The sequence below is a fragment of the Eleftheria terrae genome, from assembly GCF_030419005.1.
GTDB classification, from domain to species: domain Bacteria; phylum Pseudomonadota; class Gammaproteobacteria; order Burkholderiales; family Burkholderiaceae_C; genus Caldimonas; species Caldimonas terrae.
This window is the reverse complement of the sequence record NZ_CP106951.1, coordinates 57,672-168,224: the sequence shown is the minus strand read 5'-3', so window position 1 is coordinate 168,224 and position 110,553 is coordinate 57,672. Positions and strand designations below refer to the sequence as shown.

Annotated in this window: 117 protein-coding genes and 1 tRNA gene (1 of these 118 cut by a window edge); 55 read left to right on the top strand and 63 right to left on the bottom strand. The window is 67.8% G+C overall.

Translation table 11 applies throughout. The features are described 5' to 3' along the window. Positions 1-619 carry the 3' portion of an agmatinase gene (locus tag N7L95_RS01205; RefSeq protein WP_301258001.1) on the top strand. It extends 305 nt beyond the left edge of the window, so 619 of the gene's 924 nt are visible here — the last part of the coding sequence; the start codon falls outside the window, past its left edge; the stop codon is at positions 617-619. A gap of 45 nt (positions 620-664) precedes the next feature. On the opposite strand, the gene N7L95_RS01200 is transcribed toward N7L95_RS01205, so the two are convergent. Beyond that, positions 665-1,144 (bottom strand): Lrp/AsnC family transcriptional regulator, encoded by a 480-nt coding sequence (locus N7L95_RS01200; RefSeq protein ID WP_301258000.1) that lies wholly within the window; start codon positions 1,142-1,144, stop codon positions 665-667. Between the two features lie 163 nt (positions 1,145-1,307). Here N7L95_RS01200 and aptA point away from each other — a divergent pair, with 163 nt between their 5' ends. The 13 genes from aptA (at position 1,308) to N7L95_RS01135 (ending at position 17,075) form a co-directional block, all read left to right on the top strand. Then, on the top strand, positions 1,308-2,621 hold the full coding sequence (gene aptA, locus N7L95_RS01195; RefSeq protein ID WP_301257999.1) for an omega-aminotransferase AptA: 1,314 nt from the start codon (positions 1,308-1,310) through the stop codon (positions 2,619-2,621). Between the two features lie 51 nt (positions 2,622-2,672). Continuing rightward, complete coding sequence (locus tag N7L95_RS01190) at positions 2,673-3,995, top strand: NAD(P)/FAD-dependent oxidoreductase (protein WP_301257998.1); 1,323 nt, start codon at positions 2,673-2,675, stop codon at positions 3,993-3,995. 145 nt (positions 3,996-4,140) lie between these two features. Continuing rightward, a complete protein-coding gene (locus N7L95_RS01185) occupies positions 4,141-4,926 on the top strand; it encodes a gamma-glutamyl-gamma-aminobutyrate hydrolase family protein (RefSeq protein ID WP_301257997.1) in 786 nt (261 codons plus the stop codon). Between the two features lie 86 nt (positions 4,927-5,012). Beyond that, complete coding sequence (locus tag N7L95_RS01180; protein ID WP_301257996.1) at positions 5,013-6,380, top strand: glutamine synthetase family protein; 1,368 nt, start codon at positions 5,013-5,015, stop codon at positions 6,378-6,380. A gap of 46 nt (positions 6,381-6,426) precedes the next feature. Beyond that, on the top strand, positions 6,427-7,833 hold the full coding sequence (locus tag N7L95_RS01175; protein ID WP_301257995.1) for an aspartate aminotransferase family protein: 1,407 nt from the start codon (positions 6,427-6,429) through the stop codon (positions 7,831-7,833). Between the two features lie 85 nt (positions 7,834-7,918). Continuing rightward, complete coding sequence (locus N7L95_RS01170) at positions 7,919-9,046, top strand: polyamine ABC transporter substrate-binding protein (RefSeq protein ID WP_435870048.1); 1,128 nt, start codon at positions 7,919-7,921, stop codon at positions 9,044-9,046. A 141-nt stretch (positions 9,047-9,187) separates the two neighbouring features. Then, positions 9,188-10,285 carry an ABC transporter ATP-binding protein gene (locus tag N7L95_RS01165; RefSeq protein WP_301257994.1) on the top strand — a complete coding sequence of 366 codons (1,098 nt, stop codon included), beginning with the start codon at positions 9,188-9,190 and terminating at the stop codon, positions 10,283-10,285. 8 nt (positions 10,286-10,293) lie between these two features. Then, complete coding sequence (locus tag N7L95_RS01160; RefSeq protein ID WP_435870114.1) at positions 10,294-11,235, top strand: ABC transporter permease subunit; 942 nt, start codon at positions 10,294-10,296, stop codon at positions 11,233-11,235. After that, a complete protein-coding gene (locus tag N7L95_RS01155; RefSeq protein WP_301257992.1) occupies positions 11,232-12,086 on the top strand; it encodes an ABC transporter permease in 855 nt (284 codons plus the stop codon). The genes N7L95_RS01160 and N7L95_RS01155 overlap by 4 nt, the downstream gene beginning before the upstream one ends. A 44-nt stretch (positions 12,087-12,130) precedes the next feature. Further along, a complete protein-coding gene (locus N7L95_RS01150; protein WP_301257991.1) occupies positions 12,131-13,561 on the top strand; it encodes a DUF3138 family protein in 1,431 nt (476 codons plus the stop codon). Between the two features lie 38 nt (positions 13,562-13,599). Next, positions 13,600-15,102, top strand: coding sequence for an aldehyde dehydrogenase (locus N7L95_RS01145; RefSeq protein ID WP_301257990.1), 1,503 nt, complete (start codon positions 13,600-13,602; stop codon positions 15,100-15,102). Positions 15,103-15,297: 195 nt separating this feature from the next. Further along, positions 15,298-16,233 (top strand): DMT family transporter, encoded by a 936-nt coding sequence (locus N7L95_RS01140; RefSeq protein WP_301257989.1) that lies wholly within the window; start codon positions 15,298-15,300, stop codon positions 16,231-16,233. A 239-nt stretch (positions 16,234-16,472) separates the two neighbouring features. After that, positions 16,473-17,075 (top strand): LysE family translocator, encoded by a 603-nt coding sequence (locus tag N7L95_RS01135; protein WP_301257988.1) that lies wholly within the window; start codon positions 16,473-16,475, stop codon positions 17,073-17,075. A gap of 308 nt (positions 17,076-17,383) precedes the next feature. Here the strand turns inward: N7L95_RS01135 and N7L95_RS01130 are convergent, their stop codons facing one another. Beyond that, positions 17,384-17,809 (bottom strand): BON domain-containing protein, encoded by a 426-nt coding sequence (locus N7L95_RS01130; RefSeq protein WP_301257987.1) that lies wholly within the window; start codon positions 17,807-17,809, stop codon positions 17,384-17,386. A 333-nt stretch (positions 17,810-18,142) separates the two neighbouring features. On the opposite strand from N7L95_RS01130, the gene N7L95_RS01125 reads away from it, so the two are divergent. Continuing rightward, positions 18,143-18,367, top strand: a complete 225-nt coding sequence (locus N7L95_RS01125; RefSeq protein WP_301257986.1) for an MbtH family protein — start codon at positions 18,143-18,145, stop codon at positions 18,365-18,367. Between the two features lie 175 nt (positions 18,368-18,542). Further along, positions 18,543-20,207, top strand: coding sequence for a hypothetical protein (locus N7L95_RS01120; protein ID WP_301257985.1), 1,665 nt, complete (start codon positions 18,543-18,545; stop codon positions 20,205-20,207). Between the two features lie 116 nt (positions 20,208-20,323). Here the strand turns inward: N7L95_RS01120 and dusA are convergent, their stop codons facing one another. Then, a complete protein-coding gene (dusA, locus tag N7L95_RS01115) occupies positions 20,324-21,286 on the bottom strand; it encodes a tRNA dihydrouridine(20/20a) synthase DusA (RefSeq protein WP_301257984.1) in 963 nt (320 codons plus the stop codon). Between the two features lie 151 nt (positions 21,287-21,437). Here dusA and N7L95_RS01110 point away from each other — a divergent pair, with 151 nt between their 5' ends. Both N7L95_RS01110 and N7L95_RS01105 read left to right on the top strand, forming a co-directional pair. Beyond that, entirely contained in the window at positions 21,438-22,442 is a 1,005-nt protein-coding gene (locus tag N7L95_RS01110) for a tyrosine-type recombinase/integrase (protein WP_301257983.1), read from the top strand. Positions 22,443-22,526: 84 nt separating this feature from the next. Next, on the top strand, positions 22,527-23,243 hold the full coding sequence (locus tag N7L95_RS01105) for a PEP-CTERM sorting domain-containing protein (RefSeq protein WP_301257982.1): 717 nt from the start codon (positions 22,527-22,529) through the stop codon (positions 23,241-23,243). Here N7L95_RS01105 and lysC read toward each other — a convergent pair. Genes lysC through N7L95_RS01065 form a run of 9 tightly spaced genes read right to left on the bottom strand, consistent with a single transcriptional unit; the run spans position 23,230 to position 32,046 of the window. After that, positions 23,230-23,469, bottom strand: coding sequence for an Rz1-like lysis system protein LysC (gene lysC / locus N7L95_RS29710; RefSeq protein WP_435870047.1), 240 nt, complete (start codon positions 23,467-23,469; stop codon positions 23,230-23,232). The genes N7L95_RS01105 and lysC overlap by 14 nt on opposite strands. Beyond that, positions 23,378-23,779 carry a hypothetical protein gene (locus tag N7L95_RS01100; RefSeq protein ID WP_301257981.1) on the bottom strand — a complete coding sequence of 134 codons (402 nt, stop codon included), beginning with the start codon at positions 23,777-23,779 and terminating at the stop codon, positions 23,378-23,380. Before N7L95_RS01100 ends, lysC begins: the two co-directional genes overlap by 92 nt. Continuing rightward, positions 23,776-24,279, bottom strand: coding sequence for a hypothetical protein (locus tag N7L95_RS01095; RefSeq protein ID WP_301257980.1), 504 nt, complete (start codon positions 24,277-24,279; stop codon positions 23,776-23,778). Before N7L95_RS01095 ends, N7L95_RS01100 begins: the two co-directional genes overlap by 4 nt. Further along, the gene (locus N7L95_RS01090; protein WP_301257979.1) at positions 24,276-24,602 is read right to left on the bottom strand and encodes a hypothetical protein; all 327 of its coding nucleotides are present in this window, start codon (positions 24,600-24,602) and stop codon (positions 24,276-24,278) included. The genes N7L95_RS01095 and N7L95_RS01090 overlap by 4 nt, the downstream gene beginning before the upstream one ends. Beyond that, positions 24,586-24,987, bottom strand: a complete 402-nt coding sequence (locus N7L95_RS01085) for a hypothetical protein (protein WP_301257978.1) — start codon at positions 24,985-24,987, stop codon at positions 24,586-24,588. The genes N7L95_RS01090 and N7L95_RS01085 overlap by 17 nt, the downstream gene beginning before the upstream one ends. A 9-nt stretch (positions 24,988-24,996) precedes the next feature. Then, the gene (locus N7L95_RS01080; RefSeq protein WP_301257977.1) at positions 24,997-27,543 is read right to left on the bottom strand and encodes a hypothetical protein; all 2,547 of its coding nucleotides are present in this window, start codon (positions 27,541-27,543) and stop codon (positions 24,997-24,999) included. A 31-nt stretch (positions 27,544-27,574) separates the two neighbouring features. Further along, a complete protein-coding gene (gene terL / locus N7L95_RS01075; protein WP_301257976.1) occupies positions 27,575-29,194 on the bottom strand; it encodes a phage terminase large subunit in 1,620 nt (539 codons plus the stop codon). Then, positions 29,181-29,564 carry a hypothetical protein gene (locus tag N7L95_RS01070; protein WP_301257975.1) on the bottom strand — a complete coding sequence of 128 codons (384 nt, stop codon included), beginning with the start codon at positions 29,562-29,564 and terminating at the stop codon, positions 29,181-29,183. The genes terL and N7L95_RS01070 overlap by 14 nt, the downstream gene beginning before the upstream one ends. Position 29,565: 1 nt before the next feature. Beyond that, on the bottom strand, positions 29,566-32,046 hold the full coding sequence (locus tag N7L95_RS01065; RefSeq protein WP_301257974.1) for a hypothetical protein: 2,481 nt from the start codon (positions 32,044-32,046) through the stop codon (positions 29,566-29,568). 6 nt (positions 32,047-32,052) lie between these two features. On the opposite strand from N7L95_RS01065, the gene N7L95_RS01060 reads away from it, so the two are divergent. Then, positions 32,053-32,244, top strand: a complete 192-nt coding sequence (locus tag N7L95_RS01060; protein ID WP_301257973.1) for a hypothetical protein — start codon at positions 32,053-32,055, stop codon at positions 32,242-32,244. Here N7L95_RS01060 and N7L95_RS01055 read toward each other — a convergent pair. The 29 genes from N7L95_RS01055 to N7L95_RS00915 form a co-directional block, all read right to left on the bottom strand. Next, complete coding sequence (locus N7L95_RS01055; protein WP_301257972.1) at positions 32,228-34,144, bottom strand: hypothetical protein; 1,917 nt, start codon at positions 34,142-34,144, stop codon at positions 32,228-32,230. The genes N7L95_RS01060 and N7L95_RS01055 overlap by 17 nt on opposite strands. Then, the gene (locus N7L95_RS01050) at positions 34,144-36,153 is read right to left on the bottom strand and encodes a hypothetical protein (protein ID WP_301257971.1); all 2,010 of its coding nucleotides are present in this window, start codon (positions 36,151-36,153) and stop codon (positions 34,144-34,146) included. The genes N7L95_RS01055 and N7L95_RS01050 overlap by 1 nt, the downstream gene beginning before the upstream one ends. 9 nt (positions 36,154-36,162) lie before the next feature. Further along, complete coding sequence (locus N7L95_RS01045; RefSeq protein ID WP_301257970.1) at positions 36,163-36,705, bottom strand: virion core protein, T7 gp14 family; 543 nt, start codon at positions 36,703-36,705, stop codon at positions 36,163-36,165. A gap of 2 nt (positions 36,706-36,707) precedes the next feature. Further along, positions 36,708-37,160, bottom strand: coding sequence for a GNAT family N-acetyltransferase (locus N7L95_RS01040; protein WP_301257969.1), 453 nt, complete (start codon positions 37,158-37,160; stop codon positions 36,708-36,710). Positions 37,161-37,162: 2 nt separating this feature from the next. Then, entirely contained in the window at positions 37,163-39,352 is a 2,190-nt protein-coding gene (locus N7L95_RS01035; protein ID WP_301257968.1) for a phage tail protein, read from the bottom strand. After that, entirely contained in the window at positions 39,352-39,936 is a 585-nt protein-coding gene (locus N7L95_RS01030) for a phage connector family protein (protein ID WP_301257967.1), read from the bottom strand. The genes N7L95_RS01035 and N7L95_RS01030 overlap by 1 nt, the downstream gene beginning before the upstream one ends. A 64-nt stretch (positions 39,937-40,000) precedes the next feature. Then, positions 40,001-40,507, bottom strand: coding sequence for a hypothetical protein (locus tag N7L95_RS01025; protein WP_301257966.1), 507 nt, complete (start codon positions 40,505-40,507; stop codon positions 40,001-40,003). 27 nt (positions 40,508-40,534) lie between these two features. Beyond that, positions 40,535-41,443 (bottom strand): phage capsid protein, encoded by a 909-nt coding sequence (locus N7L95_RS01020; RefSeq protein ID WP_301257965.1) that lies wholly within the window; start codon positions 41,441-41,443, stop codon positions 40,535-40,537. Positions 41,444-41,637: 194 nt separating this feature from the next. Then, complete coding sequence (locus N7L95_RS01015) at positions 41,638-42,537, bottom strand: hypothetical protein (protein ID WP_301257964.1); 900 nt, start codon at positions 42,535-42,537, stop codon at positions 41,638-41,640. Beyond that, positions 42,494-42,751 (bottom strand): Bbp19 family protein, encoded by a 258-nt coding sequence (locus tag N7L95_RS01010; protein ID WP_301257963.1) that lies wholly within the window; start codon positions 42,749-42,751, stop codon positions 42,494-42,496. Before N7L95_RS01010 ends, N7L95_RS01015 begins: the two co-directional genes overlap by 44 nt. 2 nt (positions 42,752-42,753) lie before the next feature. Then, positions 42,754-44,961 carry a hypothetical protein gene (locus N7L95_RS01005; RefSeq protein WP_301257962.1) on the bottom strand — a complete coding sequence of 736 codons (2,208 nt, stop codon included), beginning with the start codon at positions 44,959-44,961 and terminating at the stop codon, positions 42,754-42,756. Positions 44,962-44,971: 10 nt separating this feature from the next. Next, positions 44,972-46,612 carry a portal protein gene (locus tag N7L95_RS01000; protein WP_301257961.1) on the bottom strand — a complete coding sequence of 547 codons (1,641 nt, stop codon included), beginning with the start codon at positions 46,610-46,612 and terminating at the stop codon, positions 44,972-44,974. 1 nt (position 46,613) lies between these two features. Next, on the bottom strand, positions 46,614-46,868 hold the full coding sequence (locus N7L95_RS00995; protein WP_301257960.1) for a hypothetical protein: 255 nt from the start codon (positions 46,866-46,868) through the stop codon (positions 46,614-46,616). A gap of 3 nt (positions 46,869-46,871) precedes the next feature. Beyond that, positions 46,872-47,252 carry a hypothetical protein gene (locus tag N7L95_RS00990; protein WP_301257959.1) on the bottom strand — a complete coding sequence of 127 codons (381 nt, stop codon included), beginning with the start codon at positions 47,250-47,252 and terminating at the stop codon, positions 46,872-46,874. A gap of 44 nt (positions 47,253-47,296) precedes the next feature. After that, positions 47,297-47,674, bottom strand: coding sequence for a hypothetical protein (locus N7L95_RS00985; protein WP_301257958.1), 378 nt, complete (start codon positions 47,672-47,674; stop codon positions 47,297-47,299). Further along, entirely contained in the window at positions 47,671-47,916 is a 246-nt protein-coding gene (locus N7L95_RS00980) for a hypothetical protein (protein ID WP_301257957.1), read from the bottom strand. Before N7L95_RS00980 ends, N7L95_RS00985 begins: the two co-directional genes overlap by 4 nt. Further along, on the bottom strand, positions 47,913-48,374 hold the full coding sequence (locus N7L95_RS00975) for a RusA family crossover junction endodeoxyribonuclease (protein WP_301257956.1): 462 nt from the start codon (positions 48,372-48,374) through the stop codon (positions 47,913-47,915). The genes N7L95_RS00980 and N7L95_RS00975 overlap by 4 nt, the downstream gene beginning before the upstream one ends. After that, on the bottom strand, positions 48,371-48,631 hold the full coding sequence (locus N7L95_RS00970) for a hypothetical protein (RefSeq protein ID WP_301257955.1): 261 nt from the start codon (positions 48,629-48,631) through the stop codon (positions 48,371-48,373). Before N7L95_RS00970 ends, N7L95_RS00975 begins: the two co-directional genes overlap by 4 nt. Next, positions 48,628-48,774, bottom strand: coding sequence for a hypothetical protein (locus N7L95_RS00965; protein WP_301257954.1), 147 nt, complete (start codon positions 48,772-48,774; stop codon positions 48,628-48,630). Before N7L95_RS00965 ends, N7L95_RS00970 begins: the two co-directional genes overlap by 4 nt. After that, the gene (locus N7L95_RS00960) at positions 48,771-48,977 is read right to left on the bottom strand and encodes a hypothetical protein (RefSeq protein WP_301257953.1); all 207 of its coding nucleotides are present in this window, start codon (positions 48,975-48,977) and stop codon (positions 48,771-48,773) included. Before N7L95_RS00960 ends, N7L95_RS00965 begins: the two co-directional genes overlap by 4 nt. Beyond that, positions 48,974-49,243, bottom strand: a complete 270-nt coding sequence (locus tag N7L95_RS00955) for a hypothetical protein (RefSeq protein WP_301257952.1) — start codon at positions 49,241-49,243, stop codon at positions 48,974-48,976. The genes N7L95_RS00960 and N7L95_RS00955 overlap by 4 nt, the downstream gene beginning before the upstream one ends. Beyond that, positions 49,240-49,551 carry a hypothetical protein gene (locus N7L95_RS00950; RefSeq protein WP_301257951.1) on the bottom strand — a complete coding sequence of 104 codons (312 nt, stop codon included), beginning with the start codon at positions 49,549-49,551 and terminating at the stop codon, positions 49,240-49,242. The genes N7L95_RS00955 and N7L95_RS00950 overlap by 4 nt, the downstream gene beginning before the upstream one ends. Further along, on the bottom strand, positions 49,551-49,730 hold the full coding sequence (locus N7L95_RS00945) for a hypothetical protein (RefSeq protein WP_301257950.1): 180 nt from the start codon (positions 49,728-49,730) through the stop codon (positions 49,551-49,553). Before N7L95_RS00945 ends, N7L95_RS00950 begins: the two co-directional genes overlap by 1 nt. 118 nt (positions 49,731-49,848) lie before the next feature. Continuing rightward, positions 49,849-50,364: a hypothetical protein gene (locus N7L95_RS00940; RefSeq protein ID WP_301257949.1), complete on the bottom strand. Its 516-nt coding sequence runs from the start codon at positions 50,362-50,364 to the stop codon at positions 49,849-49,851. After that, a complete protein-coding gene (locus tag N7L95_RS00935) occupies positions 50,361-51,332 on the bottom strand; it encodes a hypothetical protein (RefSeq protein ID WP_301257948.1) in 972 nt (323 codons plus the stop codon). Before N7L95_RS00935 ends, N7L95_RS00940 begins: the two co-directional genes overlap by 4 nt. Beyond that, positions 51,329-51,889 carry a hypothetical protein gene (locus tag N7L95_RS00930; RefSeq protein WP_301257947.1) on the bottom strand — a complete coding sequence of 187 codons (561 nt, stop codon included), beginning with the start codon at positions 51,887-51,889 and terminating at the stop codon, positions 51,329-51,331. Before N7L95_RS00930 ends, N7L95_RS00935 begins: the two co-directional genes overlap by 4 nt. Before the next feature lies 1 nt (position 51,890). Continuing rightward, positions 51,891-52,091 carry a hypothetical protein gene (locus N7L95_RS00925; RefSeq protein ID WP_301257946.1) on the bottom strand — a complete coding sequence of 67 codons (201 nt, stop codon included), beginning with the start codon at positions 52,089-52,091 and terminating at the stop codon, positions 51,891-51,893. Continuing rightward, entirely contained in the window at positions 52,088-52,453 is a 366-nt protein-coding gene (locus tag N7L95_RS00920; RefSeq protein ID WP_301257945.1) for a helix-turn-helix domain-containing protein, read from the bottom strand. The genes N7L95_RS00925 and N7L95_RS00920 overlap by 4 nt, the downstream gene beginning before the upstream one ends. A 216-nt stretch (positions 52,454-52,669) precedes the next feature. Beyond that, a complete protein-coding gene (locus tag N7L95_RS00915; RefSeq protein WP_301257944.1) occupies positions 52,670-52,897 on the bottom strand; it encodes a hypothetical protein in 228 nt (75 codons plus the stop codon). Between the two features lie 85 nt (positions 52,898-52,982). Between N7L95_RS00915 and N7L95_RS00910 the strand changes: the two genes are divergently transcribed. From N7L95_RS00910 to N7L95_RS00840, 15 genes are all read left to right on the top strand, one after another. Beyond that, entirely contained in the window at positions 52,983-53,564 is a 582-nt protein-coding gene (locus tag N7L95_RS00910; protein WP_301257943.1) for a helix-turn-helix domain-containing protein, read from the top strand. An 11-nt stretch (positions 53,565-53,575) separates the two neighbouring features. Next, the gene (locus N7L95_RS00905) at positions 53,576-53,833 is read left to right on the top strand and encodes a hypothetical protein (RefSeq protein WP_301257942.1); all 258 of its coding nucleotides are present in this window, start codon (positions 53,576-53,578) and stop codon (positions 53,831-53,833) included. A 128-nt stretch (positions 53,834-53,961) separates the two neighbouring features. Further along, positions 53,962-54,162: a hypothetical protein gene (locus N7L95_RS00900; RefSeq protein WP_301257941.1), complete on the top strand. Its 201-nt coding sequence runs from the start codon at positions 53,962-53,964 to the stop codon at positions 54,160-54,162. A 1-nt stretch (position 54,163) separates the two neighbouring features. Beyond that, entirely contained in the window at positions 54,164-54,577 is a 414-nt protein-coding gene (locus N7L95_RS00895) for a hypothetical protein (RefSeq protein WP_301257940.1), read from the top strand. Then, entirely contained in the window at positions 54,577-54,903 is a 327-nt protein-coding gene (locus N7L95_RS00890) for a hypothetical protein (protein WP_301257939.1), read from the top strand. The genes N7L95_RS00895 and N7L95_RS00890 overlap by 1 nt, the downstream gene beginning before the upstream one ends. Next, complete coding sequence (locus N7L95_RS00885; protein WP_301257938.1) at positions 54,900-55,067, top strand: hypothetical protein; 168 nt, start codon at positions 54,900-54,902, stop codon at positions 55,065-55,067. Before N7L95_RS00890 ends, N7L95_RS00885 begins: the two co-directional genes overlap by 4 nt. Then, on the top strand, positions 55,067-55,390 hold the full coding sequence (locus N7L95_RS00880) for an XkdD/Y8K6 family phage-associated protein (protein ID WP_301257937.1): 324 nt from the start codon (positions 55,067-55,069) through the stop codon (positions 55,388-55,390). The genes N7L95_RS00885 and N7L95_RS00880 overlap by 1 nt, the downstream gene beginning before the upstream one ends. After that, positions 55,387-55,539, top strand: a complete 153-nt coding sequence (locus tag N7L95_RS00875; protein WP_301257936.1) for a hypothetical protein — start codon at positions 55,387-55,389, stop codon at positions 55,537-55,539. The genes N7L95_RS00880 and N7L95_RS00875 overlap by 4 nt, the downstream gene beginning before the upstream one ends. Next, positions 55,539-55,688, top strand: a complete 150-nt coding sequence (locus N7L95_RS00870; RefSeq protein WP_301257935.1) for a hypothetical protein — start codon at positions 55,539-55,541, stop codon at positions 55,686-55,688. The genes N7L95_RS00875 and N7L95_RS00870 overlap by 1 nt, the downstream gene beginning before the upstream one ends. Before the next feature lies 1 nt (position 55,689). After that, positions 55,690-56,592, top strand: a complete 903-nt coding sequence (locus tag N7L95_RS00865) for a YqaJ viral recombinase family nuclease (protein ID WP_301257934.1) — start codon at positions 55,690-55,692, stop codon at positions 56,590-56,592. 29 nt (positions 56,593-56,621) lie between these two features. Next, positions 56,622-57,644, top strand: coding sequence for a recombination protein RecT (recT, locus tag N7L95_RS00860; protein ID WP_301257933.1), 1,023 nt, complete (start codon positions 56,622-56,624; stop codon positions 57,642-57,644). A 25-nt stretch (positions 57,645-57,669) separates the two neighbouring features. Continuing rightward, positions 57,670-58,317, top strand: coding sequence for a hypothetical protein (locus N7L95_RS00855; RefSeq protein ID WP_301257932.1), 648 nt, complete (start codon positions 57,670-57,672; stop codon positions 58,315-58,317). A gap of 42 nt (positions 58,318-58,359) precedes the next feature. Then, on the top strand, positions 58,360-58,719 hold the full coding sequence (locus N7L95_RS00850) for a hypothetical protein (RefSeq protein ID WP_301257931.1): 360 nt from the start codon (positions 58,360-58,362) through the stop codon (positions 58,717-58,719). Next, positions 58,716-59,261 carry a hypothetical protein gene (locus N7L95_RS00845; RefSeq protein WP_301257930.1) on the top strand — a complete coding sequence of 182 codons (546 nt, stop codon included), beginning with the start codon at positions 58,716-58,718 and terminating at the stop codon, positions 59,259-59,261. Before N7L95_RS00850 ends, N7L95_RS00845 begins: the two co-directional genes overlap by 4 nt. Beyond that, positions 59,258-60,211, top strand: a complete 954-nt coding sequence (locus N7L95_RS00840; RefSeq protein ID WP_301257929.1) for a DNA cytosine methyltransferase — start codon at positions 59,258-59,260, stop codon at positions 60,209-60,211. The genes N7L95_RS00845 and N7L95_RS00840 overlap by 4 nt, the downstream gene beginning before the upstream one ends. Before the next feature lie 86 nt (positions 60,212-60,297). On the opposite strand, the gene N7L95_RS00835 is transcribed toward N7L95_RS00840, so the two are convergent. Continuing rightward, positions 60,298-60,525: a hypothetical protein gene (locus N7L95_RS00835; protein ID WP_301257928.1), complete on the bottom strand. Its 228-nt coding sequence runs from the start codon at positions 60,523-60,525 to the stop codon at positions 60,298-60,300. Then, on the bottom strand, positions 60,522-60,983 hold the full coding sequence (locus tag N7L95_RS00830; RefSeq protein ID WP_301257927.1) for a hypothetical protein: 462 nt from the start codon (positions 60,981-60,983) through the stop codon (positions 60,522-60,524). The genes N7L95_RS00835 and N7L95_RS00830 overlap by 4 nt, the downstream gene beginning before the upstream one ends. Before the next feature lie 152 nt (positions 60,984-61,135). On the opposite strand from N7L95_RS00830, the gene N7L95_RS00825 reads away from it, so the two are divergent. The 3 genes from N7L95_RS00825 to N7L95_RS00815 all read left to right on the top strand — a co-directional run bounded on the left by N7L95_RS00825 (position 61,136) and on the right by N7L95_RS00815 (position 63,677). Then, positions 61,136-61,384, top strand: a complete 249-nt coding sequence (locus N7L95_RS00825) for a pyocin activator PrtN family protein (protein WP_301257926.1) — start codon at positions 61,136-61,138, stop codon at positions 61,382-61,384. A 621-nt stretch (positions 61,385-62,005) separates the two neighbouring features. Next, a complete protein-coding gene (locus N7L95_RS00820; protein WP_301257925.1) occupies positions 62,006-62,692 on the top strand; it encodes a carbohydrate-binding protein in 687 nt (228 codons plus the stop codon). Positions 62,693-62,966: 274 nt separating this feature from the next. Further along, complete coding sequence (locus N7L95_RS00815; protein WP_301257924.1) at positions 62,967-63,677, top strand: hypothetical protein; 711 nt, start codon at positions 62,967-62,969, stop codon at positions 63,675-63,677. A gap of 284 nt (positions 63,678-63,961) precedes the next feature. Here N7L95_RS00815 and N7L95_RS00810 read toward each other — a convergent pair whose 3' ends face one another. From N7L95_RS00810 to rimP, 8 genes are all read right to left on the bottom strand, one after another. After that, positions 63,962-65,077: an enoyl-CoA hydratase/isomerase family protein gene (locus N7L95_RS00810; protein WP_301257923.1), complete on the bottom strand. Its 1,116-nt coding sequence runs from the start codon at positions 65,075-65,077 to the stop codon at positions 63,962-63,964. 116 nt (positions 65,078-65,193) lie between these two features. Next, positions 65,194-66,048: a DMT family transporter gene (locus N7L95_RS00805; RefSeq protein WP_301260230.1), complete on the bottom strand. Its 855-nt coding sequence runs from the start codon at positions 66,046-66,048 to the stop codon at positions 65,194-65,196. A gap of 51 nt (positions 66,049-66,099) precedes the next feature. After that, a complete protein-coding gene (typA, locus tag N7L95_RS00800; RefSeq protein ID WP_301257922.1) occupies positions 66,100-67,917 on the bottom strand; it encodes a translational GTPase TypA in 1,818 nt (605 codons plus the stop codon). Between the two features lie 34 nt (positions 67,918-67,951). Beyond that, complete coding sequence (truB, locus tag N7L95_RS00795) at positions 67,952-68,920, bottom strand: tRNA pseudouridine(55) synthase TruB (protein WP_301257921.1); 969 nt, start codon at positions 68,918-68,920, stop codon at positions 67,952-67,954. 14 nt (positions 68,921-68,934) lie between these two features. Then, complete coding sequence (rbfA, locus tag N7L95_RS00790) at positions 68,935-69,297, bottom strand: 30S ribosome-binding factor RbfA (RefSeq protein ID WP_301257920.1); 363 nt, start codon at positions 69,295-69,297, stop codon at positions 68,935-68,937. 89 nt (positions 69,298-69,386) lie between these two features. Further along, on the bottom strand, positions 69,387-72,311 hold the full coding sequence (gene infB / locus N7L95_RS00785; protein WP_301257919.1) for a translation initiation factor IF-2: 2,925 nt from the start codon (positions 72,309-72,311) through the stop codon (positions 69,387-69,389). Positions 72,312-72,379: 68 nt separating this feature from the next. Then, positions 72,380-73,858, bottom strand: a complete 1,479-nt coding sequence (nusA, locus tag N7L95_RS00780; protein WP_301257918.1) for a transcription termination factor NusA — start codon at positions 73,856-73,858, stop codon at positions 72,380-72,382. Then, positions 73,855-74,418 carry a ribosome maturation factor RimP gene (gene rimP / locus N7L95_RS00775; protein ID WP_301257917.1) on the bottom strand — a complete coding sequence of 188 codons (564 nt, stop codon included), beginning with the start codon at positions 74,416-74,418 and terminating at the stop codon, positions 73,855-73,857. The genes nusA and rimP overlap by 4 nt, the downstream gene beginning before the upstream one ends. 415 nt (positions 74,419-74,833) lie before the next feature. Here rimP and fabI point away from each other — a divergent pair, with 415 nt between their 5' ends. Further along, positions 74,834-75,628: an enoyl-ACP reductase FabI gene (gene fabI, locus N7L95_RS00770; protein WP_301257916.1), complete on the top strand. Its 795-nt coding sequence runs from the start codon at positions 74,834-74,836 to the stop codon at positions 75,626-75,628. A gap of 95 nt (positions 75,629-75,723) precedes the next feature. On the opposite strand, the gene N7L95_RS00765 is transcribed toward fabI, so the two are convergent. Continuing rightward, complete coding sequence (locus N7L95_RS00765; RefSeq protein WP_301257915.1) at positions 75,724-76,647, bottom strand: SHOCT domain-containing protein; 924 nt, start codon at positions 76,645-76,647, stop codon at positions 75,724-75,726. Positions 76,648-76,703: 56 nt separating this feature from the next. After that, a complete protein-coding gene (locus N7L95_RS00760; RefSeq protein WP_301257914.1) occupies positions 76,704-77,678 on the bottom strand; it encodes a glucokinase in 975 nt (324 codons plus the stop codon). 681 nt (positions 77,679-78,359) lie between these two features. On the opposite strand from N7L95_RS00760, the gene N7L95_RS00755 reads away from it, so the two are divergent. The 8 genes from N7L95_RS00755 (at position 78,360) to glk (ending at position 90,376) form a co-directional block, all read left to right on the top strand. Beyond that, positions 78,360-79,652 carry a maltoporin gene (locus N7L95_RS00755; RefSeq protein WP_301257913.1) on the top strand — a complete coding sequence of 431 codons (1,293 nt, stop codon included), beginning with the start codon at positions 78,360-78,362 and terminating at the stop codon, positions 79,650-79,652. Between the two features lie 169 nt (positions 79,653-79,821). Beyond that, entirely contained in the window at positions 79,822-81,501 is a 1,680-nt protein-coding gene (locus N7L95_RS00750; RefSeq protein ID WP_301257912.1) for an alpha-glucosidase family protein, read from the top strand. Positions 81,502-81,530: 29 nt separating this feature from the next. Next, the gene (locus N7L95_RS00745) at positions 81,531-82,631 is read left to right on the top strand and encodes an ABC transporter ATP-binding protein (protein WP_301257911.1); all 1,101 of its coding nucleotides are present in this window, start codon (positions 81,531-81,533) and stop codon (positions 82,629-82,631) included. A gap of 73 nt (positions 82,632-82,704) precedes the next feature. After that, positions 82,705-83,907 (top strand): maltose/maltodextrin ABC transporter substrate-binding protein MalE, encoded by a 1,203-nt coding sequence (gene malE / locus N7L95_RS00740; RefSeq protein WP_301257910.1) that lies wholly within the window; start codon positions 82,705-82,707, stop codon positions 83,905-83,907. A 91-nt stretch (positions 83,908-83,998) separates the two neighbouring features. Continuing rightward, positions 83,999-85,561, top strand: a complete 1,563-nt coding sequence (gene malF / locus N7L95_RS00735; RefSeq protein WP_301257909.1) for a maltose ABC transporter permease MalF — start codon at positions 83,999-84,001, stop codon at positions 85,559-85,561. A 22-nt stretch (positions 85,562-85,583) separates the two neighbouring features. Further along, positions 85,584-86,474 (top strand): maltose ABC transporter permease MalG, encoded by an 891-nt coding sequence (malG, locus tag N7L95_RS00730; RefSeq protein WP_301257908.1) that lies wholly within the window; start codon positions 85,584-85,586, stop codon positions 86,472-86,474. Positions 86,475-86,581: 107 nt separating this feature from the next. Continuing rightward, positions 86,582-88,363 carry an alpha-amylase family glycosyl hydrolase gene (locus N7L95_RS00725; RefSeq protein ID WP_301257907.1) on the top strand — a complete coding sequence of 594 codons (1,782 nt, stop codon included), beginning with the start codon at positions 86,582-86,584 and terminating at the stop codon, positions 88,361-88,363. Positions 88,364-88,429: 66 nt separating this feature from the next. Then, positions 88,430-90,376, top strand: a complete 1,947-nt coding sequence (gene glk / locus N7L95_RS00720) for a glucokinase (RefSeq protein WP_301257906.1) — start codon at positions 88,430-88,432, stop codon at positions 90,374-90,376. 74 nt (positions 90,377-90,450) lie between these two features. Here the strand turns inward: glk and N7L95_RS00715 are convergent, their stop codons facing one another. Both N7L95_RS00715 and N7L95_RS00710 read right to left on the bottom strand, forming a co-directional pair. Further along, positions 90,451-90,837: a hypothetical protein gene (locus N7L95_RS00715; protein ID WP_301257905.1), complete on the bottom strand. Its 387-nt coding sequence runs from the start codon at positions 90,835-90,837 to the stop codon at positions 90,451-90,453. Positions 90,838-91,006: 169 nt separating this feature from the next. Next, on the bottom strand, positions 91,007-93,274 hold the full coding sequence (locus N7L95_RS00710) for an arginine/lysine/ornithine decarboxylase (RefSeq protein ID WP_301257904.1): 2,268 nt from the start codon (positions 93,272-93,274) through the stop codon (positions 91,007-91,009). A gap of 179 nt (positions 93,275-93,453) precedes the next feature. Here N7L95_RS00710 and N7L95_RS00705 point away from each other — a divergent pair, with 179 nt between their 5' ends. The 3 genes from N7L95_RS00705 to N7L95_RS00695 all read left to right on the top strand — a co-directional run bounded on the left by N7L95_RS00705 (position 93,454) and on the right by N7L95_RS00695 (position 95,093). Next, positions 93,454-93,900 (top strand): NfeD family protein, encoded by a 447-nt coding sequence (locus N7L95_RS00705; RefSeq protein WP_301257903.1) that lies wholly within the window; start codon positions 93,454-93,456, stop codon positions 93,898-93,900. 14 nt (positions 93,901-93,914) lie between these two features. Further along, the gene (locus tag N7L95_RS00700) at positions 93,915-94,844 is read left to right on the top strand and encodes an SPFH domain-containing protein (RefSeq protein ID WP_301257902.1); all 930 of its coding nucleotides are present in this window, start codon (positions 93,915-93,917) and stop codon (positions 94,842-94,844) included. Between the two features lie 158 nt (positions 94,845-95,002). Beyond that, a tRNA-Ser gene (locus tag N7L95_RS00695) sits at positions 95,003-95,093 on the top strand. Between the two features lie 154 nt (positions 95,094-95,247). Here the strand turns inward: N7L95_RS00695 and N7L95_RS00690 are convergent. The 3 genes from N7L95_RS00690 to N7L95_RS00680 form a co-directional block, all read right to left on the bottom strand. Beyond that, positions 95,248-95,667, bottom strand: a complete 420-nt coding sequence (locus tag N7L95_RS00690) for a PRC-barrel domain-containing protein (RefSeq protein ID WP_301257901.1) — start codon at positions 95,665-95,667, stop codon at positions 95,248-95,250. Positions 95,668-96,101: 434 nt separating this feature from the next. Beyond that, positions 96,102-96,344, bottom strand: a complete 243-nt coding sequence (locus tag N7L95_RS00685) for a hypothetical protein (protein WP_301257900.1) — start codon at positions 96,342-96,344, stop codon at positions 96,102-96,104. A 10-nt stretch (positions 96,345-96,354) separates the two neighbouring features. Then, complete coding sequence (locus tag N7L95_RS00680; protein WP_301257899.1) at positions 96,355-97,401, bottom strand: hypothetical protein; 1,047 nt, start codon at positions 97,399-97,401, stop codon at positions 96,355-96,357. 468 nt (positions 97,402-97,869) lie between these two features. Between N7L95_RS00680 and N7L95_RS00675 the strand changes: the two genes are divergently transcribed. Continuing rightward, the gene (locus N7L95_RS00675) at positions 97,870-99,582 is read left to right on the top strand and encodes a cation:proton antiporter domain-containing protein (protein ID WP_301257898.1); all 1,713 of its coding nucleotides are present in this window, start codon (positions 97,870-97,872) and stop codon (positions 99,580-99,582) included. A 200-nt stretch (positions 99,583-99,782) separates the two neighbouring features. Here the strand turns inward: N7L95_RS00675 and N7L95_RS00670 are convergent, their stop codons facing one another. The 4 genes from N7L95_RS00670 to N7L95_RS00655 form a co-directional block, all read right to left on the bottom strand. After that, positions 99,783-100,922, bottom strand: coding sequence for a branched-chain amino acid ABC transporter substrate-binding protein (locus N7L95_RS00670; protein ID WP_301257897.1), 1,140 nt, complete (start codon positions 100,920-100,922; stop codon positions 99,783-99,785). A 242-nt stretch (positions 100,923-101,164) separates the two neighbouring features. Beyond that, entirely contained in the window at positions 101,165-101,548 is a 384-nt protein-coding gene (locus N7L95_RS00665) for a DUF2486 family protein (RefSeq protein ID WP_301257896.1), read from the bottom strand. 59 nt (positions 101,549-101,607) lie between these two features. Next, positions 101,608-102,033 (bottom strand): DNA polymerase III subunit chi, encoded by a 426-nt coding sequence (locus N7L95_RS00660; protein WP_301257895.1) that lies wholly within the window; start codon positions 102,031-102,033, stop codon positions 101,608-101,610. Positions 102,034-102,059: 26 nt separating this feature from the next. Continuing rightward, the gene (locus tag N7L95_RS00655) at positions 102,060-103,520 is read right to left on the bottom strand and encodes a leucyl aminopeptidase (RefSeq protein WP_301257894.1); all 1,461 of its coding nucleotides are present in this window, start codon (positions 103,518-103,520) and stop codon (positions 102,060-102,062) included. Positions 103,521-103,546: 26 nt separating this feature from the next. Between N7L95_RS00655 and lptF the strand changes: the two genes are divergently transcribed. From lptF to N7L95_RS00630, 5 genes are read left to right on the top strand one after another with little or no spacing between them, the layout of a single operon-like run. Continuing rightward, positions 103,547-104,647, top strand: a complete 1,101-nt coding sequence (gene lptF, locus N7L95_RS00650) for an LPS export ABC transporter permease LptF (RefSeq protein ID WP_301257893.1) — start codon at positions 103,547-103,549, stop codon at positions 104,645-104,647. A 17-nt stretch (positions 104,648-104,664) separates the two neighbouring features. Continuing rightward, positions 104,665-105,789 (top strand): LPS export ABC transporter permease LptG, encoded by a 1,125-nt coding sequence (gene lptG, locus N7L95_RS00645; protein ID WP_301257892.1) that lies wholly within the window; start codon positions 104,665-104,667, stop codon positions 105,787-105,789. A 3-nt stretch (positions 105,790-105,792) separates the two neighbouring features. After that, a complete protein-coding gene (locus N7L95_RS00640) occupies positions 105,793-106,188 on the top strand; it encodes a sirohydrochlorin chelatase (RefSeq protein WP_301257891.1) in 396 nt (131 codons plus the stop codon). 34 nt (positions 106,189-106,222) lie between these two features. Next, a complete protein-coding gene (locus tag N7L95_RS00635; protein ID WP_301257890.1) occupies positions 106,223-107,179 on the top strand; it encodes a CysB family HTH-type transcriptional regulator in 957 nt (318 codons plus the stop codon). Positions 107,180-107,199: 20 nt separating this feature from the next. After that, positions 107,200-108,381, top strand: a complete 1,182-nt coding sequence (locus N7L95_RS00630; protein WP_301257889.1) for a pyridoxal phosphate-dependent aminotransferase — start codon at positions 107,200-107,202, stop codon at positions 108,379-108,381. 35 nt (positions 108,382-108,416) lie between these two features. Here N7L95_RS00630 and N7L95_RS00625 read toward each other — a convergent pair whose 3' ends face one another. Further along, entirely contained in the window at positions 108,417-110,513 is a 2,097-nt protein-coding gene (locus N7L95_RS00625; protein ID WP_301257888.1) for a hypothetical protein, read from the bottom strand. Positions 110,514-110,553: the final 40 nt, after the last annotated feature.

Here is a 110,553-nt window from a genome sequence, read left to right as displayed (position 1 = left end):
CCACATGGTGTGGCTGGGAGGTGACCATTCCATCACCCTGCCTCTTTTGCGAGCCTACCGGGCCTGGCTGGGGCGGCCGCTCGCGGTGCTGCACCTCGACGCGCACTGTGACACCTGGCAGGACCACTTCGGTGAGCCGAGCGGCCATGGCACCTGGGTCTATGAAGCGATGCAGGAAGGCCTGGTGGTGAAGGAATGCTTCGTACAGGTGGGCATCCGCTCTGCCGGCGAACGGCAGGCGCGAGACCATGTGCGGGACCAGGGCGGCTTGATCTTCACCGCCCGCCAGTTGCGCGGACTGGAAAGCCCGACCCACCTGGCCCCGGTGCTGCAACAGCTGCGCGAGCGCCTGGCCGCGCATGGCAGGCCGCCGCTCTACCTCAGCCTGGATATCGATTGCCTCGACCCTGCCTGGGCACCCGGCACCGGCACGCCGGAACCAGGCGGCATGAGTACCGGCCAGGTGCTGAGCCTGCTCGAGGAATCGGCCGACCTGCCGTGGGTCGGGATGGACTGCGTCGAGGTGGCGCCGCCTTACGACCACGCGGACCTGACAGCGCAGGCGGCAGCCCACTTTGTCTGGACCTATCTCTGCGGCCGGCTCGCCGCCGCGGGCTGAGACCGGCGCCCCCGTGCCGCGCCGCCGGGCGGCGCACGGCCAGCCTCACAGTGGCAGCGCCGTCGTCCGCTTGACGGTGCGCAGCACCAGCATGGAATTCGACCTCACCACGCCGGGCAGGCGGGCCAGCACCTCGGCATGGAACTGCTCCAGGTCCTCGGCGTCGCGATAGGTGAAGCGGATCAGGTAGTCATTGGTGCCGGCCACGTAGAAGCAATCGAGGATCTGCGGCTCGTCGCGTACGGCCTGCTCGAAGACACGCAAGGTGTCGGGCGTCGTGCGCTCGATGTTGACGATGGTGTACGAGGTGCCTGGCTGGCCCACGGCCTTCGGATTCAGCAAGGCCACGTACTGAGCGATGACGCCGCGCTCTTCCAGTTGCCGGACCCGCCGCAGGCAGGCCGACGGCGACAGGTGCACTCGCTCGGCGAGCTCCACGTTGGACAGCCGCGCGTCGCTCTGCAGCACCGCCAGGATGGCGCGATCGATGGCATCGAGTTGCGACTCTCGGGAGGGGCTTCGCATGAAATTGCAATGAAGCTTCGCTTGTTCGCATGATATGCGAACACCTCCCTGCTGACACCTCGATTGCGCAACCCAATTGCTGGCGTCACCGCCTAGACTGTTTCTCAGCCCGGACGTGACGCAGTTCATGATGGGCCCGCCCTTCAGCCAACAGATCCGCCCCATGCATCAAGACCTCGACGCCTACTGGATGCCCTTCACGGCGAACCGCCAGTTCAAGAAGTCCCCTCGCCTGCTGTCCCGTGCCGAGGGCATGCATTTCTGGACGCCCGAGGGCCGCCAGGTGCTGGACGGCATCGCCGGCCTCTGGTGTGTCAACGCCGGCCACGCGCGCCCGCGCATCGTCGAAGCGATCCAGCGCCAGGCCGGCGAACTCGACTACGCGCCGCCTTTCCAGATGGGCCACCCCAAAGCCTTCGAGCTGGCGCAACGGCTGGTGCAACTCACGCCAGAGGGCCTGAACAAGGTCTTCTTCACCAACTCCGGCTCGGAAGCGGTGGAAACCGCCCTCAAGATGGCGATTGCCTACCACCGCGTGCGCGGTGAAGGCCAGCGCACCCGGCTCATTGGCCGCGAGCGCGGCTACCACGGCGTCAACTTCGGCGGCATTTCGGTGGGTGGCATGGTGGCCAACCGCAAGATGTTCGGTACCTTGCTCGCTGGCGTCGATCACATTCGCCACACCCACGACCCGCAGCGCAATGCCTACTCGCGCGGACAACCGCAGCACGGCGCGGAGTTCGCAGACGACCTGGAGCGCCTGATCGCGCTGCACGACGCGTCCACCATCGCGGCCGTCATCGTGGAGCCGGTGGCCGGCTCCACGGGCGTGCTGATCCCGCCGCAAGGCTACCTGCAGCGACTGCGCGAGATCTGCGACAAGCACGGCATCCTGCTGATCTTCGACGAGGTCATCACCGGCTTCGGCCGCCTGGGCTCCCCCTTCGCGGCCGAACACTTTGGCGTGACACCCGACCTGATGACGGTCGCCAAGGGCATCACGAACGGTTGCGTACCCATGGGGGCGGTATTCGCGCGCCAGACCATTCACGACGCGTTCATGAACGGGCCGGAGCACCTGATCGAGTTCTTCCACGGCTACACCTACTCGGCGCACCCGCTGGCCTGCGCGGCGGCCCTGGCCACGCTGGACACCTACCAGGAGGAAGGCCTGCTCACCCGTGGCCGCGGCGAACTGGCCGAGTACTTCGCCGACGCGGTGCACGGCCTCAAGGGCCTGCCGCACGTGGTGGACGTGCGCAACATTGGGCTGGTCGGCGCGGTCGAGCTGGCGCCCCTGGCCGGCGAGCCGGGCAAGCGGGCCTTCTCCATCTTCCTCGACTGCTGGGAAAGCGGCGTGCTGATCCGCACCACCGGCGACACCATCGCCCTGTCGCCACCGCTGATCATCGACAAGCCGCAGATCGACCAGCTGGTGGGCAGCATCGCCGAAGCGCTCAGGCGCAGCGCCGGCTGACAACGCCGCCCCTCCTCCACTGCAGCAGGACTCCGCCTAGCGATACAGCCCATGCACCTGCACCGCGCCGACCGGGAACTCACGCGCAATTCCTACTACGCGGCCACCGCCAGGCGCGAGGTGAACTACCCCGCGCTGCAGGGCGACATGCAGGTGGATGTGGCGGTCGTCGGCGGCGGGCTGGCGGGCCTGTCGGCCGCGCTGGAGCTGGCTGAGCGCGGCCTGTCGGTGGTGGTCCTGGAGGCCCGGCAGGTGGGCTGGGGCGCCTCCGGCCGCAACGGGGGCCAGGTGATCCACGGCCTTGCCTGCGACCAGCCCAAGATCGAAGCGCAGCTCGGCATGGCCGATGCGCGGCGGATCTGGGACATGTCGATCGAGGCCATCGAGCTGATCCACGAGCGCCGCACGCGCTTCGGCATCGACTGCGAATGGCAGCCCGGCTTCCTGAGCCTGGCCGTCAATGCCCGCAAGGCCCACCGGCTGCGCGCGGGACAGGAGCACATGGCCCGCGCCTACGGCTACCCGTCCACCTGGATACCGCACGAGGAATTGCCCCGGTGGATCAACAGCCCGCGCTTCCACAGCGGGGTGCACGATCCGCGCTCCGGCCACCTGCACCCCCTCAAGTACTGCCTGGGGCTGGCCCGCGCCGCCACCGCGCTGGGTGCGCGCATCCACGAGGACAGCCCGGTGCTGCGCATCGAGCCCGGTACCCGCTGCACCGTCCACGCGCGCGGCGGCACGGTGCGGGCAGCGCATGTGCTGCTGGCCGGCAACGTCTACCTGCAGGGGCTGGCCCCCGAGCTGGAGCGACGCATCATGCCGGTGGGCACCTATGTGGTGGCCAGCGAGCGGCTGGGCGAGGACCGGGTGGCCACGCTCATCCCGTCCCGCTCCGCCGCCTGTACCACCGATTTCGTGCTCGACTACTTCCGCCCGACGCTCGACAGTCGCCTGGTGTTCGGCGGCGGCGTCAGCTACAGCACGATGACGCCTTTTCGCATGGCGGCGGGGCTGCGACGGCGGCTGGTCAAGAGCTTCCCGCAGCTGAAGGAGGTGCGGGTCGAATACGCCTGGGGCGGCTTCGTGGACATCTCGATGAACCGGGCTCCCGATTTCGGGCGGCTGCCCCTGCACGGTGCAGCGGCCCGCCACGGTGCACGCAACATCTATTACCTGCAGGGCTTCTCGGGCCACGGCCTGGCCCTCACCGGACTGGCCGGCAAGCTGGTCGCCGAAGCCATCACCGGCCATGCCAGCCGCTTCGACGTCTTCGCCCGCCTGCGGCATCACCCCTTCCCCGGCGGCGCCTGGCTGCGCATGCCGGCGCTGGTGCTCGCCATGGCGTGGTACCGCTTGAGGGACCTGCTGTGACCCGCCGGCGCTCACCCCTGGGTTCCCACTTGATTGACAGCGGTGTGCGGTTTGGCACACTTATTGCACCGGCCGGCCAGGTATCGCGCCGGCTCCCGTCAGCCCAGTGCGTCGGGTCGCAAGACCGGAATCACGCAGCAAGCTTATGACCTTCATTTCCGCTCCCCGCCAGTCCCGCCGCCCCGTGGTGCTGGTACCCGCCTGCAACAAGCACCTCGGCCACCATGCCTTCCACGTGGCCGGCAAGAAGTACGTCGATGCGGTGCGCCTGGCCGGCTGCCTCCCCCTGGTGGTGCCCGGCGAAGCACCCGAGGCGGCCGACGAGCTGCTGGATCTGGCCGACGGCGTGCTGCTCACCGGCTCGGTCTCCAATGTGCACCCCAGCCATTTCGGCGAGGCGGTGCACGACAGCCGCCTGCCGCTCGACCCCGGCCGCGATGCCTGGACACTGGCCCTGATCCCCGCCGCACTGCAGCGCGGCGTGCCGCTGTTTGCCATCTGCCGTGGCCTGCAGGAAGCCAACGTGGCGCTCGGCGGTTCGCTGCACCAGGCGGTGCAAGAGCAGCCTGGCCTGCAGGACCACCGCTCGCGGGACGAGGACAGCGTGGAGGTGCAGTACGGCATGGCCCATGCCGTGCGGGTGGAAGCCGGCGGCGTGCTGGAGGCGGTGGTCGGCCAGCGCGAGTTCCAGGTCAACAGCCTGCACGGACAGGGCGTGCGCCAGCTGGCGCCCGGCCTGCGGGTGGAAGCCACCGCGCCGGACGGGCTGATCGAGGCCTTCTCGAGTGCCGAGGCGCCCGGCTTCAACCTCTTCGTGCAATGGCATCCCGAATGGCAGGCCGCCGACAACCCGGTGTCGCTGCGCCTCTTCCGCGCCTTCGGCGAAGCCTGCCGCGATTACCGTGATCGTCCCCGCGACCCGATGACCTAGCGCCGCTTCGCTGACCGAAGAAGCCGTCGAGAGGAATCCAGATCAACAGGCGGGCCTCGGCCCGCACCGGAAAAAAACGGGGATGTATGGTGGTTCGAGACAACTTCACTTTCAGCGAACTGGAGCAATGGCTCAACGAGCGCCGCGTGACCGAGATCGAGTGCCTGGTGCCTGACCTCACCGGCGTGGCGCGGGGCAAGATCCTGCCGCGCGAGAAGTTCACGGAAGACCGCGGCATGCGCTTGCCCGAGGCGATCGTCGCGATCGGGGTGACCGGCGAGTTCCCCGAGCAGGGGCCCTACTACGACGTGATCACGCCCACCGACCGCGACATGCACCTGCAGCCCGATCCGGCCACGGTGCGCATCGTGCCCTGGGCGGTCGACCCCACGGCCCAGGTCATCCACGACTGCTTCGACCGCGAGGGCCGCTTGATCCCCTACGCGCCGCGCTCGGTGCTGCGGCGCATCTGCAATCTGTTCGATGCCGAGGGCTGGCTGCCGGTGGTGGCACCGGAGCTCGAGTTCTACCTGATCGAGCGCAGCACCGACCCCAACCAGCCGCTGAAGCCGCCGCGCGGGCGCAGCGGGCGGGCCGAGACCTCGCGCCAGGCCTACTCCATCGATGCGGTCAATGAGTTCGACCCGCTCTTCGAGGACATCTACGACTACTGCCAGCAGATGGAGCTGAACGTGGACACGCTGATCCACGAAGTCGGCGCGGGGCAGATGGAGATCAACTTCTTCCACGACCATCCGTTGCAGCTGGCCGACGAGGTGTTCTTCTTCAAGCGCACCATCCGCGAGACCGCGCTGCGCCACGAGATGTATGCCACCTTCATGGCCAAGCCCATGGCCAACGAGCCGGGCAGCGCGATGCACGTGCACCAGAGCCTGATCGACAAGGCCACAGGCCGCAACCTGTTCAGCAACCCCGATGGCAGCGCCTCACAGGAGTTCCACTGGTACATCGGGGGGCTGCAGCGCTATGTGCCGGCCGCCATGGCCTTGTTCGCGCCCTATGTGAACTCCTACCGCCGCCTGGCCCGCTCCACGGCGGCGCCAATCAACATTCAGTGGGGCACCGACAACCGCACGGTGGGCATCCGCTCGCCGGTGGCCAACCCGGCCGCCCGCCGCATCGAGAACCGGGTGATCGGCGCCGATGCCAATCCCTATGTCGCGCTGGCCGCCACGCTGGCCTGCGGCTGGCTGGGCATCAAGAACCGCATCGAGCCGACCCCCGAGTGCAAGGGCGACGCCTACCTCGGCGAATACACCTTGCCACGCAGCCTCAGCGAGGCCCTCAGCCGGCTGAGAAGCGAAACCGACTTGCACGAGGTGCTCGGCCACGAGTTCATCACCGTCTATTGCGAGGTGAAGGAAACCGAGCATGAGGAGTTCATGAAGGTGATCTCGCCCTGGGAGCGCGAGCACCTGTTGCTGCATGTGTGAGCGGCCGACGCACCCCGGTCCCCACCGCCTTTTCCAGGAGACACCCATGAGCGCTGCACTTGCGCCCCGCGCCCCCGCTGCCACCCGCAGCACCCGCGACTGGCAGGCCGCCGATGCGGCCCACTTCCTGCATCCCTTCACCGACTTCCAGTCACTTGCCAGGAAGGGCTCACGCATCATCACCCGGGCCGACAACATCTACCTCTGGGACAGCGAAGGCCACAAGATCCTCGACGGCATGAGCGGCCTGTGGTGCGTCAACGTCGGCTACGGCCAGCAAGCCCTGGTGGAGGCGGCCACCCGGCAGATGCAGGAGCTGCCCTTCTACAACAGCTTCTTCCAGACCACCACCCCGCCTGCGGTGGAGCTGGCCGAGCTGCTGGCCAGCGTCACGCCGCCGCAGTTCCAGCACGTGTTCTTCTCGGGCTCTGGCTCGGAAGGCAACGACACGGTGGTGCGCATGGTCCGGCGCTACTGGGACCTGCTGGGCCAGCCGCAGCGGCAGGTGATCATCAGCCGCAAGAACGCGTACCACGGCTCCACCATGGCAGGTGCCTCGCTCGGCGGCATGAGCGCGATGCACGCGCAGGGCGGCCTGCCGATTCCCGGCATCGTGCACATCGAGCAGCCCTTCTGGTGGCAGCTGGGCCGTGGCATGAGTCGTGACGACTTCGGCCGGCAGGCCGCCGCCTGGCTGGAAGAGAAGATCCTGGAACTCGGCGCCGACCGGGTGGCGGCCTTCATCGGCGAGCCGATCCAGGGCGCCGGCGGCGTCATCATCCCGCCCGAGACCTACTGGCCGGAGGTGCAGCGCATCTGCGACCGCCACGGCATCCTGCTGGTCAGCGACGAGGTCATCTGCGGCTTCGGCCGCACCGGCCACTGGTTCGGCTGCGAGCGCTTCGGCACCCGGCCGGACCTGATGACCTTCGCCAAGGGGGTTACCTCAGGCTATGTGCCGCTGGGTGGGGTGATGGTGGGCGAGCGCGTCGCCCGCGTGCTCATCGAGCAAGGCGGCGAGTTCGAGCACGGCTACACCTACTCCGGCCATCCGGTGGCCTGCGCGGTGGCGGTGGCCAACATCCGACTGGTGCAGCAACTGGGCCTGGTGGAGCGGGTGAAGAGCGAAACCGGCCCGCATCTCGCCAAGCTCTACCAGGGCCTGAAAGACCACCCGCTGGTGGGCGACGCCGAGACTTGCGGCCTGATGGGCGCCCTGCAGCTGGTGAAGGACAAGGAACGCAGCCTGGCCTTCCCCGAGGAGCAGGCGGTGGGCATGCTGTGCCGCGCGCATTGCTTCGCCAACGGGCTGATCATGCGGGCGGTCGGCGACCGCATGATCGTCGCGCCGCCGCTGGTGATGACCACCGCGCAGATCGACGAGATGGGCGGGCTGATCCGCCTGTGCCTGGACAAGACCTGGGCCGAGCTGAAGGACAAGGGCTGGCTGTGAAGCCCGCCACCGCAGGCACCCTGCAGTCCGGCGCCGGTGCCCGCGGCCACCGAGACATCGAACACCACCCGACGGAGGAACCCCGATGACCCGCCACTCCTTGCACCGCCTGGCTGCCATGCTGGGCCTCGCCAGCGCTGTTGCCGCTCCCCTGCTGCCACAGGGCGCCCTTGCCCAAGAGGAGGAGAAGGTCCTCAACGTCTACAACTGGTCGAACTACATCGCGCCCGACACGCTGGCCAACTTCGAGAAGGAGACCGGCATCAAGGTGCGCTACGACAACTTCGACAACAACGAGATCGTGCACGCCAAGCTGGTGGCGGGCAAGACCGGCTATGACGTGGTGGTGCCCTCGTCCTACTGGGCCAAGCTGCAGGCCGATGGAGGCCTGCTGCGCAAGCTCGACAAGGCCCAGCTGCCCAACCTGAAGCACCTCGACCCGGCACTGCAGGCACAACTCGCCAAGCTCGATCCCGGCAACCAGTACCAGGTCAACTGGCTGTGGGGCTTCACCACGGTGGGCATCAATGTCGACAAGGTGAAGGCCGCGCTCGGCGACCTGCCAATGCCCGACAACGCCTGGGACCTGTTGTTCAAGCCGGAGTACATCTCCAAGCTCAAGTCCTGCGGGGTCAGCATGCTCGACGGCGCCAGCGAAGTGGTGCCGTCCGCCCTGCACTACCTCGGCAAGCCGCCCTACAGCCGCAACCAGGCCGACTACCAGGCGGTACCGGCGCTGCTGAAGAGCGTGCGCCCCTATGTGACGCTGTTCAGCTCGTCCGGCTACATCAACGACATGGCCAACGGCTCGATCTGCGCCGCGCTGGGCTGGTCCGGCGACATCAACATCGCCCGCCAGCGCGCCATCGACGGCAAGACCGGGCAGAAGATCGAGGCGCTGATCCCGAAGAGCGGCGGTCTCCTCTTCTTCGACGTGATGGTGATTCCGGCCGATGCCCCGCATCCGGGCAACGCCCACAAGTTCATCAACTACATCCTCAGGCCGGAAGTGCATGCGAGCCTGACCAACAGCGTCTTCTACGCCAACCCGAACAAGGATTCGCGGCCCTTCGTGAAACCCGAGGTGGCGAGCAACCCGACCGTGTTCCCCAGCGACGACGACATGAAGCGCATGAGCGCCCCCGATGCGCTGAGCAACGACATCCGCCGGACCGTCACGCGGATCTACACCTCGTTCAAGACCGGCCTGTGAGCCGGGCCGGCACCCAGCGGTGTCACTCGCCATACCCACGGGAGGGGGCATGACCCAAGTACACACCGGGCCGGCACGGCCGGGCCAGGCCGCGGCCGCCCTGGGGCGAGATGCCGGGCGCGCACCGGCGAGGGACCGCCGATGACCGCCGCCGATCCGGGCGCCTATCTGCAGATCCGCGGCGTGGTGAAGTCCTTCGGCGGAGTGAAGGCGGTCGACAGCGTGAGCGTGGACATCGCCAAGGGCGAGATCTTCGCGCTGCTCGGCTCCTCGGGCTGCGGCAAGACGACGCTGCTGCGCATGCTGGCCGGCTTCGAGACGCCCGACGCCGGCAGCATCGTGCTGGACGGCCAGGACCTGGTGCCGCTGCCGCCCTACGAGCGGCCCATCAACATGATGTTCCAGTCGTATGCGCTGTTCCCTCACCTGACGGTGTGGGACAACATCGCCTTCGGTCTGCGGCGCGACGGCCTGCCACGCCAGCAGGTGGCCGAGCGGGTCGAGGCCATGCTGAAGCTGGTCCAGCTCGGCCCCCAGGCGCGCCGCCGCCCGCACCAGCTCTCCGGCGGCCAGCAGCAGCGGGTGGCGCTGGCGCGCAGCCTGGCGAAGCGGCCCGCGCTGTTGCTGCTGGACGAGCCGCTCGGCGCGCTCGACCGCAAGCTGCGCGAGGCGACGCAGGTGGAGCTGGCCCACATCATCGAGCAGGTGGGTGTCACCTGCGTGATGGTCACCCACGACCAGGAGGAGGCCATGACCATGGCCTCGCGCATCGCGGTGATGAGCGAAGGCCGGCTACTGCAGGTGGGCGCCCCCGGCGAGATCTACGAGACGCCGTCGTCGCGCTTCGTGGCCGACTTCATCGGCAATGTCAACCTGATGGCCGGCAGCGTGGTGGAAGACGAGCGCGACCATGTCGTGATCGCCTGCCCCGACTGCCGGCACTATGTCGGCCACGGCATCACCGGCAGCCGCGGCATGCCGGTCACGGTGGCGCTGCGGCCGGAGAAGATCCGCCTCTCGCGCCGCGCCCCCGAAGGCGAGTACAACCGCGTGCAAGGCACGGTGCAGGCCTTGTCCTATTTCGGCAGCTACACGCTCTACCAGCTGAAATTGCCCAGCGGGGCGATGCTGAAGGTGCAGCAAAGCCATGTCGAGCGCCATCCCGACGATGCCCTGGCCTGGGGCGATGCAGCCTGGGCCTGCTGGTCGGATTCGGCCCAGGTCGTTCTCACCCAGTGAGGCGCATGATGCCTGTCGCGGTGTCCCCTGCGAAACCAAGGTCCCGGCCCGGCCGCGGCCGGCTGGCGGTGATTGGCCTGCCTTATGGCTGGCTGCTGGTGTTCTTCCTGCTGCCCTTCCTGATCCTGGTGAAGATCAGCCTGTCCGAGATGGACACCGTGGTGATCAAGGACCTGATCACCTGGGCCGACGGGCGGCTGCAGCTGACCGTCACGGGGGCCAACTTCGGCTACATCGCGCAGGACCCGCTCTACCTCGAGACCTACCTGGCCAGCCTCAAGTACGCCGGCATCACCACCGCCTGCTGCCTGCTGCTGGGCTACCCGTTCGCCTACTTCATGGCCCGGGCGCGCAGCACGGTGCAGCCCGCCCTGCTGATGCTGGTGATGCTGCCGTTCTGGACTTCTTTCCTGCTGCGGGTGTATGCCTGGAAGGGGCTGCTGGGCGAGCACGGCTGGGTCACCCAGGCCCTGGCAGCGCTTGGCATCAACAGCCTGCTGGCCCGCGCCGGCCTGGTGCCCGACGCCGCTCAGCTGATGAACACGCCCTTCTCCCTGCTGGTGGGCATGGTCTACACCTACCTGCCCTTCATGATCCTGCCGCTCTATGCGCACCTGTCGAAGATGGACATGCGCCTGCTGGAGGCGGCCCTGGACCTGGGAGCCACACCGTGGGTGGCCTTCTGGCGCATCACGGTGCCGCTGTCCAAGGCCGGCATCATCGCCGGCTCGATGCTGGTGTTCATCCCCTGCGTCGGCGAATTCGTCATTCCCGAGCTGCTGGGCGGGCCGCAGACGCTGATGATCGGCCGCGTGCTGTGGGACGAGTTCTTCAGCAACAACGACTGGCCGATGGCCTCCGGCCTGGCGGTGGTGATGATCCTGCTCATCATCGTTCCGCTGGCCCTGTTCCACCGCTACCAGGCACAGTCCCGGGAGGCCGGCCAATGAGCCGCACCACGCCCCGGCAGGCCGGCCGCCGGCTTGGCAGGGCCTGGCTGCTGCTCGGCTTCGCCTTCCTCTACCTGCCCATCGTGGCACTGGTGCTCTATTCCTTCAGCGACTCGCCGGTGCCCACCCGCTGGGGCGGCTTCACGCTGAAGTGGTATGCCGCGCTGGGCCATGACCGGGAGATGCTCAACGGGTTGTGGCTGTCGCTGCAGATCGCCTTCCTCACCGCCTGCGGGGCGGTGGTGCTCGGCACGCTGGCCGCGTTCGCGCTGGTGAAATACCGCCGCTTCCGCGGCCGCACCCTGTTCTCGGGCATGGTGAGCGCGCCGCTGGTGATGCCGGAAGTCATCGTCGGCCTCTCGCTGCTGCTCATGCTGGTGTCGGTGCAACGGGTGCTGGGCTTTCCCGAACGCGGGCTGCTGACCATCTGGCTGGGCCACCTCCTGGTCGGCATGGCCTACGCCACGGTGGTGGTGCAGGCGCGCCTTCAGGAGATGAACCCGCAGCTCGAGGAAGCCGCGATGGACCTCGGCGCACGCCCCGGCCAGGTCTTCCTGCTGGTGACGCTGCCGCTGATGGCGCAGTCGCTCGCCTCGGCCTGGTTGTTGACCTTCACGCTGTCCCTCGACGACGTCGTGCTCTCGGCCTTCCTCTCGGGGCCCGGTGCCACCACGCTGCCGCTGGTCATCTTCTCGCGCGCCCGCCTCGGGCTGGACCCGAGCGTCAATGCGATCGCCACCGTGCTGGTGTCGGTGGTGGCGGTGGGCGTGGCCGGTGCGAGCTACCTGATTGCGCGCGCCGAACGCGAGCGCCTGCGAGCCGCCTCGCAGGCGCAGCGCGCTTCCGGATGAGCTGTCCTGCCCTTCTTTCCGCCCAAAGACCTAGGAGGATTCCGATGACACCCTGGAAGCACCCCGCGCTGGCCGCCGCGCTGGCCGCCGGACTGGCCGCCCCGGTCGGCGCACAGACGACGCAGGACGACCTGCTGAAGGAACTGCGCGCGCTGCGCGAGCGCGTCAACGAACTCGAGCGCAAGGTCCGGGAGCAGGAGGCCCGCCCCACCCGGCCGGCCGCGCCGGCCCCCGCTCCCGCGGCGGCGGCGCCCGCTGAGACCGGCCCTGCCGGCATGACGGCGGAACAGCAGCAGGAGTTCAACCGCATCGCCCTCAAGACCGAGGCGCTGGAGGACAACCAGGAGCGCGCCGGCTTCAAGGGCTTGAAGATCAGCGGCTACATGGACCCGGCCTACATCTACAACCGCCGGGCCGACCGGGCGGGCTTCCAGTTCCTCAACCGCATCGACGATGAAGACAACGGCGGCTATGCGTACGACAACTCCTATTTCGGCGCCGCGGTGCTCGACCTCATCAAGGAGACCGACAGCAACACCCGCTGGCGCCTGACCCTGGCGCCCAACCGGGGCGTCGGCACGGCGTTCAACGGCAATTCCATCGTGCAGGAAGCCTCGGTGTCCGTGCCCCTCAGCGACCTGCAGACGCGCGTCATTGCCGGCCAGTTGCCGGACTGGTCAGGCTACGAGTTCCTGCCCGCCCCCCAGAACAAGCTCATCACGCACAACCTGCTGTTCGACTTCACGCTGCCCACCGCCTACACCGGCGTCGGTATGGAGCTCACCCGCGGCAAATGGCTGAGCAAGGTGATGCTGGCCAACATGAACGCCAGCCGCCGCAGCCCCGGCAACAAGGCACCGGTGCTGGCCTACCGCATCGACTATGCACGCGGCGAGTTCCAGGGCTTCGGCTTCGCCGGCGTGCACGGCAAGGCCGCCAATTTCACCGAGAACGTGCTCGACGCCGACGGCAACCCCGTCGGCCAGCCCGACTCCACCGTGCACCTGTTCGAGTTCGACGCCTACTTCATCCGGGGCGACTGGACCGTGCAGGGGCAGGTGTCGGTCGGCACGCAGAAGAAGGCCGCCATCACCCCCGACCCCGACAGCGGCGCATTGCGAGACTCGCGCTGGTGGGGCCTGTCCACGCTGGCGGCCTACAAGTTCACCCCGCGCCTGGAGGGCATTGCGCGGCTGGACTACCTGAACAACAAGAAGCACGGCGGCGGCTTGCTCGGCTACTCCACGGCCGACGACCACAACGGCGTGGGCCCCGCCCCCAATGGCGACCCGGAGCGGGGGGCCAACCGCTATGCGCTGAGCCTGGGCACCAGCTATCTCCTGAACCTGAACACCACGCTGAGGGCCGAATACCGGCTGGACCGCGCCAGCGTGCCGGTCTTCCTCGACGAGGATAGCGGCCTGTACAAGAAGTCCAACCACCTGCTCGGTGCCTCGGTGCTCGTCAGCTTCTGACCACCCCGAGGCGCCGGCCCTTGCCAAGGAGCGACGACATGGACACCTCCCCGCCCATCGACTGGCACGAGCGGGCCCGCTCACTGCAACCGGACGGGCGCGCCCTGATCGACGGCCAGCGCCTGGCGGCCGCCGCCGGCGACAGCTTCGACAAGCACTCGCCCATCGACGGCCGCCGGCTCACTGCCATTGCGCGCGGCCGCGAGGCCGACATCGACCGGGCCGTGGCGGCCGCCCGCCGCGCCTTCGACGACGGCCGCTGGGCGCGCCAGCCGCCTTCGGCACGCAAGAAGGTGCTGCGCCGCTTTGCCGAGCGGGTGCTGGCCGCCGCCGATGAACTGGCCCTGCTTGAAACCCTCGACATGGGCAAACCCATCCGCTACAGCCGCACGGTGGACGTGCCCGCCACCGCCAACTGCATCGCCTGGTATGCCGAAGCAATCGACAAGGTCTACGACGAGATCGCCCCCACCGGGCCGCAGGCGCTGGCCCTCGTCACGCGCGAGCCGGTCGGGGTGGTGGGCGCCATCGTGCCCTGGAACTACCCGATGATCATGGCGGCCTGGAAGCTCGGGCCGGCGCTGGCCACCGGCAACAGCGTGGTGCTCAAGCCATCGGAGAAGTCGCCGCTGACCGCGTTGCGGCTCGCGGAGCTGGCGTTGGAGGCCGGCCTGCCGCCGGGCGTCTTCAATGTGGTGCCAGGCTATGGCCATGAAGCCGGTGAAGCGCTCGCCCTGCACGCCGGCGTGGATGCCATCGGCTTCACCGGCTCGACGCGCATCGGCCGCCGCATGCTGGAATACGCCGGCCGCTCCAACCTCAAGCGGGTGTACAACGAGCTGGGCGGCAAGTCGGCCTTCATCGTCTTTCCCGACTGCAGCGACCTGGAACGCGCTGCCGCAACGGCGGCCGGCTCGATGTTCTTCAACCAGGGCGAGTCCTGCAACGCACCGTCGCGCCTGCTGGTGCAGGCCGGCCTGGCCGACGAGTTCGTGCAGCGGGTGACGGCGCTGGCACCACGCTTCCAGCCCGGCGACCCGCTGGACGATGCCACCCAGATGGGTGCGCTGGTCGACGAGACGCAGCTGCGCACCGTGCTCGGCTACATCGATTCCGGCCACCAGGAGGGGGCCCGCTGCCTGGCCGGCGGCCAGCAGGCGCGTGGCGACAGCGGTGGCTACTATGTCGAGCCGACGGTGTTCGACGCCGTGCGCAATGACATGCGCATTGCACGCGAGGAGATCTTCGGCCCGGTGCTCAGCGTGATCCGCTTCAACGACGAGGCCGAGGCCATCCGCCTGGCCAACGACACCAGCTATGGCCTGCAGGCCAGCGTCTGGAGCGGGCAACTCGACCGGGCCCACCGCGTGGCCCGCGCCTTGCGGGCCGGCACGGTGCATGTGAACCAGTACGACGAGGACGACATCACCGTGCCCTTCGGCGGCTACAAGCAGTCAGGCAACGGCCGCGACAAGTCGCTGCATGCGCTGGAGAAGTACACTGAGCTGAAGACCACCTGGCTGCGCATCGACGCCGGCTGAAGTGACGCCGTCTTGCTGTCGAGGTCGATCGCGCCGCGTCCAGGCTGACGGGCGCGGCAAAGGCCGGGGCGGGTGCACGAAGGTCCTGCGGGGATCGCCCATCTACGGCATCATGCCCCCGGTCCGCGCTGCGGCACCGGCCTGGCGGCCGGCCTGCCGGCGGCGCCTTCCCTGCAGGCTTTGCTCCGGTCCTTCATGACGTTTTCTCCTATCGCCCATCGCCCTCCCATCCTTGCCTACACCGCCCTGGCCACCAGCATGGTCCTGGTCGGCAGCTATGTGGCCTTGTCCAAGGTGCTGGTGCTGGTGTTCCCCGTGATGCTGCTGGCCTGGCTGCGCTTTGGCATTGGCGCGGTGGCGATGGTGGGCTGGCTGCGCCGGCAGCCCGGCGAGGCGCCGCTGTCGCCGCGTGACCGCTGGCTGTTGTTCTGGGAATCGTTCTTCGGCAATTTCCTGTTCTCGGTCTGCATGCTGTTCGGCGTGTCCCTCACCTCGGCCCTGGCAGCCGGGGTCATCATGGCGGCCATCCCCGCGGTGGTGGCCATCCTGTCATGGCTGTTGCTGAAGGAGCGCATCAGCGGCCGAGTGCAGCTCGCCATTGGCTGCGCGGTCGGCGGCATTGCACTGCTGGCGGTGGCCAAGACCTGGAATGCCGGGCCGGCCGACGCATCCGGCCAGGGCCCGGCACTGCTTGGCGACCTGCTGCTGTTCATCTCCGTCTGGTGCGAAGCCACCTATGTGGTCATCGGCAAGAAGCTGACGGGCACCCTGTCCGCCAAGCGCATCAGTGCCCTGGTCAACCTGTGGGGCTGGGCGCTGGTGACGCCCTTTGGTCTCTACCTCGCCTGGCGCTTCGATTTCGCCAGCGTCGCAGCGCGCGATTGGGGCCTGCTGCTGTTCTATTCGATCGCCGCCAGCATGGTCACCGTCTGGCTGTGGATGAGCGGGCTCAAGCAGGTGCCGGCCGCGTCGGCCGGCGTGTTCACCGTGATGCTGCCCATCAGCGCGGCAGCGGTGGGCGTGCTGTTCCTCGGCGAGGCCTTCGGCGCCATCCACCTGGGTGCCTTCACCCTGGCGCTGCTGGGCCTGGTGCTGGCCACCTGGCCCGGCCACAAGGCGCGCAGCGGCTGAGCAGCGCGACACTGGCCCTTGGTGCAGCGGCGTTGCGGACGCGCACGGCGCCGCCGTACCGGTCAGCGGCGCCCTCTCTGTATCCGTCGCCACGCCAGTACAGCGTCGCGTTGTCAGTGCCGCGATGTGCTGGGCCCGCGCTTGGCCTTGCCGCTACGCTGCAGACCTGGCGGCAAGCAGCCTCTCGCGCATGGGGCGACGGTGATGGCGCTGCGCCGCTTCCATCCGTCCTTCTGCCGATGTCCTTCGATCAATTGCTGGCCTTTTGCGCCTTTGCCGCCATCGGCTCCGTCACGCCGGGGCCCAACAACACCATGATGCTGGCCTCGGGCCTCAACCATGGCTTCGTCCGCTCGCTGCCGCACCTGGCCGGCATCAGCATCGGCTTCACCCTCATGGTGCTGTCCATCGGCCTCGGGCTGCATGCGGTCTTCGTCCAGCTGCCTGCATTGCAGGCGGTGCTCAAGTACGCCGGCGCGGCCTACCTGCTGTGGCTGGCATGGCAGCTGGCGAAGTCGGCGCCCATGGGGTCGCAATCACCGGCGGCGGGGGCGAAACCGATGAGCTTCCTCGCCGCGGCGGCCTTCCAGTGGGTCAACCCAAAGGCGTGGGTGATGGCGGTCGGGGCCGTGACGACGTACCTGCCTCATTCGTTCCAGGCCCACGACGCGCTGCTCCTCGCCCTGGTCTTCGGCGTGGTGAACGCGCCCTGCGTCGGGGCCTGGGCCGCCTTCGGCGTCGCGATGCGCCGTGTGCTGCAGGACGCGCGCTCGGTGCGCGTCTTCAACTTCATCGCGGCCGGCCTGCTGGTGGCCTCGCTCTACCCCATCCTGGCGGCCTAGCGTCGGGAGCACCCGGCCCTCGGCCTCCGGGGCGCGCGCCGGTACCCGCCGGTTCGTTCGCAGGCAGGCGCCGGCTGCGCGCCTGCCCCAAGCGGGGGCCGGGCCGCAGGGGCCGAGGCACCCATCCGGCGCCGCCCTCCAGCCCAGGCGCTGGAGCTCCTGGGCATTGCCGGGGGTGAAGGAACCACGCCGCCGCGTCTTGCAACGTCGAGGGCGGCCGGCAAGCGGGCTGGCCGAAGGAAGAGGCATGCCCCGCTCACTGTGCCGGCGCCCCGCACCGGCCGTTCCCGAGAACAGCAGGCCGTGGGCTACGGCTGCACCCCGCGGGCGCCGTCCGTTTCGGACGGGCCCACCTTCATGAAGTTGTTGACACAGTGGATGCCTTCCACCTGGCGAGCCACCCTCACCGCCGTCTCGATCTGCTCCGCCGACGAGATGCCGCCCGACAGCGTGGCCACCCCACCGGTCACCTTGACGTGGATCTTCTCGCGCATCAGCGCCTTGGTGAACTGCAGCTTGGTGGTGACCTTCATCGTCAGGCCTTCGTCACGGAAGAAGCTGGGCTCCCCGGCACGGCAGGCCGCCTGTGCCGGGCTGCCGGCCAGGCACGCGCCGCCGGCCAGCAGGCCCAGCCAGGCCGCACGCAGCCACCGGCTCGCGGTGCGCCGTGTTGCCGGGGTGGCAAGGGGGACGTCAACGGCGGCTCTCCGGTCCGCCGGCAGCTTGTTGTGCATCTTCGTGTCTCCATCGGGCTGGAGCCGTGATGCTAGATCATCGAGGTGTCGCCGCATGCGGTCTTCCGGCGCTGCTTGCAACCTCCTGTACCGGCCCCACACCCCGCCAGCTCCGGCAGGCCGCCATCCACCGCCCCGGCAGGTGGTGCAGGCGCTCGCCACTTGCTTCACAAATGAACTGACAATTTTCGCAGTACACAAGATCCATCTTGCTGCCACCCTCCGTACTGTCGCGCGCCCGGTCCATCGCGGTACGGCAGCTCCTGCTCCGTCCCGGCCATGCCGGCCGATGCACTCGCATGCGAACCACCTGCCCCCGCAACGGAGCCCTTCATGAGCCACGCCTTCGACAGCCATGACGACCAGGCCAGCTTCCTGGTACTGGTCAACCGTGACAACCAGCATTCGCTGTGGCCGGGCTATGCCGGCCTGCCGGCCGGTTGGCGTGCCGTGCACGGTCCGGGCACGCGACAGGATTGCCTGAGGTATGTCGAGCGGCACTGGAGCGACATGCGGCCGGCCAGCGTGGCGCGCGGCTCGCCGGCGCCGCCGCAATAGCCGCCACCCGCAGGTCGACCGGCCGGCGATGGCCAGCCGGCGCCAGCGCGCACCCGCGAGTGAGGGGCCACGCCCGTCCCCCGCATTCCGGTGGCCCGGCCTTGTCCCTGCCACAGCCAATATGCCAACTCCGGTAAGCTCCGCCGCGACAAGATCCAACGACGGTCGGAGTGCCATGTTCCTCATCCTGCCAACCGCCGGGCCGATGCGTCCGGCCGGCCGCCCCATCGCGGGTGCACTGACGCTGCTGCTGTGTGCAGCCCTGGCTGCCTGCGGTGGCGGGGGTGGCTCGCCCTCCTCCAGCGGCGGCATTGGTGACCCTTCGGCCGGAGGCGGTACCCCGCCGTCATCCCCGGGGCCGGGCGATGGCGGTGCGCCATCCACCCTGCCGGCCGGCCCTGCGGCCTTCTACCTGTCGCCCTCCGGCGATGACCGGGCCAGCTGCCGCAGCGCCGACACTGCCTGCAGGAGCTTCGCGACGGTGTTTGCGCGCATGCCGGCGGGCGGCGAACTGGTGCTGCTGGACGGCCGCTATTCGGCCGCTGCCGGCACCGGCACCCTGCACTGGGACAACGGCAGCCACTCGGCGCAGCCGCCTTCCGGCACCTCGGCAAGCCCGACCTATGTGCACGCGCTGCATCCCGGCAAGGTGACCATCGAGGGGCCGCTGTTCATCGGTCGCTCCTTCCGCAAGGACAGTCACATCCACCTGCGCGGGCTGACCTTCGAGGGCGGTGGCCAGCTCTACAACAGCAGCTTCGTGACCATCAAGGACACGGGCTTCCACGGCGCCTTCGGCATCGGCACCAACGACCACGATGCGGGCAACACCGACAACCTGGTCGAGGACGTCTGGGTCTGGGCTGCGGGCGAGCGGGCCATCGCGATGAATTACCGCAGCCATCGCAATGTCTGGCGCCGCATGGTGGTGCGCGGGGACGGCTGCGGCACCGCGGCGTGCGCGGGCTCCGGCAATCCCAATGTCGGTTTCACCGTCTATGACTCGCAGGACGTCTCGGTGCAGAACGTGCTCGTGCTCGATCGTGTCCTGCTTCCGGGCGATGCACCGTATGCCGACTTCGCGATCGCCTCGCACACCGGCGGGCTGTATCGCTTCGGCCGCAATGAATGGCTTGGCACGCTGTCGCTGCATGCGCCGGACATCGGCTACTACATGGAACCCGACGCCGGTACCACCGTCAGCCCGACGCTCACCGTGTCGAATGCGGTGGCCTGGGATGCGGCCGCCGGCGGCTTCAACTTCGACCGCGCGGGCAACGACTTCCTGCTGGAGCACCTGGTGGCCCATACCCGGGCCGGCGACGCCCTGCGGGTGGGGCCGGCCCTGGCCGGCAGCGGCGGCGTGCTGCGCAATGTGGTGGTGGCCGGCAGCGGCCGCTACGGGCTGAACTCCGCCTTCGCGGCCAGCCATGTGAACATCTCCGGCCAGTGGAGCGAAGGCAGCTTCAACCAGACGACCCCCGCGCCCCTGAGGGGCGGTGATCCACTGCACGACGGCTCACTGAAGTACCCCACCCGCGTGGAGGACGGCTCCCCCTTGGCGGCTGCCGGCCAGGGCGGCCACGATCTTGGCGCCACCCTGCTCCATCGCTATGGCCGCGACGCTGCCCGGCATGGTGAGCCTGGCTACCGCGAGCCGACGAACACGCCGCTCTGGCCGTGGCCCAACGAGGCACGCATCAAGGCGGAGATGTGCACCGCCACCCGCCGCGGCTTCTGCTCCCAGGGCAAGCGCCTGGATGGCCTGCGGCCCGTGACCTTGAGCTCCTATGTGTGGGAGGCCCTGGGCCATCCCGCACCCTTGTCGGTAGCGCCGTGAGCCGCTCGCTCCGCCGGTGCGGCATCGCTTCGGCGGGGCCGCCATCGAGGCGACGGTGGCCGCGCCTGGCATGACGGGCCCGTAGCTGGCGCGGCGAGTCCGCCGGCCCGCAGCCTTCAGGCGGCGATCGCTGCGGCTTCGCGTCCCAGCCGCGCGGCCAGCGCGCGCCGGCTGACCTCCGCCGGGGGCAGGCCCTTGAGCCGGTGGTCTGACCACACCTGGCGCCAGCGGCGCGCGCCCGGCAGGCCGTTGTAGAGCCCGAGCACATGGCGCATCACGTGCGCCCACGGCACCCCCTGGGCGGCCTGGCGCTCGCAGTAGCGCACCATCTCGGCCTCGACCGCTTCGCGCTCACAGGCGGGCTTGTCTGCGTCGCCAAAGACCTCGGCATCCCAGCCGGCCATCAGGTAGGGGTTGTGGTAAGCCTCGCGGCCCACCATCACGCCATCCACTGACTGCAGTTGCTCCAGCACCTGTGCGGTGGTGGTGATGCCGCCGTTGAGGGCGATGGTCAGGCTGGGGAATTCGCGCTTGAGCCGGTGCACCAGCTCGTAGCGCAGCGGCGGCACCTCGCGGTTTTCCTTCGGGCTGAGGCCCTTCAGCCAGGCATTGCGGGCATGCACGATGAAGACCTGGCAGCCGGCGGCCGCGATGGTGCCCACGAAATCGCGCACGAACTCATAGCTTTCGACCTTGTCGATGCCGATGCGGTGCTTGACCGTGACCGGCAGGTCCACCGCATTGCGCATGGCCTTCACGCAGTCGGCCACCAATTGCGGCTCAGCCATCAGGCAGGCGCCGAAGGCGCCCCGCTGCACCCGCTCGCTGGGGCAGCCGCAGTTGAGGTTGACCTCGTCATAGCCCCACTGCTCGGCCAGCTTCGCGCAAGCCGCCAGATCGGCCGGCTCGCTGCCTCCCAGTTGCAGCGCTACCGGATGCTCCTGCTCGTTGAAATCGAGATGGCGCGGCACGTCGCCATGCAGCAGCGCACCGGTGGTCACCATCTCGGTGTAGAGCAGGGTGTGGCGAGTGAGCAGGCGATGGAAGTACCGGCAATGGCGGTCCGTCCAGTCCATCATCGGGGCAATGGAAAGCCGCCAAGGGTTGCCAGCGCTTGATTTCTCAAGGCTGGCGCCAGGTTGCGTAGCAGTGCCGTAGCACGTTTGTCCACTCATTTGCAGGGCAAACCATGCGTTTACACTCCCGCGGTGCTACGGAGAGTGCTACGAAATGGCTTCCATCATCAGGGTTGGAGAGAAGTGGCGTGCGCAGGTGCGCCGCAAAGGCTTCCCGCCGCAAACCAAGACGTTCGACACAAAGATTCTCGCCGAGAAGTGGGCCCGCAAAATCGAGAGCGAGATCGACCACGGCCGGGCCGGGCTCAATGTCACGGGCAAAGGCCTCACCGTGGGCCAGCTCATCGACCGGTACACCACGGAGGTCGGCGAAGCGAAGCCGTTCGGCAAGAACAAGGCGGACGTGCTGAAGAAGCTGAAGCTGCACCTGCAGAACGTCGAGGCCGGCACGCTGACCGCCGAACGCGTGGTGCAGTACGTCACCGAGGAGCGCCGGGTTTCCGGCGTGACAGCGGCCATCGACCTCACCTACCTGAAGGGTGTGTTCAAGGTCGCGAAAGCGCTGTGGCGCTTCCCTGTTCAGCCCTCGGTGATCGACGATGCCCGCGAGATCCTGAAGTACATGGGCCAGGTGAACCGCTCCAACGAGCGCGACCGGCGCCCCACCGCCGAGGAAATCGAGAAGCTGCGCGGCTGGTTCCTGCTGCACTCCAAGAGCCTGACGCCCGATCTGATGGATTTCATCCTGGACAGCTGCTTCCGGCCGCCCTCCGAGATCACGCGGCTGCTGTGGTCGGACCTGAACGAGGCCGACAGGACCATCATCATCCGTGACCGCAAGGACCCTCGGAAGAAAATCGGCAACCACCAGACGGTGCCCCTGCTTGGCCGGTGCTTCGACATCATCATGAGGCAGCCGCGGATCGGCCCGCGCATCTTCCCGGTGAACGGTAAGAGCTGGAGCAGCATCTTCCCGCGAGCTTGCGCAGCCCTGGGAATCGATGACCTGCAGCTGTATGACCTGCGGCACGAAGCAATCAGCCGTCTCGTCGAGAGCAAGAAATACTCGCTCGCCGAGATGATGCTCATCACCGGCCACAAAGATCCGAAACAACTGATGCGCTACACCCAACTCAGAGCCAGAGACCTGCACCGCTGATCCCCCTAAATGGGGGAGACGGGATCACCGCCGCCGACCTACCCTGACGGCCGCCCGATTCCGGGCGCAACCTCAGGAGTCCACATGCGTTACACCCTCGGGCTGGCCCTCGTGCTGGCCCTGCCGGCGCAGGCCGGCGTCCTCAACCACAGCAGCACCGCGGTGGCCGACTTCGGTCTCGGCGAGGCCGTTGGCCGTATGACCGGCACCACCACGTCGGACGAGAGCATCTACAACTACAACCCCGAATGGGGAGCTCACTCCGGCCCGTGGCGCGTCTATGCTCCGGACGGCAGCTACCGGGAAAGCCGGGCCTTCGCGGCGCCGATCGGCTTCTTCGCCTACTCCACTGACTTCAACTCGAAGTTCGAGAGCGTCTTGTCGATGGATAAGGGGTTCGCTTCGGTGCTGATCGAGCCCTGGTGGAACATCATCCCATCGGCCATGCCGATCCGTTTCTCGAACGGCTCCATCACCGGCAGCCTGTTCCTTGAGGACACCACGACCGGAACGAAGATCGATGTGACGGCCGGCGGCGTCTTCCAGCTGACCGGTGCACCGAAGACGCTGCGCCTGACGGGCACGATCACTGGGACCCCGGGGCGCGGCATGGTGCCCGGCACGCCGAACTGCGGCAGCTTCGACTGCATGGTGCCCGCGGCCGACGAGCGGATGGCCTTCCGCATCGGATTCCACGGCCTGCCCATACTGCCGGCGGTGCCGGAGCCTGAGACCTACGCGCTAATGCTGGCCGGGCTGGGCCTGCTCGCCGCTGTGCGCCGGAAGGTCAAGGCTGCGTGACGCCGCGGGCCCAGTCCGCCAGCGCGCGGTGCCGGGCCCGGCATTCGGCGGCCAGCGCCGCCCGTTGCTCGAGAAGGGGCAGCGCCTGGCGTAGCGTGGTCGCCTTGGCTGGCAGCCGCGGCGGCGCCGGGCATTCAGCGAGCAGGCTTTGCTCGGGCGGTGCTGGCCGGGCCAGCGTCGTCGATGGCCTGGAGGCGCAGCCACACAGCAGCAGGGACAACAGCATCGCCGGCAGAGCGCGGGCAGCTGGGCACGGGTTCGTTGAGGGCTGCATCAAGGGCCTCCTGTGTCTTGGCCAGCTCGGCCTGAATGGCGGCCGCTGCTTCCTGGTGGGCGGCAGCGGCGCGGGCCGCCAGCCGCTGATCCTCGGCGCGCCGCTCATTGGCCAGGCGATCGGCCTCGACGACTGCCGCATCCCACTTGTCCTGCACCGCCCGGCCCCCGGCGCGGTAGGCCCAGCCATGCGACAGCGCCAGCCCGGCCAGCACCGCGGCAGCGCCGAGCACGCGGGGCGACAGCCAGGCCGGCAGGATCATCCCAGCACCGCCTCGCGGGCCGCCCGGTGGAAGCCGGCCCAGGTCGAGCGGTGCGGCTTGCCCGGGCGCCACGTGCGTTTGGCGTAGAGATCCCAGGCTCCAAGCTCGTCGGTCACGGCTGGCAGCGGGTGCGGGTCGGTGAAGAGCAGCAGGCGGGCCACGCCGGCGGCGAGCACGTCATCGTCCTCCAGCGAGTCGTAGATGAAGTCCGGGTCAAAGTCGACGCGCCGCGCCTTGCACAGCTCGTTCAGCCAGAAACGGCTGGCTCGGTGCAGGTAGACGCCCCACACCCCGCCCTGGCTCTCCAGCGTGCCGCGCTCGAACTGCCACAGCCCACGTGCCGGCCCGCCGCCGTTCTGCCGCCGGTACCGTAGCCGTGATTCCTGCAGGCCGACGGCCACCAGCATCACCCGGGCCTGGTTGGAGTCCATAGCATCGGGCAGCAGCGCCAGCGCGGGATCAATGGCCGTCTCGATGACGTCCTGAATCACTTCCTTCACTTGGGAACCTCCGGCAGGGTGTCGAGCTCGCCCCAGTCGGTCTCGCGCCGCATGGGTGTCTGAGGCTTGTTGCGATTGCGCCAGACCGCTTGCAGCACCCAGGCGGCAGAGGCCAGCATCATCAGGACGTGGGCGGCCGGCGGTTCGGTGTCCTGGCTCCAAACCATGGCGATGGAGCCGGCGGCCGCCACCCCCACACCGAGGGCGACCAGCACCCGCACAGATATCTCGCCGAGGCGGGCCGCCGAGAGGATGCGGAGGGCGGCGAGGAGGACGATGATCGAGCTGAAAAGCAGAACCGAGTCTTCAAGGATTTGCAGCATCGCTGCCCCCTACTTTCGTAATCCTCCCGCGCAGCACACCGAAGGCGAGCGGCCCGACCCGGTGGATCAGCGCCGCGATGACGAAGGCCAGGCCCCACCGCTCGATCTTGGCGAGCGGCGCGGTCAGCGAGAACTCCGGGGCCAGGGACAGCAGGACGGCGCTGCCGACGATCCCGGACAGCACGCTGACCAGGACCAGGCCCAGGACGTTGAATCCCCAGCGGAAGGAAAGCGGCTCGTCCCGTCGACCGTCCAGCCAGACGGCGACGAGCGAGCCGAGGAACGCCCAGAGGATGACCTCCTCGGGCGGGCGGCCAGCCGCTACCGCGGTCGTGCTGGCCGCGGCTGCGACCCCGGTAGCAATGGTGGTGGTGACTTCGGCCATGGCGGTCCTTTAGTTGTCGGAGAAGCCGCCGGCCCGCAGCCAGTAGGTACCAGTCCACACCAGCGTGACGCTATCCGTGTTGTCGCCGATCGTGATGTCCGCGCCGAGCTGCATGTTCCCGGTACCGTCCTTCAGCACCACATCCCGGGTAGAGGTGAACGTCTTCACGGCAATGAGCTGCCCGGGCACGCCGCCGTTGATCGTGTCCAGGTCATCGGTTGCGGCTGACGCCTCGGTGTCGACCGTCAGCATGCGGATACCCCCATGCGGTACCGCGACTACGCCGGCAGCAATAGTGACGTTGCCGGCCCAGTCGTCGTCCACGATAGATCCGGCCGCAGCAGAAAGGTCGTAGATCGTGGCCAGCGCCGGTGCGACGGTTCCCCGAGCGCGAACGCCACTTGTCGTGCCAGTGGCCCGCACAGCCCTCGCACCCGAGGTAGCCAAAGGAGCATCAACATGCAGCCCGTCGACGAAGGGAGAGCTGCAATCGGTGAATCGAACCGCGGCCGAGCTGCTGGTGCCGTTCGCGCCGGAGACAAGCCAACGCACCCGCGCTTTGCTGACCGATGGCCGATCGCACCGGCACTGGATGCCACTACCGGAAACCGACCGCACGAACGCCAACACCCCTTCGATATCTACGTCTGGGGTGTCGTACTGGATCATGATCGAGCCAGAGGCGCTGTTCCCGTCGTAGTGGCCACCACTGATTCGCAGCCCCTTGGTCGTGAAGGCGGTAGCGCCCAGGGTGCTATTGCCGCAGATGAGCCCGGACGATGAGGCATTGCGAGCTACGCAGTCCGTGACGTGCGCGAACTCGCTCTCGGTGCTGTTTAGCGCCGTGGCCGGCCGGAGATCGAAACCGATGCTGGCCTGGTCGCTCTCGCAGCTGACCAGCTTCGCGCGCGACTTCTCTACCGTGGAGCCAAGCGATACACGGAACCCAGAGGAAGCCGACTTGTAGCTCTTGCACCCGATGGCCTGGAACGAGCTGCACTCGTAGTTGAAGCCGGCCGAGCTCGAGTTGTAGGACCGCAGGTTGATATCGGTCAGGTCTTCGACATTGGCGTGCGTGTCCCAGGCGTCACCCGAGTTCACCGTGTCGTAGCTGACCGAGTTCTGCCGAGTGAGGCCACGGATGATCCCGTAGTCCCCGCTCGGGGTAGAGGTGGTAGCAGCATGCCGGCAGCGCCGGAAGACGCCGCCGTCAAGCAGGATGTCCTCGCAGCATCCCACGACGTTCAGCCCATAGCCCGAACTGGCGTTGAGACAGTCGGAGACGTCGACATCTCGCACGCGCACATTGATGCTGTTGCGAATCTCGATGGCCGAGTCGGCGCAGTGGCGGGCCCGCAGGCCGCGCACATCGCAGTTCATCACCCTATCGAGACGGATCGGGCGGTGACCTACGGCGGGGTTGTCGGAGCCGATCAGGTACGCACCGCCGAAGTCGATCGACACGTTGCGAACCGGGGTGATCTTGCGGATCTTCGCGGAAGCCGCTGTGGTGTAGGGGCCGCCGCGTAGCGGGCCGGTGAACGTCACAACGCCTGAGGCAACCGACAGGACCTCGCGGTGCTCGCCAAACTTCGCATTCGACCAGCCGGCGTCGTAGACGCTCTCCGACACGACCTGCACGAGGTCACCGGCCGCGAACCCGGCCTCAGCACCCGCTGCGATGGACACGCTGGTCGCGTTCTTCGCGGCGTCGGCTGTGAGGTTCACGAACGAGCCGGCCGAACCCGCGATGCTGAATAGCGCCGTGCCGGCCGGTGCTCCGCTCAGATCGAAGACTGCGCCCGGTGCGATGGTGATGCGCGCGCCGGCAGCGATCGGAATGTTGCCGGAGACCAGGCGGTAGTAGCCCGGACCGATCACCCCCTCCGATGTGGCGGCAGCGGCCCAGGAAAGCAGCGCTGCGTCGGCGGTAGTGGCTCCGGTGGTATCGACGCCGAAGTCAAGCGCCGAGGTCGTCTCTCGCAACTTCGACTGAATCGAGCGCACCACAGCACCCGATGCGAGCTGGAAGAACGAGATGGCATCCGCAGAGGGGGCGCCGTTGTAGGAAGCAGCAACCGCCGAGGCTACCTGGCTGACTGTGAAAGGCGTCGCTGTCGGCTCTCCGTCCTCGCCGAACATCAGCAGGTGCTCGGCGCGCGCCTCTGCGGCCGGAAGAATCTGGATCTGCTCCGGGTATGGCGCCCTCAACGCTCCACCGAGTCGCAGCAGGTGCCCCTGCAGCGCCTGCCAGATGCGGTCGAAGTCCATATCCACCGTGTTGGCCAGGAAGTCGCCGTTTTCCTGGTAGTCGTCCTTCCGTTCGAGTGCGATCTCGCGCAGCAGCTCAACACGGATGCCGGCGGCCGGCGGCACGTTGAAGATCACGCTGCCGCCCACAGTGCTGCCGGAGACGATGTAGCCCGTGGTCTGGGTGACGCCTCCCACCTTCACTACCAAGTCCGCGAGACGCAGGAGCGTGAACGGATAGGCGAACGTCACGGTGACGCCGTTACCGACGTGCTCAATGTAGGGAGTCTCTTGGGGTACGGGCATGCTGTCCTCGCGCAATGCGCAGGGACAGCCGTCATTCGGCGTCGGCCAGCTCCACCTCGTGGACCCCTGCGCTTGGACGCCAATCGTCGAGGGGGGTGGGGGTCGGATTCCCGACCATGCGGCCGATGCGCACCGGCTCGTCGCTCATGGCCGCAGCGGCTGCGTCGAGTTCGTCGTCCGGCTGCTCGGTGACGGCGGGGTTCCAGTCGCGCATCTTCTCGGCCACCTGGTCGTAGACGCTGACGTGCGCCCACAAGTAGCCGCCCGACAGCGGGGGCTCGAAGGCGCTGAGGATGCGCAGGTTTTTGTTGCCGGTGGTGTGCAGGTCCTTCACGCCGCACTGCAGCTTGCGAGCCTTGAGTGCTGCTTTAAGCAGTCCGGGCGAATGAGTGCCGACGCCGTTGGTTTCGACCGTCACGCGCGGCACCTGCAGCTGCTCCACCACGTCGCAGATTTGCCAGACCTGACCGCCGATGATCTTGCCGCGGTCGTCGAAGGTGGCGATCTCCCCCTCCAGCGCCACGGCGCGATGCCAGTACATGCGGCCGGCGTCGTCCTGCAGCACCAAGCACAGGGCCGATACGTCGCTGTGCAGCTTGCCGCCAGACGGGTCCCAGCGCATCGAGCAGCTGACGATGTTGGTGCGGCCGAGCCACATGGTGTGCTGGCCGTTGCTGGACCGGAAGACGGGCTCCACGTCGTAGAGCTTCATTCGGTCGGGGTCGAGCCGCACCTCGTGGATGGGCTTGCTGTGCAGCTGGTACTGCGAGTCCCATTCATTGATGGTGCGGGTACTGCGCCGGCGCTTCTCCAGCTCGGCCCCGTCGAATCGCTCCGGCCAGGCAACTCCGGCGTAGCAGTCGACCAGCCCGCCTGGAGGTGCGGCGAAGACAATGCTGCCGCGATCGAGGCGATAGTCCTTGCCGCGCTTCAGCAGCCTGGCCTTGGCTCCGATGCCGGCGAAGACGAACTCAGGCACGAAGGGCAGCTGGTACGCCTCCAGCTTCGCGTCCTCGATCCGGTGCTCATGCTCGAACATCCGGACCGTCAGGCAATCGGCGCCCTGGCGCTCCTTCTCGTCGTAGAGGCTGTCGTGCGTGTGCGGAGTGCCGATGAACAGCTGACGCCCGCCGGGCACCATGATGTGGGTCTGCTCGCCCAACCGGTACCGCAGCTTCTCCCGGGCCTCCGGCGTCTGGATGTTTCGGGGCACCTCGACGTCGTCGTTCTGTGCCTCGTCGCATCGGGCGCTCGTGACGTTCGATAGGATGCCGCAGGCAAACATGCTGGCGTTCCGGGCGTCGTCTGCGCCCTCGACCCACCATTCCTGCACACCGCCCTCTCGAAACATGCCGCGCGTGAGCGGGTGATTGCGGAGGACGTTCTGGGTGTCGCGGCTCGTCTTGTAGGCGGTGCGGTCTGCTTCCGACTGATGGAGAATGCGATAGGTCGGGTCGCGGTAGTAGCGCCAGGCGTTGTAGACGGCCAGGATGGTCGACTTCGAGAACCCGCGGTGCGCCCGCAGCACGGCTAGGTCGCCGCGGTGCTCCATCCAGTGGCACACCCGGACGTGCACCGCCGGCACTTTCCACTGCCGGTGCTTGCCCCACAGCAGGTAGAAGGCGGCGAACGAGATCTCACGGCTTGCCATGCACGCGCCGGTCGAATTCGCGCTTGCGCGCCTCGCGGGCCACCTTGTCCATCAGCGCTTGGGCCTGGGCCTCGGCTTCCGCCACTTCCTTGTCCAGTTCGTCCTCGCCATCGCTCACAGCTGCCGGGCTGTCATCGCCGCCTGCGGTCTTCTGGCGCACCTGGTCGACAAGCGCGACGATGCGCTGCGCGCAGGCCAGCGTGGCGACAGCATCCTTCTTGCACCAGTAGCGGTCTCCGCGTGTCTGCTTGTCCATCTTGGCCGGCTGCAGGCCGGCGCCGGGCCACGCTTGCGGGTCGGACTCCTCGATGAAGAGGTCGATCAGCTGTTCCGCTCGCTCCTGCAGCGCGTCGAATTGGTCCTGTCGCATGTCATTCCCCCAGTGCGTTGGCGAAGTCCGGCGCCCGGTCGGGGCCGCCGCTGCCCGGCTCCCACCAGAAGCCTTGCCCCCAATCCTTCTCAGCCTTGTCTCGCATGCGCTGAAGGTACCCTGGCGACAGGTTCTCCTGCAAGGCGTGGAGGCCCATGTGGTCCAGCGCTCCCTTCGCGTACCAGAGATTCAGGTATGGCAGATGGCCCCGTGCAAACCGTAGAGCCTCCGCGCCGATGTGGGTGTCTTTGCCGGCAGCCGCCTCGTCCGCGTTGCCCTTGGTCAGCTCCCACAGATCAGCGGTGCTGGTGAAGGTTGGTCCCAGCAGCATCTTCCCTAAGGTGTCCAGCTGCCCGCGGTCCTCTGTGGTATCGGCGAGCAGCATGTCTCCGACGAAAGACAGACCACCACCGGAGGCCATGGCCTTGGCCCAGAATTTCGGTGAGTCCATTTCGGCCGGGTCTTTGCCTTGTACAAGCTGCTTGGTCTGAAACGCGATGGCGCCCAGGATGGTCATGCTGACAATGGACGAGGCAGCGTATGCGAGACGGTTCGCCACCAAAGGCGCTCCCTCCAGATCCCGATCGCCTTCAAGCATGCGCCGCCAGTGGCGAGAGATCATGGCAATGGGGAAGCTCTTGAACTGCATCACTCCACGAGCAAGCTCGCCGTTGATGGTGCCGGCCTGCTTACCGCCCCAGGTCTGCACCGCCTTGGTGGCGAGATCGGGGTTCATCACGGCGTACTCGCTTTCATCGGTGATCAGACCCAGCACCTTCGCCACCACCTCGCCGGCGCGCGGGTCGCCGGTGGAGCGGATGGCCTCCGGCGTCAGGAACCGTTGACCCTGAAACGTGGTGAGCTGCGCTTGCGTGACGACATCCCAATCAGCCTCCGTCAGCCCCTTGCGCTGCAGGTGCGACCGGTCCCATTCGGTGAGATCCGCCCATCGCTTGTTCGCCATCTTGGCCAGGCCGCCCATCATCGTCATGGAGAAGCCGCGGCGCAGCGTATCCGTCCAAGCGTTCATCAGCGACAGCTTCATGGTGCTGTTCGCCAGCCGGCCGGACCAGTTGTTGCGGATGTTGTCGCCGGCCCAGCGGTTCAGGTCGCTGAGCATGGAGTCGGCCATCACGCCGTGCATGGCCAGGAAGTCGCGGGCGCTGCTGTCGGTGGCCATCTTTCCGACGTTGCGGATAGCGTCCCAGTAGCTGAGTTTGTTGTACCCCGTGGTGACGAAGAAGTCCTTGATGTCAGTGACACTTTGCAGGACCGCGCCGGCCAGCTTGCCGAACGTCTGGATGTTGCGCGTGTCCTGGGCGATCTGCGCCAGCCGGGCAGACACCGGGCTGCCGGTCGTGCCGCTGAGGATGTCCCAGTAGGCCGGCGGCTTGTTCCCGAACACGCGGCGTAGCGTGCCATCGGCTCTTTCGGCGATGTCGAACTGCACGCGCATCTGGTGTGCCGGGTTCGGCCCGTAGCGCTCGACGAGGCCGATGTCGCGCGACAGGCCGCCGATGTGGCCGAGCATGGCGTCGTACATGCTGCCGCCGCCGAACTCGCTCATGTAGTCGAGGTAGGCCTGCCCGTCCTTGAAGTGGATCTGTCGGCTGTCGCTGCCGCGGTTGGCGCGGGCGCCGGAGCCCTTGAACGCACCCGGCGCCGTCTTGTTGAGGCCGTCTGTGGCGATGGTCTCGTGCGCCGCCTCCAGGAACTGCAGCACCTCGGCGTCGTTCATGAGGCTGCCGTCCTCGCGCAGGTACCGACTGCGGTCGAGCTTGGGCAGCAGCTTCTGCGCCCACGCTGCCGGGCCGGCGTCGCGGACGCGCGTGGTGTCGTGCGGCTGCGGCAGATAGCCGTAGTCGAGCTGCCGGATGTCGCCGCCTGCCGCGTTGAAGCGCTGCCGAAGGCTTTCGATGGTGTCGAGCCAGGCCTTGGCCCCGGCCTTGGCCAGGGTGTTGCCGGTCGTGCCCGCGGCGCCGCCGAAGATTTCGGTCACCATGTCCCGGGTCATGGCCGGGTTGTCGGCGTCGAACAGGAACATCAGCGCCCGCCGCCCGGCGCCGGCACCCTGCCGGCTGCTGGCCGCCTCGATGGCGTCGATCATCCCCGTCATTGCCTCGCGCTTGATGCCCTCTATGTAGTGGCCGGTGGTGTTCATCTCGTGCACCAGCGCCACACTGCGGCCCGAGCCGTACTCGGCCGCCTGGGTCTGGATGCGCTGCTCGGTCGCTACCGTGGCCAGGGCCTGCTTCTGGGCGTTGGTGACCTTGCGCGCCGCCTCTGCCTGGATGTCGTTCTGCGCCTGCAGCGCCGCCTGCATCACCCGCTGGTCCTGCGGCATGGCGCGCCAGCGCACCGGGTCCTGCCGGGCCAGCCGGCGCATCGTCGCGCTGATGCGGTCATCGATGGCCTTGATCTGCGCCGCGGTGAGCGTCCGCCCAGCTGCGGTGTTGACAGCCTGAATGCATTGGGGTGTCATCGCTCGATGTTCCTGTTCCTGAAGACGTTTGTTGTGATCCTGGGAATGACGCTCATCATTCCTCTGGCGGTGGCCGCCGGGTCTGGCAGCTGGCGCACGGCCTGGCGGGCCTGGAAGGAGTACGTGCTCTTCTTCGTGCTGCCGTGCTGCGCCATCACAGCCACCGCCGCTCTGGTCGCGCTCATCGAGCGCCTGTAAGGAAGCACTGCGCCGCCACTTGCAGCAGCGGCGCGTCGGCTGCCTCGGCAGCGGCTTCGGCCCGAACGGCGGCCATCACCTCTGAAAGCGGCTTCGGGGAATCCATCCCTTCCAGCATGACGAGCATCTCGCCGTGGGCGGCCTCGATCTCCGCAAAGCGGGCGGCGTCGGCGTCCTGGGCAGCGGCAGCCGGCCGGCTTTCGGCGGGCCGCGCCTCGGCACCCGGGCGCGGCAGCGGGTCCGGCGCCGGTGCTGCTGGTGCTGCTGCTGAACCGCCCTCCTTCCCCTTCCCCGCAGGCTGAGCGCGGCCTGCAGGTGATGCTGATGCTCGGCCCAGCTCGCCGCCGCGCGCCGCGTCGCCCACGGCTGCGGCCAGCGGGCGCTGCCGGGTGGCCGGTGCATCGACCTCGGCGCGGTCAGCCCTCATGGCCTGCAGCTGGCGATCAAGCAGCGACAGCGCCGCAGTCGCGCGCTGCCCCTGAGCGTTGCGCTCGAGCGCAGACTCCAGCCGCTCAATCCGGGCCTCGAAGTCGGCGACGGTCTCCTGCAGCTGCTTCTTGGCCTTGGTCTGGGCCTGCTTGTAGCTGACGCCCTCGGCGGCCTGGATCTCCTTGGCCAAGGCCTTGAGGCCGGCGTCCGAGGTGTCGGGCGGCAGGCGCTGCAGCTCGGCCAGTTCCTCCCGCATCGCGCGCACGGCGCCGGCCTGTGCCAGGTCGCCGGCCTCGGCCAGGAGTTCGGCGCGCTGCCCCTCGAACCGCTCGATCATGGTGTCCATCACGCGGGAGGCAGCCACGACATCGGCCGGCACCAGGTCGGAGACGTCGGCCCGGCCGCCGCGGGCGAGCTGATCGGAGGCGCGGGCGACGGCTTCGAGGTGGGCGGCAGCAGCCTGGATGTCTTCGGCACGGCCCAGGTTCCAAGACTCGACCGTCTCCCGGATGAGGCTCACCCGGGCTGCCTCCACCACCTGCTCGTCGATGGCACGCGCCACCGGCGTCCGCTCGGATGGCGGCGTTCCGGTTTCAGCCCCTTCTGTCGCGCGAGCGGCCAGGCCTGTCCCGCCTGCAGCCGGTTCTGTCACGCGGGCCCGGCGCCCTGCACCGCGCATCGCCGCCGCGCCGAAGCCGAGCGGCAGCAGCGTCGAGAGCGTGAGCCCCACCGGGTCGAAGGGGTCGTAGCGGTCGGCCAGCTGGCCATAGTCAGCGCCCTGCAGGATTTCGCGGGTGGCCGCCTGCTGGGCAACGAAGGAAGCCGGGCCGCCGGCCAGCGCCAGCGCGCCGGTTCGTAGCCACGTCGTGCCGGCCACGGGGAGCGCGAACCCGGCGGCCGTCAGCGCGCCGGTGACCGCGCCGACCTTCATCCGGGTCTTCGCGTCGACACCGGCGTCCGCCAGCTCGTCCGCCACCGTCAGGCCTTCATCGGCACCGGCCACGATGGCGCCTCCGCCCGGGCCCAGCACCATGCCGGCGCCGACCGCCTTGGTGCCGACCCGCACGATGTTGCCGACGATCTGCTCGGACCAATGCGATGTGAGCGGATCGGGGAGGTAGTCCTTGGCCACGTTGCGGAAGACGTCTCCGCCATCACTGCGCAGGTTGACGCCCTCGGCGCGGATCTTCTCGGCCGCCGCCTGCGATTCGCGCCGCTCCTGATCGTTCTGCGTCGAGAACATGCCGCCGGCGCTGGCGGTGCCGGTCGCGCCCAGCACCTGGCCGAAGGCGCCCAGGATGTCGGCGCTGTGGCCAGCCACCTCGGCGGTACCGGCGGCAGCACCCTTCGGCGCCGCGCTGAGCATGCGCCAGAAGCTGAAGGCCGGCGCCGGCGGCGCCACCGGGCGGGGCCGCTGCACCAGGTCGGTAAGGGCCGCGTCGGTGCTGGCCTGGAAAGCGTCGTCGAGCATCAGCGCACCTCGATGATGATGGGGCGGCCCTTGTCGTCGGTGGCCACGCCGGCCCCCGCCTGCACCGCGTACCGGCCCTGCCCGGCATGGATCAGCACCGCCTCGCCGACCTTGCTGAGGAAGTCAGCCGCCGGCACCGGCTTGCCGCCGATGAAGACCTGCTCGGCCCTGATGTCGGCCGGCGTGAGCGAGCGGATACGCTTGTCGAAGGTGTTCGCGTCCATGCCATAGGGCAGCGGCACTTTCTTGCCCGCGCGCTCCACGATGCCGCCGGTGGCCAGCTTGATCGCCTTCTCGACGTCGTCGTCGTTCTCAGACTTGAGGCCCGCATGTGTGAGCACCGCCGCCTCGATCATGGTCTCGCGCAGCTCCTGGTTTGGGTATGCGTCTCCTATCGCCTTGATGACTTTGGCGCGGTCATTCTTTGCAGTGGTGTCGCTCTCCTTCACCGTCTGGTCGCGGATGGCCTGGGCACCGCGCAGCACCAGCTCGGATGTGTAGCGGCCGGCTGTGGTTTTGGCCCCGGCCATGCCAATAGCGATACCCAAGGCCTTGTCCTTCGGCGCCAGCTGCCGGCCGAGCGCCGCCGCCTGCTGTGGCCCCATGGCGGTGGCCATCTGCGCGATCGCGCTGGACCGCTGATCCACCGGCAGCACGTTGATGAGCTTGCCCACTTGGTCCGCTTCCTCGCTCGTGAGCGGCGACACCGCCTGCCCGGCCCAGGCACCGACCACCTGCGCCGACTGCTGCCGGGCGCCGAGGGATGCCACCAGGCCGGCGACGCTGCGGGTGTCGATCGGCGCGATCTCGGTGATCACGCCGCGCTGCAAGCCGGCGCGCAGCGGGTCTTCCTGGAGGTCGCGGGCCGAGCCGTCCAGCACCTTCTGCAGCGCGTCGCGGCGCTTAACCAGGGCCTCGCTGGCGCCGTTCTGGGCGATGGCCGCGTTGACCTGGTCGAGCGCTGCGCGCTGCACCCGGATCGGCTGGGCCGCGAAGCCGCCGACCTCCCGGGCCTGCTGCTGAAGCGCCCGCAAGCCGCCGGCGTATGGCGTGCCGGCCGTTGCCGCCGCCAGCCGCTCGTACTCGTCGGCCGCCAGCGGCACACCAGAGTCGACTAGGCGCTGCGCCGTCTCGAACGCCGCGCCGGCCCGGCGCAGGTTGGCCTCGGCCTGCCGGGCCGCGCGCTGCGCCGCAATCTCCTGCTTCTGCAGGATGTGGGTCTCGTACCCGTCGAGCTGGGCGTCGAGCTGCGCCCGGCGCTGGGGATCCAGGCCGGCGAACCCCTCCCCGGCCAGCACCTCCCGCGCGCGCCGGATGCTGCCCATGTCGTCCTTGGCGCCGCGCACCAGGCTGAATGCCTCTGTGAAGGTGGTCCGCTCGGTGAAGCCCTGCTTCATCTGCGCCACCTGCTCGGGCGCCAGGCCGGCCTGAGGTCCGAGCGCGTCGATCTGGGCGAAGAACTCGGCCTGCGCGCGAGGGCGGTCGCGCTGCGCCATGCGCTGGTATTGCTCGTCCAGCGCCAGCAGGTTCGCTCGCGTCTCCTGCTGGTCGCGCTTCGTGACGGCATCTCGCACGCCGTTGAGGCCGCGGCGCGTCAGGTTCTCGAACTCGACGGTCAGCTGCCCCGAGAAGTCAGGCGACACGCCATCGAGCCGGCCCTCCAGCTTCTCTTGAACGCGCTGCTGCCAGACCTCGGCCGCCTTGTCCTTGGGGATGGAGCCGTCGACGATGCCGCGGTTCACCTCGTCCTGCAGGTCGGCCAGGTCGTTGATGGTGGTGGTGCGCACCCGGGCGGCGGTGGTCCGCTCCTCCAGGTCGCGCTTGCGCATCTCCTCCTGCATCTGCAGCTGGTCGACGCGCGTCTGCCGCGCCATCTGGTCGACGGCCACGTTCTGGACCGTCTGGCCGAGCTGGGCCAGGGCTTCGGCGCTGGCGGTGTTGGCTGTGACACGCGCCGCCTGCTGAGGGGCGGCCACCGTGTTGCCGAAGTTGCCGACTGGGATCTTCATGCGGGCTCCTTACGGGCCGACCCGGATAGACCGGTCGTAGACGGGCGCCGGAGCCTGCGTGCCGGACCAGCCTGGCCCGCGAGAGCGCCAGCCAGAAGCGCCGAAGGCCTGGGAGGCACCCGACAGCACCGTGCCAATGGAAGAGATGTTGGCCGCGCGGCGGGCGTCCTGGCCCTGCTTCACGATGGAGCGCGCCTGGCTGCTGAGCTGCCGGCCGCCACGGTTGCCGCTGATGATGGCGTTGAGCGCGTCGCTCTCGGCGTCCTTGATGATCTGCTCCGTGATCTTCAGCGCCGTGCCTTCACCCACCGACACGCCGGAGGCCGACAGGGCCGCGTTCGCCTCGCCCACCTGCGCCCGCGCGGCGCGTCGAATGCGGTCGGCCTGGGCCTCGGCCGCGTCCTGCTCGGCGCCGGCTTGCTGGTTGATGGCGCGGCCTTGGGCCTCTGCTGCCGCTTCCTGGGCCTTGCCGGCCTGCTGCTGGCCATAGACGCTGACCGCGGTGCTGGCACCAGCTGCCATCACGAACGCGAGTTCAAGACCTGTGCACATGCTCAGCCCTCCAGAACGTCGAAGATGGGGCCCACGTGGCGCAGGCCCATGCGGCGATATAGCTGCTCGGTCTGCTCGACGTGCACGCCGGTGCTGATGCCAGCCGTTGCCCGCGCCACACCCAGCCGCTTGGCCCACGACCGGTAGGCCATGAGCAACTGCGCCGGCAGCAGGGTGCCGCGGTGCGCCGGGTCCACGAACATGCACAGGTCGAACGCGCACAGCGCGTCGGAGAACCACTGTTCGCTGGCAGCGGCCACCATGCCGCCCACTACCGTCCCCTGCCGCTCGCCCACCACCACGAAGCCGCGCGGGCTTTCGATGAGGGTGGAGAGCATGGCCTGCACCTTCTCGGGCCGGTACGGCATCACCCGAAACTCGGGCGACTCCTCCACCATGAGCCGGCCCAGCTCAACCAGGCGCGGGAGGTCTTCAGGCGTTGCTTGTCGGATCATGTTCATCCCTGGTTGGTGGTCCATTTGCGAATGACGCTCAGCACGTGCCAGATCAGCCCTTGCTCTTGCGTGAGTTCGACTTGTGTGCCTCCTTCCTCTTCTTCAGCCCAGCTCAGGTTCTCGACCTTCTTGATCCCCGAGTAGGGCTCGACACGCTGGTTCAGCATGCCGGTTCCGAAGTTGCGGAAGGGCAGCGGCTGGCCATTCACGGCGCAGCCGATGGTGTCGAGCAAGCGCACATGAACGTCGCCCATGTCGTTGGCCGAGCCCTGCGAGCTGCCCATGGGGCCGGCGACCTCAGGTGGCAGCGTCTTGACGCGGGAGACGTAGGGCAGGCCGATCTCCACGGATCGCGCCAGGCGCGGCAGCGTCACCTGTCCGCCGGTCACGATCTGCCGCGGCATCACCGCGCCGTCGGCCATGATGTCGACCTCCTTGCCTTCGAGATGGCCAAGGCCGGTCCAGACGTTCGCGCCGCCCGGGTTCTCGCCCGTGATGCAGCTGTCGCGCATCACTGCCGGATCGAACTTCTCGACGTAGCGCACGGTGGCACCGCCGATGGTCCTGCGCACAATGGCCCAGGTCTCTGCGCCGTCAGCGCCTGGGATAGTTGCGACGGACTCGAACGCGCCATCAGTCGTCTGCCGCGCCCAGCCGGCGACGTCCTGGTCGCGGTCAAAGGTGCACGTGGCCAGAACACCATCCTTGCGCACGGCGAAGATCAGCGTCTGTGGGTCGTCGTGCCAGGACAGCGAAACGACACCAGGCCGCAGCAGGTGCTCTGCCAACACGGACATATCCGGCGCGGCCCACTTGCCGAGGTCGTCGTTGTAGCCGATGGCTCGAACGCGCCGGCCTGGCTTCTGCACGAAGACCTCCTCGGCCCCCACTCGCACCGGGCGCACATTCGCCGCGCCGTAGTTGGTGCGCGGCTTCACCTTGAAGTTCGTCGGCGTGATGGGTTTCTCGACGCCGCCCTCGATGGTGAACTCGCCGCCATAGGTGAGCACCACAATCGCTTCCATCGCACAGATATAGCGGATCGGGTTTACGTCATCGCTGGCGATGGTGAACGTGAATGCAGCATCGTCTTCGGTGCCGAAGAGAAAATCGTAGGCGTACCCAGTCGCTGAGCCCCAAATGGTTTGCGGATACCCAGGGCTACCGCCTGCGATAAGCCGCTGCTGAAAGAACGTGCCGGTGCACGGATATCCGTCCCAGTCATTCCAGACCGGCCCCTTCATCGTCCACGAATATGGTGGCGCTGCGGCGTTGGTGTTTATCTTGCGCAGCACCTTGCCATGGACCTTCAAGGGATCGACGCCGTTGATGCTCGTCAGTTGCACGAGCCCCCCATTCAGCTCCACGAACGGGCGGAAGATATAGACGTCCGATGTACGCCAGGTGTCGACGTCCGCGGTGATAGTGACAGCGCCACCCACCTCAAGGGTCCCCGAGACCGTGATGGTTGACCTGGGCGAACCGGTCACGGTCCATGTGTATGGTGGGTAGGAGGACGAGGCAAACGGGACAATCACGTCAACCTTCCATACCGCTCCGTCCACGACACCGGTAATCGTGGCCGTTCCACCGTCTGGAGTGATGATCTGGTTCCCGATGTCCGCCTGCTTCGTGTATCCGCCCGAGACGTTTTGAACGCCGGTGACATTTGGCGTGACGGAAAGGGGATAGGTGAACCGCGAGCCAATCTCCTCGATTGGGTTCGGATCGACCGGCAGGTTATCGATCACCCAACGGTTATCGAGAAACCGGCGCAACCGGCGCGGATACCTGGCCGGGTGCCAGAGAATCATCGTGTCGGCGGCCTGCGTGAAATCGAGCTGCTGCAGCATGCCCTCGTCGTACGGTGTCGCAACCTCATACGGCACACCGCCGTTCATCACAGGCCCGGCACTGGTGAACACGCGCATGTAGCCGTCGCCGAACTCCAGCATGTAGGCCTGCTCCTCGCTGAAGACGAAGGGGACGAGCCGCGACCGCTTGGTGTTCACCTTGGTGCCACGCATGAACCGGGTGCCCCAACGACGCTCCACGCCGCCGTGGATGACCGGCCAAGCGTTCTCCACGATCTCAGCGCCGTTGGCATATCGGGCGACATCGACACGGCCCCGCATGCGCGGCGTCAGCTCGCCGGCCGTGAAGTTGGTTTGGACTGGTGTGACCTTGCCCATCACCAGCACCAGTCGCTGTCGCGCCGGCGCGCGGCGAGCAGAGGCGAGTCGACGATCTCCTCGGGTGGGTTCTCCTGGCCGTCAATCGCCCGGGCCCGCTTCAGCTCCCGCTCGAAGTCCGCCTTCGCTCCATCGGCCACCGTGCCTGACTTGGTGATCGGGTACGCCATCGCGGCCACCATGGCGAGCTTCATCAAGCGCACCAAGGTGTCGTCCCACTCGCTCTCGTCCACCTCGGCCACGTAGCGCAGCGGCAGCACCGTGCCGCTGTAGAGGATGCGGCGGCCCTCCACCTGGTAGTCCTCCGGCCAACCGTAGTCGTCACCGACGTTGAGCACCCGCACGCAGTCGCCCGGCAGCACGAAGGAATGGCTGTAGCCAAAGGCTGGTGCAGTGACCTCTGGCGCCAGCACCACGCGCCGGATGCAGCAGTTCCACGGATGCAGGCGCAGCAGCGCCTTCTTCTCGTCCGGGTAGAGGTTGGATGCAATCTTCGCTCGGTCGAACGGCTCATCGAACGAGTTGATCGTCTGGGCGCCCAGGAGCAGCAGCGCCTGCGAGCAGATGGAGACGGGGGATGTCATGGGTACACCTCACGAAAAAGGGGGGCACCTAGCCCCCCGAAAGCAACTGCTGGAGCCCCTTTCCTCAATTGCCCTGCGCGTAGCGGACATGCGCGGTCAGCGTGCCGGAGGCGGTCGCCGCGGCGGTCAGGGTCGCCACGATGTCGAACTCCTTGCCCGGGTCGCTGGTGAGGCCGAGGATCTGCCACAGCGGTTGCTCGATCTCGGCAATGTCCAGCACGCCCGATTCGTGCAGCACGTCCAGCGGCGTGGCCACGATAGCGGTGGCCAGCGCGACCGCAGAGCCGAACGCATCGGCATCGACGACGAGGCCGCCGTTCTGCGGCGTGTCATAGACGCCGAAGTCGGCAGCGGCCGCGGTGATCGCGTCGCACTTGATGAGGATCTGGGACATGCGCACCGAGCTGTGCACGCGGGCCAGGCGGAACTGCGATCCAACGGAATCACCGTTGGTGACCTCGACGGTGGAGACGGCCTCGTAGAGACGCCGCGGGCCAAGGGTCAGGCCGCCCTTCCCCCCCGGGGTGTCGGCGGCGATGATGGCGGCGGATTTGACGGTGACGACAGCCATGGCTGTTTCCTTTCGTGTGCGGTGGGGTTAGGCGTTTGCCACGAAGTCGATGGCAGCCACCTTGTTCTCGTCGGCCCGGCCGGCGCCGATGGACATCCAGGCGTAGGCCTCGATCGGGTGGCCGCGTTTCTGTTTGTTCTGGCCGACTTCCGTCTTCGTCTCGATGCCGGTGCCGAACTCCACAGCGCTCTTGGCGTATGCGACGGTGCGACGCTCGGTAGCGCCGCCGGCACCCGGATCCAGCTTCTCGTAGGGAATCCAGGTCATGCCCATCCAGTTCTTGGCGATGGCGCCGTCCTGGAGCATGCGCACGGACATGTAATCGCCGCTCGTAAGCGTCGTGTCGCTCAGGATCTGGCGGACCATGTTGCTGTCGTAGAGGATGAAGATTTCCTCGTTCAGGTCGCTTTCCTGGTCGGCCTCGTTCTTGCGGAAGAGCGAACGCACAAAGATGGCCTTGGCCTTCGTGAAGCCTGTGCCGCCGGCCAGGATGATCTGGCTGGACGGAAGGGAAACCGACGTCAGGGGGCCAGACTCGCCGGTCTTCTGCAGGACCGGGTCGAGCAGCGCGCGGTAGATGGTCTTGTCCCGGCGACGATTCGCGGCCGAAACCAGCAGGCCCGGGTACCTGTACGTGGGGTCAGCTGCGAGCTTCGGGATGTCGAAGCCATCGACGGCGAGCAAGCGGTCGAAGTCCTGCATGTAGACGACCCGGGTCGAGTTGTCCACGCCGCCGAGGTGCTTGTCCTCATAGCGGTTGTTGACCGGCTCCATCTCGGTCGCGCCGAGGTTGTTGATGGTGAAGGACGAACCGCTGATCTGGCCACGGTCCAGCACCGTGCCCTGCAGGCGCGACTCGCGCTGCTGCAGCTGCTCGTTGAACGCATCGTGAAACTGCTGTTTGAATGCAGCGGTCGGATTCGAGAGAGAGGACATACCCGTGTGCTCCTGAACTTGTGAACGAATCGCCTACGGGGTGTCCAGCACGCTGGGCCCGCTTCGTGGCGTTCCGCCGGCTGCAGCGGTCTACGCGACGGGTGTTCTTCAGGGGGTGTCCGCGCACCACCACGGGCCCCGATGTGGCTGTGATGGTGCGTTTGGGGAGCGGTCAGTTTCCCGACCAAGTGGCACTACTGCTTGCCGTAGCGCTTCTCGTACATGGCGTTGATCTTGGCCTGGATGTGCGCGCGTCGAGGATCGCGCTCCGGCATGGCGTTCTTCTCGGCCTTCAGGTTGGCCACCACCTCGTCCCAGTCGGCCGTGGCAGCATCGTTGCCATCGATGGACGTGTCCTCGGCCAGCTCCGGCCCGAGCGCCGCCATCATGCGCAGGAAGGCGGGGTTGTTGCCCATTGCCGCATCGATCTCGTCGTAGGAGAGGCCGGCCTTGGCCGCGAAGTGGTTCGCCGCGCGGTAGGCATGGGCAACGTTCTGATCGAACGTCGCATCGTCCTTCCAGACCTGCTTCAGCTCGGCCGCCGTCTTCTCGGCCTGCTGGTCCGGCGTCAGCTGCTGCCCGGCCGCTGCCAGCTTGGGCACCATGTCGAAGTACTTGCCCATGACCAGATCCACTTGGCTCTGCGTCATCCCGGCTTTGTGCGCGTCGGCCAGGAAGCCTTGCAGCAGCTGGTCCTCGGCCTGGTTCCAGTCCTTCAGCTGATCGGCCATCGCCTGGGGCACGTTGACCTTGTAGTCAGTGACCGCGGCCGGGCGCACGTCGCCGCTGCCCAGGCGCTTCTCCAGGTTGGCCCGGCCTTCCTCCACCTTGGCCAGCGTGGCCTCGATGTCGAGCTTCCCGTCCGCACCCGTCACCCGGTACTTCTCGGGGATGCGCTCCGGCAGGGGCGGCAGCGGGGGCGGCGCGGCGGCGCTGCTGAGCAGTGAGCCACTGGCGCCCGGGGCAGGAGAAGCCGCGGTCGCGGCCGGTGCGGGGGGCGTGGGCGCCGCGACCGGCGTGGCAGCTGCAGCCCCACCTGCGCCGCCAGCCTCAGCCGGCGTCTCCAGGTTCATCAGGCGTCGAAACATCTTCATCTTCATGGGCTCCATTTGCTTTGTTGATCCGGCCAAGGATGAACTGCACCACCGCGAATTGGCCGGAGTTGTAGGCGGTGTCTCGGTCCCCGTTGTGGCCGGGCACGTAGGGGTTGCGTCCGAAGCGCGTGACCAGCTCGTCGAGGATTTGCACGCCCTCCGGGTGCAGCTCGAACACGCGGAGGTAGGCGGCGGGGTCTACTGGTTGTCGCATGGTCAGATCCAGGCAGAGCCGGTCCACACAACGAGCCGGCCTACGGTGGTGTCGATGAACGTTGTGCCCCGGTAGGCGGCCTGCAGGCCAGCCGGCGTGTTCGTGATGGCCGGGCGCTGTGCTGTCGTACCGACCGCGGGCGCGCTGAATTCGGCGCCCTCGAACAGCGTGGCGACGTTGCCGGCGGACGAAGCGGTGGCCGTGATCGCTCCGGAGGCAACACACCGCCACTTGGTCGGGCCGCCCGGGATGGCGGCCAGGTCGACCGTTTCGTCACCCTTCGCCCAGACGCCCTCGGTGGGCGGCCCGGCGGTGTAGCAGACCGCGGGCGCGTCCAGGTCAACCATGAACGCCCATTTCACGTGGTGCGGGCCGCCGGCGGTCGGTCCACCGAAGCCGATGCGGCTGTAGACGTCCTTCCAGCCCGCACGGGCCTGGAGCACCATCTGCAGCAGGCGCGTGCCGTCTGGGTAGGTGAAGGCCGGACTGGCCACCGACTTCGCCATCCGGCGCAGCGCAGTGGCGAGCCACGGCTGCCCTGCATACATCTCGGCACCGGCAGACACCCGGGCCATGCACAGGTAGTGCCCCCCTGCGCGCATTGCGACGTCCTGCCACATGGCGCCCTGCCCGCCCGCGCCCGTGCCCTGGTAGCTGATCCACTTGGTGGCGTCCGGCGAACCCGCATCCACGCCGGGCGGCGTCTGCCCGGTGGCCAGGGTGGCAGTGGTGGTGGACCAGCCGGCCGTGCTGCTGCCGGGCGCGTCGGCGGACCCGCCGAACGTGCCGTTGACGAGGAGGTTCCGGAAGGCGTTGGGCGTCACCGGGCACGACTCGTCAGAGGTGACGACCACGAGGCGGGGCGAGGCGGTGGACAGGCAGGTGATGTAGGTGAGGTCGTCGCGTAGGGCCAGCGAGAAGGTCTCCGACCCCGACTTGAACAGCGTCTGAACCGGCGACTCTTCGATCACCGAGCCGTCCGCCCGGAGGTAGCGGATCTGCGCCGAGGTGGTGGCCGTCTGCCCCTCCTGACGTGAGAGGAAAGCCCATTCGTTGCCGAGGCCCGGCACGTAGACGGATGCCGCGGAAGCGTCGCTCACGTGCCGGGCGGTGTGGCGGACCGGCATGCTGCCGAGGGTGATCGGCCGGGTGGCAAGCCAGTTGAGCGCGTTCGCCTGCGCGATGGTGTTGCCGATGCCGAAGTTCCAGACGTAGCTGTCCGGCGCGCTGCCGCCAGCGCCGCGCACGTTGCAGAGCGAAGCCCGGTCGTCGAGCATCAGGCTCGTGCCGGTCAGCTGGCACGTGTCGATGTTCGCCATGCCGCTGCGGACATGGAAGGTGCCAACCCGCTCCAGCTGCGTGCCCCAGAAGGAAATGCGCTGGTACTTGAGGATCTCGGTCGGGATGCTGTAGACCGTGGGGTTTGCCGGGTCGTACATCCGGTAGGCGTCGACCTTCACGCCCTGGGCCGTCTGCCCGGCTGTCGCCTCCAGGTCCAGCCCGAAGAACCAGAGATCCTGGCAGCGCCAACCGACTTCCAGCATGCGGCCGTTGCTCTCCATGCACCGCAGGTTCATGACCAGCGAGGCGTCGCCGTCCTGCATCTTCAGGAAGTTGCCGGCGGCGTTGTTCGCGTTGGCAAAGATGTTGGTCAGCCGCCACTGGCCAAAGCGGGTCAGCTGCACGCCGAACTCTTCGGTGCCCGCCGTGTTGTTGAGGGTGATCCCGAAGTCCTTGAGCGACGTGCGCAGCTGGCTTGCGGCCCGGTAGGTGTTGACGATCGCCGGGATCTGGCCCGGCGTCGTCGAGATGTTGCGGATGCCTGCGTAGCCGTAGGCCTCGCCGAACGGGCCCTCCACGCAGGAATCGCCGTCGACGGTCAGCGGGCGGTCAGTCACCTGAGTGGCGCTGTCCAGTGCAACGACGTTCTTGCGGTTGAGGTGGACGTCCGCGAGCAGGTTCACCAGCTTGGTTGTTTCGCTGGTGACGAGCGCCGGCTGATCGGTCCGCGGCGTCTCCACTGGCGTGTTCAGCAGCCAAGTCGGGTTCGCGTTCTGGGTGTGCCGCAGAGACAGCCTACCGGCCCACTTGTCCGTGTTGTTGGTCGCCGGACCTGGCACGCCAGGGTCGCCCTTCGGGCCGCGCAGATCCTCGACATCCGGCTTGCCGATGGTCCAGCCGTTTCCGAGCAGGTTGAAGCTGAAGCCCATGGAGTTCCCCTCAAGTTGCCTTGGCCATGCGCTGCGCCATCGCGTCAGCCATCGCCTGTTGTGTGCCCATCGCCTGCTGTTGCTCGGCCTGCTGGGCTTGGTCCTTGGCGCGCTGCTCGCGCAGGAGCTTCAGCTTCCGCTCGTCGCGGATCACGCGGGTCGGCACGCCCAGGGCCTCGGCCATCACCCGCATGGCTTCGTCGCCGTCGATGAGGTCGAGCGCTTCGGGCTTGCCGGCCTGGGCCATGGCGCCGCCGTTCATGGTCAAGCGCTCGATGGCCGTCACGTCCTCCAGCATCTGGGCGCGCGCCATCGGGTTCTTGTAGCGGACCTGCATCACGCGGCCGGCCAGGCTCTGCGGCGGGTCGGCGATGATCTTCGGGCCCGGCCGGCCACCCAGTTCGGGCCGGCCCTGGCGGTAGCACAGGCCAAAGCAGCGCTCCACCATGGGTGCCAACCACTCGGCCTGCATGCGCCCGTACACCGGGCCCAGCAGCTGCCGCAGCAGGCCGACGTCGACGTGCACCTGCGTGGCTGTGGGCACCGGGCCGTCGCGTGGCTCCAGGTAGGTGACCATCATCGTCTTGCGGATCGCACGCCGCTTCTCGTCGCCTTTGGTGAAGCTGACGTTGAAGTCGGAGCCGGTGAGCAGCGGCTTCATGCTGTCCACGCTGTTGGCCACGATGACCTTGCGCGGGCCGACCTTGATGGTGCGCGGGTTCAGCACGCCATCGTCCTCGGCGATCCACATGCCGGCCACGGCCAGGTCGGTGGCCCGCTCCTCGTTGATGAGCAGCGCATTGAGGCTGCGCATGTCCGGCAGCGCAAGCAGAGCCTGGCCGGTGGCGTAGGGCGATTTGGGGATCAAGGTCCAGCGCGGCACCACGCACGGGAACTCGTGGTAGCCCGACTCGCGCACGATGTTCTTGCCCGTCTTCTCGACAGTGATCGAGGAGAAGGGCAGGTTGCGCGCGAGTGATGCGCCGGGCTTGGCGCTGGCCCGCGGCTTGATCTCGCGCACCAACTCTACGCGCGTGTCAGGCTTGGTCCGGGCGGCCTGCTTCGTGCTGTCGCTGCATTTCTCGCCGAAGGTGTTGTAGACCTGCTCCGCCGTGAGCGAGTACTCGCGGTAGATCGTGTCAATCCGGCCGCCAGGCTTGGACGAGGTGATGGAGCACTGCCCGAGCGGCCACTGCTCGAACTCGAGCCCGCCGCGGTCCCGGTCGTCGTCGATGAACAGCACGAACCAGCCGGCCACCACCGCATCCAAGGAGCATTCGTAGCCGGCCGCGTCGTAGTTCGACCCGTGGATGTTGGCCCACACCACCTTGGCCGCGTCGCCCAGCCAACGCTTCTCCTCGTCGTTTGCGTTGTCGACCTGCAGGTCAGGCCAGACGGTGCTGTTCGGAGTGAGGCCGGACATGAGCGCAGCGGCCAGCGTCGACGACGAATCGGTCAGCACCGAGTCCATCAGCTTGGCCGCCCGGTTCAGCGCCGAGCCGGCGTCAGGCATCGAGCCGCTGAAGAACTCCTCACCGCGAATCGGGTAGGTGTAGTCGTAGCACTCGCGCCAGACAGGCTCATGCCGCATGCGCTGCGACTTCAGCACGCCATTGCGCTTGATGAGCGTCGCCGCCCGGTTGTCTTCCATCTCACCCCCCGCCCAGGGTCGGCTTGCCCATGGCCAGCACGGAACTCACCGGGGTCTGACCAGCGCGGCGCCCCGCCCCGCCGGCCAGCAGCGACATGCCGCGGCGGCGGCGGCGGGTGGCAGCGGTTTGGTTGTTCGCCTCCAGCTGCGCTTGGTTCTCTGCCGCGACCCGCTCGGCCTCGGCCTCGGCACGGGCCGCCTCCCGATCCCGTGCCGCGTCTTCTTCGCTATAGCCACCACCTTTGCCGCCGCACATGGCTTACTTCCGCACGGTGGTGGTCACGGTCGCCGGCGGCTCCGGCACGATCCAGCCTTTGTCGGTCTTGACCGGGGCGGTCAGCTCAGCCGGATTGATGTCGGCCGCCTTGGGCACCTCGCGCGACAGCACGGCCGGCACGGGCGCGCCGCTGGCTGCGCTCTTCAGGCGCTGGTTTTCGGCGCGCAGCGCGTCGACCTGGGCCTGCAGCGCTTCCACGCTGTCGCCCTTGTGGCGGCTGTCGGAGGTGTGCTCGCGGCGCTGCTCTTCCTGCACCGACGGCGGCACGCGCGGGTCGATGAGGTCGTTCGGCTGGTCCGGCTTGTTGGACTCGGGCGGCGAGGTATCGCCGGGCACCTGCACATTGCGTGTGGTCTTGGTCATGGTGGACGTCCTTTCGAGGGTTGATCCCTCACCCGCCGGCAGTCTCAGCGCGGCTGCGGGTCGGATTCCTGACCGTTTGCGAGGCCTGGCAACGCGAGCTGGCGCTCGTCGTGGGGGCGGGGCCGGCTGCCCAGCATCAGCACGCCCACGCGCATGCGGTTCTCGACTGGCCGGCCACGGCCGTCGACCACGGGCAGCAGGTGCAGCGGCCGCCCGGTCTTGTCCTGCCACAGGGCGATGAGCCGCTCACCGTCGCGGTGCTTGGGCTCGACGTCCAGGTTCCGCCAGCCCACCACCGCGCTCTTCGACACCTCGACGAAGGCGGCGATGACCTTGAGCGAGCACCCTGCCCGCTTCAGATCCATGAGCACGCGCACCCAGTCGACCCGGGTGCTGGTGGGGAGGCGGTTGAACCAGGTCATCCGGTGGCCTTCCCCTCGCGTGCTTCCATCACCTCAAGCCCGATCTCGGCGCAAACCAGCAGCATGGCCACGTAGGCCAGCCGCTGGCCGCCGGGCCCTTGCGCCGCCTGCCCCACGCAGCCGCGCAGGAAGCGGGCCTTGGCCTGGACCGACTCACGCTCTTCGGCCTTGAGCTGCCGCAGGTGCTCGCGGATGCGGAACAGCTCGGCCCGGGCTTCGTCCACTCGGTTGCGCTCGGTCATGCGACCTCCAGCAGGGCTTGCTGCACCACAGTGGCCGGGGCAACGGCCCACACCTCGACCCGCACGCACGGCACGGCGGCGTAGCGCTTGCGCACCCGCAGGTCGACCACCTGCACGTCGTCGCGCCACAGGACGCCGTTGAGCCCGTCGAAGATCGCCTTGACCACGTTGTCGGCGTCGGGCTTGCTGCCGGGCAGGATCTCGCCGGCCAGGGCCTGGCGCTGCTTCTTGGCGGACCAGCTGGCCGGCACCTGGCAGTCGATGAACACATTGCAGCCGGCGGGCGCCTCCAGCATCGGGCGGCCAGCCTTGGCCATCGCCTCCTGCGCTGCCATGGCTACCAGCCCCTCATAGGCCACGGTCTTGGCCGGCGTGAACAGCCGGGCATTGCCGGCCACCTTGCCGACGCGCGGGCGGCCCTTGCCTTGGGGCTGGCCGGGGACGGTGAAGCGGATCATTGATCCCTCGCTTTCAGCATGGCGTCGGCGGCCAGGTAGGCAGCCTTTGCCACGGATTCCAGGTCCACATCACCGCGGACCCACGGATACTTGGCGATCGCAATGACGGAAGCCATCGCCTTCGCCGCGAAGTAGTCGCGCAGGGACATGCCGCCGGACGGCTCGGTCTCCCACCGCTCGAATCCGTCGCTGTCGATTCCGGTCATCGCCGGATTCAGGCCAGGGAACGCCGGCCCGCCGTTGTCTTTCTCGCTCATGCCCTGCCCTCCTTCGTCTGCCGCGCCGGGCATGCCGCGCGCATGATCTGATCCAGACGGATCGCGCTGACGACCAGCGCAGCGATCCAGATGGCGCAGAGAAGGCCGGCCACGCCGAGGCCAGCTATCACGATCCAGTTCATGCCTTGCCCCTTGTGCGGACGTCGAAACCCCGCTTTGCGTCCTTCTGCCCTGCCTCATAGCCCTTGAGCCATGCGGCCTCACGCTCCTCCCGCCGCGCAGCCTCGGCGCACTGCCGGCCGTACTCGCAGCACAGCTCCGCGACCTGCTCGGCGGTGTACCCGCAAAGCACAGGCTCGCCCTTCGGCAGCTTGATGTCGCTCATGCCGCACCGCCTTCCACCACAGCTTCGTAGCTGAGCAGGAAGATGTCGGCCCGGCAGGGGTACAGCTCGCCCTTTACCCCGCGGATCAGCATGTCACCCATGCCACCCATCACAGTGCCCTCTGGCGTGTCGATCCACAAACAATCGCCGCCGTAGTCCCAGTCGATTTCATCGGCCACGAATGCGGCCTGCACCCAGTCTGGCCGCTCTGCGTCGTAGTCGATGCGCCATGCGTCGATCACGACAGGCTTCTTGCGGTACTTCATTGCTTCTCTCCTCGGGCGCGGCTCACACTCCAAATCAGCACTGGAAACTCGCCTGGCTCGACCACTACCCGGGCGCCCAGCGAGATTTCCAGCTCCTTGATGCACACCGGGCCCTCGGTTGCTCGTATCACTAGCTCAGCCCCCCGCTCTGCCTCCTGGGCCAGTTCGGCGAAGCGGCGCAGCTGATCCGCGCTCAGCACGAAGTCGTCATCCGCGAGTTCAGGGTCGCTGCGCGACTGGGTGCTCTGCCATCCGGTCTCGGCTCCCACCTGGGCGGCCCACTGCTTGACCTGTTCTTCCGTCGCCATCACTGGCCTCCTTCCCGCGGCACGAACAGCGGCCGCTCCGGCCCCTGCTCGCACGACGCAATGCGCAGTTGGTCGTGCGGAGCGTTGTCGATGAGGTGGTACCGCGCGCACTCGGCGTGCCGCTGGCACATGACGCCGAAGCACGCAGGCGTGGTGGGTGTGATGGGGACGACGTTCACGAAAGCAGCTCCTCGGCAATGCAGATGACGGCGGCCCAGACCAGGGCCAGGAAGACCAGCACGGCGCGCACGGCGCCGCGGTCGGCGATGGTTCGGGGGTCTCGGTAGGGCAGCACGGTCAGGCCTCCTCGAAGGCGTAGGGCAGGTCCTCGTCGGCCTCGTCCCGGGCGAAATGCGCGGGCGCGCGCGCGGTGTCCTCGGGCTCGGGCATGCGCTCAAACGGCATGCTCGGCAGGTCGGCGCGCAGGGCAGACCGCCACATGCGCTTCTGGGCGTCGGTGAGGCGTTCGCCGGCCAGCTCGCGATCGCGCAGACGCTCGGCCCAGCTCTTGCCCTTGCTGCGGCCGAAGTCGAGGCTGCGCAGGCGCTGGATCGCTTCGCGCTTGCTGACCATCGGACGCGCTGGTGCTGGGCGCTGCGCGGCCATGGCGCGGTCGGTCTGGGCGTTGCGCTGGGCGTGGGTGATGGCCTGCCAGTCGCGGGTGTCGGCCCAAGCGTGGGCGCTGCAGAGGCGGCCGTTGCCGGCGTCGACGGACCAGCGATTGGGGCAGCCGTGTGCGGCGCACATCAGCGTCCTGTCGTCGGCCACTTCGTCGGCGATGCGCTGGTCGCGCCGCGATTCGAACGTGCTCATGCGGAGCCTCCTTGGCGTTGCTGCGCGTCGGCCTCGATGACCTGGCGCTTGTAGGCGCCCCAGCTGGGGCCGACGCCGACGTGGGCGTCGACCTCGTTCCACGGCCCGATGCCGAGCTGGTTGGCGCGATGGATGACGCCGGAGCGGGTCTGCTGCCAGGCGTTGGGGTCTGCGGCCGGGGCTGGTGCTGCGGCGGTCGTGGTGGCGGCGATCTGCGCTGCGTCGGCACGGCGGCCCTTGACGACGGCGAGCACCCAGCTCCAGCCCTTGCCCTTCGCCTTGGCCTCAGCGGCGACGGCGGCGAACTCGTCGACCGCGATGCCCTGGGCCAGCAGGGCGAGCAGCCTCGGGTCGGACGGCGATACGTCGGTGAGGCCGGCTTGCCGCATGGCTCGGCAGGCCAGGCCGGCGGCAGAGGGCTGCGGGTCCGGTGCTGCGGAGGGGGGTTCCGGCTTCGCGCCCGCGGCTTCCGAGCGAAGCGAGGAAGTAGAAGATGAAGATGAAGAAGAAGGGGGGGGTTTTAACTCGGGCTCAAGGGGGGTTTCGAGGGGGGTTTCAGAACCCCCCTTCGGAGACTTAGGACGCCCCCCTTTGTTGCCGTGAGATCCCCCCTTGGAACCGTGCTCACCCCCCGCCTTCCCGCCCTCAGCCCGTGCGTTCCTGACGCGCTCGTCGTCCACCATGCGCTTGCTGTAAATCGCCCCTTCAGGGGTCACGCGAGCCACACCGTTCTCGATCAGTTCGTCGAGCAGCTTCTTGAGCTGGGCGGGCGAGATGTTGCCGACTTGGCCCGCCATCTGCGCAGGAGTCATGGGCCTGCCGTTGAGGATCAGGTGCCCATAGGGCTCGCAGTCGTGCGCGACGCACATGAGGTCGATCCACAAGCCGCGTGCAGCGACAGAGCACGAGCGCAGCTCGACGTCTTTGCGCCAGTCGGCTGGGTAGAACTGGAAGGCGGGGCGCTTCATGCGGCGCCTCGCCAGGTGAAGACCGTCGCATTCGTCACGACGTCGGCCCAGGCCTCACCGCGCTTGATGTAGCCGATGCGGCTTGGCGATACACCGTAGATCTTCGACAGCGCGACGTGGGTCATGCTGCTGCGACGGATCTCCAGCACTTGCTCTGGCGTGAGCTTGGCCAACTTCTCACGCACGATGCGACGATTCGCCGCGACCTTTGCGGGGCGGTTCTTGCCCATCCCAGTCTTGGCGATCCATGCGCCCCACGCCGCGCGGGTTCCTGCACGCGAGTGCGCCGGGTTCACGCAGTCGTCGTGCTTGCAGATGCCCCAACACACCCAGCCCTTGGGCAGCCGCAGCCCGTGCGAGAGCATCCAAGCGGCAGCGCGCCCACGGGCCCGGAACGGCTTGCCGCTCTCGGGGTCCAGAAGATGTATGGCCGGCGAGCCCTGACTGATGGACAGGCGCCAGTGCCAGCAGGCGGTGTCGGGATCGACATGGCTGCGTTGCCGAAGGCACTCGACGGTGCGAATGCCTCCCAGATATGTGCCGGGTGCGTGGCTCACTTCACTTTCCTTTCGCGGACGTCTTGAACACGCCACCGCCCAGGTGCCACCCGTGGCAGTAGACGCAGCGGTACGCCCGATAGCTGCGGTCGGCCCGGCGGTTCCCCTGCCGGGCGACCTGGTGCGCGAGCACGGCCGAGGAGAAGCGCTGCTTCCCCTCGCACGCCACGCGCGCATAGACCGGAGCAGTGGAGACCTTCACGCCGCCTCGCCTTCCAGCGCTTGCAGCTCTTCCAGCACCGTCAGCCGGGCCTGCTTGGCGACCCACTGGCTGATGACGGTGTTGCCGAGCACACGCTCCACGTCGCCGATGGCGCGCGCCGGCAGCTCACGGCGCGAGGGATCGGGCGAGAAGTAGTCGGACACGTGGGGCGGGTGCAGGCCTGCCAGCTCGGCCACGGTGCGCTGCGTCAGCCCGGGGATGGCCCGCTTCTCCCACGCGAGGCGGCATGCGTCGCGGTAGGTCAGCAGCTGGCGCACGACGGCCGGCGAGACGCTGAGGCGTTGCCTCCGAATCACCTCCTTGCCCATGGGCATGGGGTGGCCTGCATAGAGAAAACTCATGTGATTACCTCTTGGGTTACCAGTTGGATGCACGGAAAACTGCCCAGCCATGGACGAACTGCAAATCCACCTCTGGGCCAGAGCCGCCGTGCGGCAGCTCCTGATGCGTTGCGCTGCCGGTGCAGCAGCGGCTTTCAGCGCGGAAGCGAACGACCTCATCGACGCGGCACGCCGCTGCAGGAGGTGGTCGCGGTGAGCGCGCATGGCCAATGGGGGCTACACGCCCTCCTCCACTTCGCCACCTGCTTGTGGGTCACTGGGAGCGACCTCGGGCGGCAGGGCCGCCATGAGGCGTTCGCACGTGCGCATGCCGGGGTTGGCGATCTCCCGACGGGCAATGCGGGCGACCGTGAAGTAGTCCACCCCGCTTTGCTTCGCCAGGCGTCGCCAGCCGCCGGAGCCCTTCATGGCCTGCAGCCTGCTGATCAGTTGGTCGAGCGTCATGGCGCGTAGATTAGGCGTATCCGCATTAATCGTCAAGGCGCATCCGCATAGAAGCGAGCCCGGGCTGCGGCATCATTGGGCGGACATGCCTAACGACGCCCAGAATTCGCCACAGCCGACCGTCATCGGCCAGAACCTTCGAGCCCTGATCGACAAGGCGCAGAAGTCGGTGAACGCCTGGGCAAACGAACACGGCCTGACACAAACGACCGTGAATCGCATCATCAGAGGCCAACTCGATCCGACCATTGGCATGGTGGAGCGCATTAGCCAAGTTACCGGTATCCCGGTGATCGATCTACTACAACCCAACCTCGGCGCGAGTCGGGTCCCTGAGGTGCGCCTGACCTCTACCGAACGGGATTTGATCCTTGCCTTCCGCGATATCCCGGAGGCGACCCAACGCGAGGTGCTGCAGGCGGTCATGGCTCAGGCTGAGCAGTCACGGCAACACGTGGACAAGATCCTGCGCGAGCGCTTCGGGGTGACCGGGTATGTCTCCCCAGACAAGGCGGCTGCACACCTCCCTGGTCCGCCCCCCTCCCCAGACTGGACCCGCTCCGATTGGGGGGCTCTGGATCCCATCAAGCCGGCACCCCGCGCCTTGAAGCTTGGTCCAGACGCTCCAGCGCCCGGGCCAAAGGCGCGCAAGCCAGGCAACAGGTAGAGGACCTCACCATGGGACTAAAGATCACCGAGCGCGATAAGCGATTCCTCCTCGCCGCTGGCGTTGGGTTCGCAGGGTTCCTCGCTGCGTTGTCCTTCTTCTGGCTACTCGACGCCATGGAGGTCCCTCAGCGGACAGCCAAATTCCTGGGCTATCTTGTTCTGGCGCTGGTGTGGGGAGTGACCCTCGGGGCGTGGCGGTATCCGGACGACGTTCGGAGCGCAGCCCGGGCCGTGGCGGCGTTCTTCCGCCGAATATTCAAAGTCTAGGCATATAAGCCTTAACGATATTCCCAAAGTGTCTATCTCCGGCGGCCTCTGTTAGGCGCATACGCCTTGCTTTGCTAGGCGCATCCGCATAAAGTTTCTCCATCGCAACACACCGCGTGGAGAGACAGATGGACAGCATCACCGCCGACCGGCTGATCCGGTTCGCCAACAGCCACGACGACGGCACGCCGCAGCCGCGGGCCGAATTCGACGCCGCAGCAGGTGCTGTGGTGGTGCGCTCCACCGAGGCCCATCCCGATGGCCGGGTGGCCGTGGTTCTCGACTCCGTGCGCTCGCTGCAAGAGCTGCGCGACGTGCTGGGGTACTGAGATGCGAGCAGCCGCCCTCCTCTTCGCCCTGCTGGCCGGCGCCGCCCAGGCTGACACCACCATCGGCCTGCACCTGGGCAGCCAGCACTACCCGGCCCGCGACCTGAACAACGTCAACCCGGGCGTGTACGTCCTGCACGACGGCTGGACGGCGGGCGTGTACCGCAACAGCTACCGCCGGCCCACCGTGTACGGCGGCTACAGCTGGAACTTGTACCGCGGCGACTGGGTGCGCCTGGACCTCACCGCGGCTGTGGCCACCGGCTACCGACAAGAGACCGGCCAGGCCCTGCGGCCCATCGTGCTGCCCAGCGTTGCCTTCGGCGGTGACACCCGGGTGCGCATCAGCTACGGCGCCCGCCCCAACAAGCGCAGCACGCACGTCGTGCACCTCAGCATCGAAAGGAGCCTGTGATGGCTGCCGTTCTGAACTTCCCCGTCGTGTCGCATGCCGTGGACGCCACTGCGCCCGAGAAGCTGCGGCTGAAAGCCCTGTTCCTCCTGGCCGCCGCCAGCGATGGCCGGCTAAAGCTGCCCCGGGTGTCGGAGTCGACGGGGTGGATCTATCAGCAGGCGTTCCCGGAGATCGTGCTGGACGTCCTCGATCACCACGAGATCGCCGCGCTGCTGCTCACCGTGCTGCGCGAGTCTCCGTGCCCCACGGTCTTGGCGCTGCGCATGGCCATGGCTGACCGCTACGCGATCGAGAACGCTGGCGACATCGCCCGCGCCCTGCAATGAGCACCGACACCGAGTACTGCCCGACCTGCGGCGGCTCGGGTGAAGGCCGGCACGAGGGCCAGGTGTGCTGGCGGTGCCGCGGCTGCGGCGAGATCGCGGTCGAGCGGCCCAGCGATGACCACGACGTCGATTACGAGTTCTACCTCTCCGCGAGGGAAGTCTGATGAGCACCACGAAACACACTCCGGGACCGTGGCACTGGGTCGAGCAGCAGGGCACGCAGATGCCGATGCTGAAGGGTGCGAATGGCCGGGTCATTATGGATTTCGGCGACTGCGAGCGTTACTACCCGACGGAAGGCAATGGGCCCGACGCAGACAACGCCCGCCTGATCGCCGCCGCCCCTGAGATGCTGCAAGGCCTGGAAGACATGCTCCAGCACTTCACCAGCTTCCTGCGGGCCTGCGAGATGGGCGAGGAAGCCATCGACGTGGCCACCCGCCCCTATCAGCGCCTGATCGCCAAGGCGAAGGGAATCGAGCTGTGAGCCCCGACCCCTTCGAAGGCGCGGACGCCGAGACCATCGAGGACCGCGTGCTCCGCACCGTCTCTGCGCTCGCCGCGGCCCTGATCGTGGTGGTGCTGCTGATCGTAGCCGCGCCGCTGGTGGCCCTCTTTTTCACCTGGAGCGCCTGATGCGGTGCCTGGCGCGCGCGTGGCTTCGGCTTCGCCTGCGCTGGGCCGAGGCCGACATGCGGGAGCGCGAGTTCCTGTTTGCGCCGGCCTCCACCGTCCTGGGCTACCTCATCTTCATCGCCGACACCAAGCACCGCCTGGAGAAGTGACATGCAAACCAACGATCGAACCAAGTTCCTGGGCGGCAGCGACGCGGCTGCCGTGCTGGGCCTGAGCCCCTGGAAGACGCCCCTGCAGCTGTGGCAGGACAAGGTGATGCCGGCCATGCCGGAGAACGCCGACCCGGATCGCATGCGGGTGCTGAACCGCGGCAAGCGGATGGAGCCCTATGTGTGCGACCTGCTGGCCGAGGAAAAGCGGCTGCGCATCGTGGGCCGCAATAACCGCTACGTGGACCGCGAGTACCCGTTTCTGGCGTGCGAGATCGATGCGGAGGCCTTCGAAGACGACGGCCCCGTGAACATCGAGATCAAGACCGTCAGCCCGTTCAAGGCGGCCGAGTGGGGCGAGATCGGCACCGACGCGATCCCCGTGCACTACACCGCCCAGGCAATGCACGGCCTGATGATCACCGGCCGCGCCTCCTGCGTCTTCGGCGTGCTCATCGGCGGCGATGACTTCCGGGTTTACCGGGTCGAACGCGACGACGAGACCATCGCAGCGCTGCGGGCCCGCGAGGTCGCCTTCTGGCGCGAGCACGTCGAGGCAATGGTGCCGCCTCCCGCCACTGACGCCAGCGACATCGAGCGCCTCTTCCCGCGTGACGCCGGCAGCGCCATCGAGGCGGACACCGCCGCTCTCGTCGCGCTGAACGAACTGCGCGCGCTGGAGGCGGAGGCCGGCCAGCTGAAGGCCCGCATCGACGGCTGCAAGGAAGCGCTGCAGCGCGCCATGGGCGGCGCGGCACGCCTCACCGTCAACGGGCGCGACGTCATTACCTGGAAGACGCAGACGGCCCGCCGCTTCGACCAGCGCGCATTCCAGGCCGCCCACCCCGACCTCTTCGAGCAGTTCATCAAGACCACCGAGAGCCGCGTGTTCCGGCTCCGCTGACCCATTCCACCACCACAGGAGAGACCTGCATGTCGACCACCGCCCTGAAAGCCGCCGCCACTGGCAAGACCGCCGTGGCGGAGAAGCCGAAGGACCTCGCCCACCTGCTCGCCAGCCCAGGCGTGCAGAGCCAGATCAAGGCCGCCCTCCCCCGCCACATGACGGCGGAGCGGATGGCCCGCATTGCGACCACGGAAATGCGCAAGGTGCCGAAGCTCGGCGAGTGCGATCCGATGTCCTTCCTCGGCGCAGTCATCCAGTGCGCCCAACTCGGCTTGGAGCCCGGCAACTCGCTCGGACATGCCTACCTACTGCCGTTCGACAAGCGCAAGAAGGTCGGCGACCAATGGCAGGTAGTCGGCACGGAGTGTCAGCTGATCATCGGCTACCGCGGGATGATCGACCTCGCCCGGCGCAGCGGGCAGATTGTCAGCCTCACCGCCCGCTCGGTGTACGCGAACGACACGTTCAGCTACCGCTTCGGCATCAACGAGACCATCGAGCATGTTCCCGCCGAGGGTGAGCGCGGCGAGTTCACGCACGTCTACGCTGTGGCCAAGCTGAAGGACGGTGGCGTGCAGTTTGAAGTGATGACGCGCCATGACATCGAGCGCGTGCGCAACGAAAGCCAGGGATACAGGACCGCTGTCCAGTACAAGAAGCAGGACAACCCTTGGATGAAGCACTTCGACGAGATGGCCAAGAAGACCGCCATCCGTCGGCTGTTCAAGTATCTGCCGGTGTCCATCGAAATCCAGCGTGCTGTAGGCCTCGACGAACTGGCCGACGCTGGCGTGAGCCAGCAGAACAGCGCTGTGATCGACGGCGACTTCCGGTTCGTGGCGGAGGACGATGAGCAGGCACCGGCCCCCACGCTGCCGCCAGCCGCGCCGGCCGTCACCTACGCCCAAGCCGCTGACGCAATCAGCAAGGCCACCAGCGTCGAAACCGCCGGCCTGGCCCTGGACGAGGCCCGCGACTCCCTCCCCCCCGACCAGTTCGACGACCTGGTGAAGGTCTTCAAGGCCCGCGAAGCCGAGCTGTCTAAGTAACCCCCGCCCACCACCAAGGACCACCATGGCCCAGTTCTCTCTCGAATCCATGACCGCCGTGCACGTGAAGAACGTGAACGTCCGCAGCGAGATGCACGGCGACGAGCATGTGCCCGCGGCTGACATCGCCTTCAAGTGGGTGGCGCCCAACACCGTGCTGTCGGAGTTTCACGGCGCGCTGCTGGACATGTTCTACACGGCGCCCGAGCCGCGGCAGCCGGACACGCAGACCACCTTGGAATGCGTCGCGCCGATCTCGCACAAGCCGCTGCTGCGTTGCAGCCTGATCGACCAGCCGCTGAAGCTGTCCAACGAGTACGTCGGCTATGCGCTGACCGTCGACCGCGGCCTCGGCGGCGACTCGAACATCGAGCTTGATGGCTGCTCCGTCAACCAGTTCCGCCTCCACCTGCTGGAGGGCGGCACGGTGGAGGTGCACTTCCGCGCCCAGGCGTCGAAGCTGTCGGGCCCGACCATCGGCGACCTGGCGACGCTCATCGGCGATGAGGTGCGGATCACCCTCACCCCGCCCAAGGCCGCACCCGAGCTGATCGACGGCAGCCGCGACAGCGACTGGTACCGCGGCGGCGACGACGACGAGGACGACGGCGAAGAGATGGAGCCGGCGCCCAAGGACGCCACAGACATCTTCGCCGAGACGCACGGCAGCTGACCCAACGGGCCGGCCAGCGCCGGCCTCCGCACGGAGAACACCATGAACATCAAGGAACGGCTGATGGGCGCCCCGTCCGTCCTGGCCATGCGCGCGGCGGCCGATGAGATCGCCCGCCTGGAGCACGAGAACGAGCAGGCCCACCGTGAGGCCGCGGCGCTGCGGGAGCGCGTGCAGCAGCTGGAGACGGCGACTCCGGCCCCGGCGTTGTGCGCTTCTCCCGCTTGCGGCGCTGACTGCTGCGGATGCAACCGCGCGCTGTCGCTGGACCTGGTGCGCCAGTACGCCATCCGCTACTCCTACCTGCGCGATAACGATCCGCGGTTCGGCATGCCTACGTCGTGGCTGCGACACGAAACGCTCGACGAGGCCATCGACGCCGCCCTGAAGGAGCAGCCGTGAACCAAGACCAAATCAAAGAGGCGCTGCGGCTGGCGGATGAGCTAGACCTATGGGCCGACAGGCTCCACGGGGCAATGGCAACAGAAACGCGGCGCAGGTCCAGGGCTGCCGCCTCTACTATCCGCACCCTCGCGGCCGGCCCGCAGCAGATGGAGCCGGTGGCCGCTGCCCGCTTCTATGGGACCCCTGGGCTTCCCACGTGGGAGCGGTGGCAGAAGGAGTGGAAGCAGACGTGCAAGAGCATGGAGGCGGCGGTGGCGGATCACCGAATGAGCGCCCACGATGTCCTGATCGGGCTGCGCTACCTGCTGTCTATCGCTCCTGGCCCAGCAGACCGCCCCCACACTCCCGCGGCGCAAGTGCCGGCCGAACCGACGCCAATCAAGGGCGCATGGATCGAAGGCGGCTACGTGATCGTGACGCCGGCCAAGGGCACCGATCCGAAGGCCCTCAAGGCTGCCATCGAGCGGGCACACGGCGCCAGCGCCGCAGCACCTGCCGCACCGGAGGCGCAGGGCCAAGAAGAGGAGCAGCGTACATGAAGGTGCTCGATCTCTTCTGCGGGGCGGCCGGGGGTTGGTCCCTCGGGCTGCACCGGGCCGGCTTCACCACAGTGGCCGCCTGCGAGATCGACCCGGCGCGGCGCGGCGCTTTCGCCCACAACAACCCGGGCGTCAGGATGTACGACGATGTTCGAACCGTCACAGCAGCTCGACTTCTTGGAGACCTTGGGTATCTGCCCGACGTCATCTGCGGAAGCCCCCCGTGCCAGGACGCCAGCACCGCCAACCACAAGGGCCGCGGCATCGATGGCGAGCGCACCGGCCTCTTCCGAGACTTCGTCCGAATCGTCGGAGAGGTCCGTCCTCGTTGGGTCGCTGCTGAGAATGTCCCTGGTATCCGAACTCGAGGCGCTGACTGGGTGCTCGATGCACTGGCGGCGGAAGGCTACGCCTGCTGGCCACTCATGGTGGGTGCTGTCCATGCCGGAGCACCGCATCTCCGCCAACGGGTCTGGTTCGTTGCTGTGCACGCCGATCAAATCGGACGGGACGAAGGGAAGCCTCGGCGTCCGCAGAGGGAACGGGAAGCCCAAGCAGAACTTGGTCACGCAGATGCGGGCCATGCTTGCCACCCCGACCAAGAGGGATTGGCGCTCTGGGAAGGCGAGCGACGCGACCCTGGCACGCAACTCCAGGCCCTTGAACGAGCAGGTGCACCTGCTCTTGACCCCCACGAAGATCAGCGGGGAAGCAGCGCATCGGACGAGGAAGTTGCTCGGCACTGCGCTGCCCTCGAACGAGCGACCGGCCCGCGACGAATTAGGTTCAACGGCGGCCCTGCTGGGCATCTGCGAGTGGCTTATGGGGTACCCCCCCGGCTGGCTCGCAGCTGCATTGCCGCCTACGGCGACGCCGTCCTCCCCCAGATCACCGAAGCCATCGGCAACGCCATCCGGCGGACCGAGCACGCCATGAGGGGAACACCATGAGCCGGCGCGCACGTGCCAGGGAGTCCGCCCGGCCCTGGGCGGCCGGAGAGGTGGAGGACGACCGAATCCCCTGGCACCTCATCAGCTCATCGGCCGGCCTGCTGCTCCCTGGGCGGGTGGGTCTTGCCGTCCCACCGGTGCGGGATGTTGTGCTCGCGCAGCTTCCGCCGCATGTCTCGGTTGTCCATGATCAGGACAGCAAACACGACCACCTGCAGCACCAGCGCGGCGTACACGCCCAGGTAGTGGAAGAAGGCCCACGCCATCACGGCGCCAGCCAGGCCCGTTGCAAGGAGCAGCAGTGAATCTTTCATGCCATCGCCTGGTATCGGTAGAGCTGCCGAGCCGGCACCCGGGCGTCGTAAATGGCCGGGTACCGAGCCAAGTGCGCCGCGAGCCAAGGGCTGTTGATGCCGTGCTTCGTTGCGGAGAACAACACCTCGCCGATTGTGACCCCGTTGCCGAGGCAGCGGCCAGTGGCCACCGCAATGCTGCCGATCACCGCGCCGAGGTAGCCGGCCGCCTGCATCGCTCCAACGGTCGCCAGCTTCTCCGCTCGCAGGCCAGCGCCCAGCAGCTCGCGCACGGTCACCTTGGTCCCGTATTTCTCGATGAACAGCTCCAGAGCCGTCACGCTGCCAAGCGCCAGCGTCAGATTGCCGTAGAGCTCCTGCGGAGCCGGCAGCCCGAGCGCGGCCATGTTCTCGCGGAAGTACTCGTAGAACTTCGAAAAGTCAGCCATGAAACCTCCCTGTTTATTGGCGGCGCTCATGTTAGCAGCCGCAAACATACATTCATGACCGGCCACCCCTGTCAACCTGACCAGGGGAATGCGCCACCTGATGAAGAACCGCCGCAGCACCGCCATCGCGGCGACTTCGGCGAGAGCACCGACACCATTTGGGACGACGAAGACGTACCGCTATGAAAACCGAACTGGCATTGCTGATGACGAACGACGGCAACCCTGTGATGAGCCTCAAGCAGGTAGCCGATCTGCTGGGCATCACCGAGCGCACCGCCGAGAACAAGATCTATGCGAAGACCTTCCCGATCCCTGTGTTCAAGCTGGGGACGAAGTGGGCGGCCCACGTCTCGGACCTGGCAAAGCACATCGACGAACAGCGCGAGGACGCTACGCGATTGCTACAGCAGCAGCGCCACACCGCATAAACGCTGGGCACGAAGTCCAATCCATCATCGGGGCGACGCTGAGCCTCCACGGGCTGGACTTCGAGGGATGCAAGGACAAGGCGCCGGACATAGGGTGGGTGACGGTACGACAAGAGCGGGGGCGTGCACAACGACTCTGAGCGCTTCCAGGCGCGGAGTCGCACTTCGGGAAACCGGGGCCGGTGCACCCGGAGACAGTTCACCATTGTACGAAGCGGGAAGCCGGCGCCCCGCGCCCTCCCCGCCTTTGGCCAGCAGGACGCGCCCTGAGCGTCAGATCCCGCACAGATGCCGCCAAGGACTGCCACCACGCACTGCCGCGAACCACCTGCCCACCTGTGCCCACCGGTCCGGCGCCACGTCCAGCGATGCCCGTCCTCTCCTCGCCGCGCTCTGCGGCCGCAGGAAGGCCGTTCCCCTGCTTTCAGACGGTTGGCGCCCGGATGTGGGGTCCCTACGATGCCGCGGCAGTCACTTCCCCCGTATTGAACAGACATCTTCCATATGAAGCACCCCCTTCCATTCAAAGCCTTCTTCTTCTGCACATTCGCCCTGCTTCTCGGCTCCGCCGCATCGGCTGCCGACGAAGTGCAGCTGCTGCGGGCTCACAGCATCGAGACCATGAAGGCGCAGATCTACCACCAGAACTTCAGCTTCCAGGTGAAGGCCGCCAACCTGGGGCAGCAAAGGGAAGTCATCGCCCACCTCAAGGGAGCGGACGGCCAGTGGTTCCAGATCCCGCTGCGGTTCGCAAGCGCCGCCGAACCCGGGCAGGACATCTGGGTGGCCGATCACTGGCGCACCGGCTACTGGGGCCGGCAGCGCACGCTCGAGTACGCCATCGAATACAAGGTCGACGGCAACTCCTACTGGGACAAGCGGCAAGGAGATCCCTACCGGCAGGACCTCAACAGCGGCTCGCGGCTGCAGGACGGCATCCAGGTCCTGAACCGCTACCAACCGGTCGTCCGCGTGGGCACCAGCCAGCGCATCGGTGGCTCGGTGACGGTGCGCAACCTGGGCGTCGACAAGGCGGTCACGGTGCACTATTCCACCGACGGCTGGCGCAGCAGAAAAACCGTGGCCGCCACCTTCTCGCCGTATTTCTGGTTCAGCTACAGCTACTTCGTCCGCGGCAGCAGCAACGCGGCCAACCCGAACGAACTGGGCTTGGAGGAATGGAACTACTGGCTCGACATCGGCCAGGCCAAGCAGGTTGAAGTCGCCGTCCACTACACCGTCGACGGACACGGTTATTGGGACAACAACGGGGGCCGCGGCTACACGGTCCTGATCGAGCGAAACTGACCGGCGGGTGAGAGGTCTCCGCTGCCCGCCAGGCATTGGCGCAGGCGGCAGCCAAGCGGGCGGGCGGCGATCGCATGACCGTCATGGCAAACGTGCCCCCATGCACGGCGACCGACGCTGCCCCGGCGGCGGCCAGCGTGCCATGGCGGGTCGGCCGGCGGTTGAATGCGGGGCCCATGCCACAATGCGCCGGCCCGCGCACCACCCCCATGAGCAGGCCCGGATGGGAGGCCCATCGTCGGCGCACCAGGGGCGCGGCCTCCCGAGGAACCACATGCCCAACGAATACCTACAACATCTTCAAGGCCCTGCCGGCGAGACCTGGCAGCAGGCGGTGGACCGGTTCGCCGCCTTCTGCCTGAGCCTTCATGAATTCGTCGAAGACGGGGAAGCGTATGAGGTGCTGTTCGACGAGTACTACCGCGACGGCAGTTTGTTCGAGTGGCAGGAGCCGGTGTCGGAGCCGGACTTGCTGGCGATGGAAGCCAAGCTCGGCTGGACCCTGCCTGATGCCTTGAAGGGCGTGTTTCGCAAGCGCTTCGCGATCTATGACGTGTCGACGCGGTTCGGTCGCTGGGGCGACCGACGCGTGCTTGAATTCAACCGGTCTTCGGAGTACGGAGACTGCTTGCATCCGCTGAGCAAGGCCATCGCCTGGAATTTCGGGCCCTACTTCACCGACGAAGAACTCTCGCCGCAACAGGTGGCCCACCTTGATGCGAACTACTTCGGCTTCGGCCGCTGGTCGGACGATGACCATCGCTCGACCTATCTGCTGGTCGACCGGCAGGGTGGCTTCGGCCGATATGACTTCCACACGGAGGACTATGTCGGCAGCGTCGAGCGGCTCGGTCCGTTGCTGGAGGGCAGGCCGCTGACCTTGGGCCTCGACGAGCTGCTGACATCCGCGATCACCGATGCAATGGTGCACTTGCTGAAGCGCAACGACGTGCCCCTCACCGAACCGGAGGCGGGGGAGCGCTAGGCAGGTCGGCGCCCCCTGGACCGTAGGGGGCCCAGCGTCATGGCGCCGGGCAGCCCATCAGTGCAGCCAGCGGCATCGGCGCTGCCATCACACGACCTATGCCCCGGTCACGGGGGCCGTGTGTGGCGTCTCCTGGTGCCCGCGCGCGACCTCCTGTGCGAAGGCCATGCCGCCGGTCGACGGCAGGCGCCGCCTGGCAGCCTGCGGCGGCGCGCACCACGCCCGCCAGGCGCAAGCCCACGGGCCGAGGCGGCCCCCTCTCACAGGAACCTTGCCACCGTGTCTCAAGCCAGCCCGCGCAATGGATGCGCATGCGCCGGCCACGGGCTGCGGAAGAAGGCCTGCACCATCTCGGCACTCACCTCCTCCACTGTTGCCGGGTTCCAGCGCGGGCTGTGGTCCTTGTCGATCACCAGCGCGCGGATGCCTTCCACGGTCTCGCTCGCCGCACCGGGCCGCAGGGCGAAACAGTGGCGCACCATGTCGCGCTCCATGCGCAGATCGTCGGCCAGACTCATGCTGCGAGCTCGGCGGATCTGCTCCAGCGTGACGCCCATCATCAACGGCGAGCGCTTGCGCAGCACTGCCAGGGTCTCGGCCGCCCAGCCGCTGGAGTCAGCGGCGAGCGAGGCAACGATCGCCGGCACATCGGTCGCGCCGAAATGGCGGTCGATCGAAGCCCGATGCGCCGCCTGCACCGGCGCCGGCGCCGCTTGCAGCCGCGCGCGCAGCGTGGCCAGCACCTGCTCGCCGTTCTCGTGGGGCTGGTCCACCAGCGCCTCGACCAGGCCGGGCAACTGGGCGCTCTCGACAAAGCCATCGGCCAATCCCCACCCGATCGCATCGCCGGCACCGATCACCTGGCCGGTCAAGGCCAGGTACTCGCCCACCCGGCCCGGGCAGCGCGACAGGAACCAGCCACCGCCCACATCCGGGAACAGCCCGATGTTGGTCTCGGGCATGGCCATCTTGGTCCGCTCGGTGACGATGCGCAGCTTGGCACCCTGGCTGATGCCCATGCCCCCGCCCATCACCACGCCGTCCATCAGGGCGATGTAGGGCTTCGGATAGACGTGGATCAAGTGGTTGAGGCTGTATTCCTCGGTGAAGAAGTCGTCCACCTGCGGATTGCCCTGCAGCGCCGCGCCATGGAAGAAGCGGATGTCGCCGCCTGCGCAGAAGGCCACGCCCTTGCCTTCCTGCGTGGCACCACGCACCAGCACCGCCTTGACGGTGGCGTCGTCGCGCCAGGCCAGCAAGGCCTGGGTCAGGTCGCGGATCATCGCCAGCGAAAGCGCGTTGAGCGCCTGCGGGCGATTGAGCGTGATCAGGCCGATGTCGCCCGCCTTGTGGGCAAGCACCAGGCCGTCCGAGTGGTCGAGCTGCAGGGTGGCAGTCATGAGGTCTCCGGAGTTTTGAGTGCCGACATGCTAGCGTGAGCGGCCGGCGCCCGCTGTCGCGGCGGCGGCCAGCGCCGGCCCGGCATCAGGCCCGGCCATGCCCGGCGCCCCGCGCTTCAGCGACGCTGCCTCAGGCCCAGCAGTTCATTGGCCACCAGCGCGGCCAGCACCAACGCGCCGCCACCCAGCACCGCCAGCGACGGAGCCTCACCGGCGCCCAGCCAGGCCCACGCCACGCCGAACACCACTTCAAGCAAGGCCAGCAAGGCGACCTCGGGCGCCGGCAGCACCCGGGCCAGCTGCACCGCCAGCAGGCAGGGAATCGCCAGCTGAAACACGCCCAGGCCCGCCAGCAGCGAGAGGTCATGGGCCGACGCCTGCAGTGGCCAGGCCAGCGGCAGCGCGATGCCGGCGGACAACACGGCGCCGATCAGCACGGCAGGCAGCATGTCCTGCCCCGCCCCCCCGGCCTGGCGGCCGCTGCGCTGGATCACGCTCCAGTTGATGGCCGAGGCCACCGGCACCGCCAGCGCCACCAGGGTGCCCAGCAGGTGCCGGGCATCGCCGCCCGACAGCTGCTGCCCGTACATCCAGCCGATGCCCAGGCCAGCCACCAGGATGGCGCCCCAGGTGCGGGCCGGCAGCCGGTGGTGCAGCACGAAGCGGGCGATGAGCGCCGTCAGCAGCGGCGACAGCGCCATCGTGATGAGCACATTGGCCACCGTGGTAAGCGTCAGAGCCACCATGAAGCAGGTGTACATCACCCCCCACATGAGCCCGGACACCCACAGCGGCCAGCCGCCCACCGCCATGCCGCGCCACAGGGCGCGCCCGCGCAGCGCCAGCAAGGCGAGCAGCAGGAAGGCGGCATTGAAGCAGCTGCGCCAGAAGGTGATCTCGAAGGCGCGTGCGTCTTCGAGATGACGGGTCACGACGCCGGCGGTGCTCCACAGCAGCGTGACTCCCACCATGGCCCAGGCTGCCTGGCCATGCGTCAGCCTCACAAGAGCCTCACGACGGGATCAGGCCGCGTCGCGCGAGGCGCGCTTGCGCTCGTGCTCCTTCAGGAAACGCTTGCGCAGGCGGATGGACTTGGGCGTGATCTCGACCAGCTCGTCGTCCTCGATGAACTCGACCGCATACTCCAGCGTCAGCTCGATCGGCGGGGTGATCTTGATCGCATCTTCCTTGCCCGAGACGCGGAAGTTGGTCAGCTGCTTGGTACGCACGGCGTTGACCACCAGGTCGTTCTCGCGGCTGTGGATACCGACGATCATGCCTTCGTACACCGGGTCGCCGGCCTTCACGAACATGCGGCCGCGGTCGTCCAGCTTGCCGAGCGCGTAGGTCACGATCTCGCCGTCGTCCTGGCTGATCAGCACCCCGTTCTTGCGGCCTTCGATGTCGCCCTTGTGCGCTTCGTAGCCGTCGAAGATGTTGCTGATGAGGCCGGTACCGCGGGTCAGGTTCAGGAACTCGTTCTGGAAGCCGATCAGGCCCCGCGCCGGAATGCGGTACTCCAGGCGCACGCGGCCCATGCCGTCCGGCTCCATGTTGACCAGCTCGCCCTTGCGCAGACCCAGCGCCTGCATCACGCCGCCCTGGTGCTGTTCCTCGACGTCGGCCGTGACCAGCTCGATCGGCTCGTGCTTCTCGCCGTCCACGTCGTGGAAGACCACGCGCGGCTTGGAGACGGCCAGCTCGTAGCCTTCGCGGCGCATGTTCTCCAGCAGGATGGTCAGGTGCAGTTCACCGCGGCCGGAGACCTCGAAGACGCCGTCTTCGTCGGTGTCGCGCACGCGCAGCGCGACGTTGCTCTGCAGTTCGCGGTCCAGCCGGTCGCGGATCTGGCGGCTGGTGACGAACTTGCCTTCCCGGCCCGCCAGCGGGGAGTTGTTGACGCAGAAGTTCATCGTCAGCGTCGGCTCATCCACCGTCAGCATCGGCAGCGGGCGCGGGTCGTCCAGGCTGGTCAGCGTCACGCCGATGCCGATGTCCTCGATGCCGTTGATCAGCACGATGTCGCCGGGGCCGGCCGAGGTGGCCTGCTGGCGCTCCAGGCCTTCGAACTTCAGCACCTGGTTGACGCGGCACTTCTTCGGCGCGCTGTCGGGGCCGGCGAACATCGCCACGTCCTGCATCGGCTTGAGCGTGCCGCTGTTGACGCGGCCGATGCCGATGCGGCCGACGAAGGTGGAATAGTCGAGCGAGCAGATCTGCAGCTGCAGCGGCGCGTTCTCGTCACCCTCGTGCGGCGGCACGTGCTTCAGGATGGCGTCGAACAGCGGGGCCAGGTCGGTGCCGACCGCGCCCTCCTCCAGCGTCGCCCAGCCGTTCAGGCCGGAGGCGTAGACCACCGGGAAGTCCAGCTGTTCCTCGGTCGCACCCAGCTTGTCGAACAGGTCGAAGGTGGCGTTGATGACGTAGTCGGGGCGCGCGCCCGGACGGTCGACCTTGTTCACCACGACGATCGGCTTCAGGCCCAGGGCCAGCGCCTTCTTCGTCACGAAACGGGTCTGGGGCATCGGGCCTTCGACCGCGTCCACCAGCAGCAGCACGCTGTCCACCATGGACAGCACGCGCTCCACCTCGCCGCCGAAGTCGGCGTGCCCCGGGGTGTCGACGATGTTGATGTGGGTGCCCTGCCAGCTCACCGCGCAGTTCTTCGCCAGGATGGTGATGCCGCGCTCGCGTTCGAGGTCGTTGCTGTCCATCACACGCTCGCTGACCTGCTGGTTGTCGCGGAAGGTGCCCGATTGACGCAACAGCTGGTCGACCAGCGTCGTCTTGCCATGGTCGACGTGCGCGATGATGGCGATGTTGCGGATTTGCTTGCTCATAAGTTCGCTCTTGAAGACGTGCTCGATCGGCGAGTCACTGTGATGCTTGAGCGTTCAGGAGGCCTTGGACCTCCAGCGGGCTCAACAACCGCGTTGAAATCAGTTCACCGGCCCGCACGCTGCCGCTGCCGAGGAAGGCAGCCGGCTGCGGGCCGTACACGCGCACCTGCTCGGCGTCGGCATGCGCCGTGCGCCGCCGCATGCCGCTCAGGAAGCGGCCGGCGTCCTCGGCTTCCAGGCGCAGCACCGGCCAGTCGGCCAGCAGCGCGTCCACCGGCTGCAGGCAGGCGTCGCGCTCGGCTTCGCTCATTGCCTCCAGCTCGGCCAGGGTACGGGCGCCCTGCAAGGTCACCGGGCCGCTGCCGGTGCGGCGCAGCGCGCTCAGGTGGGCACCGCAGCCGAGCGCCTCGCCGATGTCCTCGGCCAGCGTGCGGATGTAGGTGCCCTTGCTGCAGCGTACCTCGATGTCGAGCGAGCTGCCCTGCCATTTCAGCACCTCGATGCTGAAGATCGTCACCTCGCGCGGCTCGCGCTCCACCTCGATGCCGGCACGAGCGTACTCGTACAAGGCACGGCCATCGCGCTTGAGTGCCGAATACATCGGCGGCACCTGCTGGATGGGCCCCATGAAGCGCATGCAGGCCTGCAGCAGCTGCTGTGGCACCACCTCCACCGGGCGCTGCTCCAAAACCTCGCCCTCGGCGTCGCCGGTGCTGGTACGCACGCCAAGCTGCAAGGTGGCACGGTAGGTCTTGTCGGCCTCCAGGCTCACCTGCGAGAACTTGGTCGCCGCGCCGAAGCACAGCGGCAGCAAGCCGGTGGCCAGCGGGTCCAGCGTGCCGGTATGGCCGGCCTTCTCCGCCCGCAACAGGCGCTTGACCTTCTGCAGCGCGTCGTTGCTGCTGAGGCCCAGCGGCTTGTCCAGCAGCAACACGCCGTGCACGGCACGGCGCGGCACGCGCTGGCGGGCGACTGGGGCGATGGGAGTGGTCTCGGCCTGCACGGCAGCGGTCCTCGTCAGTCCTTGGCGCGGTTGGCGTTTGCCTGGTTGATCAGGGCGTTCAGGTCGGCCGCGCGCTCGGTGGTGCGGTCGAAGCTGAAATGCAGCGTCGGCACGGTGTGGATCTGCAGGCGCTTGAACAGGCTGTTGCGCAGGAAACCGGCGGCTTCGTTCAGTGCCTCCTCGCTTTCCTGGGGGTCGCCCACCAGCAGCGAGAAGAAGATCTTCGCGTGCGCATAGTCGGGCGTCACCTCGACGGCGTTGATGGTGACCATGCCGATGCGCGGGTCCTTCAGGTCGCGGATCAGCTCGGCCACGTCGCGCTGGATCTGGTCGGCCACGCGGTAGCTGCGGTTGGGGATCGATCGCTTGTGTCGCATCGTCGTTTAACTCCTGTGCGGCTGCCCCTCAAACACAAACCCCGCCCATCTTTCGATCGGCGGGGCTTGCAGGTGCAACAAGAACCGCCTTACAGCGTCCGGGCCACTTCCTTGATCTCGAAGAACTCCAGCTGATCGCCTTCGGCAATGTCGTTGTAGTTCTTGATGTTCAGGCCGCACTCGAAGCCCTCTTTGACTTCCCGGACATCGTCCTTGAAGCGCTTGAGCGAGTCGAGTTCGCCGGTGAACACCACCACGTTGTTGCGCAGCAGGCGCAGGCGGGCATTGCGGCGCACGACGCCCGACAACACCATGCAACCTGCGATCGCGCCGACCTTGGAGGAGCGGAAGACCTGGCGGATCTCTGCCATGCCGATGACTTCTTCCTTCTGCTCCGGCGCCAGCATCCCCGACATCGCGGCGCGGATCTCGTCGACCGCGTCGTAGATGATGTTGTAGTAGCGCAGGTCCACGCCATTGCTCTCGGCGAGCTTGCGCGCACCGGCATCGGCCCGCGTGTTGAAGCCGATGATGACGCCCTTCGAGGCGATCGCCAGGTTGACGTCGCTTTCGCTGATGCCACCCACCGCGGCGTGCACGATCTGCACCTTCACCTCGTCGGTGGAGAGCTTCAGCAGCGAGGCAGCCAGCGCTTCCTGGGAACCTTGCACGTCGGCCTTGATGATCAGCGGCAGCGTCTGCGAGCCAGCCTGACCCATCTGCTCGAACATGTTCTCCAGCTTGGCGGCCTGCTGGCGGGCCAGCTTGACGTCGCGGTACTTGCCCTGGCGGAAGGTGGCGATCTCGCGCGCCCGGCGCTCGTCGGCCAGCACCATGAACTCGTCACCGGCTTGCGGCACCTCGGTCAGGCCCTGGATCTCGACCGGGATGGACGGGCCAGCCTCGGTGGCCGGGCGACCGGTCTCGTCCAGCATGGCACGCACGCGGCCATAGCTGGAGCCGGCCAGCACCACGTCGCCGCGCTTGAGCGTGCCAGACTGCACCAGCACGGTGGCAACCGGGCCGCGGCCCTTGTCGAGCTGGGCCTCGATCACCAGGCCCTTGGCCGGCGCGTCCTTGGCGGACATGAGCTCCAGCACCTCGGCCTGCAGCAGCACGTTCTCCAGCAGCTCGTCCACGCCCTGGCCGGTCTTGGCCGACACCGGGCAGAACGGCGATTCACCACCGAACTCCTCGGGCACCACTTGCTCGGCCACCAGCTCGGACTTCACGCGGTCCAGGTTGGCTTCGGCCTTGTCGATCTTGTTGACCGCCACGACGATGGGCACGCCGGCCGCCTTCGCGTGGTGGATGGCTTCCTTGGTCTGCGGCATCACGCCGTCGTCCGCCGCCACCACCAGGATGACGATGTCGGTCGCCTTGGCACCGCGGGCACGCATGGCCGTGAAAGCCTCGTGACCCGGGGTGTCGAGGAAGGTGATCATGCCGCGCGGCGTATCGACGTGATAGGCGCCGATGTGCTGCGTGATGCCGCCCGCCTCGCCGGCCGCCACGCGGCTGCGACGGATGTAGTCGAGCAGCGAGGTCTTGCCGTGGTCGACGTGGCCCATCACGGTGACGACCGGGGCGCGCGGCAGCAGCTCGGCGCCGGAGGTGGTCGCGTCTTCCTCCAGGAAGGCTTCCGGATCGTCCAGCTTGGCGGCGAAGGCCTTGTGGCCCATCTCCTCGACCAGGATCATCGCGGTCTCCTGGTCGAGTTGCTGGTTGATGGTGACCATCTGGCCCAGCTTCATCATCTGCTTGATGACTTCGGACGCCTTGACCGACATCTTGTGAGCCAGGTCGGCCACGCTGATGGTCTCGGGCACGTGCACCTCATGCACCTGCGCCTCGGTCGGGGCTACGAAGCCCGAGCCCGGCCCGCCGCGGTCGCCACGGCGCCCGCCACGACCGCCGGCCGGCGCACGCCAGCCCGGACGGGCACCGCCGGAGGAATCACCACGGGTCTTGAGCGCGCGCTTCTTCGCCGCGTCGTCAGCCCAGCTGGACGACAGCTTCTCGGACTTGACCGATTTCTTGTCGCCCGGCTTGGCCGCGCCTGCCCCGGCAGGCGCCGGCGCCGCAGCCCCCGGCGCAGCGGGAGCACCCGGTGCGGCCTTGGGCTTGTGGATGGTGCCCTTGATGCCTTCCTTGCTCGGATCGACCTTCGGCTTCTCTTCCTCGGGCTTCTTCGCGGTCAGCACCTTGCGGGGGGCCGCCATCATCGCGCGAATCGCAGCTGCCTCAGCTTCGGCAGCCTTGCGGCGCTTCTCAAGATCCATCAAACGTTGTTTCTCCTCGGCTTCCACCTCGGCAGCCTTCACGACACGCACACCGGGCCTGGGCGTTTCCGCCGGCGCCGCCGGTGCAGCAGCTGGAGCGGCCGGCGCGGCCGCGGGGGGTGCCGGCGGCTCAGCGGCCGTGCTGGCACCGACGACAGCAGCGGCTTCGGCCGCTGCACGAGCCGCCTCGGCTGCCCGGGCCGCGGCTTCCGCGGCGGCCTTCTCGGCAGCTTCACGGGCTTTGGCTTCGGCTTCCTCGCGCTGGCGGCGCTCTTCCTCTTCGCGCTGGCGGCGCTTCTCCGCCAGCTCTTCTTCCTGGCGGCGCAGCAGTTCGGCTTGGCGGCGCGCCTCTTCCTCACGGCGCTGCAGTTCCAGGTCCTCTTGCTCCGGCGCGGCCTGCAACGCCGGCTCTTCGACGGCAGGGCTCGGCTCGTCACGCTTGACGAACACGCGCTTCTTGCGCACTTCCACCTGGATGGTTCGCGCCTTGCCGGACGAGTCGGCCTGCTTGATCTCGGTGGTCGATTTGCGGGTCAGCGTGATCTTCTTGCGCTCGCTGCCGGCAGTGCCATGCGACGAGCGAAGGTAGTCCAGCAGACGTTCCTTGTCTGCCTCGGTCAGGGAGTCCTCCGGCGAACCTTTCGCCACCCCTGCGGCTTTCAGCTGGTCAAGCAGCGCCGTCGCGGGGCGGTTCAGCTCCGAGGCGAACTGTGCGACTGTGGTAACGGCCATTGTTTGGTGTCCTTGGGCAGAGCGAGTTCGGTGTGTGGCGGTTGCAGGCGGTGGCGGGTGGTCCGGGCTCAGGCGGTGAACCAGTGTTCCCGGGCCTTCATGATCAGACCCTTGGCCTGAGCCTCGTCCACGCCGGTGATCTCGGTCAGCTCGTCAACAGCCAGGTCGGCCAGGTCGTCGCGGGTATGGATGCCCGCTTCGGCCAGCTTGCCGATCAACTCGCCATTGAGGCCATCGAGATCGCGCAGGTCCTGCGACACTTCCTCGACCTTCTCTTCCTTGGCAATCTCCATCGTCAGCAGCACATCCTTGGCTCGGGTGCGCAGCTCGTTGATGGTGTCCTCGTCAAAGGACTCGATCTCCAGCATCTCCTGCAGCGGCACATAGGCCACTTCCTCAAGGCTGGTGAAACCTTCCTCGATCAGGATGTCGGCGACTTCCTCGTCCACATCCAGCTTGTCCATGAACAGGGCGCGGATCGCATTGCTTTCCTCGGCCTGTTTGGCCTGCGACTCCTCGGCCGTCATGATATTGATGCGCCAGCCGGTCAGCTCCGACGCCAGGCGCACGTTCTGGCCGCCGCGGCCGATGGCGATCGCGAGGTTCTCCTCGTCGACCACGACATCCATCGCATGGCGCTCCTCATCCACCACGATGGACACCACGTTGGCCGGCGCCAGCGCGCCGATGACGAACTGTGCCGGGTCTTCCGACCACAAGACGATATCCACGCGCTCGCCCGCCAGCTCGTTCGTGACCGCGTTGACACGCGAGCCACGCACGCCGACACAGGTGCCGATCGGATCGACCCGCTTGTCGTGCGACAGCACCGCGATCTTGGCGCGCGAACCGGCATCACGAGCGCAGCTCTTGATCTCCAGCAGACCTTGTTCGATTTCAGGCACTTCCTGGCGGAACAGCTCGACCATGAAGGCCGGGGCGCTGCGCGACAGCATGATCTGCGGGCCACGCGCCGTCGGATCGACCTCGGCGATGACAGCACGCACGCGGTCGCCGGTGCGCAGGTTTTCCTTCGGGATCATCTCGCCGCGCTTCAGGCGGCCTTCGACGCGGCCGGACTCGACGATCATGTCGCCCTTGTCCATGCGCTTGACGGTGCCCACGAAGATCTTGTCACCGCGCGACAGGAAATCGTTCAGCAGCTGCTCGCGCTCGGCATCGCGGATCTTCTGAAGGATGACCTGCTTGGCTGCCTGGGCGCCGATGCGGCCGATCGGCACCGAATCCACCGGTTCCTCGATGTAGTCGTCGACCTCGATGTCGCCGATCTGCTCGCGAGCCTCGAACAACAGGATCTCCGCCTCGGGCAGTTGCAGGCCAGCTTCGTCCGGCACCACGTGCCAGCGGCGGAAGGTCTCGTATTCGCCGGTGTCGCGGTCGATGGCCACGCGGACGTCGACTTCGCCTTCGTAAAGCTTCTTGGTGGCAGAGGCCAGCGCGGCTTCAACGGCACCGAACACCACCTCGCGGTCCACGCTCTTCTCGCGCGAAATCGCGTCGACCAGCATCAACAGTTCGCGGTTCATGATTCCTGACCTCCGTCTTCTTGTGCGTTCGCTGCAGGCGGCACGTCGGCAGCCTGCGACTTGCCACGGCGGCGACCCTTGAAGTCGACCACCGGCACAAGACGCGCCTCGCGCACCTCATCCAGCGAAAAATCCAATGCCTGATCCTGCTTGCCGTCGTTGAACACGAGACGCCAACCCTCGCCCTCGGGCGACAGCACACCGCGGTACTTCTTGCGGTTCTGGAATGCCACTTTGAGGGTGATGTCGACTTCGTGCCCGGCAAAACGCTGGTAGTCGGCCAGCTTGCGCAAGGGGCGATCGAGCCCGGGCGACGACACTTCGAGCCGCTCGTAGGCCACGCCTTCCACCTCCAGCAGGTACTGAAGCTGACGCGTCACCTTCTCGCAGTCGTCGACGGTGATGAACTCGCCGCTCGGATCCTGGGCCACGCGGTCGATATAGACACGCAGCAAGCCACCTGCACTGCGTTCGCACTCGACGAGCTCATAGCCCAAGCCCACCACCGTGCTCTCAACCAAAGCCTGCCATCCAACCTGCTGCACCACTGCCGTGTTCAACTCCGTGTGTCATGGACCGCGCGCGGTCCTGCCGCGCCGTCCTGGTACCAACCGCTCACCGAGGCCGCCTGAAGAGCAACCTCGCGCCGCCTTGCCTTGGCCGCCGGCCCTGCCGACCGCCAGGCGATCCGCGCCGGACGATGCGACAACCTCTCGACTGCCGAAGGCCGGCGCCCAAATACGGCGAATACCGATCAAGCAAAAAAAATGGGCTGGATAACTCCGCCCACTGACTATGACTTAGCGAAAGTCGGATTGTACTCCGCCCCAACAGCGCAAGCAAGTCCTGGGCCCGCTTTTTTCCTGCGGCCGCCATGGCCTCCGCGCGAGACAGCGGCCATCGGCAGGCACCAAAGGGGACCGATGCGCAGTCTGCCATGCCAAAATCCGGGATTGTTGACATTCTGGAGACACCATGGGTTTTCTCGCCGGCAAACGCCTTCTGATCACGGGGCTGCTGTCCAACCGCTCGATCGCCTACGGCATCGCGAAGGCCTGTCGCCGCGAAGGCGCCGAGCTGGCTTTCAGCTACGTCGGCGAGCGCTTCAAGGACCGCATCACGGAATTCGCGCGCGAATTCGATTCGGAACTGGTGTTTGACTGCGATGTCGGCGACGACGCCCAGATCGAACGGCTCTTCGCCGACCTGCGCACCAGCTGGCCGAGCTTCGACGGTTTTGTCCACGCCATCGGCTTCGCCCCGCGTGAGGCCATTGCCGGCGACTTCCTCGACGGCCTGTCGCGCGAGTCCTTCCGCATCGCCCACGAAATCTCGGCCTACAGCTTTCCGGCAATGGCCAAGGCCGCCGCGCCGATGCTCAACCCGAATGCCGCCCTGCTGACGCTCACCTACCTGGGCGCCGTGCGCTACGTTCCCAGCTACAACACGATGGGCGTGGCCAAGGCGGCACTCGAGTCCTCGGTGCGCTACCTGGCCTCCAGCCTCGGCCCGCGGGGCATTCGGGTCAACGGCATTTCGGCCGGTCCGATCAAGACGCTGGCCGCCTCCGGCATCAAGGGCTTCGGCAAGATCCTCAGTGTGGTGGAACAGAACGCACCGTTGCGCCGCAACGTGACCATCGACGATGTCGGCAACGTGGCGGCCTTCCTGCTGTCCGACCTGGCCGGCGGCGTGACGGCCGAGATCACGTATGTCGACGCCGGCTTCAGCCAGATGATGGGCGGCGTAGCAGAAGGCGCCGCCGACTGAGATCGCCCCCGGCGCACCAGCCAAAAGACCCGCCGAGGCGGGTCTTTTCATGCCTGGACGGCGCAGCACCCCCTCGGGGCGGCACTGCACGCCGCTCAGAGGCTCTGCAGGATCTCGCGGCGCTTCTGCTGGAACTCTTCCTCGCTGATCAGGTTCTGCTCGCGCAGGCGCTTGAGCGTGCGCAGGCGCTGCTCCTGCTCCTCGAAGAAGCGGCCGTCGCGTGCTGCGGGCGCGGCAGGCGCTGCAGGGGGCGGTGGGGCCGGCGCCGCGGCCGCCGGGGCGGCCACCGCTGCAGGGGCAGCCGCCCGGGCCGGCGCGGGCCGGGGTGCCGGCGCAGGCGCCGCAGTCGACGCCGCCACGGACTGGGCCGCCACGGGGAACGCCAGCCAATCGGCCCGCCGGGCCGTGCCGGCGGTGCTGACCAGCCGCGCCTTGCCAGCCGCCTGGCGCGAGCCGAACTCGAAGTCCGGCGCAATGTGCGTGCCGCGATAGGCGTTGACGAAGTCCAGCCGGCTGTCGTTGACGATGACCTGCAGCTCGCCACCCTTGACGAACAGGCGCGCCGTCACACCGGTGCCGACGCTGAGCAAGCCACCACCGCGCCGCGAGGTGCTGAGCAGCAGCACGTCGTCGCCCGGCCCGGCGTTGCGGAAGGCGCTGGCAAGCGGGCCCACCAGATCCTTCAACTCGTCCGCATGGAACAGCGACTCGGGCTCATCCTTCACCGTGATGGTGATGCTGCCGAGCGCCTGCGCCAGTTGCTCGGGCGACAGCACGGCCGGATGTTCGTTGGCCGGTGCACCGGCCTCCGCCGGCTGCAGCCTCACCGCGGTGAATTCGCCGATCGACCATTCGCGCCGCTTGGGGTGCGGGGCGTCCTTGGCCGCCGGCGCCTTCTCGGCAGACGAGCCAAACAGAAAATCCATCACCCCGGCATTCGCCGGTGCGGCGGACACGGCCAGAAGGGCCGCCGTCGCCAGGCCGGCGATGGTGGCTCGTGTGCGAGCTTGTCGATCCATGATGCTCCTCGTTGTGGTGGGGTGCGGCGGCCAGACCGGCCGCCGCCGGTGGCCGCTCAGGGCAGCTCTTCCAGCGCACGCGCGGCACCGATCAGCGCCGGCGTCCTCGCGTGCACGACAAAGGTCGGGATACCTTCCAGGTAGGACTTGAAGCGCCCCTTCTCCTCGAAGCGCTGGCGGAACTTCGAGCGCGCAAAGGCGTCCCCCAGGCGCGGCACGATGCCGCCGCCGATGTAGACGCCACCTGTGGCACCGACCGTCAGGGCCACGTTGCCCGCAACGTTGCCCAGGAAGCTGCAGAACAGGTCCAGCGTCGTGACGCATTGCGGGTCACGCCCATCAAGCGCCGCCGACGTGATGTCCGCGGCGGTCATCGACGGCGCAGCCACGCCGTTCACCTCGCAGACCGCCTGATGAAGGTTGAGCAGCCCGATGCCCGACACTGCCCGCTCGGCGGACACATGGCCGAAGCGGTGCCGTAGCGAGCGGATCACTGCCTCCTCCAGGTCATCCATCGGAGCAAGGGTCGCATGCCCGCCTTCGCCGTTGATCGGGATGGCACCATGGCCCGCCATGGCGGGCAGCAACCCGGATACGCCCAGGCCGGTGCCCGGCCCCACCAGGCCCAGCGGCCCCTTGGCGAGCGGCCGCCCGCCACCGACCTGGCGCAACTCGTCAGGCGCAAGCGCGGGCAGTGACAAGGCCAACGCCGTGAAGTCGTTGATGACCAGGAAACGGTCCATACCCAGCTGGCGCTGTACCGCCGAGATCGAGAACGACCAGTGATGGTTGGTCATCTGCACATGGTCGCCGACGATGGGATTGGCGATGCCGATCGCACACCAGCGCGGCTGCGGCTTTCCGTGTGCACGAAGGTAGTGGGCCATGGCGTCCTGCAACGTCGGGTACTCGGCGCAGGCATAGGTGGCGATATCCGACATCGGGACGCCGGGCGCCTCCAGCCAGGCGAAACGCGCGTTGGTGCCGCCGACGTCTCCCACCATGCGTGGGTAGCTTGTTGTTTGTTGCATCGAACCCCGAAAACCAAAAGAAACGCGGAAGGGCGCATGGCCGCCCCGCTTCCGCACGACGGCGACCGCACCCCGTAGAGCACAAAAGCACTGCCTATCTGTAGGCAAACTACAGCGGGATGGTAGTGAGCCTACTCGCCGCTGTCTAGAGGAAAGCCGGGCCGATTGCAGACGGCGTGACGGCGTTGGCGTGCCAATTTCGGGGTTTACCCTTGTTCACGCCCAGTAGTTTCATTACTAAAGTTCGCTCCGTTATAAAACTACAGCGTCCGTTGTAGTCGATGTACCTGTTTTGAAACCGACGAGCACAGCCATGTCTCCGCGCTTTCGCCCTGCCCACCTCGCGCTTCGTGCTGCACCCGTCGCTCGCCCCGGGCGGGCGGCCACGATGCCAGCATCGACCGAGGAAGGCCGCTCCGCTGCGCTGCGCCCCATGAAGCTTTGTTTCGTCGCTGCCCGGGGTTCATCTCAAGAGAGCCAGTTCGCGGCGCCTCCCCTGCGGGGCGCCGCCCCTTTTTCCGGTGGCTTCTTGCCCGCATGCCGATGGCTGATCGCGCTCGACGCAGCGCGTGCCGCCGGCCGGCCCCGCTTCCCTCATCCCCAACCGCTGGAGACCGGCCCCTCGCTCGGGCGCGTTCCGGCACTCACTACCCAAGCTAGAACTGAAAGAGGAGCATCCCGATGAGAGGTCGTTTCAAACTGCTGGCCATCGCGGCCGCGGCAGCAGGTGCGTTCGGCACGGCGCAGGCACAGTCCCAGGGGCTGGAATTCAACGGCTACTTCCGCACTGGCGTTGGCAGCTCGAGCGAAGGCAGCAAGCAGGCGTGCTTCCAGAACCCGGCCACGGGCGATGTGAAGTACCGCCTCGGCAACGAGTGCGAGACCTATGGCGAGGTGGCCTTCTCGCTGCCCTTTGGCAAGAAGGACACCGGCCCCTATGCCAAGTACACGCTGATGCTGGCGACCAAAGAGGACAACGGCGCCAGTGACGCGGAGAGCGTCGACGGCGACAAGTTCGACATCATGAGCCGGCAGAACTTCATCCAGGCCGGCGGCTTCTTCGGCCCGGGTGCCCTGCAGGACGCGAAGGTGTGGGTGGGCAAGCGCTACTACAACCGCCATGACGTCCATATCAACGACTACTACTACTGGAACAACAGCGGCCTGGGCGGTGGTATCGAGGACATCGCGCTCGGCCAGACTGCGAAGCTCGCCATCGCCTACCACCAGAAAGGCGATGACCAGGACGTGACGGACACCGCCAACGCACTGAACACGCGCCGGCTGTCGGCCCGTGTCTACGACATCGCGGTGAACCAGGGCGGCAAGCTGGAAGCGGAACTGGCCATCCTCAAGGGTGACAGCTCCGGCGCTCCTTACGAGATCCAGAAGGACGGTTCGAAGAAACCGGTCGGCAAGGGCAGCGGCTTCGCCCTGTTCGTCGAGCACATGCAGACCGGCATCCTGGGCGGCTACAACAAGCTGGCCCTCGTGTACGGCCAGGACGCTGGCGCCGGCGGGAAATACATTCCGACCTATCGCAACGCCACCGACAATGTGGACGGCAAGGAGTTCCGCCTGGTCGAACAGCTCTTCATCGCGCCGGCGGGCTCGAACTGGTCGGGCCAGGGTGTGTTCGGCTACCAGCATTACAAGCCTGACAACGGTGACAAGCAGACCTGGCTGACCATCGGCGTGCGTCCGCAGTACAACTTCACGGACAACTTCAGCCTGGCCTTCGAGCTCGGCCACGACCGCACCAAGACCGAAGGCAGCCCGGCGGCCAAGCTGACCAAGTTCACGGTGGCGCCGCAGCTGTCCCTGGGCCGCGGCTTCTGGTCGCGCCCGGTGTTCCGCGCCTTCGCCACCTATGCCAAGTGGAACGACGAAGCGGGCGACGCCAAGACCGGCGGCGTCTTCGGCGACGACAACAACGGCATGACCTACGGTATCCAAGTCGAAGCCTGGTGGTAAGCCGCCTCCGCCCGCCGGGCCCCAGGGGCCGGCGGGCTGGCGCGCAACGAGCCTCCCGGGGCGGGCACCGCCCGCCCTCACTGGCATGCGCAGCCGGCACCCGGCCTGCTGCGCATGCCAGTGAGACCCCTCTCCTCCGTCCATCACCCGAACCCAAGAGACTGCTCTCATGGCCTCGAAAGCACACAACACCCCCGGCACCTCCTGGTGGCGCGGCGGCGTCATCTATCAGATCTACCCGCGCAGCTTCGCTGACAGCAACGGCGATGGCATCGGCGACCTGCCCGGCATCATCGAGCGCCTGCCCTACATCGCCGGCCTGGGCGTGGACGCGATCTGGATCTCGCCCTTCTTCCGCTCGCCGATGAAGGACTTCGGCTACGACATCTCGGACTACCGCGACGTCGACCCGATGTTCGGGACGCTGGCCGATTTCGACCGGCTGATCGCCCGCGCGCATGAGCTGGGGGTGAAAGTCGTCATCGACCAGGTGCTCTCGCACACCTCCGACCAGCACGCCTGGTTCAAGGAAAGCCGCAAGAGCCGGAGCAATCCCAAGGCCGACTGGTATGTCTGGGCCCATCCGAAGGCCGACGGCACCCCGCCGACCAACTGGCTGAGCGTGTTCGGTGGCTCCGCCTGGCAGTGGGACGCCACCCGGCGGCAGTACTACCTGCACAACTTCCTCACCAGCCAGCCTGACCTGAACTTCCACTGCGAGGAAGTGCAGCAACAGATCCTGGCAGATATCCGGTTCTGGCTGGACCGCGGTGTCGATGGCTTCCGCTTCGATGCCTGCAACTTCCATTTCCACGACCGCCAGCTGCGCGACAACCCGCCGGCCACCAAGCGCGACAACAAGACCGTGCAGGACACCAATCCCTACGGCATGCAGTCGCACAAGTACGACAAGACGCAGTTCGAGAACATCGCTTTCCTCGAGAAGATCCGGGTGCTGCTGGACGAGTACGGTGCAGCCAGCGTCGGCGAGGTGGGCGACGACAACTCGCTGGCCACCATGGCCGCCTACACCGCCAGCGGCAACAAGCTGCACATGGCCTACAGCTTCAACCTGCTGACGGCCGAGAACACCGCGACCTACATCCGCAGCCAGGTCGAGGAGCTGGAAGCGGCGATGGACGGTGGCTGGCCCTGCTGGTCCATCGGCAACCACGACGTGGCCCGCGTGCTGACGCGCTGGGGCGGCCCCGGCGCCACGCCCGACTACAACAAGGTGGCGCTGGCCATGCTGCTGTCGCTGCGCGGCAGCGCCTGCTGGTACCAGGGCGACGAGCTCGGCCTGCCCGAGGCCGACATTCCTTTCGAGAAGCTGCAGGACCCCTACGGCATCACCTTCTGGCCGGAGTTCAAGGGCCGCGACGGCTGCCGCACGCCCATGCCGTGGGCGCGCGACCTGCCGCATGCCGGCTTCAGCGGCGGCCGCGACGTGGAGCCCTGGCTGCCGGTGCCGCCGGAGCACGCGGCCCGCGCGGTCGACGTCAACGAAGCCGACCCGGCCTCCCCGCTGCACTTCACCCGCCGCTTCCTGGCATGGCGCAAGACGCAGCCGGCGCTGCTGGAAGGCAGCATCGTCTTCCTCGACGCGCCCGAGCCGGTGCTGGCCCTCATCCGCACCCCTGCCACCGGCGCCCCCGTGCTGGCCCTCTTCAACCTGGGCGGGCAAGCAGTGACACTGGAGCTGCCGGACGCGCCCGCCAGCCAGGCCCTCGACGGCCACGGCTTCGCGGCAGCGCAGGTCGGCCAGCGCCAGGGCGCGCGCTTCACGCTGCCGCCCTATGGCGCCTATTTCGGACTGGCGAGCACGGCCACTGCGGCTCGCCGCCCCTGAAGAACCTCCAGAGCACCCAGCAAGCACCGATGGCACACCTCCAACTCAAGGCCCTGCGTAAGTCCTACGGCGACGTCCAGACCCTGCATGGCATCGACCTCGAGATCCAGGACGGCGAATTCGTCGTTTTCGTCGGCCCCTCGGGTTGCGGCAAGTCGACGCTGCTGCGCTGCATCGCCGGCCTGGAGGAAATCACGAGTGGCGAGCTGCACATCGGCGGGCAAGTGGTCAACGAGGTGCCGCCCGCCAAACGCGGCATCGCGATGGTGTTCCAGAGCTATGCGCTCTACCCGCACATGACCGTGGCCGAGAACATGGCCTTCGGCCTGCGGCTGGCCGGCTACAAGAAGGACGAGCAACAGGCCGCGGTCAAGCGCGCCGCGCAGATCCTGCAGATCGAGCACCTGCTGGAGCGCAAGCCCAAGGCACTGTCGGGCGGGCAGCGCCAGCGGGTGGCGATCGGCCGCGCCATCGTGCGCAAGCCAGGTGTCTTCCTGTTCGATGAGCCGCTGTCCAACCTCGACGCCGCGCTGCGCGTGCAAATGCGGGTCGAGCTGTCGCGCCTGCACCGGGAGCTGAAGACGACCATGGTCTACGTCACCCACGACCAGGTCGAGGCCATGACGCTGGCCAACCGCATCGTGGTCTTCAACGCCGGCCGCATCGAGCAGGTGGGCACGCCGATGCAGCTCTACCACCAGCCGGCCAACCTTTTCGTGGCGGGCTTCATCGGCTCGCCGAAGATGAACTTCATCCCCGCCACGCTGGTGGCCGCGACGGCCGAGACCGCGGAGGTCCGGCTGGCCGACGGCGCCAGCGTGCAGGTGGCGGTGGATGCACGCCGCCTGGCGCCCGGCGCCAAGGTGACGCTCGGCGCCCGGCCGGAGCACATCGACGCCGGCAGCGCCCAGCCGGGCAAGGAACTGCGCGGCCAGGTGCAACTGGCCGAGCACCTCGGCGATGCCACCTACCTCTATGTGGAGGTGGCCGGCGCCCAGGCACCGGTAGTGGTGCGCGCCGATGCCGCCAACCCGCTGACCACCGGCGACACCGCGCGCCTGGGGCTGGCGCCGCAACGCTGCTTCCTGTTCGACGAACAAGGCGTGGCCCTGCCGCGCGCCGGTGCCTGAGGCTGCTGGCAGCACATCAACGGCGAACCGACTTTCATTAGCGCCAACAAGGCAATTCCAAAGGAGCAACGCTATGAGCATTCAACGTCAACGCATCCGGGGGGTGGCGCTCGCCGCCGCCCTGGCGCTTTCGGCCGGCTTCGCAGGCACCGTCGCGGCCGCCGAGCCGGGCAAGCTGCTGATCTGGATCAACGGCGACAAGGGCTACAACGGCCTGGCCAAGGTGGGCGAGGAATTCACCAAGGCCACCGGCGTGCAGGTGGTGGTCGAGCATCCCGAGGACGCGCCCAACAAGTTCCAGCAGGCGGCCGCCGCCGGCAAGGGCCCCGACATCTGGATCTGGCCGCACGACCGGGTGGGCGAATGGATCGCCGGCGGCCTGCTGCAGCCGGTCAGCCCGGGCAAGAAGGTACAGGCCGACATCGACCCGCTGGCCTGGAAGGCCTTCACCGTGGGTGGCCGCACCTGGGGCTACCCGATCGCGATGGAAGCCGTCTCGCTGATCTACAACAAGGACCTGGTGCCCAACCCGCCCAAGACCTTCGAAGAAGTGGCCGCGCTCGACAAGAAGCTGTCGGCTCAGGGCAAGAAGGCGATGCTGTGGGACTACAACAACGCCTATTTCACCTGGCCACTGCTGGCTGCCAACGGCGCCTATGCCTTCAAGCCGAAGGCCGACGGCAGCTTTGACGCTGCCGACACCGGCGTGAACAACGCCGGCGCGCTCAAGGGCGCCGAGGTGCTGGCCAAGCTGATCAAGGACGGCGTGATGCCCAAGGGTGCCAGCTATTCCGACATGGAAGCCGGCGTGAACCAGGGCAAGGTGGCGATGATGATCAGCGGCCCCTGGGCCTGGGACAACCTGAGAAAGTCCAAGATCAACTTCGGCGTCACCCAGATCCCGAGCGTGGCCGGCAAGCCGGCCGCGCCCTTCGTCGGCGTGCTGGGCGCGATGGTCTCCAAGGCTTCGCCCAACCGTGACATCGCGGTGGAGTTCATCGAGAACCACATGCTCACCGTCAAGGGCCTGAAGACCATCGACGCCGACGTGCCGCTGGGCACCCCGGCCAGCAAGGCGCTGTACGGCGAGCTCAAGAGCAACCCGAACATCCAGGCGACGATGGCCAGCGCGCAGGCCGGCGCGCCGATGCCCAACAACACCGAGATGGGCCGCTTCTGGTCGTCGATGAATTCGGCGCTGCAGAACATCACCGAAGGCCGGCAGAGCCCGAAGGAAGCGCTGGACGCGGCCGCCAAGCGCATCAGCGCGAAGTAACTCCCTGCCCTCATGCGGCCCGGCCCGCGCCGGGCCGCCCTTTCCCGGTGAGGCGCCGGCCCTGTTTGCCTGCGCCCTGAACGTGATCCAGATGAACCAGTCGTCTTCAGGCATGCAGCGTTGGGTGTGGCCGGCCGTCGCAACGGCCCTGGCCCTCGCCTCGCTCTACTTCGTCACCATCGTCTACGCCGCGGGCGAGTTCCTGCTGGCCGGCACCATCCTGGTGGTGGTGGCCCTGGCGGCCTGGGTCTACACCTCGCCGCGCTTCTATGCGTGGCGCTACCTGTTCCCGGGGGTCGCGGCGGTGGCGATCTTCGTGGTGCTGCCCATCCTCTACACCGTGACGATCGGCTTCACGAACTACAGCACCAACAACCTGCTGAAGTTCGAGCGCACGACCGCCTACTTCCTTGAAGAAACCTATGAGGCCGAAGGCAAGACCTACGGCTTCGCGCTGCTGCAGCAGGGCCAGCGCCACCGCATCCGGCTCACCGAGAGCGAGGGCGAGCAAGCCTTCCTGACGCCGGAACTGGAGCTGTCCGCCCCCTCCGAGGCCGCCGCGCCGGCCAAGGCCGAGCACAAACACGTGAAGGCGCAAGCCGCGGCAGCCGATGCGGGCGCCGGCGAGGCACTGCCCATCAAGGAGCTGATCCGCCTGCAGCCGGCGCTGAAGGCCTATACGGTGGAGCTGCCTGACGGCAGCCAGGTGCGCATGACCGGCCTGCGCCAGTTCGGCCCGGTCGCCAAGCTGTACAAGAAGAACGACGACGGCACGCTGGTGAACCAGCAGACCGGCGAGGTGCTGAAGCCCAATTTCGAGGCCGGCTTCTACCAGACCGCCAGCGGGCAGAACGTGCCGCCCGGCTTCCAGGTCAACATCGGCCTGACGCACTTCAAGCAGATCTTCACCGACGCGGCTTTCCGCGAGCCCTTCCTGCGCATCTTCGGCTGGACCGTGGCCTTCGCCGGCCTCACGGTGCTCTTCGCGGCGGGCCTGGGCATCCTGCTGGCCGTGCTGCTGAGCTGGGAGGCCCTGCGCTTCAAGGGCGTGTACCAGACGCTGCTGTTCCTGCCGTATGCGGTGCCGGGCTTCATCTCCATCCTGGTGTTCAAGGGCCTGTTCAACAACAACTTCGGCGAGATCAACCTCATCCTCGACGCGCTGTTCGGCGTCAAGCCGGCCTGGTTCTCGGACCCGCTGCTGGCCAAGACGATGATCCTGATCGTCAACACCTGGCTCGGCTACCCCTACATGATGGTGGTGACGATGGGCCTCATCAAGGCGATTCCGGCCGACCTGTACGAGGCATCGGCGGTGGCCGGCGCGGGGCCGCTGACCAACTTCTTCCGTATCACGATGCCGCTGGTGCTCAAGCCGCTCACGCCGCTGCTGATCGCCGCCTTCGCCTTCAACTTCAACAACTTCGTGCTGATCAGCCTGCTGACCAACGGCCGGCCGGACTTCCTCGACACCCAGGTGCCCGCCGGCACCACCGACATCCTCGTGTCCTACACCTACCGCATCGCCTTCGAGGACTCGGGCCAGAACTTCGGCCTGGCCGCCGCGATCTCGACCGTGGTCTTCGCCATGGTGGCACTGCTGTCGTGGATCAACCTGCGGGCCACCCGCATCACCAAGGAAGAGGCCCGCTGAGGGCCGCAGGGAGCAAGAGCAGATGGCCATCGTCCTCGACAAGTCGCACCGCTGGCGCGTGGTTGCCGCGCATGCCTGCCTGATCGCGCTGGTGTGTGTGGTGATCTTCCCGTTCCTGATGATCCTGTCGATCTCGCTGCGACCCGGCAACTTCGCCAGCGGCAGCCTGATCCCCGACCAGATCAGCCTGGAACACTGGAAGCTGGCCCTCGGCTTCAGCTATGAAGGACCGGACGGCAAGCTGGTGCAGCCGCCCTTCCCGGTGCTGCTGTGGCTGTGGAATTCCATCAAGGTGGCCACCTTGTCGGCCATCCTCATGGTGCTGCTGTCCACCACCGCAGCCTATGCCTTCGCCCGCATGAAGTTCCGCGGCAAGTCGCAGGCGCTGTCGGCACTGATGCTGATCCAGATGTTCCCGGCGGTGCTGGCGCTGGTGGCCATCTACGCGATCTTCGACCGCATCGGCAACGTCTTCCCGCTGTTCGGCCTCGACAGCCATGCCTCGCTGCTGCTGGCCTATGCCGGCGGCATCGGGCTGCATGTCTGGACCATCAAGGGCTACTTCGACACCATCCCGGCCGAGATCGAGGAAGCGGCGAAGGTGGACGGCGCCTCGCCCTTCCAGGCCTTCCGGCTGGTGCTGTTGCCGATGGCGGTGCCCATCCTGATGGTGGTGTTCCTGCTGGCCTTCATCGGCGCCATCATCGAATACCCCGTGGCCTCGGTGCTGCTGAGCGAGGAGCGCAACCTGACGCTGGCCGTCGGCTCCCGTCTCTTCCTCTACGAGCAGCGCTTCCTGTGGGGCGACTTCGCGGCGGCAGCCATCCTGTCGGGCCTGCCGATCACGGTGGTCTTCATCCTGGCGCAGAAATGGATGGTGTCGGGCCTGACGGCCGGCGGCATCAAGGGCTGAGGACGCCCGCCGCCGACACACGCGCCCGGGCGCCGGCATCGCCCGTCATGTTCCCCGTCTTCCACGGGCGCCCCGGCCGGCGCGCCCGGCAGCCGCATGGATCCGCTATGCCCACTGACCTGCTCTCGCCCATCCGCCCGCCGCGACTGCGCGGCCTGAGCGGCCGCCTGCGCCGCCAACTGGCGCCCGCCCTGCTGGCCACCGGCCTGCTGGCGGGGTGCGCCGGTGCGCCGCCCTCGGCCCCCGGCAGCGAGCCGGCGGTGGCCGGCACCGCGACCGGCCGTGCCGGCCCGGCATCGGGCAGCTTCGCCGACAACCCGATCGTCTACTTCGTGGTCACCGACCGCTTCCACAACGGCAACCCATCCAATGACCATGCCTATGGCCGCCAGAAGGACGGTGGCCAGGAAATCGGCACCTTCCATGGCGGCGACCTGAAGGGCCTGACCCTCAAGCTGCGCGAGGGCTGGTTCAAGCAGCTCGGCGTCAATGCGCTGTGGATCACGGCGCCGTATGAACAGATCCGCGGCTGGGTGGTGGGCGGCGACAAGGCCTTCAAGCACTATGGCTACCACGGCTACTACGCCCTCGACTACACGGTGCTCGACCAGAACATGGGCACGCCGCAGGAGCTGCGCGAGATGGTGGACGAGGCGCATGCACAGGGCATCCGCGTGCTGTTCGACGTGGTGCTCAACCACCCCGGCTACCTCGATCTGCAGACCGCCCGTGAGCTGCTGCCACGCGTGGTGTGGCCGGGCTCGGAGCAGGCGACGCTGCGCGACTACCACAGCTACATCGACTACAACAACCCGGCCCTCGCCGACTGGTGGGGCAGCGACTGGATACGGGCGAGCCTGGCCGGCTACAAGGAAGAAGGCGGCCGCGACGACCTGACGATGCAGGTGGCTTTCCTGCCCGACTTCCGCACCGAAGACCCCGCCCCGGTGAAGCTGCCGGCCTTCCTGCGCCGCAAGCCGGGCACGGCTGCGGCGGACCTGCCACAGACCCCGGTGCGCGGCTACCTGGTGCACTGGCTCACCCAGTGGGTGCGCGATTACGGCATCGACGGCTTCCGGGCCGACACCGTCAAGCATGTGGAGCCGCAGGCCTGGCTCGAACTCAAGCGCTCGGCCACGCTGGCGCTGGCCGACTGGAAGGCGCGCCATCCCGATCGCAAGATCGATGACGCCCCCTTCTGGATGGTGGGCGAGTACTGGGGCCACGGGCCGCGCCGCAGCGAGTGGCACGACGCCGGCTTCGATGCGTTGATCGACTTCGAATTCCAGCAGCGCGGCGCCAGCTTCGCGCGACCGGAGGCGCTCTTCGCCGACTACGCGCGCATCTATGCGGGGCGACCCGGCTTCAGCAACCTGGCCTACCTGTCGTCCCACGACACCACGCTGTTCGACCGCAGCCGCCTGTTCGAGGCCGGCAGCGCGCTGCTGCTGGCGCCCGGGGGCGTGCAGATCTACTACGGTGACGAGACGGCCCGGCCAGCCGGCCCCGCGCCGGCCAGCGACGCGCAGCAGGCGACCCGTTCCGACATGAACTGGAGCACCGCGGACACCGCGCTGCTGGCCCACTGGCGCAAGCTTGGCAGCTTCCGCGCCCGCCATGTGGCCCTTGCACGCGGAAGGCACCAGATGTTGCAAGAAGAACCGTACGTGTTCAGCCGGGTGGACGCCACCAGCGGCGACCGGGTCGTGGTGGCGCTGCCTGTGCCCGGCCGGCTGGCGCTGCCGGTGGGTGATGTGTTCCCGGAAGGCGAGGTGCTGCACGAGGCGTACAGCGGCCAGACGCTGCGCGTGAAGGACGGCCGGGTGCAGCTCGACGCCGGCCGCGTCGTGCTGCTGGAGCGGTCCCACTCCGCCACGCCGCGTCGCTGAAGGACAGGCAGCCCAGCATGGAGGCCCACCGAAACTTCGATACAGTGCGCATGGAGAGCGATTTCCATGCCTGCAATTCATCTTTCTTCATCCGTGCTTGCCGCGGCTTCCGACGTGCTGCCCAGCGTGTCGCTGGAGCGTGAGATGGCGAGCTATCACGCCCCCTATCCAGAGCCGCGGCTGCTGGCCGACATTGGCGCCACCTATGCCCGCTTCTGCCTGGAGCAGGTCGGCGGCCGGTTCGACTACGTCACCGTGCTGCCTTGCACCGACTATTCCGGCTTCATTGCGGTGATGCAGGCCTACCTCGAATCGCTGCCCGGCCCCGGCCCCCGCCCCCGTCATGCGGCGGTGGCCATCGCCAACCCGATCGAAGGCGACTGGGTGCGCATGACCAACCGCGACTGGGCCTTCTCCATCGCGGAGGCCCAGCGCGCGCTCGGGCTGGCAACCCTGTTGGTGGTGAACAACTTCACCGCGCTGGCCATGTCGCTGCCCAAGGTCGGCCCGGAAGGGCGCGAGCAGGTGGGCGGCGGCGAGCCGCAGCCGCACGGCGTGATCGGCCTGCTCGGCCCCGGCACCGGGCTGGGCGTGTCAGGTTTGGTGCCCACCGGCGATCGTTGGACCACGCTGGCCACCGAAGGCGGCCACGTCAGCTTCTCGCCGGCCGACGAGCGTGAGCTGAAGGTGCTGAGCCATGCCTGGAAGTCGCTGCCGCATGTGTCGGCCGAGCGGCTGGTGTCCGGACCGGGGCTCGAGATCATCTACCAGGCGCTGACCCAGGGCGTCGCCGACGCGGCGCCGGGCTTGAGCACGGCCGACATCGTGCAGCGCGCGATCCAGAAGCTTTGCCGCTGGTGCATGGAAGCCGTGGACTGCTTCTGCAACATGCTGGGCACGGTCGCCTCCAACCTGGCGTTGACGCTGGGCGCCACCGGCGGCATCTACATCGGCGGCGGCATCGTGCCGCGCCTGGGCAGCGCCTTCCTGGCCTCCGGCTTCCGCGAGCGTTTCGAAGCCAAGGGACGGTTCTCCGGCTATGTCTCGCGCATTCCCACCTATGTGCTGACGGCCGAGAACTCCGTCTTCCACGGCGTGTCCTCGCTGCTGGCCGAGCACGTGCCGGCCAGCGAAGGCGGCAACCCGCTGATGGACCGGGTGCGCCAGGCGCGCGGCACGCTGTCGCCCGCGGAGCGTCGGGTGGCCGATTTCGTGCTGGAGAACCCGCGCACGGTGCTGAACGACGCCATCGCGGTGATTGCCCAGATGGCCGAAGTGAGCCAGCCGACCGTGATCCGCTTCTGCCGCTCGCTGGGTTTCCAGGGGCTGGCCGACTTCAAGCTCAAGCTGGCCTCCGGCCTGACCGGCAACATTCCCGTGCAACGCACCCAGGTGCGGCGGCAGGACGCCACGCCCGACCTGTGCGCCAAGGTGCTGGACAACACCATCTCGGCCATCGTGCAGTTTCGCGAGTCGCTCAATGTTGACGCGGTGGACCGGGCCATCGGCGTGCTGCGCGAGGCCAAGCGGGTGGAGTTCTACGCGATGGGCAATTCCGGCGTGGTGGCGATCGACGCGCAGCACAAGCTGTTCCGCTTCCGCATTCCATCGGTGGCGCACACCGATGCATCGATGCAGTCGATGGCCGCCGAGTTGCTGGGGCCTCAGGACGTGGCGGTGTTCATCTCCAGCTCGGGCCAGCCACCGGAGCTGGTGCGAGCGGCCGGCATCGCGCAGGAGCGCGGCGCGGCAGTGATCTGCATCACGTCCAGCAAGTCACCGCTGGCGCGCAAGGCCACCGTGTGCATTCCGGTGGACCATGGCGAGGAAGGCTCGACCTTCATCTCGATGATCTCGCGCATCCTGCACCTGCTGGTGGTCGACATGGTGTCGGTCGGCGTGGCGGTGCGGCGCGAACCCGGCGGCAGCATGCCGCGGCTGGGTGGCAGCTCCGCCTCTGGCGAGGCTGGCGGGCGAGCAGCCGCCGGCGTCCTGATCTCCCACGTGGAGTAAGGCCGGCGGCGCGCGGCCCCGGGATACCGCCTGCGCGGCGGCGGCCGCAAGGCGCCGGCCCTCGCGTTGCGCGCTCAGCGCAGCTTGTCGTTCTTGCGAACTTCTTCCACCAGCTTCTGTGCCATGTCGGCGGCCGCACGGCGCGCCGACAGAGAGAAGTCGCTCTTGAACTCGTCGAACTCGGCCGCGCCCTGGCCAACGGCCTTCACCTGGGTGACCGGCGTGCCGGAGGCGTCCGTCACCGTGCAGGCGACCTCGGCCGTGAACTTGGTGGGCGGCCAGGTGAAGGGCGACGGGGAACTGGAGGCGGTGGTGATCTCGGGCTTGAACACATACGCCACATCGGCCTTGCGGATGGCTTCGGCATCGTTCGCCGACGCCAGCACCGTCACGTCCTGGTAGACGGAGCGCAGGGCGGCTCGGATGGCCTTTTCCAGATCGCGGTAGGGGAAGTAGCTCACCTTGTCACCGCCACCGCCCGGCGTGGTGACCTCCTTGGCGCGGCCTCACCTCGGCGGCGGCCGGCGCTTTCATGTCACGCCTGTCGGCCCGACCATGCAGGCGGTGCCCCATGAAAAAAGCCCGCCGGCAGTGGCGGGCTTCGCAGGGGCAGCCGCAGCGCGGCCAGCCTCAGTCCTGCTTCACGCAATCGACGTAGTACACATCGTCGCCGTTCTCGTCCACCTGCTCCACCAGGCCGTGCACATCGGTGTCAAAGCCAGGGAACTTGCGGTTGAACTCGCGCGCGAAGCGCAGGTAGTCGACGATCTTCTTGTTGAAGCGTTCGCCCGGGATCAGCAGCGGAATGCCCGGCGGGTACGGCGTCAGCAGCGAGGTCGTGATGCGGCCTTCCAGCAGGTCGATCTCGACCCGCTCGGTCTCGCGGTGGGCGATGCGCGCATAGGCGTCGCTCGGTTTCATGGCCGGCTGCAGGTCCGAGAGGTACATCTCGGTGGTCAGGCGCGCGATGTCGCCCTTGGCATACATCTCGTGGATGCTCTGGCACAGGTCGCGCAGCCCCACTCGCTCGTAGCGCGGATGGCTGGCACAGAACTCCGGCAGGATGCGCCACATCGGCTGGTTCTTGTCGTAGTCGTCCTTGAACTGCTGCAGCGCAGTCAGCAGCGTGTTCCAGCGGCCCTTGGTGATGCCGATGGTGAACATGATGAAGAAGGAGTAGAGCCCCGTCTTCTCGACGATGACACCGTGCTCCGCCAGGTACTTGGTGACGATGCTGGCCGGGATGCCCGTCTTGGCGAAGCAGCCGTTCAGGTCCAGCCCCGGCGTCACCACCGTCGACTTGATCGGGTCGAGCATGTTGAAGCCCTCGGCCAGCTGGCCGAAGCCGTGCCACTTGGCATCGCCCTTGATGATCCAGTCCTCGCGCTCGCCGATGCCGGTGCTGGCGAGCTCGTCCGGGCCCCACACCTTGAACCACCAGTCGTTGCCGAACTCCTTCTCGACCTTGCGCATGGCACGGCGGAAGTCGAGCGCCTCGCGGATGCTCTCCTCCACCAGCGCGGTGCCGCCGGGCGGCTCCATCATGGCCGCCGCCACGTCGCAGGACGCGATGATCGCGTACTGCGGCGAGGTCGAGGTGTGCATCAGGTAGGCCTCGTTGAAGAGATGGCGGTCGAGCTTGCGCATGTGCGAGTCCTGCACCAGGATCTGCGAGGCCTGGCTCAGGCCCGCCAGCATCTTGTGCGTGGACTGCGTCGAGAACACCAGCGAATGCTGCGTGCGCGCCCGGTCCTTGCCCATCGCGTGCATGCCGCTGTAGAAGTCGTGGAAGGCCGCATGTGGCAGCCACGCTTCGTCGAAGTGCAGCGTGTCGATGTAGCCGTCGGTCATCGACTTGATGGTCTCGGTGTTGTAGAGCACGCCGTCGTAGGTGCTCTGCGTCAGCGTCAGGATGCGCGGCTTCACGCTCTTGGCATCCACGCCCTTGAGCAGCGGGTTGGCCGCGATCTTGCGCTCGATCGACTCGCGGCTGAACTCGCTCTGCGGGATCGGCCCGATGATGCCGTAGTGGTTGCGGGTCGGCGTCAGGAACACCGGCACCGCGCCTGCCATGATGATGGCGTGCAGGTTGGACTTGTGGCAGTTGCGGTCCACCACCACCACGTCGCCCGGCGCCACCGTGTGGTGCCACACCATCTTGTTGGAGGTGGACGTACCGTTGGTGACGAAGAAGCAGTGGTCCGCGTTGAAGATGCGCGCCGCGTTGCGCTCGGAGGCGGCCACCGGGCCGGTGTGGTCCAGCAGCTGGCCCAGCTCCTCTACTGCGTTGCAGACGTCCGCGCGCAGCATGTTCTCGCCGAAGAACTGGTGGAACATCTGGCCGATCGGGCTCTTCAGGAACGCAACGCCACCCGAATGCCCCGGGCAGTGCCAGGAGTAGGAGCCGTCCTGCGCGTACTCCACCAGCGCACGGAAGAACGGCGGCGCCAGCGAGTCGAGGTAGCTGCGCGCTTCACGAATGATGTGCCGGGCGACGAACTCCGGCGTGTCCTCGAACATGTGAATGAAGCCGTGCAGCTCCTTCAGGACGTCGTTCGGGATGTGCTGGGAGGTGCGCGTCTCGCCATAGAGGTAGATCGGCATCTCGGCATTCTTGAAGCGGATCTCGCTGACGAAGGCACGCAGGTTCTTCAGCGCGACGTCCACCTCCTCGTTCGAGCCGGCACCGAATTCCTCGTCGTCGATCGACAGGATGAAGGCGCTGGCCCGGCTCTGCTGCTGTGCGAACTGCGACAGGTCGCCGTAGCTGGTGACGCCCAGCACTTCGAAGCCTTCTTTCTCGATGGCCTCGGCCAGGGCGCGGATGCCCAGTCCCGACGCGTTTTCCGAGCGGAAATCTTCGTCGATGATCACGATGGGAAAGCGAAAACGCATCATGGGGCAGCCTCCGGCGGCGGGGGGTCGAAAAATGAAGCGCGAAGTGTAGAGCTTCCGCCTCGTCCCCGTGACGTCTGTTCGCAGCAAACAACATGCGCGGCGCGCCGGGCGCCCGGTCGCGCCGGCGCTGGGCCGGCAGGGGGCGTCGTACACTCGGGCCGCACAGGGGGAACACGGAAATGGAACTGGGTGCATCAACCGCCTGGTGGGTGGCCGCCGGCCTGGCGGTTGCGCTCGAACTTGCCACCGGCACTTTCTATCTGCTGATGCTGGCCCTTGGCCTGGCGGCCGGGGCGCTGGCCAGCCATGCGGGCCTGGCGGTGCCCGCACAGCTCGTGGTGGCCGCCGCAGCCGGCAGCGCCGCCGTACTGGCCTGGCGCTGGCGGCGCCCGGCCCAGCAGGGCGGCCGATCCCCGCAGGCCGACCCGGGGGTCAACATCGACATCGGCCAGCGAGTGTCAGTGCCGGCCTGGAGCGGCCACACTGCCCGCGTGAGCTACCGTGGCGCCGCCTGGTCGGTGCGCTACGCCGGCAGCGACGAGCCGGCCCCCGGCGAGTTCGTGATCCTGGCCCTCGAGGCGAACACCCTGGTCGTCGAGCGGGCGGACCGCGTCACTCACTCATGAATGGAAACCTTGCCATGGAATACATTGCCGGCGTCGCCCTGTTGATCGCCGCCATCTTCGTGATCCGCTCGCTGAAGGTCGTGCCCCAGCAGCACGCCTGGGTGGTGGAGCGCCTGGGCCGCTACCACTCCACGCTGACACCCGGCCTGAGCATCCTGGTGCCCTTCGTCGACCGGGTGGCCTACAAGCACTCGCTCAAGGAGATCCCGCTAGACGTGCCCAGCCAGGTCTGCATCACGCGCGACAACACGCAGCTCACGGTGGACGGCATCCTCTACTTCCAGGTGACCGACGCGATGCGGGCCAGCTACGGCTCCTCCAACTACCTGGTCGCCATCACCCAGCTGGCGCAGACCACCTTGCGCTCGGTGATCGGCAAGATGGAACTCGACAAGACCTTCGAGGAGCGGGACGCCATCAACGCCGCGGTGGTCAACGCGCTGGACGAGGCGGCGCTGAACTGGGGAGTGAAGGTGCTGCGCTACGAAATCAAGGATCTCACGCCCCCGAACGAGATCCTGCGCTCGATGCAGCAGCAGATCACCGCGGAGCGGGAGAAGCGGGCGTTGATCGCTGCCTCCGAGGGCCGCAAGCAGGAGCAGATCAACATCGCCACCGGCGAACGCGAAGCCTTCATCGCCAAGTCCGAAGGCGAGAAGCAGGCGGCCATCAACCGGGCGCAGGGCGAAGCCGAAGCCATCATTGCGGTGGCCACCGCCTCGGCGCAGGCCATCGACCGCATCGCCGCCGCAATCCGCGAGCCGGGGGGCGCCGAGGCAGTCAACCTGAAGGTCGCCGAAAAGGCGCTGGAAGCGTATGCCGAGCTCGCGCAGAAGACCAACACGATGATCGTGCCGGGCAACATGAGCGAGGTGTCGGCGCTGATTGGCACCGCGATGACGCTGCTGAAGAAGACGCCCGCACCGGGAAGCACCCCCCGCTAGCCGCGCCTGCGGCGGCGTGAAAGCACCTGCGCCGCTGCCCTTCCTCGCAAATCTTCCGCAACTTGCGCGGGCCGGTGCAAAATTGCTGCGATGTGCTGCTAGAATGGCGGGCTTCGCAGCAATGCTGCGGCCGGCCCCAGATGCCGGACCCGAATTCTGGAGAGATGGATGAGTGGTTTAAGTCGCACGCCTGGAAAGCGTGTGTGGGTTAATAGCCCACCGCGGGTTCGAATCCCGCTCTCTCCGCCACACCTTGCGGCCTTTCAAGGCAGATCTGCTGAACGCTCCAGCCACATCCTTGAAGCGTTGCACTGACCCACGGCCCCGCACGGGGCCGTTCGCTTTTGTGCGCTGCGGCCCTCCCGCAGCCTGCGCACCCGCTGTCCCGCGATCCCCGCCGTCCTCAAGCGGCATACTCGAACTTCGGCAAGGCCTTGAGCGATTCACGGCTCGCACCGGGCAGCACCGCCTTGGGCGCGATGTGCTTGAACTGCCTGACGGGAATGGCGACCAGGTGCTTGCCCAGCCCCAGGAAGCCGCCGACATCGATGACCGCGATCGACAGGCTGCCGTCCGGCGCGATCAGCAGATCGTCGACCCGCCCCACCTTCTCGCCCTTCTCGTTGAACACGTCGGCCCGTCTCAGCCGAGACGCGCGGTAGCTGCCCACGAGGAGCTGCGTCTCGGCCACTGAAACCCCAAGGGCCGTCGCCGAGGACTCACCCGCCGCTACCGCAGGCGGCGACTGCGCCTGCAGCGGGTTGCAGAGAAGCAGGCCAGCCAGCACGGTGGCCACGCCGGCGACAGCGGTGATGAACTTCATCGTGGGCCTCCATTGAAAATCCGGGGCCAGGCTGCCGCGCCATCGCTTCATGCCGGTGCCGGCACCCGGCTGCCCTTGCAGCCCTTGCAGCCCATGATGGCACGCCTGCCCTCGCGCTCGACTCAGAGTCCCCGCTTCTGGAACTGCTTCAGCCCGGTTGCGCTCCGCTTTGCTGCAGCGCCACACGCGCCACCGGCGCGGCGACGGTGTACCGGTGCCCACCACACGGGCGCCGGCCTGCCGCCGCGGCAGCGCAGCATGCACCACGCCGCCGCGCTGAGTGCCAAGCACTTCAGATGAACAGGAAAGGCAGCGAGCGGGAACTGTCGCTGTTCAGTTGAAGGAGACCTGTTGCCCGGACTGCTTCAGTTGTTCAGTTGTGCAGGGGACCTGCGACAGCCTCCGCGGACGAGCGTGCCGCGGAGCGGTGGGGTTCACGGGCGGAAGAGCGCAAGGAGATGCCGGGCCAGACCGACCGATTTGTGCCTGGCAACGAACCGTTCGACCGTCTGGTAGCCCAGCACGGGGTCGATGAGGCCGGAGTTGATTCGCCCGACGAAGCGGGCGATGCCGATGTCACGGATCAGTTGTTCGAGCTGCTCGCTCTCGGAGGTCTGGGGCTCTTGGACTTCAGGAGCACCCGACCCGGTTCCCTTGTGAACCATCGCTGGTGACACGATCGTCTCCCTACTTGATCAGAGCGACTTCGTGTGCTCTACCGCGCAGTGTATGCGCAATGAAGGCGATGTAGGGACTGGCTCGCTCGAAGACGATGTTGCCGAAGCCGCCCAGCGCTTGCCGATGGTCTCCCCAGCGCCAGAACCTATACGGTTTTTCACTGTGGACACAGACGACTCCGATGCAACGGTCAACCGCCGATGCCGCATCGGACACGCCCGTGTTCGACGACGGCGCCGGATCGGACACCACGATGGGAATGAAGAGAATGCTCTTGTAGGGCGCCGGCACGCCCGGCGAGGTCGCCCGCACCGGCTTGAATGGCGAGCCTCGTGCCCGGCCGAAATGATGCTCTGCCATCCAGCGCCCGTCGGTGCCGACGTAGTAGGCCAGCAGGCGATGCGCGTCCACCGGGCGTCGGGTGGGACGACTGGTGTCGGTGCGCGCGAGCACCTCCATGCGCTGGCCCGTGGGGTCGGAGAAGACCAGCAGGGTCGCATCGGTGCCCTTGCCGCCACTGTCGCCGATCAGTTCACAGACCTCGTAGCGCAGGGCCTCCAGCACCTCGCGCAGGGAGGCCTCCACCACGCCGAGCCCGTCATGGGCCGGATTGAGCGGCAGCCGCCGCACCGCGCCGACGAAGTACTTGTAAGCCAGCCGGCGGTCCGCCCGTGGGCTGCGGCGTCGCCAACTGTCGAGCAGCTTCGGCGCGCCCACCACCAGCACCCCCAGGCCCATGAAGAAGTAGTCGAGGCTGTCCAGGTTCTGGAAGATCTGAAGAATGGCCTCCCAGCCATCCGCAGCATTGGCCGGCTGTACCTCGTGGTTGTAGGTCTTGCGCATGAAGACCGACAGGGAAGCAGCACCTGCCAGCAACAGGGCCCTTAGCAGCACGATGGCCGCGCCCGCGAAGGTGATGCCGCGCGTGCTCCCGACCAGGTCGGGCAGTGTGCGGTGCCACAGCCCGGCGGCGGCCTCGCGCCACCCGCCGGCTCTGTCGAGCCGCGAGCAGACGTAGGCTCGGGCCTCGCGCTGGAACTGGTCCGCTCTTGACATGCTTGCTCCCCGAGTGGGCCCAGTGCCCGGCCCGACAACTGCCTTGGTGGCCGCAAGGAAACTTGTGCGCGACGGCGCTGTGTCGCCACCTGCGATTTCCGCTTGCCCCGGCCACTCACGCCACTGGCAGCAACTGCAGGTCCCGCCTCGCCGCACCGCGGCCGGCCCTGCACGGGCAGGAACATGCCTGGCTTGCCATACATCGAATAGGTATCGGAGGCCTTGCCGGATATAAGCTCTGTTGGCGCGCGTTACCGGCAGGCACAGCGAGTCACACCACTCGTCGCTCCGCACCAAAGGACAGGAGGCACGCTGGCTTGACGGACAGGATGGCGCACCACAGTCCTGCAGGGGCGGCCGGGCCGGCATTCTGCCGGGGCGGTGTAAAGGGTGCGAAACCGCGCCGGGCTTCCCGCTTCGCCCCGCCATTCACGCGCATATCCACCCGGTACAAAGGAGACACGGCAGGTGCCGCACAACATCAGCTTGATCACCACCATCGCGGCAGCCTTCGGCCTCGCCCTGGTCTTCGGATTCATCGCCGCGCGGCTGCGCTTGCCGCCGTTGGTGGGCTACCTGCTCGCCGGCATCCTCATCGGGCCGGCCACGCCAGGCTATGTGGCCGACAGCGGCATCGCCAGCCAGTTGGCCGAGATCGGCGTGATGCTGCTGATGTTCGGCGTGGGCCTTCACTTTTCCCTGGACGACCTGTTGAAGGTGCGGCGTATCGCCCTGCCAGGCGCGGTGGTGCAGATGGCGGTGGCCACCGCGCTCGGCGCGGCCGTGGCGGTGTCATGGGGGTGGCCGGCCGGGGGGGCGCTGGTGTTCGGCCTGTCGCTGTCGGTGGCAAGCACGGTGGTCTTGCTCAAGGCGCTGGAAAGCCGCAATGCGCTGGAGTCGTTCAATGGCCGCATCGCCATCGGCTGGCTGGTGGTGGAAGACCTCGCCATGGTGCTCGTGCTGGTGCTGCTGCCGCCCCTGGCGGGTGTCCTGCAGGGCGGCACCGATCTGGCCGTGGCCGGCGCGCAGCCGCTGTGGCGCACGCTGGGCACGACCCTGCTGGGCGTGGTGGGCTTCGTGGCCTTTATGCTGGTGGTCGGGCGTCGGGTGTTCCCCTGGCTGCTGTGGCAGGTGGCCAAGACGGGCTCGCGGGAGCTGTTCACGCTGTGCGTGGTGGCGGCCGCGGTCAGCATCGCCTATGGCTGCGCCGAGCTGTTCGGCGTGTCCTTCGCGCTGGGCGCCTTCTTCGCGGGCATGGTGCTGCGCGAGTCGGAGTTCAGCCATCGGGCAGCCGAGGAAACGCTGCCGCTGCGCGATGCCTTTGCGGTGCTGTTTTTCGTCTCGGTGGGCATGTTGTTCGACCCGGCCGTGCTGCTGGAGCAGCCCCTGCAGGTGCTCGCGGTGGTCGCCATCATCGTGCTCGGCAAGTCCCTGGCGGCGGCCCTGCTGGTGATGGCCTTCGGCTACCCCCTGACCACGGCGCTCACCGTGTCGGCGAGCCTGGCGCAGATCGGCGAGTTCTCCTTCATCCTGGCCGGCCTCGGGCTGCAGTTGCGCCTGCTGGACAACGATGGACACAGCCTGATCCTTGCGGGCGCCTTGATTTCGATTGCGGCCAATCCGCTGGTGTTCGGCACAGTGGGGCCGATGCTGCGCTGGGTCCGGTCACGGCCCGGCCTGGCCCAGGCGCTCGAGCGCCCGGATGACCCGCTGGCCGAACTGCCGCTGAGCACTGACCGCAAATACCTGTCGAAGCAGGTGATCCTGGTGGGTTATGGCCGGGTGGGCCGGCAAGTCGCGCAGGCGCTCACCGAGCGGCATATTCCCTTTGTCGTGGCTGACGAGAACCGTGAGCTGGTGGAACGGCTGCGGGCCGAGGGGCTGCCGGCAGTGTCGGGCAATGCCACCGAGCCGGCAGTGCTGATCCAGGCGCATGTGGCCGAGGCACGCATGCTGGTGATCGCCACGCCCGACACCATCGACGTGCGCCGCATGGTGGAGACCGCCCGCAGCCTCAACCCGGCCATCGAGGTGGTGCTGCGCGGGCACAACGAGGAAGAAGCCGAACTGTTGGCCGATGCGCAGCTCAACCGGGTTTTTCTCGGTGAGACCGAGCTGGCCCGGGCGATCTCGCGGCATGTCATCGAGCGCATCGAGGCCGCGCCGCAGCCGGCGCATTGACCGGAACGCGCGCAGCGGGCGGCCGCCCGGGAGGCAGCGCGAAGCGCAAGTTGCGCGGCTGCCGGACGAAGGAAGCGAAGGCCTCGCCGGCCGGGGCAGCGAACGGCGCGCAAGCCCTTGCCGCCTCACCGCCAGACAAACAAAAAGGGCGTCCTTGCGGACGCCCTCGAGGCTGCAGTGAGCCGTATGTATCGCTGTGATCAGCGCACCACGGCGAGCTGCTCGCGCTGGCCTGCCTTGTAAGTGTACAGCGTCAGCGCACCGTTCTTGATGTCGCCCTTGTTGTCGAAGCTGATCGTGCCGGTCACGCCCTTGAAGCCTTCGGTCTTGGCCAGCACCGGCAGGTACTTGGCGGGGTCGGCAGAGCCGGCCTTCACCATGGCAGCCACCATCACGTTGACCGAGTCGTAGACGTAAGGCGCGTAGATCTGCACGTCGGCATTGAACTTCTTCTTGAACGTGGCCTTGAAGTCGTCCATGGCCTTCTTCTGCTCGCCTTCCACACCACCGGCTTCGGCGCAGATGACCTGGCTGTCGGTGATGGTGCCGGCGGCCAGCTTGGGCAGCTCGCCGGTGCAGATGCCGTCGCCGCCCATGAACTTGGCGGTGATGCCCAGCGACTTCATCTGGCGCAGCATCGGGCCGGCCACGGCATCCATGCCGCCGTAGAAGATGATGTCGGGCTTCTTGGCCTTGATGGAGGTCAGGATGGCGGTGAAGTCGGTGGCCTTGTCGTTGGTGAACTCGCGGCCGACGACCTTGCCGCCCGCGCCCTTGACGCCCTTCTCGAACTCGTCGGCCACGCCCTGCCCGTAGGCGGTGCGGTCATCGATCACCGCAATGGTCGCGCCCTTCAGTTGCGACACGGCGTAGCGGCCCAGCGTGCCGCCCAGGTGCACGTCATCGGCCACCGTGCGGAAGGTGGTCTTGAAGCCCTGGCGGGTGTAGCGCGGGTTGGTCGCAGACGGGGAGATCTGCGGAATGCCTGCGTCGCTGTAGATCTTGGAGGCCGGGATGGTGGTGCCGGAATTCAGGTGGCCCACCACGCCGTTGACCTTGGAGTCGACCAGCTTCTGGGCGGCTGCGGTGCCTTGCTTGGGGTCGCCTGCATCGTCTTCGGCCAGCAGTTCGAACTTGACCTTCTTGCCGCCGATGGTCACGCCCTTCGCGTTCAGCTCATCGACCGCCATGCGGGCGCCCAATTCGTTGTCCTTGCCCAGGTGCGCAATACCGCCGCTGGTCGGACCGACGTGGCCGATACGGACCACTTCCTGTGCCAGGGCCGTACCGGCCAGGGCCAGGGCTGCCGCACCCACGATCAGGTTCATTTTGAATTGCATGAATAGCCTCCTAGCTTGAAAGTTGAGATTTGGATGAATGACTCAACGGGCGGAACAATACTCGAAAAAAAACCGCGCCTCCTGCGGGAATCCTCTAGGAAAACCCGGATCAGGGCGGTCAACCGCAGGTTTGCATCTGCGTTGGTCCGAGCGACAGGAGCCGCGAGTAAGCAAGAGGCAGACCAGCCGCGCAAATGCTGCACGGCATTCGTGAAAAGGTTCACAACCCAGGCTGGGCAGGGCTAGCGGCCGCGCTGGCGGGCCAGTTCCTGGGCCACGGCGCGGGCCACGACATCCCGCAAGGTGGCGGCCAATTCAACGCGCGTATCACGTATCAGTTGGTCTGCCATGCGGGCAAGTGCGGGGGTCAGAGTTTCCCGCAGCCGATATTCGAGCATCATGTCGACCTGCCGCTGCAGATCGACCAGCACGCGCTGGGTGATTTGCTCTTCACCCCCCGGCAGCATATATGCCGGCACCGGCGCCGCTTCCAATGCGGCTGGCATGGCGGGCGGCGCCAGGGTAGGCCCCGATAAAGGGGCATCAAGCGCTTCCGGCGGTGTCAGTTGCACCACTTCGGTGAGTGTGGGCACCTGCCGCTGAGGCGACGCCTTGGCCTGGCTCATGCGGCGGCACCCTTCCCGAAACTGCTCATTGCGATTTCCTCAGACAGAGGGGCGTCCACTCAGGCGCCCACTTCGAATTTCTGGATTGCGTAGCCGCGATCGGCATAGTGTTTCCAACGCTGCCGGCCCGACAGGCGGTCGGATTCGTCGTTGCTCACGACCTCGATCAGGCGATCGAAGCGCTCAAAGCCCTCCGGCACCTCACCCCCCAGGTTCACCAGCACGGCATGGTGCGGCACCTCGGCCGCGCGCGCTGCCAGCCACACGCGGGTATGGCGGCCCAGCCGGCCCTCGGCCTGCCGGGTGGCGGCATGCGGCAAGAATTCAAGCGGATCGAAGCACCACAAGGCCCGGTCGAGCTCGCCGAGCAACGCAGCCGGACCGACCACGCCCACCGATGCATCGCTGCGGTAGGCCTTGCGCAGCAGGCGGCAAGCGTAGGCGAGCTTGTCGGGAATGTTGAAGTGGAAAGAAATCTCCGTCATCGGCAGCGCACGCGTCGCCTGCGGGCTCAACGCGCCTGGCTCAGCACATAGTGGGTCAGCAGGGGCACCGGCCGGCCGGTGGCGCCCTTGGCGGCCCCACCCTTCCAGGCGGACCCGGCAATATCAAGGTGGGCCCAGCGGTACTTGCCGGTGAACTTGCGCAGGAACATCGCCGCCGTGATGGCGCCACCCGCGCGGCCGCCCACATTGCCCATGTCGGCGAAGTTGCTCTTCAGCGCCTCGTCGTATTCCTCGTCGAGCGGCAAGCGCCAGCACGGATCCTGGGCGGCCTCGCCGCTGGCCAGCAAGGCCTGGGCGAGTTCGTCGTCGGCACTGAAGAGGCCGGAGCGGTGGTTGCCCAGCGCGACCACGCAGGCACCGGTCAAGGTGGCCACGTCGATGACCACCGCCGGCTTGAAGCGCTCCACATAGGTCAGCGCGTCGCACAGGATCAACCGGCCTTCGGCATCGGTGTTCAGGATCTCGATGGTCTGGCCCGACATGCTGGTGACCACGTCACCCGGCTTGGTGGCCCGGCCGTCGGGCATGTTCTCGCAGGCGGGGATGACGCCGACGACGTTCACCTTCGGCTTGAGCTCGGCGACGGCCCGCAGCGTGCCGAGCACGCTCGCCGCCCCGCTCATGTCGAACTTCATCTCGTCCATCTCGGCCGCCGGCTTGATGGAGATGCCACCGGTGTCGAAGGTGATGCCCTTGCCCACCAGCACCACCGGCGCCTGGGTGCGTGCCGCACCGTCATAGCGCAGCACGATGAAGCGCAGCGGCTCCTCGGAGCCGCGCGAGACGGCGAGGAAGGCGCCCATGCCCAGCTTCTCGACGGCCTTGCGGTCCAGCACCTCGACCTTCAGGCCATGGGTCTTGGCCAGGGCCTGGGCCTGCTCGGCGAGGAAGGTCGGCGTGCAGTGGTTGCCGGGCCGGTTGGCGCATTCGCGCGCCAGCGTCACGCCAGCGGCCACCGCCTGGCCCAATGCCAGGCCGCGTTGCACCGCCTTGGCGTCGGCCTTCTCGCCGACCAGGCTGATCTTGGCCAGCGGGCCGGCCGGCGGGGCGCTCGGCTTGGTGGCGCGATAGACGTAAGTGGCCTCGCCCACGGCGGCCACCAGTGCCTGCGCGTGTTCGGCGGTGAGCGCCTGTGCATTGGCGCAGACCACACCCACATGCTTGGCGCCGCCGTTCTTCAGCACCGCTGCGGCACTCGCCACGGCAGCCCGGAACGCCTTGGGGCCGGCGTCGGCCGCGGCGGCCCATACCAGGCGCTGCGCCCGCAGGCCCTGTGGGCGGTGCACGTAGAGCGTGCGGCCGGCTTTGAGTTGAAAATCCTTCTGCGCCAGCGCGTCCTTCAGGAGCTGAGCCAGCGTGCCGTCCAGGCCTTGCGACGCCGCCTCGCCGGCCACCACCACGATGAGGGCATCGACGGGCAGCTCGGCAAGGGCGGTGCGGGATGCGGGTAAGAATCTGAAGTCCATAATGTCGTCTTGGCCTGAATGCTTTGATGTTATTCGATTCCTCTGTTCGCCGAGAGCTGGCACGCAGTTTCGGGGCCACCCTCGTGGTGTTGCTGACCATCGTGCTCACGATGATGCTGATCCGCACGCTCGGCCAGGCAGCCAGCGGCGCGGTCGCGCCCCAGCACATCGTGCTGTTGATGGGCTACACGGTGCTCGGCTACCTGCCGATCATCCTGTGCCTGTCGCTGTTCATCGCCATCGTCAGTTCGCTGTCGCGGATGTACCGCGAGAGCGAGATGGCGGTGTGGTTCGCCAGCGGCCTGCCACTGGGCCGCTTCGTGCGGCCGGTGGCCCGGCTGTCGCTGCCGGTGGCGGCCGCGGTGCTGCTGTTGGCCCTGCTCGGCTGGCCCTGGGCCAACCAGCGCAGTGCCGAGTTGCGCGAGCTGTACGAGCGCCGCTCCGACCTGTCCCGCGTGGCGCCCGGGCAATTCCAGACTTCCAGCGACGGCCGGCGGGTGTTTTTCGTCGAGCGCAACACCGACGACGGCCGGACCGGCCGCAACGTCTTCGTGCTGATCCGCGGCAAGGACGGTGAATCGGTCACCTCGGCGAGCACCGGGCACATCGAGGTGGTCGACGACAAGCGCTTCCTGGTGCTCGACCGCGGCCAGCGGGTCGACCAGAAGTACGCTTCCGATGAGAAGAACATCGCTCAGTTCGAAAGCTATCGCATCCTGGCCGGCGAGAAGGCGGCGGCCCAGGGCGCCAACCTGCCGCCCAAGGCGCGCAGCACGCTGGACCTGTGGCGCGACGCCAGCCCACGGCATCACGGCGAGCTGGTCTGGCGCATCGGGCTGGCGCTCACCTGCGTCAACCTCACGATCCTGGGCATCGGCCTGTCAGCCGCCAACCCGCGGCGTGGCGGCAGCTGGAACGTGCTGCTGGCCTTTCTCAGCTTCGTCATCTACTTCAACCTGCTGAACCTCAGCCAGGCCTGGGTCGCCAGCGGCAAGCTGCAGCCCTGGGCCGCCCTGCTGGTGATACACGGCAGCGCGGCGGCGCTCGCGGTCGGCCTGCTGCGCTGGCGCCAGCAAGGCGTGGCCGGCTTCTGGTCGCGTGCGGCGCGTGCCGGCGCCGCCACCTGACCCCGGCCTTCCCGCCCATGAAAACCGTTCGCCGACTCATCTACACCGAGGTACTGGCTGCCGTGACGTTTGTCACGGTCGCCTTCCTGGCCCTGTTCTTCTTCATCGACTTCATCGATGAGCTGGAGAAGGTGGGCCGCAACAGCTACCCGGTGGGCAAGGCCGTGCTCTATTGCCTGCTGCAGCTGCCGGGGCGGCTGTACGAGCTGATCCCCATCGCGGTGCTGATCGGCACCATCTACTCGATGGCCCGGCTGGCGCAGTCCTCGGAATTCACCGTGCTGCGCACCAGCGGGCTCGGGCCGGTGGCCGCGCTGCGCCTGCTGATGCAGCTGGCGCTGGGCTTCGCGGTGCTGACCTTCGTGACGGGTGACTACCTGGCCCCCCTGTCGGACCAGCGGGCCGAGCAGTTGCGGGCGGTGGCCCGCGGCAATATCGCCTATGGCCGCACCGGCGCCTGGCTGAAGGACCGGCTGAGCACCCCCGAGGGCGAACGCACCTACTCGGTCCAGCTCACCGCGGCGTCGGTGGACGGCTCGCTGCGCGATGTGCGCATCTACGAGTTCGACCCCAGCGGGCGGCTGGTGTCGTCGGTGTCGGCCGCCACTGGCCGCATCGGGCCCGGGCCGGTGTGGCAGCTGGAGCAGGCCAGCGTGAGCCGCTGGCAGCCGGCCACCACGCCGGACCATGCCCAGGGCGAGCTGGAAGTGCACAACGAAAAACGGCCCAGCTATGAATGGCGCAGTTCGCTGAGCTCCTCGGTGGTGGCCGCCGCGGTGCAGTCACCGAGCCAGATGTCGGCCATGGACCTGTACCGCTATGCCAACCATCTGGCCGGCAACGAGCAGTCCGCCCAGCGCTATGAGATCCAGTTCTGGCGCAAGGCGCTCTATCCGCTGGCCTGCTTCGTGATGATGGCGCTGGCCCTGCCCTTCGCCTATCTGCACAGCCGCTCCGGCGGCATCAGCCTGAAGGTGTTCGGCGGCATCATGCTGGGCATCAGTTTCGTGCTGCTGAACAACGTGGCCAACCACATCGGCCTGCTGCAGGACTGGACGCCGTGGATCGCCGCCGCGGCACCCAGCGCCATCTACTTCGTGCTCTCGCTGCTGGCCTTCAACTGGCTGGTGCGCAACCGCTGACCCATGGACACCGGCATCCTGCTCTTCGCGCACGGCGCGCGCGACCCCCACTGGGCCCAGCCCTTCGAAGCGGTGGCGGCGCGGCTGCGCACGCTCGCGCCGGGCGCCGTGGTGGAACTGGCCTTCCTTGAGTTCATGGCCCCCACGCTCGAGGAAGCCGGCAGCCGCCTGGTGACGGCCGGCTGCACCCAGGTGAGCGTGGTGCCGCTGTTCCTCGGCGCCGGCGGCCATGTGCGCAAGGACCTGCCGGCCCTGCTGCAGAGCCTGGCCGGCCGCCATCCGGCGGTGCGCTGGAACCTGCAGCCCGCGGTGGGCGAGACCGACGAAGTGGTGCAGGCCATGGCCGCCAGCGCCTTGCGGCTGAGCTTGCCACAGGCGCACGAAAACATGCCTCGGTGACATAATTTCGGCCATTCTCAGAACAGGCCGAAATATGAACCTGCATCAGTTCCGCTTCGTTCAGGAGGCCGTCCGCCGCAACCTCAACCTGACCGAGACGGCCAAGGCGCTCTACACCTCGCAGCCCGGCATCTCGAAAGCCATCCTGGAACTGGAGGAGGAGCTGGGCGTGGACATCTTCGCGCGCCACGGCAAGCGCCTCAAACGGGTGACCGAACCCGGCCAGGAGGTGCTGAAGTCCATCGAGATCATCATGCGCGAGGTGGGCAACCTCAAGCGCATCGGCGAGGAGTTCTCCAAGCAGGACGCCGGCACGCTGTCCATCGCCACCACCCACACGCAGGCCCGCTATGTCCTGCCGACGCCGGTGGCCCAGCTGCGCAAGCGCTTCCCCAAGGTCAACGTCAGCCTGCACCAGGGCACGCCGGAGCAGGTGGCGCAGATGCTGATGGAGGAGTCGGCCGAGATCGGGCTGGCCACCGAGTCGCTGGCCAGCTACGAGGAACTGATCACCCTGCCCTGCTACGAGTGGCAGCACGTGGCGGTGTTCCCGGCCCAGCATCCGCTGGCCCAGGTCGACCGGCTGTCGCTGGAGCAGCTGGCAGGCGAGCCGCTGATCTCCTACCACCCGTCCTTCACCGGGCGCACCAAGATCGATCACGCCTTCGCCCTCAAGCGGCTGAAGCCGAATGTGGTGCTCGAAGCGATCGACTCCGACGTCATCAAGACCTATGTGCGCCTGGGCCTCGGCGTGGGCATTGTGGCCGAGATGGCGGTGCGCGACGACCCGGCCTTCCTGTCCGGCAGCGGCGACCTGGTGTGGCGGCCCACCGGCCACCTGTTCGGACAGAACGTGGCCCGCATCGCGTTCAAGCGCGGCGCCTACCTGCGCAACTTCGTCTATGCCTTTGCCGAGTCGCTGTCGGACCGCCTCAATCGCAGCCTCATCACCCGGGCGATGGGCAACGAAACCCCCAGCTACGACCTGTGACGCCGCCGGAGATCTCCGCCATGACGCCAACCGCCACTGCCCGCACGCCCGACATCGGCACCAAGCTGCCACAGGTCGGCACCACCATCTTCACCGTGATGTCGACCCTCGCCCAGGAGCACGGCGCGGTGAACCTGGGCCAGGGCTTCCCGGACTTCGGCTGCGACCCGCGGCTGGTGGAGGCGGTTGCCGCCGCCATGCAGGCCGGCCACAACCAGTACCCGGCGATGGCCGGCGTGCCGGCACTGCGCGAAGCCATCGCCACCAAGATGGAAGCGCTCTATGACCGGCGCTACGACCCGCAGACCGAGCTGACCGTGACCGCCGGGGCCACCCAGGGCATCCTGACCGCCATCCTGGCGGTGGTGCGGCCGGGCGACGAGGTCATCGTGCTCGAACCCTGCTACGACAGCTACGAGCCGAACATTGCGCTGGCCGGCGGGAAAGCGGTGTTCGTGCCGCTGGGGCACGAGGGCGAGCCAGGCAGTTTCCGGCCTGACTTCGGCCGCATTGCCGCGGCCATCACGCCGCGCACCCGGGCCCTGCTGATCAACACCCCGCACAATCCCAGCGCGACGGTCTGGACCCGCGAGGACATGCTGGCCCTGGCCGAGCTGCTGCGGCCCACCGACATCGTCGTGATCAGCGACGAGGTCTACGAGCACATGGTCTACGACGGCCGGCGCCATGAGAGCGTGGCCGCCCACCCCGAACTGGCGGCGCGCAGCTTCATCGTCTCGAGCTTCGGCAAGACCTACCATGTCACCGGCTGGAAGGTGGGCTACGTGGCGGCGCCGGCCCCGCTGACCTCCGAGTTCCGCAAGGTCCACCAGTTCAACGTCTTCACGGTGAACACGCCGATGCAGCACGGCCTGGCGGCCTACATGGCGGACTCGCAGCCCTACCTGGGCCTGAGCGACTTCTACCAGCGCAAGCGCGACTTCTTCCGCGCCGGCCTGGCGGGCACGCGCTTTCGCCTGCTGCCGAGCGAAGGCAGCTACTTCCAGTGCGTCGACTACAGCGCCATCAGCGACCTGGGCGAAGTGGAATTCTGCCGCTGGCTGACCCGCGAGATCGGGGTGGCGGCGATCCCGCTGTCGGTGTTCTACAGCCAGCCGCGCGAACAGCGGCTGGTGCGCTTCTGCTTTGCCAAACAGGACGGCACGCTGAGCGAGGCACTGCACCGCCTGGCGCGGCTCTGAGGCAGGCCTGAGCAGCCGGGCGGGCGGCTGCGGCGTCAGGAGCTGCGGCTGCCGGGGCGGCTGTGCCCGTCCGCGGGCAGATCCAGCTCGATCGGTTCGAAGTCGATGAGGTTGTCGCGCCCGGACCGGGGCGCTGCCGCCGGGCTGGCGGGCGGCAGTTCCGGCAGGCCGGTGCCGCTGGCCGTCAGATCGAGCGGCAGATCCACTTCGTGCGACGGGCCGGGCCCGTCGTAGGCCCGCACCGGCGTGGTGGCGGTCAGCGGCTCCAGCATGGTGTGCGAGAAGTCGGCGCCCTCGGCCTCCAGCGGCAGCAGCAAGTCGACGTCGGGACTGTCGCCTTCCGCGCGATCGCGCGCCACCGAGTACAGCAGCAGCAATTCGCGATAAGCCGGCAGGTCGAAGGTCTGCGCGGCGCTGTCGCGCCGCAACAGCGAGGCTTGCAGCACCTCGAGCGCACGCGAGGGCGTCTCCCAGAGCGCCTGCAAGCGGGAGACGACCGTCGGGTAGTCCTCGAGCGAGCGGCCGTCGGCCAGCGCATCCTCCCACGCCGGGGCATAGGCATTGAAGCGCTCGTTGAACTGCTCGCGGATGCGCTCGTAGGCCTCGTGCTCGCCGCGGCGCTGGTAGATCTCCAGCAGCTTCAGGTAGGGCAAGGGACTGCCATCCGGATGGCCGGAGACATGGCCCAGCAACAGGTCGATGGCGGCCTCTTCCTGGCCCAGCGCCACGAAGAACTCGGCCTGCTGCTCCAGGTCGATCAGCTCTTCCACAGACACGGTCGGCGCGCCAGCCAGGTCTTCACGCTGCGGGGCCGGTGCGGCAACCGTCGGCGCCGGGCGCGGCGCAAGCGGCACCCGGGCCGGCGGCTGGGTGGCAGGAAGCGGTGGCGCCACCGGTGGCGGCTGGATGGCGACGGCCGGCGCTACCGGTGCAGGCGGCTCCACGCGCGGGCTGGGCACGGGCGACGCAGCCAGCGGCGGTGGGGCGAGCGGCGGCTCTTCGGCGCCGAGATCCAGCTCGTCGTCGTCAGGCGGGGTATCGTCGCCACCGCGTGCGGGCGCCAGCTCCGACGGGCGCCACCAGATGCGCGGCCCGCCACCCGGAGCGCGCAGGGCCCACAACAGGCCCAGCGCGAGCAGCGCCGACAAGGCCAGCAGCCCATAGGTGAGCCATGCCGGGCCACTGCCATGGCGGGCCGCCTGCTGCAGTTCGGTCCGCATGGCGTCGATGCTGCCGCGAGTCTGGGCGGATTCGTGTCGCAGCTGGGCCAGTTGCTGCTCCAGCTGCTTCACGCGCTGCAGCTCGCGCGCGATCTGCTCGGGCGAGCTGTTCAGAGCCTGCCAGGCGGTCGCCGCGGCACGGCGCTGCTCGTCGCTGGCCTCGGGGGCCGCTGCCAGTTCGGGCGAGGTGCGCAGCGATGGGCCGCTGCCCTGGGGCGGCTCCAACGGGTCCAGCCGCAGCCGGGCCTCGGTGCGAGGGGCGGCCGCCGGAGCGCTGGCCGTGGCGGGCGCAGCGGGAGCTGCGGCGGCCGCTGCGGCAGCCCGGCGACGCGCCGGGCGGCGTGGTGGGGTGGCCGGCTCGGCCGCCGATGCGGAAGGCCCCGCCGCAGCCACAGCGGCGGGGGCGTCTGCCTCTGCGGGGACAGGCTCGCGTCGAGGCCGGGCCGGGCGCCGCTGCGGCCGAGGCGCCTCGGGTGCCGGCGCCTCGGCCGTGCTGCCGGCGTCGGCCTGCGTCACCGGCAGGCTGGCACGCACCGGCGGCGGGTCGGCGAAGGCGACGAAGCTGCGGGAGATGCGCGAGACACAGCCGGCACTGACGTTGACGGTGACGATCGGCTCATGCACCGGCACCAGCGTGCGCAGCTTCAGCACCCATTCGCCGGCCGTGCGGCCGGGGCTCACCTGCAGCTGGATCGACGAGGACGGCAGGGGGGCATCGCCCAGCACCACTTCGGCATTCACGCACTCGGAGGAGAAACCGTCGCCCGGCTCGGCCCGGACCGGCACCGTGACGTCCAGCGGCCGGCCGATGAAGGCAGATGTGCGGGCCTCCCCGAGACCCAGGGCCGCAGCGTCCGCGCACGCCCCCAGCAAGACAACAACCGTGGTCAGCCAGGTGCGGTACTTCTTCATGCGTGCGCTGTTGACATACTGAAACAGACTCTAGCACGGC

Coding starts and splice junctions, on each gene's coding strand:
- nusA (WP_301257918.1), bottom strand. CDS start 73,858: ATGAACCGCGAACTGTTGATGCTGGTCGACGCGATTTCGCGCGAGAAG.
- N7L95_RS00840 (WP_301257929.1), top strand. CDS start 59,258: ATGAAGGTGCTCGATCTCTTCTGCGGGGCGGCCGGGGGTTGGTCCCTC.
- N7L95_RS00725 (WP_301257907.1), top strand. CDS start 86,582: ATGCCCACTGACCTGCTCTCGCCCATCCGCCCGCCGCGACTGCGCGGC.
- N7L95_RS01050 (WP_301257971.1), bottom strand. CDS start 36,153: ATGAAGATCCCAGTCGGCAACTTCGGCAACACGGTGGCCGCCCCTCAG.
- N7L95_RS00680 (WP_301257899.1), bottom strand. CDS start 97,401: ATGTCAAGAGCGGACCAGTTCCAGCGCGAGGCCCGAGCCTACGTCTGC.
- N7L95_RS01010 (WP_301257963.1), bottom strand. CDS start 42,751: ATGCGACAACCAGTAGACCCCGCCGCCTACCTCCGCGTGTTCGAGCTG.
- N7L95_RS00670 (WP_301257897.1), bottom strand. CDS start 100,922: ATGCAATTCAAAATGAACCTGATCGTGGGTGCGGCAGCCCTGGCCCTG.
- N7L95_RS01100 (WP_301257981.1), bottom strand. CDS start 23,779: ATGATCCTGCCGGCCTGGCTGTCGCCCCGCGTGCTCGGCGCTGCCGCG.
- N7L95_RS00975 (WP_301257956.1), bottom strand. CDS start 48,374: ATGATCCGCTTCACCGTCCCCGGCCAGCCCCAAGGCAAGGGCCGCCCG.
- N7L95_RS01035 (WP_301257968.1), bottom strand. CDS start 39,352: ATGGGCAAGGTCACACCAGTCCAAACCAACTTCACGGCCGGCGAGCTG.
- N7L95_RS01025 (WP_301257966.1), bottom strand. CDS start 40,507: ATGGCTGTCGTCACCGTCAAATCCGCCGCCATCATCGCCGCCGACACC.
- N7L95_RS00985 (WP_301257958.1), bottom strand. CDS start 47,674: ATGACCTGGTTCAACCGCCTCCCCACCAGCACCCGGGTCGACTGGGTG.
- N7L95_RS01060 (WP_301257973.1), top strand. CDS start 32,053: ATGTTCCTGTTCCTGAAGACGTTTGTTGTGATCCTGGGAATGACGCTC.
- lptG (WP_301257892.1), top strand. CDS start 104,665: ATGAAAACCGTTCGCCGACTCATCTACACCGAGGTACTGGCTGCCGTG.
- N7L95_RS00880 (WP_301257937.1), top strand. CDS start 55,067: ATGAGCACCACGAAACACACTCCGGGACCGTGGCACTGGGTCGAGCAG.
- N7L95_RS00820 (WP_301257925.1), top strand. CDS start 62,006: ATGAAGGCGCAGATCTACCACCAGAACTTCAGCTTCCAGGTGAAGGCC.
- typA (WP_301257922.1), bottom strand. CDS start 67,917: ATGAGCAAGCAAATCCGCAACATCGCCATCATCGCGCACGTCGACCAT.
- N7L95_RS01190 (WP_301257998.1), top strand. CDS start 2,673: ATGCACCTGCACCGCGCCGACCGGGAACTCACGCGCAATTCCTACTAC.
- N7L95_RS00630 (WP_301257889.1), top strand. CDS start 107,200: ATGACGCCAACCGCCACTGCCCGCACGCCCGACATCGGCACCAAGCTG.
- N7L95_RS00810 (WP_301257923.1), bottom strand. CDS start 65,077: ATGACTGCCACCCTGCAGCTCGACCACTCGGACGGCCTGGTGCTTGCC.
- N7L95_RS01020 (WP_301257965.1), bottom strand. CDS start 41,443: ATGTCCTCTCTCTCGAATCCGACCGCTGCATTCAAACAGCAGTTTCAC.
- N7L95_RS00950 (WP_301257951.1), bottom strand. CDS start 49,551: ATGGCGACGGAAGAACAGGTCAAGCAGTGGGCCGCCCAGGTGGGAGCC.
- N7L95_RS01065 (WP_301257974.1), bottom strand. CDS start 32,046: ATGACACCCCAATGCATTCAGGCTGTCAACACCGCAGCTGGGCGGACG.
- N7L95_RS00865 (WP_301257934.1), top strand. CDS start 55,690: ATGCAAACCAACGATCGAACCAAGTTCCTGGGCGGCAGCGACGCGGCT.
- N7L95_RS01005 (WP_301257962.1), bottom strand. CDS start 44,961: ATGGGCTTCAGCTTCAACCTGCTCGGAAACGGCTGGACCATCGGCAAG.
- N7L95_RS00870 (WP_301257935.1), top strand. CDS start 55,539: ATGCGGTGCCTGGCGCGCGCGTGGCTTCGGCTTCGCCTGCGCTGGGCC.
- N7L95_RS00690 (WP_301257901.1), bottom strand. CDS start 95,667: ATGAAGTTCATCACCGCTGTCGCCGGCGTGGCCACCGTGCTGGCTGGC.
- N7L95_RS01030 (WP_301257967.1), bottom strand. CDS start 39,936: ATGACATCCCCCGTCTCCATCTGCTCGCAGGCGCTGCTGCTCCTGGGC.
- N7L95_RS01055 (WP_301257972.1), bottom strand. CDS start 34,144: ATGCTCGACGACGCTTTCCAGGCCAGCACCGACGCGGCCCTTACCGAC.
- N7L95_RS01090 (WP_301257979.1), bottom strand. CDS start 24,602: ATGCTGCAAATCCTTGAAGACTCGGTTCTGCTTTTCAGCTCGATCATC.
- rbfA (WP_301257920.1), bottom strand. CDS start 69,297: ATGCGACACAAGCGATCGATCCCCAACCGCAGCTACCGCGTGGCCGAC.
- N7L95_RS00895 (WP_301257940.1), top strand. CDS start 54,164: ATGCGAGCAGCCGCCCTCCTCTTCGCCCTGCTGGCCGGCGCCGCCCAG.
- N7L95_RS00990 (WP_301257959.1), bottom strand. CDS start 47,252: ATGACCAAGACCACACGCAATGTGCAGGTGCCCGGCGATACCTCGCCG.
- N7L95_RS00835 (WP_301257928.1), bottom strand. CDS start 60,525: ATGAAAGATTCACTGCTGCTCCTTGCAACGGGCCTGGCTGGCGCCGTG.
- N7L95_RS01200 (WP_301258000.1), bottom strand. CDS start 1,144: ATGCGAAGCCCCTCCCGAGAGTCGCAACTCGATGCCATCGATCGCGCC.
- fabI (WP_301257916.1), top strand. CDS start 74,834: ATGGGTTTTCTCGCCGGCAAACGCCTTCTGATCACGGGGCTGCTGTCC.
- N7L95_RS00745 (WP_301257911.1), top strand. CDS start 81,531: ATGGCACACCTCCAACTCAAGGCCCTGCGTAAGTCCTACGGCGACGTC.
- N7L95_RS01155 (WP_301257992.1), top strand. CDS start 11,232: ATGAGCCGCACCACGCCCCGGCAGGCCGGCCGCCGGCTTGGCAGGGCC.
- malE (WP_301257910.1), top strand. CDS start 82,705: ATGAGCATTCAACGTCAACGCATCCGGGGGGTGGCGCTCGCCGCCGCC.
- N7L95_RS01145 (WP_301257990.1), top strand. CDS start 13,600: ATGGACACCTCCCCGCCCATCGACTGGCACGAGCGGGCCCGCTCACTG.
- N7L95_RS01105 (WP_301257982.1), top strand. CDS start 22,527: ATGCGTTACACCCTCGGGCTGGCCCTCGTGCTGGCCCTGCCGGCGCAG.
- N7L95_RS00705 (WP_301257903.1), top strand. CDS start 93,454: ATGGAACTGGGTGCATCAACCGCCTGGTGGGTGGCCGCCGGCCTGGCG.
- N7L95_RS00765 (WP_301257915.1), bottom strand. CDS start 76,647: ATGGATCGACAAGCTCGCACACGAGCCACCATCGCCGGCCTGGCGACG.
- N7L95_RS01165 (WP_301257994.1), top strand. CDS start 9,188: ATGACCGCCGCCGATCCGGGCGCCTATCTGCAGATCCGCGGCGTGGTG.
- N7L95_RS00850 (WP_301257931.1), top strand. CDS start 58,360: ATGAACATCAAGGAACGGCTGATGGGCGCCCCGTCCGTCCTGGCCATG.
- N7L95_RS00910 (WP_301257943.1), top strand. CDS start 52,983: ATGCCTAACGACGCCCAGAATTCGCCACAGCCGACCGTCATCGGCCAG.
- N7L95_RS01015 (WP_301257964.1), bottom strand. CDS start 42,537: ATGAAGATGTTTCGACGCCTGATGAACCTGGAGACGCCGGCTGAGGCT.
- lysC (WP_435870047.1), bottom strand. CDS start 23,469: ATGCTGTTGTCCCTGCTGCTGTGTGGCTGCGCCTCCAGGCCATCGACG.
- N7L95_RS01185 (WP_301257997.1), top strand. CDS start 4,141: ATGACCTTCATTTCCGCTCCCCGCCAGTCCCGCCGCCCCGTGGTGCTG.
- N7L95_RS00915 (WP_301257944.1), bottom strand. CDS start 52,897: ATGACGCTCGACCAACTGATCAGCAGGCTGCAGGCCATGAAGGGCTCC.
- N7L95_RS00655 (WP_301257894.1), bottom strand. CDS start 103,520: ATGGACTTCAGATTCTTACCCGCATCCCGCACCGCCCTTGCCGAGCTG.
- N7L95_RS00815 (WP_301257924.1), top strand. CDS start 62,967: ATGCCCAACGAATACCTACAACATCTTCAAGGCCCTGCCGGCGAGACC.
- N7L95_RS01070 (WP_301257975.1), bottom strand. CDS start 29,564: ATGCGACAGGACCAATTCGACGCGCTGCAGGAGCGAGCGGAACAGCTG.
- N7L95_RS00760 (WP_301257914.1), bottom strand. CDS start 77,678: ATGCAACAAACAACAAGCTACCCACGCATGGTGGGAGACGTCGGCGGC.
- terL (WP_301257976.1), bottom strand. CDS start 29,194: ATGGCAAGCCGTGAGATCTCGTTCGCCGCCTTCTACCTGCTGTGGGGC.
- N7L95_RS01040 (WP_301257969.1), bottom strand. CDS start 37,160: ATGATCCGACAAGCAACGCCTGAAGACCTCCCGCGCCTGGTTGAGCTG.
- N7L95_RS01045 (WP_301257970.1), bottom strand. CDS start 36,705: ATGTGCACAGGTCTTGAACTCGCGTTCGTGATGGCAGCTGGTGCCAGC.
- N7L95_RS01120 (WP_301257985.1), top strand. CDS start 18,543: ATGTTCCTCATCCTGCCAACCGCCGGGCCGATGCGTCCGGCCGGCCGC.
- N7L95_RS01125 (WP_301257986.1), top strand. CDS start 18,143: ATGAGCCACGCCTTCGACAGCCATGACGACCAGGCCAGCTTCCTGGTA.
- N7L95_RS00755 (WP_301257913.1), top strand. CDS start 78,360: ATGAGAGGTCGTTTCAAACTGCTGGCCATCGCGGCCGCGGCAGCAGGT.
- N7L95_RS00825 (WP_301257926.1), top strand. CDS start 61,136: ATGAAAACCGAACTGGCATTGCTGATGACGAACGACGGCAACCCTGTG.
- N7L95_RS01085 (WP_301257978.1), bottom strand. CDS start 24,987: ATGGCCGAAGTCACCACCACCATTGCTACCGGGGTCGCAGCCGCGGCC.
- N7L95_RS00960 (WP_301257953.1), bottom strand. CDS start 48,977: ATGAGCGACATCAAGCTGCCGAAGGGCGAGCCTGTGCTTTGCGGGTAC.
- N7L95_RS00965 (WP_301257954.1), bottom strand. CDS start 48,774: ATGAACTGGATCGTGATAGCTGGCCTCGGCGTGGCCGGCCTTCTCTGC.
- N7L95_RS01130 (WP_301257987.1), bottom strand. CDS start 17,809: ATGCACAACAAGCTGCCGGCGGACCGGAGAGCCGCCGTTGACGTCCCC.
- N7L95_RS01110 (WP_301257983.1), top strand. CDS start 21,438: ATGGCTTCCATCATCAGGGTTGGAGAGAAGTGGCGTGCGCAGGTGCGC.
- N7L95_RS01160 (WP_435870114.1), top strand. CDS start 10,294: ATGCCTGTCGCGGTGTCCCCTGCGAAACCAAGGTCCCGGCCCGGCCGC.
- N7L95_RS00750 (WP_301257912.1), top strand. CDS start 79,822: ATGGCCTCGAAAGCACACAACACCCCCGGCACCTCCTGGTGGCGCGGC.
- N7L95_RS00955 (WP_301257952.1), bottom strand. CDS start 49,243: ATGAAGTACCGCAAGAAGCCTGTCGTGATCGACGCATGGCGCATCGAC.
- N7L95_RS01080 (WP_301257977.1), bottom strand. CDS start 27,543: ATGCCCGTACCCCAAGAGACTCCCTACATTGAGCACGTCGGTAACGGC.
- N7L95_RS00805 (WP_301260230.1), bottom strand. CDS start 66,048: ATGGTGGGAGTCACGCTGCTGTGGAGCACCGCCGGCGTCGTGACCCGT.
- N7L95_RS00700 (WP_301257902.1), top strand. CDS start 93,915: ATGGAATACATTGCCGGCGTCGCCCTGTTGATCGCCGCCATCTTCGTG.
- N7L95_RS01175 (WP_301257995.1), top strand. CDS start 6,427: ATGAGCGCTGCACTTGCGCCCCGCGCCCCCGCTGCCACCCGCAGCACC.
- N7L95_RS00920 (WP_301257945.1), bottom strand. CDS start 52,453: ATGAGTTTTCTCTATGCAGGCCACCCCATGCCCATGGGCAAGGAGGTG.
- N7L95_RS00830 (WP_301257927.1), bottom strand. CDS start 60,983: ATGAGCGCCGCCAATAAACAGGGAGGTTTCATGGCTGACTTTTCGAAG.
- N7L95_RS00855 (WP_301257932.1), top strand. CDS start 57,670: ATGGCCCAGTTCTCTCTCGAATCCATGACCGCCGTGCACGTGAAGAAC.
- N7L95_RS01150 (WP_301257991.1), top strand. CDS start 12,131: ATGACACCCTGGAAGCACCCCGCGCTGGCCGCCGCGCTGGCCGCCGGA.
- N7L95_RS00970 (WP_301257955.1), bottom strand. CDS start 48,631: ATGAGCGAGAAAGACAACGGCGGGCCGGCGTTCCCTGGCCTGAATCCG.
- N7L95_RS00640 (WP_301257891.1), top strand. CDS start 105,793: ATGGACACCGGCATCCTGCTCTTCGCGCACGGCGCGCGCGACCCCCAC.
- N7L95_RS00935 (WP_301257948.1), bottom strand. CDS start 51,332: ATGAAGCGCCCCGCCTTCCAGTTCTACCCAGCCGACTGGCGCAAAGAC.
- N7L95_RS00710 (WP_301257904.1), bottom strand. CDS start 93,274: ATGATGCGTTTTCGCTTTCCCATCGTGATCATCGACGAAGATTTCCGC.
- aptA (WP_301257999.1), top strand. CDS start 1,308: ATGCATCAAGACCTCGACGCCTACTGGATGCCCTTCACGGCGAACCGC.
- N7L95_RS01170 (WP_435870048.1), top strand. CDS start 7,919: ATGACCCGCCACTCCTTGCACCGCCTGGCTGCCATGCTGGGCCTCGCC.
- N7L95_RS00995 (WP_301257960.1), bottom strand. CDS start 46,868: ATGTGCGGCGGCAAAGGTGGTGGCTATAGCGAAGAAGACGCGGCACGG.
- N7L95_RS00660 (WP_301257895.1), bottom strand. CDS start 102,033: ATGACGGAGATTTCTTTCCACTTCAACATTCCCGACAAGCTCGCCTAC.
- recT (WP_301257933.1), top strand. CDS start 56,622: ATGTCGACCACCGCCCTGAAAGCCGCCGCCACTGGCAAGACCGCCGTG.
- malF (WP_301257909.1), top strand. CDS start 83,999: ATGAACCAGTCGTCTTCAGGCATGCAGCGTTGGGTGTGGCCGGCCGTC.
- lptF (WP_301257893.1), top strand. CDS start 103,547: ATGTTATTCGATTCCTCTGTTCGCCGAGAGCTGGCACGCAGTTTCGGG.
- N7L95_RS00905 (WP_301257942.1), top strand. CDS start 53,576: ATGGGACTAAAGATCACCGAGCGCGATAAGCGATTCCTCCTCGCCGCT.
- malG (WP_301257908.1), top strand. CDS start 85,584: ATGGCCATCGTCCTCGACAAGTCGCACCGCTGGCGCGTGGTTGCCGCG.
- N7L95_RS01140 (WP_301257989.1), top strand. CDS start 15,298: ATGACGTTTTCTCCTATCGCCCATCGCCCTCCCATCCTTGCCTACACC.
- N7L95_RS00890 (WP_301257939.1), top strand. CDS start 54,577: ATGGCTGCCGTTCTGAACTTCCCCGTCGTGTCGCATGCCGTGGACGCC.
- N7L95_RS01135 (WP_301257988.1), top strand. CDS start 16,473: ATGTCCTTCGATCAATTGCTGGCCTTTTGCGCCTTTGCCGCCATCGGC.
- N7L95_RS00625 (WP_301257888.1), bottom strand. CDS start 110,513: ATGAAGAAGTACCGCACCTGGCTGACCACGGTTGTTGTCTTGCTGGGG.
- N7L95_RS00900 (WP_301257941.1), top strand. CDS start 53,962: ATGGACAGCATCACCGCCGACCGGCTGATCCGGTTCGCCAACAGCCAC.
- N7L95_RS00635 (WP_301257890.1), top strand. CDS start 106,223: ATGAACCTGCATCAGTTCCGCTTCGTTCAGGAGGCCGTCCGCCGCAAC.
- N7L95_RS00980 (WP_301257957.1), bottom strand. CDS start 47,916: ATGACCGAGCGCAACCGAGTGGACGAAGCCCGGGCCGAGCTGTTCCGC.
- dusA (WP_301257984.1), bottom strand. CDS start 21,286: ATGATGGACTGGACGGACCGCCATTGCCGGTACTTCCATCGCCTGCTC.
- N7L95_RS00940 (WP_301257949.1), bottom strand. CDS start 50,364: ATGAGCACGTTCGAATCGCGGCGCGACCAGCGCATCGCCGACGAAGTG.
- N7L95_RS01000 (WP_301257961.1), bottom strand. CDS start 46,612: ATGGAAGACAACCGGGCGGCGACGCTCATCAAGCGCAATGGCGTGCTG.
- N7L95_RS01180 (WP_301257996.1), top strand. CDS start 5,013: ATGGTGGTTCGAGACAACTTCACTTTCAGCGAACTGGAGCAATGGCTC.
- glk (WP_301257906.1), top strand. CDS start 88,430: ATGCCTGCAATTCATCTTTCTTCATCCGTGCTTGCCGCGGCTTCCGAC.
- N7L95_RS00885 (WP_301257938.1), top strand. CDS start 54,900: ATGAGCACCGACACCGAGTACTGCCCGACCTGCGGCGGCTCGGGTGAA.
- infB (WP_301257919.1), bottom strand. CDS start 72,311: ATGGCCGTTACCACAGTCGCACAGTTCGCCTCGGAGCTGAACCGCCCC.
- N7L95_RS00665 (WP_301257896.1), bottom strand. CDS start 101,548: ATGAGCCAGGCCAAGGCGTCGCCTCAGCGGCAGGTGCCCACACTCACC.